This is a genomic window from Pseudomonas sp. NPDC089407, from assembly GCF_044900445.1.
GTDB lineage: Bacteria > Pseudomonadota > Gammaproteobacteria > Pseudomonadales > Pseudomonadaceae > Aquipseudomonas.
On the sequence record NZ_JBJDNB010000025.1, the window covers coordinates 1 to 107,074 of the forward strand.

Consider the following 107,074-nt stretch of genomic DNA (forward strand, 5'->3'; position numbering starts at 1 on the left):
CTGGCGATAAGGGTGATCGCGTCCGCTTAAAAATACGCGGACACCATCGCCCTTAATGCTGGAGTTCGGAAGGTGAGTTCGCCGGACGCTTACGTTGTTTCGACCGCAGGCGACTTGATCCTCGCCGGTTCCGTAGTGGGTGACCATCTTCTAGCTTGCTCGATAGGAAGGGTTACTTGGAGGATTTGTGCGGACCTCTAAGCGAGGTCCGGATGCTTCGGGGGTTAATTGCCTTTTGGCTTCGGTAGTCTTTGCGCAACTTCTTCTGGAGTAAGGTCATCCAGAGGAACAAGACAGGTCGCGCCACGACAAACCAGAATCATGCGGACACCATCTGCGGACACACCCTTGTAATCGTTGTGCGTACGGCGATAGATCAGGTCCAACTGTGCTTTGGTTGCGGTAGCCATGCTCTACACCCTCAAGCCGCAGCCTTATCAGCCTGGGCCATGATCGCTTTGGCTGCATGGTTGATCATATACAGTTGTGCGTAGAGGCTGTCACATGTCTCCGTGATGCGGTGCTCGTACCACTCTTCACCCAGGCACAACGTTTGACAGTTATCTCTCATGTAGATTTGAGCTTCCTCGGTGAAACCGATGTTCTCCGCGGCATCAAAGAGGTTATCCCAGTGCATCCATCGGTCATCACCATTCGACAGGTCACGACGATGGGTCAGGGTCAGAGCGCGGAATTCAGCCCAATGCGCACCTCTAACCAGGTCAGAGTCCTGCGCCCACGCTGGAAGAGTTTCCCAGATTTCCTCTGAGCAATCGTTGTGCAGCTCCCGGCAGATGCTCGATACCAACACCTGACGGAACAGGTTCGTGCTGAACACCTGCTTCTTGTGGGACTCATTGAGCTTGGTGTGCAAGTAATAGGTGACGTCATCGCCGGCCAAGAAATTCATGCCATAGCTCAAACCTACACTGAACGTCAGATGGCCGATGTCGCCGACTACCGCGATACCGAAGCGGGTCATCATGATGTCGAAGGCATAAGCCGTGGTGCCCTCAGCCTTGCAACGCCAGATCTCGGCGTCGTCATGCTTCACCAGGCAGGTGTATTGATGGTTCTTGAGCTTCTCGGCCGCACGGGCTTTGCGCTCGTCCTGGGTCTGCTGGCGCTGCTCAATGTAGGCAGCTCGCGATTTTGCAACATCCATGATCCGTTCCTATTAGAGTGACTTAGTTGAACCATAAGTTAAACTATAGGACAATGTAAGGCAACATTAATAAACTGGAGTTTAATCTTTTTCATTCTGCCTGAGCATGCCAACACCCCAGCGAAAATTACGGGTCAGCTGAACGAGCTCTAAGGCTACAGCGGTTCGGACGATTTGCTTGGTTTGAAATGATCACGCAAAGCGCCTAAAAAGCTCTGGTTCAACGATGGAACATCTGTGTAGAGCTTTAGCAGGATTAACCCCGCAGTTTCGGGCGTGGCGCCATCCTCAATTTCGTAGCTGCATTGATGCTCGAATTCGGTGCTCGGTTTTCGAATGCGCTTTCCTTCGCAGATTATCGGGTTAGGGCACCTCGTCAGCCAATCGACAAGGCTACTTTTGAGATGGTTGTCAATAACAAACCAATGTTTATGGCCTTCCTGTAGCAATGAATCTCTCATGGATAGTCTACCTACTGATGTGCATTGGCCCCGGCTCATACCAGGGCTGGGGTTGATAAGGTGCTCGATCCTAGGCTTCTGGCCGCCATAAGATGATGCGATAACCACGCTGGAGGCGAAGTCGCTCGCCTCGCTCATAGAGCGGCTCAAACCGCCGAACCCATGGCGGCTCGATTGAACCTTTACCGAAATTGTTCGGCTGAAAGCGGAAGGCTCTCTGGAGCAAATTGTAATGCGAGCTGCTTGTTCGTGGGGAATTACGCGAACTTTGTAACATAGTGATAGCTTTGTCGGTCATATAAGTCTTCCGGATTCGGCCTCACAATTGGAGCCGAATTCTTCCACGTAATAGAGTTCGAATCTAATTTGCCAATGCGGAGCTATCAGTGCTTCTCGGGGGATTGGTGGACTCGGATGCGTCCATCTCCGCTGATGCTGAGACCTGGAACCGTATCGATACCGATCAACATTTCAACAGCTGAACGCACTCTCTTGATGTTCATGGCAGTCACCAGAACTCCCATTTTTTTGAGGACGGCAATCGGTGTTGCTCCCTCACCCCTGGTTTCTGCCGGCATACCGACAAGGGCTTCATAGACTCCATCAACGAATCTGTTTTTCCCGGCCCGGGTAGGTCGCAGAGTGGACACGTGCGGCCGCACCGTACCATCGAAAATCACAGTGGTACCGGCCCTCTCGATTTGGGCTGCTAGGTCCTGGGCAACCCGAACCATTTCTTCGCTGACGTTAGACGCGAGCTGAAAGCGGATCGCCTCCGGCGCCAGGCGCAGCAGCGATTGTAAGGAGCTGTGCAGATGCTCGGGAGTGCTGTCCTGGGTCACCTCTAGCAGCAAAGGGGCTTGAATCGTAGGTGGCCGAGTCAACGCAGCCAGCGCGGTGTTCCAATCGCGGTGCCCATGGATGGCTGCAACAGCCTCAAGGCTTTGGCTATGAGTGACTGGCATGTTGTGACGGGCCAAGTGGGCGCGTAGGCGCTTGGCCTGTATTTTGAACGTCTCAATCGTCGACATGATGGCTTCTCGTTGTTCCGGCCGCGGTGCGCGTCGTCCCTCCGTTGGACCTGCCGGTGAGAAACACCATTTGGGTTAAACCTTGCTTTCACCGTGCCAGTTGGCGGAGGGGGCAGGCAGCAAGTAGCCGTGCTCCAGAGGCTATTGCAGACTGCCGTGACAATCAAGCATAACGCTCTCAATAACTGGGAATGGGTGAAACCAGAACATGTCTCCGGGCACCTAGCTGGGCCTGGTGTGCGATGATTGATTTATGGCTCTGGAAGCACCGCCGTTCGCCACCGGTGCCTACGTGACCAATGCCCCTTTCCTCCTAAAGCTACCCTCCTGGACCTGGCCATGCCTTTGATTGACCGTCTTCGTCACTACCTCCAGCGGAGAAAAGTCGCCCGCCTCGATGCGCAGGCGATTGGACTGCAGCTAAGCACTCTGCGCAGCGAATCAACTCGCGGACACTTCGTTTTCCCAGGATTGAGCATAGTGGCAGCCATCGAGCAACACGGGCAGAAAGTCGGCTGGATTCGCTACTGCGTTAGCCCGCTGAATGACCGGGTATACATCTGCGAATTTGAAGTTGCCTTCGATCAGCAACGCCGTGGTTTGGGTCAGGCAACCCTATGGAAGCTCTGGCAGCAGTACCAGGTCCCCCTGTCCCCTATGCACGAAAAGGGCTCGTCCATTGGGTTCTGGGCTAAAGCACGCAAGCGTTTTGCCGCCGCTGGGGTCGAATTGACCCCTAACATCAGCACCGCGCACCAGCCCGGCGAGCAGCAGCGATGGAAGCATCTGGTTCCAGAGTGTGAGTTCGAACGGACCATGCGTGAAGTGATGGCCTCACCCGAGTGGCCATCCATAAAGGCGCGGTTTGATGCGGAGTATGGCCCACACAGGGAAGGCAGACCCCGCTCACAATTGTGAGTCTAGTTGACACAAGTGTGAGCGTAGACTCGGGGCCGAAGGCGCAGCTATTTTGCGATGATCTTTCGTTGTGCCAGCGTGGCAAAAATTGGGATTATGAGCCTGGCGACTGGAAGCACGAACCCACTAATAATGATAGCGCACAAAAGCACGAACACCGTGTCTCCATACATGCCTTTTAGAGCGGACGAAACAAGCAACGGCAGCAATATTGCGGGAAGGATATAGACTACCGATGCAATCCAGCGAGCTTGAACCCTTTCCAAACATACAGCAGCAACAGCAGCAATTAGATTACCTATTGTACCCATCAGGATATTGTCATCGCCCAGCAAAGACATGACGATATGCATGCCAGTAACGTAAGAACTTGCTGCCAGGACATAGGCTAAGAAGCTCACTTTAGTTTCACTCATGATGCCTTACTCTTCTGAGCCAGTGCAAATTGCCGTGAGAATTAAAACTACAGCCCCGAGACCTAGAACTACGAAGGTGACACATGCAGTCCCTACGGCAATCCTATCTAGCAATGACACACTGCTATCCAGTGGAAATTTTAGATTTTCGGACGCAGCAATAACTGCACATGCAGCCGGTATAGTCAGAAAAACGAGGATTGCAACCATTAAGCCCGCAAACCATGCTGATGCTCGAAATGCATCATTCCCTAACTTATAGCTCACACCGAGAGACCAAGCCGCGGCGACCAAAGAAATGCAGTTGATCCAAAACGCCGGAGTAGTATCTGTGTAGTTATGTGTGATAATTCGCGCCCAGGCGTACCAAGCCGTGGGTACAGCAATCATCAACGCGACAATCCCGGCGATACCCGCCAATACTCCTAGTCCAATCAGAACGTAAACTACAGATGACCCCATAGCTGCAATAACGCTAGGAGCCTGACTTTCATCAACCTTGAGTTGTTCATTCATCATACTATTTCCTATGTGAATTTCCTGACCACCACCTATGCCTTATTTTTTACATTCATGAGGGTGAAAACTGGCTTAGCCAGAATGGAAAAGACACCGACAGAGATTAATACAAATGGAGTCGGCACGCCTACTAGGTGCGATCCAGCAATAACCTCTACAAGACTTTCAAATGGAATATTTGGGTCAGACGAAGGAATGAGCTGCAATTGGATTCCAGATATCAACCCAAACATCGCGGGAAAAAGCCAGCCCCCGTAGTACACAGCGAGGTCACGCATCGCTACGAAAAACAGAACAATTGCAATTGCGGGGCCAAAGATGAAAACCATCAGTAGGCCAACTAGCATCCCCATATCTAACCTTCCTTTTCAATTTTCACTGAGCAGCTGGCCAGGGTCGGCAGACCACAGACCGACGCATACCAATCCATAACGCGTACGTATAATACTGAAAAATACAGTCACACACCAAACAGAATCACGACCCCGAAGTACTCGTCTCGTCATACACGTCGACCTCCCTGCCTGCTCAAGGAAGATCTGTGTCCGTCTCCAGGCTGATTCCTGCGGCAGGCTTGTCATCGCGAAGCCCGATGAACACCGGGTGCCGGACCTTACCGGCAGGGGTGAACTCGGCAAATTGCACTTCACAGACCTGCAGCGGCTCCAGCCAAACTACATTCCTGCCCAGTTGTGGCGGATTACACAATGCAGAACCCTCTCGCGGCAGATGCACAAGGGAGGCGCTAAGGATTTGGGCGCTGATTCTGTCGATGCCAGAACTCACACGGCCGGCATACACCAACCGCCCATCATCATCATGAACACCCAGCAATAAGGAGCTGATACCAGCAGCCGATCTGGTCAGACCGACAATCACAAACTCGGCCCTATTCCAGCACTTGAGTTTAATCCAGGTACCGTCCCGCTCTCCCGTGTAGAGGCTGCCATCGCGCTTTCCAACGATGCCCTCCAGCCCCATGCGAGCACAGTTGGCAAGAAGCTGCAGTGGATCAGCATCGAGCGATGGACTGAAACGGATTTGTTCGAGGGGGCAGTAATCCAGCAATGCCTCAAGAGCCTGGCGACGCAGCTCAAGCGGCTCACCACGCAAGTCCGCTCCATTTAGGTAAGGCATGTCGAAAATGGCGTAATGGAGATCGTCGGTTTGTCCGGCATCGAAAGCAGGTTTCAACATGTGGAATACCGGCATGCCGTCCTCCTGCTGGAAAACCACCTCTCCATCCAACCAGGCCGAGTGGACTGGAAGCCGAGCAAGACTCTTGGTTATCCGGCGAAGCTTCCTTGTCCAGTCGTGGCCATTCTTGGTGAACAACTGGACGATCGGACCATCAATCCGTGCAAGGAAGCGATAGCCATCCAGCTTTGGTCTCCCAATGCCAGATCCCAGCCGGCGGCTTAGTCACCATGCTCACCAGCTGCGGGCTAATCCCCTCAGGCATCGGTACTTTCTTGCCGGCCATAACGATCTCGCCTACAGGACCTTGATTCCCAGTTGAGTGTTCAGCAGACGAAAAGATCCGAAGCTTTCTCCGCAAAGACGCCAGCGGCTTGATCACCATGCCCGGGCAAAAAATGCCTTTGGGTCCGGGTTCGGTTTTCGTGGGGATAGCCGTGGACTCAGGGTTGTTCTTTAGACTTGATCAAGGCTTCCAAGCTCGGCATAACATTGTCGTCGAGGTGATCCAGCATACGCTGGCTCAGATGGTGCTCATTGGGGATAACGATGCCCTCTTGGCTCGCCCATTCCCTGAGGACGCCCAGGAATACCATGCTGACGGTGTGACCATCCTCCATGTACCGGAGTAGGAAAGCCTTCAGCCTTCCGCGCCCTTCATCGGAATGCAGATCAAAACCGCCCGGCACATCATGTAGCCGATGCGCAATTATGTTTCGTTGCTGGAGGAAGCGATGCAACGTGTCATCGAAGGTGGGATGCAGTTCAACCCGCTCCCGAAGCGCTTTGAGCAATTGTCCCAGCGTGGCTTTCGAATATCGCGCCAGCAGGAGCTGTACCTGTTCAACAGTTTGCAGGGGCTCGCCGTGCAACGGGAACGTAAGGCAACTGCTCAAAAGGCGTTCGACGCCCTGCCCTGCGATTATCGCAAGACCCAGTGTTTTCAACACATCGTCCTGTATTGGCTTGTAGCCCGATGGCGCTTGATCTTTCATGATCGGATTCCCATTTGCACGGGTCGTTCGCCATCTTCAAGCGGCAGCCCTGCGGTTTGCCGAATCATCTTGATTGCAAAGCGTAGGCTGGCTGCGCCACTTTTCAGGCTGTCCAGTGGAACGGTGAATTGGTTGCTCGGGGCGTGGTAAATCATCGGTGTTTTCCTTGAGCCTCGGGTCGTACACATGATTGATGATTCACAAGCCAACCAGACCGATGTTTGTCATCTGCATGTTTTGCCCGCTCCATGGTCAACACGCATCGTTGATCCAGGAGCGCGACCTTAACAGTTGCGGTGTCACCCTCGATAACTGGCTCGTCCACGACAGTAAACATGGTCATCAAATACTCAGGAGCCAAAGCTTTTGCTGCCGCCGCAGAACCCGGCTCAACTATCTCCAGGCGCACTGGCTTGGTTTTATTACTGTTCATCACAGCTGTAGAAAGAATCCCCAAAACCACGAAAAAAGTTAAAACTTTAGCTGCTGTGTTCATTCAATTTTTCCCGCTCGGTCCAGGGAACGCTTACCGTGCCCCTCTACGGACTCGGCCCAGCGCGTGACTGGGCTTCGTGTGCGCTTGGTGCGACTTCCCTATTCATTCGATTCGGGTTGAGTGTCATCTTTGGGTAGCGGTGCTACCGGACGGAATATGGATATCGACTCACACATGAATTGCATTCCCGAAAAACAGACCGCTAACGTCAGAATGATTCCTATGAAGCCCAACACCAAATCGTCCTCGCCCGGTAGGCCCGATAGAGGTATACGGAGCAACCAGATTGAACAAATTACTAAAATAGCGAACCAAGCGGATACTGACTTAACGGCCGCCGCCATTTACCTATTCCTTCTGATGAGTGTGACAGCCATACAACCTACGCTACTAAATCAGCAGAGCGATTACCTATCGTGCTGCGCCTTGGCGAAGCGCCTCGTTATCAGCCTTGAGCTGGTCAATCTCCGCAAGCAGAGCCAGGATGGCAGGCGCGTTGGCGGCGGCGTAATACTCAGCCAGCTTTTGCGCATCCTCCGCTGCATCCCACTGCGCCGTGTTTACTGTCAACACTTGTGACTTATCGTCATCCACGCTGACCTGGCCAACACACCAATTGCCCGTTACTTCCTCGCCATCTTCAGCCCCTTCCGGCCAGCACCCAGTCATGTAATCCCAGCCTTTTGTTGCTTCAGCCAGCACCTTAAGTTTCGCTTTATCGACGATCACGGCTTGCTCCATTTTTCGATAATTTTCAGGCAGCGCTTGCACGTTACTTGATCCTTGTATGGCGTCAGTTGCGCATCGCCGACTTCGGTGCCGCACATCAACTGTTCCGGCATGTCCTGGTCAGCCTCTGTGCCGCCGTCCCAGTCGTCGTAATGCAGCTTCAGCTTACTCATGGCGCGATCCTATGATTCGACGACGCTAGTCACCTTGGCTCCCGCAGCCATCAGGGAGGGCAATAGGAAGATTCATGGAGTTTCCCTTGTTCAATTTGCGGAAGCAGCTTGGGCACGCTCTAGATATTCATTTGCTTGGCGCCCCAGCAGCTCGGCAACCTGGAGGCCCTGTTCACGCTCGGTCTTATCATCAGTCCACTCAAGCAAACGCAGGTGGTCAGCAGCTTCTTTCAAAGCGATGAAGCGGGCGTACAGTTCATCAGGGGCGAGGCGCTTGGCCATGGGGGCTTCCTTGTTAGCGTGCGGTGGCTTCGAGGCTAAAAGATTATTCTATACGCCAACTTTTATCAAGTGGATATTATCCTATAGGACAACTATTTTACTAAAAAAAGCCCGAGATAGCCGTCTGGAGGGAGGATTTTCGCCTGCCCACGGAAATCAACAAGCACTTAAGCAGCCGCCAAACGTGAAGATGCGCTCCCACTGGCATTTAGCGTGTTAGGTCCCGTACTCTCTGACCTGGATGAAGGTCCATCGGAGCAAGCTCCAAGTTCCTTTCGTTGCGCGAAAAAAACCCGGCCGAAGCCGGGTGGGTGTTTCGTTGGACGGGAGATGGTGTCAATAGCCTTGACGTTGAATGAAGCCGGTGACTGACTCTATGGTGGGTTTAACCAGCAAATGGTATGCAAGGAAATCAAATTCCTGTAACTGCTCATCCCATAGTGCCAATTGATCTGAGTCGAACGACCAGCGCTTGCCACCATAGGAAAACTCCGTCCAGCCATCGGTCTCCTGGCCTTCGGAACTGGAATCCGCTGTAGACGTCTCCTGGTCGCTGACAATAGTCGCTTCGGTTACCTCACAGCGGCTTCGGCACTCATCCAGTTCTTTCTGTGTCATAACGGCATCACGCACTTGGCCACCAAGCAGGTAGGTCACTTTGTATTGCATATGGTCTTTCCTTGTTAGATGGCGCGATTGATACGAGCGAGCTGCACGGGCACAGTGCCCGAACGATAGCTATCACCAAACAGAGTCGCCCCCATGAAGCCGCGGCGTTTGATGTCCGAATTGCAGACGGTGCGTAGTTCGCCGTTGTGGAGGACTGTATCGCCAGCACGGATTGTGTTGATGTGAGTATCAACCGTATCGTAGTTGGTCATGGTGTTACCTTTTGGTTAGACCGATCGCTGATGAAAAACAAGAGGCTGTTCAGACTGCGGCACGTCGAGCCTCAGACATCCAAAGGCTGCGAATGCATTTACAGTCAACTGCTTTGTCGCGTTCACCCTGCTTCTTCAAGAGGATTAATATGCGATTTACACGGCGGGCGTGCTGTACGAAGTGGTTCACATTTTTATTCATCTTTGCTCCCTATCAAGCGCCTTGCGCTCAATTCCCTTTGTTGTAATAGAAATTCACACCGCCCTCATGGAGCAAATAAACTACTTCGCAGTATCGATCGGTCACGTCCGCATGAGACTTCCCGAAATTAGCGGCCAACTTGCATTTTATACGTGCCGTCCTTACGGGGCCTTGAACTTTAGATTCAGGTAGCTCTTCAATAGCCTGACCCAGTGAGTCAGCTGCTGCCTTACGATACGAAAGAGTTTCTACTTCGTTTGAAAAGACACTCACTGCATCATGACCGAGAGGGAGTGGCTCAAAATACTCGCGAACTGAGCGAGGTACTTGCTCCATTATCCTGGGATAACGATCACCGATGAGGCCTTGCTCTTTGAGAACGGATTGAGCATGCATTTTCTCAGGAATGGTGCAGCTGGTTTTAACCGCGATGAAACAGGTCATGGCATACCTCGACGTTGTCCTTGTGCCAATGAGATGAACCACACCCAGCATGAAGATCTGCCTCCGGCCCTGGTGCCGGAAGAATGAACAGCGGCGTCACCCTGTTGCGACCCCGGATTCGACCCATAAAAAACCCGGCCAGGCCGGGTTGAAGGTCGGTGATGCCTTATGCCGTAGAAGCTTCCCGGCGCACCGGGACCATGCCGCGTGAATAGGGCATACCAATAAACACAGGGCTTTCTGCAAGCTGGCGCCAGGTAGTTGCGTCATCAGCCAAAAACTGGTCATCCGCACGCATCTTCTCGCCTGGCGCCAATAGGCGATAACCGGTTGCCTGTGTCCGGTCGGCACAGGCGATAAGTGCTGCAAGCACATCGGCAAGGCGGACATAATTGCCGTCCTCGGCCTGGAATTTTTCAAGCACAGCGATGTACGCCGGCAACTCAGCCAGCTGGGCTCTCAACAAGTTGCATTCGCTCCTGAGCTCAGCGACGGTCGAAGTATCAGGTTCATGACGCTGTAACGCCCCGATCGTGATCAGCGCCTCGCGGAACTGATCAACGTAATGCTCAGTGCTGGCTGCCGGGAATTTATTCAACAGGCATTCGTCGTCGATGGGTGCGCCTCCATCTTCGGCTTCATCAGACGGCTCACCTGGAACCATGAAGAATGCGCGCTCCACTGCACCCAGGTATTCAGAAAAGCGCTTGATGTTACCAAGGTTCGTCAGCAGAACGCCCACAGGTTGCCCATGGTGCAGGCCAATCACATCGTACACGCGAGCCATGTCGCGCTGCTCTGCAGTCGGCACGGCCGGAGCCTTCAGATAGACCTCGCCACCACCCTCCTCGTCCGTGATCGAGCCATGAGCAATCAGTAGTACCTGGTCCGCATGCTCCAGCGCTGCAATGCCGCCCTCAAGCAGCCACTCAAGCCGCAACCCATCCACATCAGCCCGTGTCACGGCGACGGCTTCAACCCGCACCGCATCCTCGCTCTTTGCGCCAGACCGGAACTCCAGGAGCCGCTCCCCTTGTTCTGTGATCTGCCATAGGGCTGGGCTTCGCTGAACGCGCTTGAGCAACCCCAACTGGGTGAGAACATCAAACCACTGGGCCCCGATGTCAGCGCCCTGGCCATCGCCGGCGCATTCGTCGAAGCGCTGCAGTTTTCGGATCACCAAGTTAGCGAAGGGCGGCAAGCCTGCCAGCTGTCCAGAACCGTTCATGCTGCCGCCGCCTCGACCGGTTGTGTGAGCGCTTGTTGGACTGCTTGAACGATCCGTAGCAGGTACGTGTAGTCCGGGTTTGGTTCGGTAGCTCGATCGACGGGGTAATGCCATTCATCACCGAACAGAAGGGATAGGAGCTCGGAATGACTCCAGCAGTCCCGTAACGACTCAACATCGCGAAGCTCATCGAGCCGCCTGTACAGCGAGCGAGCATCCTCTGCGTCGAGATACCCCAGTTCCCAATCGGTACCGCTCCGCTCGCGCCGGCGATCGATGATGCACCGTGCTGAGAGCTGTTTAAGAGCCTTTGCGCTGAATCGAGTGCTGCTCAGGCCGCGGCTTAGGCAATTCAGGATGTACTCATCACTGCACTTGGCAACAAATTCAGTCACCGTCCTTGTACCCATGCCGCCCCAGTAGGAAGTCCAGCTCTCGCCAGCACAACGGATGGTCAGATTACCCTGACCGGAAATGTGATCTGGGGCCTCGCTACGTGGAGACGCCCGGCTTCCAAGATCCTCCAGAAATACGGTGATGGGGTCGAGGTTCACCCCCCCAGTGATTACTAACTTGGTCACCGCAGAACGCTCGACATTTAAGCGCGTGGCTGATGATCCATCGGCATTGCAATCCAAACCCATACACTCCTCGCTAGATTGATTCATAACGCGTATGCATACGCTACATGGATGCGTATAGACTGGAAAGCCCCTTCTGCGACGACGGGGCGGCCTGCTGGGGCAGCGGGGATGCTTGCCCCTTGTGTGATGGGCTGTTATCAATCAGGGCGCAACCCGCGTCACTCGCGTCCTTGGTACCACGGACCTGTCAAAGTAACGCTCAAGGTTGCGGCCGGTGACGGATGCAATGCGAACCAGGTGTTCGCGTCATCATAAAAAAAGGCCACCCCGTAAGAGGTAGCCTTTGATGAGTTAAGCAAATAGATCCGAGATCGCCGAATTTTGACTTGAGGCATCAACCTTCATCGAGTCCAGGATCTGTTCGTGCTCGGCGTTACTGATCGAATGATAGCGTATGTAGGAACGCAGATCGGTACCGGCCAGATCACGCTCCATGCGTCGCCAGAATTGCGCTCGGCGGGCCATTGCATCGTACTCAGCAGCCTTTCCCTTGGCCAATTTGACCATCCCTCTGTTCAAGTAGAACTTGGCGCTGTCAGTTGGAGCCAGGCCTTTTGCCATCGCGTAGAACGCATCATCGAAGGCGTCTACGAAGCACATTGCATCTGCCGGGTCGATTTCCATCTCGTCGGCTTCTTCGAAGTAGACGATATTGCGATCCTTGCCCTCAAAGCGGTCTCGGATCGTTCGCATCGCCGGACGTTCAGGGTATCGGTGTTTGTTGGTGGCTTCGAGGTAAGCGTCCTGTAAGCCCATCTCCTGCGCCGGGCTCTGCCAGTCGTCAAACTTGAACCAGCGCTGCTCTGGGATGATGCCCTTCTCCGTGGAAGTGACATCATCGATCAGGTAGCGCTTCCCTAAGACACGGATCTCGTACCACTCCGACAAAGCAGGGAAGGCATGGTCGAAGCCGTAGCTCAGTGACCAGGCGAAATCGATGGCCAGCAGATTCTTCGCGGTGATGAATTGGAAGGTGCTCCCACGAAGGATTTCGTTGGACTCCGTCCTTTCCAGTTCGCCGCGGAACATCCGCGCATCGTGCTCCTCTGCCCGCTCTTCCTCCAGCACATCCAGAGTCAGCAGGTACCGCAACAGCTCACGGCGCATCTCTGCGTTGTAGGCTGTTCCTGTGACGTTGATGTAGCCGGCGTCCGAGGTTGTGCGCCCAATCCAGTCTCGACGCCCCATGTCCCAGCGGGTGTTGATCAGATGGTTCCTGAAGCGATTTATGCCCGCCATGTGGCCGTGTTTCTCGGGCGCAGACGCAATCATTGCTTCCATCGATTTGTCGCGCTCACCGGTGACCGTGCACCAGGCACAGCCAAAGCGAGAGCCGCACGCCGCCTTGTTACCACCGTCGCCGGTGATGATCGCGCACGTGCCTTCATTGGCTTCCTTGTAGAGCTCCAGGCACCAGTCGAAGCTGTCGACGAAGGTTCGATAAGGACCACCTCGCTTCGCCTCGCAAGCCATGAGGAACTCCCACACCTCCTCCATCTCCCAGTCGGCGATGATCGAGCAGTTGTACGAGCCATGCTCATTGAGCACCAGCCGCCCGGCCTCCTCCTCACCTCGTTCGCGCATGTTAGCGGCACGGGTTGCCGACTCCGACAAACGAGTGCCCACGAAGGTCACCAGCTCACCAGGAGACTGCAGGGTCGAAAGAAGGTGCTTGAGCGCTTTCTGCTGCGGGCGCAGCTTCCAGTCGACCGAGCAGCTTCGAGAGGCACCAGCGAAAACCGGGAGTTTGCCGCGACCCAGGGTGGCATAGGCAAATGTCGAGGTCATCGAGGGCTGCACTTTGACAACTGTGATTGGCAGTCCGAGCCTGGTGCAGTACGCCTCCAGCTCAGTGATCATCGCCTCGGCGTAAGTTTCCATTGCTGGATTCTCTACAGTGGTCTGAGCATGACTGACAAAAGCCGCCGGCACGTACAACCCAGCCTCGACACGGCGCCGGATGGCCTCCAGCATCAGTACCAGCACGACAGTGCTGTCTTTACCGAACGAGGTTGCCGAGCTACATGTGAATCCTTGATCGATGATCTGGTCGATGCGCGCAATGCAGGCTTCCGCCCGCGCAACGATCCGGGCATAGCGACCAGCACTGCCCAAGGCAGGAACTGCGTGGGTGTAGTCGTTTACTGCGATCAGTTCGGGTACAAGCATCTGATTCATGTTGGCATCTCCAGGAGGAAGTAGGCTTCGTATCCTGGGGATGCTCAACACCGAGCATGATTCTTGAACTTGATGACATCGCCCCCCACCCAACAGCCTTAGGAGCCACTATCATCATCGTTGACGTTGTACATGCCCGGTGCCAGTCTTTCGGGGGGGATTTGCTATGAAAACAGGCCGCACAAAACCGATGGGTCTGTTTCACTGACCTCAGGTCACTAGCTGTTGACTGGAGGCAAAAATAAAGCCGTTGAGGTATTCGATCAGTCTGCCTCGGGGGGGCGAGGGCGAACTGCAGCCGCCCACTGCTCAAGAATGTCCCCATGCGTCGCCAAGAAAGCCTTGTGCTCGGCTTCCTGCTCAGCAAGCACCTCGAACACACGCGTAGGCCAATCCATGAAGGTGACATCCCTCATCTCGTTGTTAAATGCGTAGATGCTGGCGCAGGTGACCCGATTTCCGCTGCCTGGATACAGCGAGTATCGAAACCGGTCACGAATTTCAATAACCTCCATAACCCGGACCTGGGCAATGATCGACAGGACAATTAGCATGGCTTGGGTCATTGCACCTACGTTCTTGCCGACCTTGCGCAAGTAGGCTGGCCGCTGACTCACAGGTTTGGCCAACAGCTCCCGGATGAAGACTTCCGATTCTGATTCGAACGCATGAAGTTGCTCAACTGAAAGGGCATCGAAGGCCTCTTTTACCTGCACCAGGTCGAAGGCACTCTTCAACCAAGTTGCCAACGCCAGTGCATCCTGCCAGGCAAACTGCTCGTAGCTAGCCATGTGCGCATTGCGCGGATCTGCTTTTTGCCGCCTCATACCCCAGAATCCCTAGCATAAAACTGATTATTTTCTTGGTGATCACATGCTCGCAGCGCGCAGACTGCGGGCGGGTACTGAGCCTAAAGGGTTGGCAGTTTGGCCGCAAGGAGAGGAATGGATGTGCTTAGATCGGAAAGACACGCGACTGCAAGAAACCGTGACGGAGCGGGCTGACGGTGCAGACAGACTTGTCAGCCCCAGTCCGATAGTAAGGAATTCTATGAACTCAACCTGGAGTCCGACTCCAGTGCATCAGCGAGCTGGCTGAACGCATCAGCAAGGCGCCGCATCTGGCCAATTTCGTCTGCCAAATCCCCATCCAGATAGCGATACTCAAGCGTGCCGCCGAAAAGGCCCGGTGTCAGGAAAAATTCCGCCGTAGCTCAACTGCTCATTGACGTGCTTTTCAGCCCGGCTGATCCGCTCGCTAGCATTCGTTTCTGTAGCCATGCTTTCGCTCCGTGAAACGCGCCTCAGAGACCATAAGGCCGGCAGTGTTCGAGTTTATCAGCGAAGGCATATCGCAAAGGTATCTGCCCAAACGCCGCAAAATCCACCATCATCAGGCAAAGCCCCACTATTGCGAAAGGTTTTGCCCAAGCTTTCGGCCTAACGAACTGGAGAACAAAAATAAAAATCGCAATTCCACAGAACCAAACTATTGAATTGCTGCAAGAGAAAGGTGAATCAAGCATAACGTTCCTTAGTCAAATTACGGGGTATCCGTTACTGGATGCCGGTGCAATGGAGCGACTTTCTGGTCAAATTTCGCTACTGCCGATCCACTCGCCACCGAGGTAGCCATCGGCGCCGTCGCGGGTGATTGGCTCATGCTCGTACGCAACAGTCATCAGCTGCTGGTGCGTCCAGCCCGCTGCAGGTGCAGCAAAAGCTTTGAGCACATCTCCGGCGAGAGAACGGATTTCAAAAGCCTCGTACTTCACTGCAGAAAGTACGTCCGGCTCACCTGGGCGCTGTTCGGTTACGACATTCAACATGGCATTTCCCGTAGCTATTCAGCTTTCGGACGAAGCGTGTAGGCAGCATGGCACTCGTTGCAATACACCCCAAAGGCTGTGATGGGTGAAATAGCAAATAAGCCGTCGCTATTCACCAACGGCCACAACTCTGCTTTGTATTCGTTGCGGTGACCACACCATGGACATGGCACGGTAATGCTCGAAAGACCAGGTGAAATCACAGGGGCTACTTCTGCTCGCGCTGATGATTGTTCTTGAACCTCGAAGCGATGCCTACAAAGGCAGCACTCATACAGGTACACATCGTCAGGCAGCTGATGGCAGCCTTGTGGCTGCTCAGCTACTTGCCGACCAAGCGCACCGGATTCACAAGCCGGATTGGTGCAGAACCCTTGCAGGTGATGCCCGAAGTTCTCAGTATTTCCTGTGATGCGATCCAACTTCATACGTCACCTTAATGTCTCGACGGCCACGCCCAACCCTGTGATGCGGTTGGTGGCTTTTTCCGTGTGCGGTACCGCTCATTCATCGTCCTCGGGATAGGTCCATTCGTTGCCAAATGGGTTCACCCAAATAACCCTGGGGAACCGAAATCGCGGAAGCATTTCAGCGAACGTCAATTTGACGTCCGGCGCATCCTCAAAACTTGTGCGCCGCGAGCTCGCAGGGTCGGGAATGTGTTCTTTCACCAGCCGGGGATCGGCCCACCCGCCTGGGAACTCGCCCCCTTCGGCCTCGACCACGGCCAACGCCTGCTCAACCGAACGAGCGACGACCACGTACTCATCGCCGATGTACCAGGCACGCAGCGGCATGTGGCGCTCCGACTCCTCCAACCTCAGCAGTTCTTCAACACTCTGCAGCGCTGCGGTGGCGTCCACATTATCAGGCGCAGCGTCAGCTGCCTCGCGCCTTCTGGCGAGCTCATCGAACCAGTACAGATGGTTGTGGTAGACCGCTGCGTCGGCGGACTCCTGCGCCCGGGCAGCCTTTCGCGCCGCCCAAGCGTCTGCCACTGATCCGGTACCAGAAGCAGCAAGCCATTGGCTACGTTCGCCGTCGGGCATGCAGTTCCACCATGCCATACCCGCCGCCTCGTCGGCTGTTGGCGAGCGCTCCGAAGAATCTGCTTTCGGCGGTAATGTCATAGCATGCCTCCTGTAGCGGTCCAATGTTGAGGCGAGAAAAATGCGCCTTTGTACACTGCTTGCCCTGCCAACGACCGCCCAAGGTCGGGAGCAGCGGGTTTCTATGGTCAGCAGGTCGTCCCGGCGATTTCTCGAAGGTCACTGAGGATCTTCGAAACGACCACAGATAATTGACCGGAATTAAGCGCAGCGTCTCTGATTGTGGTGCCAACAGCCTCGTCGCGCCAATAGTCGTCAACAATCGAAGCAGACGCTTCGACCTGCCGATAAACGTAATTATTGAGCAGGACCCCTGGCACATGTTTCAAAACAAAGGCCATGGCACCGCGCCCGTGCAGCTCAACGCAGGCCTGCAGCAGGACCGTCATTTCATCAAAGCGACCATCTTTCGCCAGCTCTCGCAAACCTCCAAGAGCTGGTTCGCTGATGTGTTTTTGGTCCCAGTTTTGAAAGAACTCTGTAACGATCTCCTCTAACGCTCGCATCCTGCTACCTCACTGATAGGTTTAACAAGGGTGAAATCTGCCTATCTTACACCCCCGAGTGGAAATTACGCCCGATTCTGCTTGAGTCGATCAGCTTCCAGCTGCTGTTCATTCTTGGGTACAAGCTCGACGTGTACGCGACAATTAGAGATGATTGCTTCTGCCGTCGCTGGAGACAAGCTTTGCAAGTCTTTGATGTCGGCAGCGACCGCAACGCTTTTTTGATTTTTATCGACCCAGTCCGTATAAGGTCGGATCACATCAATGATGCCTTCACGTTTCAACGACTGGTCGGCCATCAGCTGCTCGTAGTCGCCGCACAGACCTTCCCTCGCGAAATACAGATCAATGTCGATCGCTGAAAGCGTCTTCTCGACGGGAGTACAGCCGTAAAATTGCACCAAGGCTTTTGCAATACCACTGTTCCGTACCGAAGCCGATTCGTCCAGCTGGTCCTCAGCCAGAAACTGACAGTAGATCGCTGCCCGTGTTGGGTCAATCGATGAAGCCAAGTACTCCGACTGGTCGCCCCGGTCGTAGTTATGAAAAATGCGGTAAGTCTTCTCGGTCATGGACTCGTTCTCCTGCTCGATAGCGGACAAAGTTGCCGCTCTCCTACGGCTACGGCCCCACGGATAAGGCGGGGCTTAGATGCAACTAGTGCGTTTGCTCGAACAGTCAGGACTACGCTCCACGGGAGTGTTCGAGGCCCCAAAAGGCCAAGCCTGTTATAAATGACATGAAGCTAACCGTTGCCACGACATATAGAGGGGATTTCCCTCTGCCCAAATGCGGTCATCGTGAAAGCAAATAGATAATTCGGTGAAACACGCGAACAAAAGTAAAATGTAACTTCGCTTCATTCGCCTCCATTTCCTGGGCATAACATATTCATAGGCCGACGCTCCTACTTAACCCAGCTTGCTACGCTGGTTGTTCGCATCTAGCTTGGCCCGAATTTCTGCGTCAGTGTCACACACAGCGCTTGTGGGGCTGATTCCCGAAATGCTGCGGGCCATGTATGACGCCAAGACATAGAATAGGAGAGCGCTGATGTACTCAGATCTGCTGTCAAGCGCTATTAGGATGAACCAGATCACGGCCGCACCGAAAAACGAAAGAACGCGATTTCTCGTCACTGGACGGCTTGAATCCATTGCTCTACTCATACAGGTCCTTTACGGTTACGCGGGCGCGGAAATCACACCTGCCTTTACGGCCTCACCCCCGGTTTATCAGCCCGGGGCTTGGGGTGCAGCTGAGCGATTTTCTAAACCTTTTTTCGCAGGAACCGCCCCCGGCGAGCGGATGCGGGTTGAATACCATCAGCAATATCGAGGGCATCGTATTCGCGGCTTAGCCACTCATCCAGCGACCACGGGGATAATCCTTCCACCTCGGTAGCAGCCTGCAACCGCCTGTAAGCTTCTTTGTCTAGAGGGTCGTACTCAGCCAAATAGGTATCCATCCTGGCTCCCCACGTTGTTGCTGCACGCCCGTAGCAAAGCACTGCTGCAAATGTTGCACACGTCACCAACGCTGACGGCCAACCGGAACCTATGGCCCATATGGTGAGGCCTCCAGATACCATTCCAGCCGCCAACGCAAGTGCCATGCGTGGGCCGATCGAAGGGCGTTCAAAGAAGAAACGCGAGCAGGCTCGAATACGGCCCAACTGCTTGCGGCGCTTGGCTGTATCCGGAGCTTGCCCCGGCTGCTTGCCGCCCTTTATCACTCGTAGGTTCATGGCGTTTTCCTGCTTACTTCGACGGTTTGTGCAACGGATCGGCACCGATGAAAACTTCCTCGGGAGCCTCGGGCCACTCGCGGCGAATCACATCGAAATCGCCCTGGTTCCAAAGCCGCAGGAACTGCATGCCATCGTCATCGTGCAGGGCGAACTGGATAGCGGCCACAGCCGCGTCATTCGCCATGATCGAGAATCCCGGTTCTTGGAGAAAACTCAAATCAGGAACAGCGCCTTTCTCGGCAATGACGGTGATCGATGCACGCTGGCCCGGCAGTTGCCCGACAGGCACAACGTGCAAACGCATTTCCACGCCCTTTGGCACCTTCCAGCCCAGCGCCTCGACTTGCTCCCGTAATGCATCGTTCAAAATTGCCATATCGTTTCCCTGATTGGTTCCATAGGCCGAAATGCCCTATTTCTACGTCCGCGGCCCCAGCTTTTGAGGGCCGGGGCATATTGTGTACCTGGTGCGAATTCCTATGTTTCCAAGCTGCTGGACAAAAGCGAAAGCAGATTGTCCTTTTCGGCAATATCACTCGGCTGCGATTTGACGATTTTCTCCAGCACTGCGCGATGCGCTGGAGACTTGCCAAGCACTTCTTGAGCACGTAGCTTCGCGCCTTTTAAAACTGCTTCACGCTGAAGCGCTTTCTGATCCCGTGCCCAGCAAGCGAAGCGATGTGTCCAATTTCGATGATGGGTCATCACCAAGGCCATTTTGTAGGCTGCTACAGCGCTGCTGACTTCGCCTTCAACTGGATCGGTGGTGACGTCCTTCGCTTGTAACCAAGGCATACGGTTTTCCTAGCTGTTCCAGACTTTCCAAACAGGCTGCGAGTTCTCGCAGGTCGCCGATTTACGTGATCAGTTCCTGGTGTTCGTTTCCAAAACGGTTTGGATGGCATCAGCACTGAGTTGCTGCGCCCTCAGCCCCTCATCAAACATGAGCTTTGGCTGCTCTGCCCGGGAGATCTGTACACGAAGCTGGTCAAGGGCAGTGTCGATCTTCAGTTCAGCAGCTTTGAATTCTTTGTCGGACGCTTCCCCAGGCACGAAGGAAACGCTCTCATGCCCCCAGCTCAAAATTAGCAAGTCGCGCAGGGTCAGCTTCACCGAGATTTCGGTGTCCAGGTCCGCTTCGGAATAGTCGTACAGGGTACTCATCGGCACAGTTCCTTTCCGGTGATGGTCGGGGTCGCGAAACCCCCGCCCCCTACCGTGAAAGCCCGCTTGGCGGGCTGGCGATTCAACATTTTTCTTATGCATTTGCGTGATGCCAAGTTGATCAGTCACTCGGTATCAGCAAGCGCGCAGAATGTTGTGCGAGATTCTCGCAAATGAATCGTAACACGTACGCATAATACTGGTAAATGATGATGGCTCAGATGAAATCGCATCGCGTACGGAGTGGGTTGCGTTTTCACACAATAGCCGCTCCTCGCGCAATTAGCGGACTGCCAGCCCAAGCTCCAATCCGAGGAACCAGAGGATATCGCCATACAATAGAAAACCCCAGCCTTGGCCGGGGTGGGTGAAGCGTTTACTGAAAGCTGACCACGCAACAGGGGTACTCGTCAGAGCTGCGTGTGGTGATGGCTAAGCGGAAAAGACCCTGGACATCAGTCAGCCGGGGTTTTCCTTTGATCAAGACCAGGACCTGCAGCCGAGGCTTCATTGGCGTGATTCCAGTTCAGCTCGGCGGGCGGCGGGCGAGGGAGTTTCTTTGATCAGGCGGGCAAGGAAGGCGGTGTAACTGGCCTGCTCGTTGATGTGCATGATGTGCGCGATAAAGTCTTTTCGCTTCCGTTCCAACCACTGCTCAGCGGCGACAGCTTGGCAAGAAAGGCGCTGCGTGTAGATGACGTAGTCGTCGAGAGCTACCTGTTGGGGCCAGGTCAGTTCAGATACGTTCAGGTTGTGCATGTGGCATCTCCAGGAGGATGTAGGCTTCGTATCCAGGAGATGCTCAACATTGAGCATGAAAGCAGTGGGGCATGATGATCCGCCGCCCTGCCAACTTACTGCGATCATCGCGACCATAGGGCGGGGCCTGGGATAGCGGCCGACACTAACCGATCAGGGAGTCATCACTCATCATCGTCGAAGTTGTACATCCCCGGCGCCAAGTTCTCGAAGCGAGTGTACTTGCCGATGAACGCCAGCCGCACAAAGCCGATCGGGCCGTTACGTTGCTTGCCGATGATGATCTCCGCCACACCCTTGTGCTCGGTCTCGGGGTGATAAACCTCATCCCGGTACACGAACATGATGACGTCAGCGTCCTGCTCGATCGCACCGGATTCACGCAAGTCGGAGTTCACCGGGCGTTTGTTCGGGCGCTGCTCCAGGGAGCGGTTCAGCTGCGACAGGGCGATGACAGGGCAGTTGAATTCCTTGGCCAGGGCCTTGAGGGAACGAGAGATCTCGGAGATTTCATTGGTCCGGTTGTCGCCGGCAGAGCCCGGGATTTGCATCAACTGCAGGTAGTCGACCATGATCATGCCAATCTCGCCGTGCTCACGGGCCAGGCGGCGTGTGCGTGCCCGCATTTCCGAGGGGCTGATGCCGGCGGTGTCGTCGATGAACAGTTTGCGGTTGTTTAGCAGATTCACCGCTGATGTTAGCCGCGGCCAGTCATCATCATCCAGCTGGCCGGATCGCACCTTGGTCTGGTCGATGCGGCCGAGCGACGACAGCATACGCATGATCAGCGACTCACCTGGCATTTCGAGCGAGAACACCAGCACCGCCTTCTCGGACCGAAGCACCGCGTTCTCCACCAGGTTCATGGCAAAGGTGGTCTTGCCCATCGATGGCCGGCCGGCCACGATGATCAGATCGGCCGGCTGGAGGCCGCTGGTCTTCTCATCAAGGTCAGTGAAGCCCGTCGACACACCGGTAATGTCGCTGTCGGAATTGAATAACGTGTCGATGCGGTCAATGGCCATGGTCAGCAGGTCTTTGACACCCACCGGGCCGCCGGTTTTCGGCCGGGCTTCAGCGATCTGGAAAATCTGCCGTTCGGCCTCGTCGAGGATCTCCGCAGCGTTCCTGCCTTCTGGGTTGAAGGCACTGTCCGCGATGTCGGTGCTAATACTGATCAGCTGGCGCAGGGTCGCCCGCTCCCGGATGATCGCAGCGTAGGCCTTGATGTTGGCAACGGATGGGGTGTTCTTTGCCAGCTCCGCCAGATAGGCCAGCCCGCCGACCTGGCTGCTTAGGCCTTCCTTGTCCAGACGCTCGTGCAGCGTCACGATGTCGAAAGGTTCGTTCAGGTCCGCCAGCTTAGCGATGGCGCGGAAAATCAGCCGGTGATCATGCCGGTAGAAATCGCCGTCGGAGACCTGATCGAGCACGCGCTCCCAGGCGTTGTTATCGAGCATGAGACCACCGAGCACGGACTGCTCTGCCTCGATCGAGTGCGGTGGCACCTTCAGCGAGGATGTCTGTAGGTCGAGCTGCTCTGGAGCGTAATCGTCGTTCATGTGGGCATCTGACTCCGTAAGTTGGGGGCGCTATCGAGTGGCGAGGTAACAGGAGGCTTCACGGGGGCTTTCTTACGCCCTTTCGGCGCCGCCCCCTGCCCTTGCCCTCAACCTTCTTCGCAGCCCCTTCTACGAGCTTCTGGACAGGCATACGGCCAAGTCGCGGGTTGGGGTCAATTCTCTCAACCCCCATTTCTTGATCGGTGAAGTCGTGGGTACCCGGCTCCAAATTAACAAAGCGTGTGTATCGCCCCTCGAAGCCAAGCCGGACGAAACCGGTGGGTCCTTCTCGCTGCTTGCCGATTATGATCTCGGCGGTGCCAGCAAACCGGGAGTCGGGGTTGTACACCTCATCCCGGTACACGAACATGATCACATCAGCGTCTTGCTCGATGGCGCCGGACTCGCGCAGATCGGAGTTCACCGGGCGCTTGTCCTTGCGCTGTTCCACCGAGCGATTGAGCTGCGAGAGTGCAATCACGGGGCAATCAAATTCCTTGGCCAAAGCCTTGAGTGACCTGGAGATGGCCGAAATCTCGTTGGTCCGGTTGAGACCGCCGTATCCGGGGATCTGCATCAGCTGCAGGTAGTCCACCATGATCAGTCCTATCTCGCCGTGCACACGTCGAAGTCTCCGCGTGCGGCTACGCATCTCCGATGGGCTCAGCGCCGGCGTGTCGTCAATGAAGAAGCGATCGTTTTTGTTGAGCGCGTTGGCAGCCTTGGTCAGCTTGGTCCAGTCCTCGTTCAACAGCTTCCCGGATCGGACTCGCGACTGGTCAATGCTACCCATCGAGGAGAGCATGCGCGTTAGCAGTGCATCGCCTGGCATCTCCATGGAGTAGACCACGACCACTTTATCCGACCGCAGAACGGCCTCTTCCACAATGTTCATGGCAAAAGTGGTTTTGCCCATGGATGGCCGGCCAGCCACGATGACCAGGTCAGCAGGACGCAACAGGCTCAGTTTGCTATCGAGGTCGACGAAACCTGTCGATAGGCCCAGGGACGCAAGCCCTGACTCATGGGCGGTTTCGATCTTATCGACGGCCTTTCTGAGCAGGGTTTCGATGCCAACCGGACCGCCCTCCTTCGGCCGTTGACCGGCCACAGACAGCATTTTCGCTTCGGCATCATGCACCAGATCTTCCACGGAGCGGCCGGCTGGGGAGTTGGCGCTCTGCTCGATCTCCTCGCACACACCAATGATCTTCCGGAACTGCGAGCGCTCGCTGACTACGCGAGCAAAGGACGCGATGTTGGCGACGGACGGGGTGTTATCGGAAAGCTCTTTCAGATAGGCCAAGCCACCTGCATTCGAGAGCTCACCTGCACGTTCCAAAGCCTCCTGTGCCGTGACGACATCAAGCGCCCGCCCCTCTTCAAGCAGCCTGGCAATAGCCTTGAAAATGAGCCTGTGGTCTGCGCGGAAGAAATCAGATTCGACCACCAGGTCCGAGACACGCACCCAGGCACGTGGCTCGTTCAGCAATCCGCCTAGAATGGCCTGCTCGGCTTCAACAGAATGCGGCAGATCCCGACTGGGGGTCTGATCGTATTCAGCCGCTAGATGGATATGGTCGTTCAAGCCTCAGGCCTTACTCGTCGAAATGCTGGTGTGGATCGGGCTGCCAGCTGCAATCAGTACCCATAGGTGGTCCTGACCTGCGCTGACAGCTGGGGTTTGGTCACGATGTTCGTTGTTTGGGGGCCTTGAACGCAACTACCACGCGCTGGGTGGCCGGCCGGATCAGAACGTCACTTGGATCAACGTTGCCCGCCCGGTGCGGGTTTGAAAGTCGCAAAGGCCAAACTGCACGAGCCGCGGCTGCCGGTGAGCGATGCAAGTAGCGACCTGGGCGCGGAATGCCGCCAACTCAAGCGGGAGCACTGATCGACCAGTAGCGGCCTGGATCTTATCGCGGAATTCCTGCAGCGCCGCCTCCAAGCCAGCATCATCGCCGGCCTGGCCGGAACTTTCGGCACTCGGTTTTGGGATCGACATTCAAACTCTCCAGATGGGGCCAAGACTGCGCCTGAGCAGACATGCGCTGTCGCGGATAACGGCCGCGAGGCCGTAACACGTAACTATAATCCTGAAAGCTTTGATGAATGTCAAACGGCATATAAAGTCAGGATGACGAAGTGTAAAGCTCTGAATATTCTATAATTTCAGCGAAACCATGAGACCTTCATGACTACCGAAAATACAAAACAAGGGAGGGTCAATAGCTGTTACGCCAATTCGACATCGAGCTCTTTCGCCTGACTGCCTGGCAGCCCTTGGATGTCCGCAGTTATGCCGACGATGGTCTCGAAGGTAGGAGCGGGCACAACCCAACTGTACTGGTGCCCTGCCAGCAGGCGTGCTGTCACTTTGTTCGACAAGGTTGAGCGCCAGCGCAGGATCAAGTACTCCTCGACTTCCTTTCGTCCAAACGGGACCGCGCAGTAGGACAGCTCATAGTTGTTCGAATATGCGCTGAGCAGGCCCTTTTTGTCGCTGGCGCTAAGGCCAAAAAGCTCGCACGTTTTTCTCGCAAATGAATGATTCTCAAAGTTCGTAAGGTCACTCATCCTGGCTCGAAGTGCCGAACTTTCACCCACGTAGACTGGAGATTTTCCCTCCCAGATGACGTAGACCCCTGCGTCACGTGTGATGTCCTTTTTCCAGCTGGCGTCGCCAGCCAGTACACGCCGAGGTGCAGCGATGATCGCAGCCTCGTAGTGACGGAGTAGCTTCTGGGTATTCAAATGTCTCAGCTCCTGGTGCCGCTCTCTTGGGGGCCCAGCATCCTCAGCCGGCAACCCCGCCGAATACTGACTGAAAAGGGCGCGAGTTTCACTACCGATTCGGCCCCCCTCCCCGCCCATCGAGCGCTCAGGCCCCGAGGTCAGCTCATTTTTATTTCGTTCCGACTACGACTTCTCTTTTGACGCCACTTTCGGAGCGCAGAAAATACATCACAAACCATCCCATGCCAGATCAAACACATGACTGTCAGCGCGAAATAATCCGGCGGCCCGTCTAAGACCGCCAAACTCTGTGGGTCGAACGACTCTGCTGAATTGAAAATCTTGCCAATACCTGAAACCAGTAGCAACAGCACTATTAACACTGCTGCAGAGCGTAAAAAGCTCAAAACTGTCAGCAAAACAAACAACGACAGCGCTTTGAGCGTGACGATAGTGAAGAAGCGGGGGCGCTCACAGACACCGAGCCAGTTTGTCTTCCACCCAGATGCATCATTTTTGAGTTTTCTTTTCATATTGACTCATCCTTCGCTTGAGAGGGTGCTGCCTCTGCGCGACCAGCGTCACAGCATTCCTGGCCATCGACGCCTGAGGCTGCTGCCGGCTTTTTTTTGAATCCAAACCCATGCCCTGTAGCTAGGTGCACGAACGGCAGTGCCGCCCAGTACCCAACCACAAGCGATGCCGCCTTTGCGGTAAGCCCGGGCAACGTGTATGCGAATGAGCTCGCCGAAAAAGCTGCGATGCAGACGGCGCCAACCAGATAGTTGCGCCGAATTTGATTTTTGGCGGGCTGCTGGCCAGGCGAAATCATGGTGCAGTCCCCTTGAAAGCTTCGGCCTGACGCTCTACGAGCGCGCAGCGCTCCTTGACCCACTCCAGATCTTTAACCCGGATGTCCTGCGCGCTTCGGTTGGCGTTCACCAGCAGCCGAGTTGCGCATTTCGAATCGCGGGTCGCCGCTTGAATTTCCTCAGGTGTCGCAGAGGAAAAACCAGTTCTCAGCTTGCTCAACCCTAGGCCGTTGTAGGCCAGCGGACCTCCGATCAGAGCGAGCAACGCTACGCCCCAGTAAACCGCTCGCTTGCGGGTGTTTATTTCTGAACTCACCAAGGATCTCCCGGACATGGCTCTCTTTCCGGAATTAAAAATAACACACAACGCGTACAGATAATTGGTCAGTATTGAAAGACTCCGTCTAGCAGATCACCTCTGTCTTATGCGTGGCGCCCCTGGTTGAGTGCCTATCGCCGTTTCCGCCCCAGGCACTTCACTCTCCAGACGCTTCCTCTTAAAGTGGCGTTCAGTTGCGCTATGAACCAGGTGCCCTGGTGCGCATCAGTTGCTCGCAGATCTCCATCATTTGGGAACGCAATGGATCAGAACCCATACAGTGCGCAGTACGAAGCTGCTGTCGCTGCCCTTGCCGCGGCTGAAGCTGGCTTGCAGGAGCAGTACGAACTCTACGGCCATCTGCATCGCTTTGATGAGGACCAGGCCAAGTTGGCGCTTAGAAATGCCGAGGGGAAACTAGAGGAGCTCGAACGGGAACGTATCGGGTTGGGTCTGGCGCCCCTGATTGATCCTGCCACACTCTACAAGGCCGCCTATCGCGCTAACCGCTCGTTCCTCGGGCAAGTATTCGATGCAGTGACGGGACGGGTTCCAGAACCACCCAAAATGTCCGCGGCAGAGGAAGCCAAGCGAGCCGAGAAAGCGGCTCGGTTGGGGGCATTGCTTGGCGAAGATGGGGAGATAGCCACCCAGCAGCATTTGGTACAGAGGCTTCGATACGATATTCAGTTCCACTCTACCCTGGACTGGCTCGAAACCGACTCCGACTACGCGACCTACAGTTCGCAAATCGCGAAACTGCAGCCAGCCATTGAAGGTCTTTCAGCCAAAATTGCTAAGTTTGAAGAGCATATTCGTGAGCCGCAGGCACAGTGCCTCATTTATCGTCGGCGTCTGGATGTGGCCAAGGAGAAGCTGGCTCAAGCGATCGACTTCAGAGATCGCCACCGAAACGCACCACCACGCTCAGTCGAGGCCGCGAGAGTAAAGGGGGCTTGCAATAACTACTTCGGAACAGATGACATTGCCCAGGTAGTCAGGCACAAAACCAGCGATGTTGTGGACCTTGAACGAGAGCTTGCCAAATGTGAGCTGAGAATGGAGTCGCTGCGGCAGCGCGAAAGTCGAGTCATCGAGCGGCTGATCATTGACGGGAACAACCTATGCAACCGTGGCCGGGGCAAGAATCAACAGTTCATCGGATTGAACGCTTTGAGTGCACTCGTTCCGGCCCTGCGGTCAAACTGGCCAGGCAGTGAAGTCATTTTGGTCTTCGATCCAGGCATCACGAGAAAGCTCCAGGCCTCGTGGGAAGACATTCAAAGCACCTTCCCATCTGTAGAGACATACCGCGTCGACAAGGGCCGCAGCGCCGATGAAATGATTATCGAACTGGCCTCTTCACCGAACGCATTCATCATCAGCAACGATCGATTCACGGAATTCAGCAACCGACCCGCCCTCAAGGAAAACAGAGTCTTTGGCCATGACATAACCAAGAAAAATATCTTGGTGAATGAGCTGTGGATCACTGTGGATTATCAGTTTCCAGGCTAAGCAGGATAGGAGGATAGGCCTCCCTGCGCTCCCATGCGTTACGAATCAGTTGCACTCTCAATCATCGTCTTTGGCAAGGCCATATTCGCTATGCGCGGGCCCAGGGCCGCCGGTAAGGTCGTACAGCTCCTCGGCTGTGTAGATGTTGCTGTTATCGCCGAATAGCGCATCATTTTCACGGTTGAGCGAAACTGCAGCGCCCGACCTCGGCCGGCGGCACCAAAGCGCGATATCTCGGAAGAAGAAGCCCGCCGAGATGACTGCAAAAACCAAGAATGTGAACAGCACGCCCTTCGTCACGAGCGCAAGCGCTCCAATGCCAAGAAACGCCAAAAGCCCTTTCGGCACGGTGTGGTCAGGGTCTCGCAGATGGCTCAGGCTGCAGCCGAAAGACAATATCACCAGGGCCGCAGCGATCGCTACGCCCACATCTGTTTCAGCGCTTTTTTCGATGGTTCCCCAGATACCCGCCGCCACCGATCCTGTAATTGCTGCAAGGTGGCGAACCAGCGCCAGCGGGGTGCGACGAATCATGTCCTCGATAGCCCAGAGGGCGCGTGTGGGCGCCATCATCTGGGGTGCCCTGACCATGCCGGCCAGCGCATCCACGGCGTCCTCCATTTTGCGGACAGTCGACGGAGTCACCACTGCCATGGCCGCGAGATCCTGGATCAGCTGCACGCATCGCTTGAACTCTGGAGTTGCCCCCTTGATAGAGCCTGGGTTGAAGTCTGCAAGGTCAATGCTGCCAGCATACAAACCAAGGTAACCAGCAATCAGGGCCTCGGCTCGCGCCACCTGCTGTTCAACAATTTTGTTCAGATTCATCGTTCGTCCATTCGTATGCCCATGCTGCCTCCAGGCTACAGCAACATCTGAGAGTGCAATCGCAACAACCAGACTAGTTCTGTTCGATGCCTGGTATTGTCAACACCTGGTGCTTGCTCCTATTTCAGTACTTTGTTCAGACCGTCACGCAGGCACCGAGCCTGATCTGCGTAACGCTCGGAACGTTCCAGGACCTGACCGCTCGCATTCGTGGTTTGCCAAACGCTGTCCCCAGTGTCCATCTCGTCAACTAGTAGCTCAAGTAGTTGGCTGCTGTCGATCTGCACACTGTAGGTCAGCTCGAACCCCTCCAGTTCTTTCTGTTCAGTGCTCATTTGCTTAGCTCCCTCACGGCGGTCAACTGGGCGCTTCAATCAGCTCGCTATTTTCACTTGCCCAAGGATCTCGGCAGCAGCTAGCTCTTTCGCGACCTTCTTACCTCCAGCCACTGTCTTGGCCGAAAGCACATTTCCATCTACGACGATTCGCGCCTCGCATTGGAACTGCGGAGGGGCAATGCTCAGCTGGGTGAAGACGTAACTGGGCTCCGCCAGCCTGTTTTTTTGTGCCATCTCATTTAGCTGCACGACCGGGTTTGAGCTGCTCACGGAAGTCGCCTCACGTGACTTGGCCAGTCGCTTCAATAGGATGGCCGAAGCAGCTGCTTCAGCGGCCTTCTTGGTTGCACACTCTGGTGAGGTAGCACTTTCGACGTCGCTACCCTTCGGGTGTACAGTCGCGGTGGCTGTGAAGCTTGCAGCATTTGACGGTCCACTCATCGCGACATGCAAATGAGGAGCAGCCCATCCCTGCTTCCGGCAAAGCTCAATTAGCGCACCTTTGTAGTCAGTAGCGCGGGTCGCTGGAGAGCTTGATGTCTGCGTCGGAGCCTCAGGGCTAAGGCTGTTTATGGGCAAACTCAAGTGACGACACAAAATCTCGACCATGGCTTTCTGCTTTGCTACACGCTTCTCGCGGTGCACACCAACTCCCTGAAGACGCCGCCCACTTGCCGAGACAGCAACCACACACTTGAAGCCTCCATTTACACCGTGCACCGTTTCATCGAGCCCCTCAAAAACTTGAGTCTGGATTCCGTTCATGATGATCCTGACCACGTTGTGAGGGTGCTGGCACATCCAGTTCGAGAAAGCCACCCCAAGATCTTCGGTGATTGCTTCCCTTGGGATTTGAATCGCAAGTCGATCGACGATGGCGTCCGCTATCGTGTTGTTGTTGAGTCTTCGTATCAATTCAGCCACTACAGCTTCAGGCAAATGACCGGCGTCTTTCGCGAGCTTCACGGCAGCGCTGAGTACGTTGTCCTCCATATTGACCAGGTTCCCACTCGCCACCAAGCGCTGAGCTTTCCGCGCCAGCACCTCCTTGTGGTAGTCGACAGTGGATTCGGATCGCTCTCGCAGCGTTTTGTTGATCGACGCAGAGATTGTAAGCAGATCTGCTTGCGAATATGGCAGCGGGCAATTGTCGAGATGCGCCCGAATCTGGCGAATGTTCACCAAGTCGGCATACCGACGAAGCGGAGAGGTGCCGTGGAGGTACAGCGTTAGGCCAAGACCGTAATGCCCACGCGCCACGCCATCGTAAACAGCACGCTCTATGAGTGCCCCTAACTGCGCACCCACAGAGGCTTCGGTCACCAGCCCCTCTTTCAACCACTGCTCGACTGTGTTGGCCAGGTCCAGTGCATGCGGAGCGGAGACTCGGCTTGCGTGGTTACGGTATACCGCCGGCAGCCCATTCTCGGCCATGAAGAGGGCTATTTGGGAATTCGTCAGAATCATGAATTCTTGCACGATGATGTGCCCGACCATCTGATCCAACGACTCGTATTGGCGAAGATTGCCCTCCTCATCCGAGAGCATGAGCTTGCGAATATCGTAAAGGGCAAGCGCTCCTTTCGATCGGCGGCGCTGCAGCAGCAGCGTCGAAACCCTACTGAGGAGCTCCACCATTTCACGCAAAGGGCTTTGAGTGCTTCGGGCTATCTCCGGAATGGCCTCATATGTGAGACGGGTGTTGACGGTGATAACCTGGCAGCTAGGTTCAAAACCGACGACCTCAAGCGAGCTATTGAGCGTGATTGTAAAAACCATCGCTTGCCGTGGTTGCCCCGCGACAAGGCTACTTTGATCTGCGCCGATGTGCCGTGGCAGCATTGTTTGCACTGCACGATCTCGGGCATAGATCGAGGCGGCCCGCTCAAACGCCAACTTATCGTCATGAGAGCCGACCCCAACCTTCGCAGAAGGATCGGCGATGGCAACTGATATGATGTACAGATCGCCGCTCTGGGTGATCGATATCGCGTCGTCGATATCAAGCGTTTTCTGGGAATCGATGGTCACGAAGAATGGTGAAGTCACGGTGGATCCTTGGCCTATCAAGCTGTGTGTGGATTCTACACTGGAAGCAGTCAGAGGGCGGTCATGCCGCCAACTCAACAAGTGGGATTCGATTCATGTGCATCGTGTAGCCCGTGCGCCGCTCAAGAGCGACGTACTGCTCGAAAAGCTCAGGGTGATGGACACGCCCGTTACGCAAGTCAGGCTTGGACGCCATCACGCAGAAAATGCAGCTCAATCGATCATTACCGAGGGCATAGGCGTGATGAGGACGCTGCCCCGCTGCAGCGATGGCACCGAAGACCTCATCCGTGCGCATGTCATGTACTGGCAACCACTCGAACCAGGTCAACACAGAGTTGCTGATCCCCATCCGGCTGAAAACTACCCGCTTCGCTCGCCCTGGCGACTCTTGAGCGCGCAGGCCAAGGCAGTTGACGATCGTTTTGAAGCCATTGGCCTTTGCATAGCGCCTGACCTCACGTTGGATGGGTCCTCGTTTCAAGTCGCTCGTGCATTGGCGAGTAGACGCAGATGGCCAGCTCGGTACCTCGGGGCGAATCTCGAACCGACGCTCTACCATTTCCAGCAGCGTCTTCGAGGCTGTGGCAACAATGAAAGGAAGGCCTGCAGCGGCGGCTTGATCACGGGCCAGCTCCATCGCCCCCGGCCACTCCATCGGGCCCAGCGATGCATGGACAACCACCAGCTGGCTAGCCGGAACGCGCTCCAGGAGACGGATCAGTTGCACCTGCGAATCCTTACCGCCCGAATGGTTGGCCACAAACAGCGCACCACTGGCGATCAACTGGTCAAGCTCGGCTTTTGTGGAGTCACGGGTTTCATCCCCGAAAAGCAAGCCCTGCTGCTGAAAACGATCCATTTCCTGCTGGCCTCATTGATAGACGTCAATGAGAAAAGATTAAACTATAGAACAACTATTTTCAATTGAAATATTGTCCTATAGGACAACATTTTTCTGCGGTCGCGGGTGTGGTTCTGCCGTCTCAGCCGCAGTCTTGACCAGAAGCTCGTCAACCGCCCTGGCCAGGTCGGCCTCAGCTTGCTGGAGCGCCAGAAACATTTCTGCGCTGGCAGCTGTATCGTCGTGCGCATACTTCAAATGTGCTGCACGTGCGGCCCTGAAGCGGATGATCGCATCCAGGGTGCTCTGATCCAAGTGTAAGCTGAGAGGTAGCTTCAGTTCGCTGGTGTTTGGCCTAGCCATTTTCCTTGCTCCATTTCCTCGGTGAAAAACCTGACCTTCCCCCTCTGATCCAACGGTGTCGATCAGACGGTTCCGTTATGGATGTAGGAAAAGTCAGCAGACCACCTGACGGCGCTTGAACTGCTTGTGTGCACTTCACACTGTGCAGTGCACAGCGCATACTCTGGCTGGGGCTTTTTCTAACCCACTATAAATGGCACATTTCCGTTTAACCCCAGTAAACATTGGATTGTAAACCACTTTTTTGACTTGTAAACCACTGTGGTTTACAGTGAAAAAAAGTAGTTAACACGAGGCCGGCTCATGCCGAATTTACAAGACGAAGCTAAGGCCTACATTGAGTCCGTTTTAGGTGTGGCAGCGCAGATGACTCCGGTGCCACTCCGAGTCCCCTATACCATCCGGGACAGCTACAAGACCTACGAGTTGAGCGTACCTATGGGGAACAGTTCGGCGTTCAACATGATGCTGCTGGTCTCCCGTGATGATATTGAGTACCCAGGCATCGTGAAGCTGCAGAAGCACATCGAGATGGTGCGCAACGTCACCAACCAGGTAGTAGTGTACGTCTGCTGGTCCTTGTCGACTCAAGACCGCCGCAGCCTGATCATGCACCAGGTCAATTTCATCCAGCCCAGCTTCCAGATGTTCATACCTGAGATGGCGCTGGACCTGCGTGAAAGCTTCCGTCAGCGGCGAGAGCAGAGCGAGGTAGCCGCCCTCCTCCCCGCGGCCCAAGCCATGCTTCTCTCGTGCCTATATTCCGGGATACCCGACGAAACCTACTTCACTACGAACGCTTTGCTGGGGGACCTGGGCTACAGTCGCGTGACCCTCTCGAAGGCAGTGGATCAGCTGGTATCGCTGGGGGTGATTAGCCCTGCGAAAAGCGAGCTGCATTGGAAGACCTACGCCTTCAACGGGTCGCCTGCAGAGGTGTTCCAGAAGGCCAAGAAGCACCTGCGGTCCCCCGTCAAAAAGAGAATTGGTATTACCCGAAATGCTATCCCCATGGCCCCGGGAGTATTCATCGCGGGGGAAACTGCCCTGGCCAAGTACACGATGCTGGCGGAGCCTAAGCAGGCCGTATGGGGGATGAGCAAGAAAGTGTTCAATGACATGCTGGCGCTTGATGCGTTTGAGGTAGTCGAGTCGGTGGACTCGATCGAGGAGTGGGTGGAGATCTGGGGGTATCCGTCGCTCACCGAAACGCAGTATATGGCAGACACAGCGTCGCTGTTTCTGAGCCTGGAAGACAACCCCGACGAACGCATTCAGATTGCGTTGGATGAACTCAAGGAGCAGGTACATTGGTTAGCGTGAAAGGTTTAGATATTTTTGGCCGGCACTTTCGCGATTTCCGCGATAGCTACGTCCTAATCGGTGGCGTTGCCTCTGCTCTGGCGATGGAAGACGCGGGAGAGAGCTTCAGGGCCACGAAAGACCTAGACATCGTGCTCGTGATTGAGGCTCTGGACTCCCATTTTGTTAACAGGTTCTGGGAGTTCATAAAGGCCGGCGGCTATGAGATCAAACAAAGAGGGGGTGACAGGCCGGTCTTCTACAGATTCCAGAATCCCGCCGACGAAACCTACCCGGTAATGATCGAACTATTCTCTCGTGCACCGGATGGCCTTGAGCATGAGGAAAACGCAACGCTGACCCCAATCCCCACAGATGAGTCGGTTTCGAGTTTGAGCGCTATCCTGCTCGATGAAGACTATTACACCCTGTTGCGTTCCGGCCGCCATCAGAGCGAGGAGCTGACATACATCAGCGCTGATCGTCTTATCCCCTTCAAAGCTAAGGCCTGGCTCGACTTGTCTCAGCGCAAGGCAAACGGTGAAGCAGTTGACTCGAAGAACGTCAGGAAGCATCGGAACGATGTCCTGGCCCTGGCGGGCCTGCTGACTGGCGAGGTGATTGAGTTGCCCGCAAGCATTACTGCAGACATGGCGCTATTCCTTGAGCGCCTGGCGGTCGAAGAGATCGACTTCAAAGCGCTCAAGATTCGGGGTGACCTCAAGACCATCATCGGCCGAATTGCAGAATCCTTCGGCCTTCAGCCGACCTCATAACGCCGGCAATTCCTCAAAGCCTTTCCCAGCGCCCGGCCCCAGTTCGGGCGCAGCGAAAGCGACGACCGCGTTGATGAACTCCTTCCACTGGTCAAGTGTGAAGCGCATCGGTTCTAACAGCTGGCCGGTTTCTGTCCAGAGCCCGCAGCTATCCAGCTCCAAAAATTCTCCATGCTCAACGCTCCACCAGGATCCGGTCATCGAGGTGCCCCAATCGAGGCGCCCAGCGAAGAATGGCATGTTGAACATCAACAAGAACCAGAGGTGCCCGTCTTTGGTAGTAACGTACTCCCGCATCGTTCGATTGCCCAGCGCAGCGCAGACCTCTACAGCTTTGGCAGCGAACAGCTCGTCAGCACTGGGTGAATCCGTAGTGAACCCGAAAACGTGCTCCGCGAGATATCCCAGGCGGCTTACAGACGTGTGAGCCATCTGAAGAAAGCTCCGCTCAAGCAGTTGCGAGTAATCCATGTTGCTTACCTCGTATGAGCCCGCATTCGCTGGGCATGCGCCAGCAGCTCTGGGCAGATGACCCGCCACACAGGTGCGTCTTCAAAACCAGCAGGTTCAACCCTGCCAGTGTCTTCAAACTTTCCGGATGCCAGGTGCAGATCCAAGACCTGATCGGGCAGTTGCCAGGCGTGGATACACACCTCATCGACCGCCAACTCGGCCTCCACGAGGTTTGTTGTGAGCACGCCCCAGTGCTCACCATCCTCGTAGAGCAGCTCCAGGGCTAGCCGCCCGTTTGGGTACAGCCGTGGCCGCAATTTCGACAGCTGCATGATGCTCTCCCCCGGGGCTATTTGACCGTTGCTGTCTCGGTGACCACAAACGGGACCACGCTGCCCAACGTAACACCGGCCAGGCCTTGTTTGCCGTCTTCACCGATCACATAGCCCTTCAGCTCTCGCTGATCAGCTCCGTCGCAGGACAGTGTGGCGGTAGAAGTCTCATGCTTGAGCTGGCGGCTGTTCCATTTCAGAGGAATGCCCAGGGCGCATTCATTTCCGGCCAGGACCTGAGACATTTCATATTCCACTTTGCCAAACCCTCCAGCCCGGTACTCGGTTGGCAGAACCGAGCCGAGCGCAGGATCACCGAAGTGATACAGCTTGACGTAGAGGGTCGAGCCAGTCGGAATGGTGACATTGATCTTTTTGTCATTGCACCCTGCCAGCGACAGAGCGACACAACCGAGCACAGCAATCTTTCGAAGTGGTGACATGCTTTTTCCAGTGAGTGTATGAACGTTCGAACCTGTGTAGCTGATCAAGCTCACGACAGAGCAGGTGCACAGCCCGGCGAATCTTCGGGGTTGTTGGGGAGTAGCTGGTAAGGACCGTTGCCAGTCGACTGGGCCGAGGGCGACGCTGAGTCTTCTTCCGTACCGTAGTACGTGGCATGCGCAGCTGAATTACATTTTGGGCAGGGAATGTCGCCTCCATGGAGAAGAGCACCTCCAGGCTCATCGCAGCTATCCTCATCCCAGAGAAAACCGTCGACGCACTGCGCATCGGGATAGGCCGCACCGAAATGCCTGCCTTGGTAATCACACCCTAGAGCTTCGTCACTTGCCATACACACCCCCAGACACAAGCAAATTGATACATAACACGTACGTATAACTGATGTTACCACAGCCTGAGGACAGATCAGTATAAGAGCTACAGCTGAAGAATGATCGGATAGCATGCGTTGAGGAAGGGATTTGATGATATGCCGGAAATGCTGAGAGGGTCGGCGGGCAAGCCGGTTGCTTGAGATTCTGATCAGTCATGAGAGTCATGACCAATGAGCAGAAAAGGAGACCCCAAAAATGTAGGAAAACGCGACCAATCCCAAGAGGACTGACCGCGCTCAACGAAACAGACTTGCGTCCTCAGAAATCGCAATGTCTGATTTTTCGAAGCGGCTGTCAATCCTCTCGCATCTTTTCGACCTTAGCGAGGCTACTCGACAGCACTGTGTTGACTGTCACTCCCAGGATTTTCCGGCGCTTCGTGGTTCTGCAGGCTCCTGGTTACATGCCCTGCGTGTGACCAAATGCAAGGAAGCGCTCGCAGGACTCTGGCGACGAATCTCCGAGGTGCCACAAAGAACCTTGCGTAGCGAGGTAGGCCGATGTCTCCTCCTCCGCCAGGACAGCAAAGGCGGTCGTCGAGATGAAGAAACCATCGCACTTGCCGCTCATGACAGCATCTTGCAGCACGTCTCGATGACGCTCAATGAAGTCCAAGTTGAACTTGGTCAGAACAGCCTTTGCAAGCTCCTTGGTGGGAACGCTCACAGCTTTCCCGACGGGGACCAAATCGTCCAGATTGAGAGCGATGACCCCGCCATTGTTGAACGGCGCCAGTTGTTTGGCAGCATGGCTAACACGCTTCTCAACTCCGCTCTCAGACCAGATCTTCTTACAAGCGATCGGGTAGTCGCCCATGCCGAAGTCAACCAGGATATCGGGTTCTGCAGCTTTGGCTGCTAACCCTCGGCTCTTCAAGTCGGACAGCAGCACCAGCTCCCAGAGAGCGTCCTTCCCTTGGGAGGTGTTCCGATCATCCGGCTGCATGACGCTGCCGGCCATACGCTTGAGCGCCTCTTGAATTCCTGGCTCTTCAGGCAAGTTGGTGACCGCATCAGCCAGACGGTTCACGAACGCCGCTTCCCAGACCACCCGGTCATCTGGCTTCACTTGCTCTGCCCACGCTAGGCTCAGCTTGTCGGCCTGGCTAAGCAGTTGCGAAAGTGCGCTGCCGGACCGCAGCCTCACGTTGCGCTGCTCCAGCACATCCCGCACAAGCTGGGCCTTAGCAGCAATCTCTTCGTATGTATCTGTCCAAGCCTTGCTCACAACATCGACGGACTTCACTTCACAGCTCCTATGGAAATGACAGGTGGTTTCACTGGCATAATGGCTGCGATAGCTGATGCGCTGCTATCGCCACTGACAGAATGGGTGTTCGCCCTGCAACACTCTGCCAGAGCGGTTAACAACCCGCACCTTCAATAGGAGGAAGAACGAATCTGCCCGGCAGGCTGGCCAGATGGGTTGAGGGGATCTGAAGCGCCCCCAAAAACTGCTTGGCCGAGCTGGACCTCTTTAAAACCAGGATGCTCCAGGTTGACCGTCAAGCTGCTCTCAGTGAAATCCTTCCCAACGTACTTCTGCGCCCAGGATCGGCGCTGTGACGGCGATCTGGTCGCACAAGCACGCACGTGGCGGCTAAGCCATGCGTTGCAAAGCCTCTGCATGTCACGCTTGAAGTCGGATGAAAGTCGATAAGCTGCACCACAGTGCGAACAAAGAGCGCTGCCGGTGTTCTGTGTCATGGGTTGAGTCCGTGTCTCAGACGTTTTTTCGCTTGGGCGGTGAAAGTGCCTGTTATTAGGCTGGCAACGTGACGCGCATCATGGCTGCCGCGAGTTGCGAGCACTGAAGTAGTAGGCCAACACCACCCCTATCAAAGGGCCAGAAAAAGCGAGTAATTCAGTAAAGTATTTGCTCTCAGTAGCAGCGCCCAAGAAAACACCAAACAGTAGGATGAACACGACCGCCAGGCCCATAAACAGTGGCAAGCGTTTGTTGAACCGTTCAGTCAGTGGCTCTGCATGACCAATGCCCCCGCAGGTCCCACAAGGTAATCCTACATGGCCCCCTTTCAGCTCATTGGCCTTCACGCAGGCAGCGCAGGATGCGCCTTCAACGGCACGATTGCAGGTGCCCGTGCGGTCACAGTGAGAGCAAGGGTAGAGATTCGATTTTACTTCCATTCTGCCTCTCCTGGCGAAGGGGGTAATTTTTTTGGTGATAGGCATCCTAACGCAACATTGCCCGTACGGCACGAGTTCGCGAGGACTCAAACGGGTTGTCCGGCGGCGCTTGCCGCAATTCCTTAGCCGACAGGCTGATTTGCTTGATGCGGGAGCGCAGCCAGTTTGCATCTGCCGTGTAGATGGCACCGGGATTGTTGGCCAGCAGGGCACGCAGTTTATCGCCCAACTCGGCGTTGATCACCACACGTCCCAGCAGGTGGAAGTCGTGATGGTGCAGGGTTGCACAATCCTCAGCACTCATTGCCGCTAGGTTGGATGGGATGCCCGCGCAGAACTGGTCGGTCTGAAATATCCGCTTTGCATGCGCCAGCATCTCACCGGCAGACAGCTCCCCACACTGCAGGGGAATGATCACACGAGCGCCGGCCGTGATCCACGTGCGAACTCGCTCTGCGTGCACAGCCCACAAGTCGAGGGTTGCCGACTGGTCACCGATGACATCCGGTGCCACGATACTCAGCGCCCCGGGGTAGTCCGTCCGCCCCAGCACGCATTCGTAGGCGAAAAACACTTTCTCCCAGCTCACGAGCTCGCCTTTCTGAAATGCAGAAAAGGCCCCCGAGTCAATGAACACGGCGCCGCCTGCATCCAAATGACGTGGAAGCGTCCGAAGGAGTTTAAGGGTGTCGAGCAGTGTGGCAACAACACCTACTGGGACGCCCTCATCAACGGCAGCCCTCAGGTCCTGAGTGCTGGACATCCCCGAGTAATAAGCAACGTTCCAGGTCAACGGCATGATCTTCCTACCCCTGCTGCGCACGCGAAATCCGCGCCGCTTCCACGGCATCGACCCAGCTCTATGGCTGGGGATGCGTGCTTCAGGAGCTGACCTAGATCTGTACCGCAGACTGGAAGTACACGTTGAGGAGCTTGGCGGACGCCTTGCTGATGGCGTCGCTGTAGGTGGATGCGATCACCTCGACGGTGATGGTATTACCCTGGTTGCCATGGTAGGTAACTCGCCAATTCGGCTGCTGGTCCATGTTGGATCCTGTGTGTGCTGGCGCTGATTATCAGGCCTCGACCCACGCCCTGGTCATGCTTCACGCCCGGGCGCAGAGAGGAGCTCACTCACTGAACAGAGAGAGCGGCCATGGCTTCGAGCAGGGCGCTTTTAACCTCGTCGGTGTCACCCTCCTCCGACACGAAGGCAACGCTGTCCAGCTTCGAGTAGGCCTGCTGCATCGCAGCCAGCGCTTTGGGAGCGGAGGTCACGGCACGAGTGCAGGTATCGGCAAGGAGACGCTCTTGGTCTGGGTCGGCAGCCCGCACGGTGAGGTGCAGAATGTAATCCACGTCGGCCAGGTCCATACTCGGCACTTCGGCATGGCTGTAGAGCTTGGAATCGCTGACGCTCGCACGCTCGGCCGCCGGGAAATTGATCTGCAGCGCCATCGGGCCCTTACCGGCCTCCAGCGAGCTGGCCTGAAGCTGTTCAGCCAGCTGCAGGCCTTCCCACGCCCCACGCACCCACTCGACGGCGTAGCGACCATTACGGTTGCGCTCGATCAGCATGTAGAAGGTGTTGTCATTGGCCGAGTGGCCAAAGCGCTCGACGGCGATCTTCTTGATGCCCTGCTCAAAACCTGCACGCTTGTGCTCAAGCGTCTCCCGCGGATAAACCTGTTCCATCACTATCACCTGTTCTATCTGGGTGGGGCCTGAAGCGCCTTACGCGCCCTTCACTTCCGTGAAATTCCACTCCACGTGCTCGAAGGCAGCCTGCTTGGCTTCGTATTCGACTTCATCCTGGGTGGCGTTGTCTTCGACCTCGAACTCCACATCGGAGCCCTGAACGTCAGTCTTGATGGACCCTTTGAAGGTACGCATTGATTTGTCCTGGTAGATGACTACGGAGAAAAGATTAAACCATAGGACAATTTATGGCAACCATAAGTTGTCCTATACGATAACTTTTTCTGCTGAATCATCGAAACCAGCGGAACCACGGCGGCGGGCAGCGCCCGGCATGGCTTAAAGCTGGGCGATCGAGGGGCAAGTGAGTAAAGGGCATGGGGGACGACTGCCTGGCTCAGCCATCAGGACGCGACTGGGCGCCCACAGGAAGGCTATCCCAGCATGGGAAACCCTCTCCTCTCAAGCTTCTTCAGGAACAACGAGCCACTTCTTGAAGCGTGCCGGCGAACCCGCATAAAGCGCATTCGGCACAACATCCTCGGTGACCACGCTGTTGGCGGCAACCACGCTATTGTGCCCAATGCTGACACCCGGCAGCACCACACACCCTGCGCCAATCCAGGCGTTGTCGCTTACCGTGATCGGTGCTGTGAAGTCGTTGCTCTTGCGCCGCTCTGGATGAACGTCGTGGCTGGTGGTGCACAGTCGCACCTACGACAGAACGAGGCGGTCCTCAATCCAAACCGCGCAGTCTGGCGAGCCCATAATCATCGCGCAGGATCCGCAGCTGCTCTTTGTCCATTTCGTCTAGGGCCGAGCAGTTTGCATCAGTTAGCCCCTGCCGCTTCAGCAGCGCAGCGGCATCGGCCCTGTCGTAGATGTAGCGAGAGAGATCCGCAGCGGCGAGGAGAATGCCAGTCTGCAGCTGAGTCGGTTTGTTGCGAGGTTTGCGCGGGGTGGCAGCCATTTCGAGGCTCTCCATCTTGATGAGTGGCCTGTGATCAGGAATCCGTAAATAGGCACATGTGCCTAGCATGCGAGTAGGCACATGTGCCTATTTTTGCATACCCACCTGACCCCAGTTCGGTCCGAAGACCATCACCAGTGGCCAGTGGGCAATACTGGGCTCTCGGTACCGCGAGAGATCAGTGATCAGCGGGCATGCTCATGCCTTGGCCAGTGCCTCGACCAGCAGCGCCTCAAACTCATCCACGGCCAGCGCATTCCAGCGGTCATCGACCAACTGCTCGTGGTACCACTTGAGTCCGGAGTAGGTAACCCGCACGCACACACCGCCCAGCATCACAAGCGGATGCTGGCGCACCGACGCTGGCAGGAACACGGGTGGGTGGTCGGCCACAGAAGCGCTGATCGCGAGGTTCTCCATCGCCTCACGCAAGGCAACGGCGCTGACCTTCTTGGCCTGCACCTTGGCGGACAGTGCAGCTCGCAGAGTCTCGACAGCGGAACAGGAGCCGCGGTCATCTCCATTGCAGCGCGCAACAAAGTCGTCAAGCCACAGCAGCGACTCTTCAACCTCGCCAGCACTGGCGGACGTTGGGATGGCATCACTGCCCTGGTGCTGAACAGCCTGTTCCTGTCCTTGTTCTGTGAGCCATGCCGCTACCTGGTCGGCGCTCATGATGGCCAGGGTTTCCGAGCATGCATCACAGCCCAGAACCAGCTCGCAGCGAATGTCGCCGGCGCGCAGGCGCCCGTGCTGAGCATCGCTGATGTTCTTGTTGTGCGTTTGCCAAGTCAGCGACTTGCCACCGCACTCCGGGCATTCGGTGATCTTTGTGATGGTCATGCTTTGCCTCCTGTAGGCGTGCGACCTCTGGCGGCAACTGCGCCAGCAGGTCATTGATGATTGTCTTTCTATCGGCGCGACCCAGCTCGGAGACTGGGCATAGCGTGCAGTGGTGCGGACGCCGGCGGTCTAAGCGCCCGGGAGGGGAGCATGATCGCGGGTAACCAGCAGACTGCTTACCTGAACAACCCAGACTGGCCAGCAGCCGCCATCGGCGACCTGCTGCCGGGCACGAGCTCGTGCGCGCATCTCGATGTCCTCGGTTGACTCGTCTCGCTCAACGTTCAAGCCGAAGGTGTGAGTGCCCTTGTAGCTGGCGCCCATACCCTGAGGGGATTACAGTAGGGCGGAGTACAAGTGTGCCCTACGGTCAGGCGGCCTTCATCAAGGCCTCGATGACGCGCTGGCCGGCCAGCGGCGGTACCGCGTTGCCGGCCATGTGCATGGTCAGCCGGTGATTGTCTGGGCGCAGGGTGTCAGCCGGGAACGACATCGCAGCCAGGGCCTCGCTTGCGCTGAGCATCCGCATCCGGTCACCGTCGACTAGGGCCCAGCGGTCCAGGGTGGTTATGGTGCCGATCGGCCGGTTGATGTCCCGGCCGGTGGTGCCTGAGCCCTTGCTGTAGTAGGGCATGATGAAGCGGTCGCCGAACCGCTGGCGGCCATTTCTCACCCGGTCAAGGGTGGCTTGAGCCCGGCCTGGTTTCTCGATCTGTGACCAGCGCCCGGCGTCGAAGTCGAGGAAGCTGGCGGCCGGCACATGCCGCTCGCTCGGCAGTTGCAGCATGAGCGGCGCCTTGCTGCGCGTCAGCACCATGAACAGGCGCACGCGGTGCTGCGGCACTCCGAGGTCGGCGCAGTCGACGATATGCGGCGCTGCCTGATACCCCAGCGCCTGTACCGCTTGCAGCCAGGCCGGGTAGAGCACCCAGTCGGTGAACTCCGGCACGTTCTCGATCACTGCCGCCTGAGGCCGGTGGAACTCCAAAGCCGATACCGGCGCCCAGGCCGTCGAGCGCGATGCATCGTGTTCCGGGTTGCCCGACTTCTTACCTCGTGCCTTGGCGTGGCCCTGGCAACAGGGCGAGGCGAGCAGGATGTCGTGCGCTGGCACCTGCTCCCAGCGCGCTTGGTGCAGATCCTGGCAGACGTGCTGCGTATCGGGGTGGTTGGCGCTGTGCCATTCAACGGCCACCGGCCAGTGATTTGCCGCCCAGAGAACCTGGACGCCTGCGGCGCGCGCGCCGGTGCTCCATCCGCCGAGGCCGGCGAACAGGTCGATTGCTGTGGTCATGGTGATTTCCGTGTCAGGCAGCTTTGGGGATTCGGTCTTGTAGAAGTAGCTCATGGATTTCTCCATTCATGCGGCGCCCTCCGTGGCCGGATGCGGCTGAAGTGGTTGGTTATCTCTTCGTGTAGGTCTGCGTCAGCGCGCCATTGACCACATGCCCTCGGCGTAGCGGCCAGTAGCGAAGCGCAGAGTGGTCGCCGCCGCCAGGCAGTCGCTGCATAGATCTGGATCTGCGTGAATGAAGTAACCGGGCTTGTCCGGGTTGGCCACACAGCGCCCAAGCATGTGAGGTGGCTCATGCGTGCACTGATCAGTGAGAAGCCCTGAACGCTGTCCAGGGCCTCAAGCGGCTGCCTTACCGGCCAAACACCTGGTCAAGCACTGGCCGCGACTCGCTGATCGCAGTGCCCAGCTCGTCGACGGTCGTAGCGCTGGTCAGACGCTCCTCGACAGCAGAAAGCTCGTTCAGCAGCTCATCGTTGCCGCCTTCCTTGTAGAGCGTGTGCTGCAAGCCTTCGAAGGTGCGCTTCACCTCGCGGTGCGTGTCCTGGAAGTTGCTTTGACTGTTGGAGATGGTTGCCTGAGACCAGCTGGTAAGCGGGTTGTGGCGAGCCTCCAACTTGCCGGCACCGAACATGCGGTCATAGGAACCCTGCACGAAGCCTTCGATCAGAAGGCCGTTGTTTCTGTCATCCATTTTTCTACATCTCATCGTGATGACGTGATCTTCACGTCGTAGTGATGACGCCAGGCGCACCCGGCATCGGTTTTGCCGATCATTGGCAGCACTGTATCGGCGGTCTCTAAAGGGTCTTCAGCACGCTGTGCACCGGCTGAGCTGGCGCCTAGGCCGCGGTTACACCGGAGCCGTGGGCCGACCATGATCATTGTGCCGCCAGCTGAGATACGCTCAGGCCTACTGCGACTGGCCGCACCCAGATGGGCATGCTGCTCAGCATGAAAGTCTCCCCTTGAGCGGCCAGCAGCAACGTAGTGCCCATCACATGACCGATGGCTTTCGCTGCCTTCGGGGGAACTGCGTTGCCGATTCGTTCGCGCCAGGCCTGGTCGCTCAACCCGTCCAATTCCAGTTGCTCCTCTGGCTCGACAAGGCTCTGGATCGCCGCCAGCTCCAAGGTCGTGAAGGGCCGGTGCCAGGTACCGTCGAGGGATTCGATGATGCAGGTGAGCTTCTCGTCAGCGCCTGGAAGCTGGGTATCGGCAACGTGCCACCGGCCGTCGTCATGCTGACCGCCCGCGGCGCCCTGCAACGGCACCACGCCGTAGTGCCCGCCAGGCAGGTAGGGTTCGCCATTTGTGCGCATCTTGGCCGCTCGGGGATCAGCGACACTGAATGTGCCTTGCCCTGGGCTCTTGACGCCAATGATGGCGCCGCTGGTGTCTTGCCACCGGCGAACACCGTACTGCTGATACTGCAGGGCGCCGGCCCGGGCTCGCGGGTCAGCCACCGAGAACGCCCCGTTTGTTGGGTTCGATCGTCCAGCCACCGTGCCCATACTTTCGTTCCAGCCATGCACCCCCATGTATCCCGCTCGATATCCAGGGACGATGACCAGGTCACGCAGATACCCATCTTGGATCGCCAGGTTGTTGAGGCTGCGCCAGTCTTTCCCCGCCTCGACCAAAGCCAGGCGGACCCAGGTTTTCCATTGCAGAGCTGGCACTCGGTGCATTGGTCCGGCTCGCTCGATGTCGCCGGCAAGAGGCATGCGGCTGAGGATTTCGCCTACAGAGCGCAGGCTCTTCTTCTCAGGCTCGTACAGGAACGGCGGGACCTTCTCGACATGGCGAGCTACCAACAGAAATCGCTTGCGGCTTTGAGCCAAGCCGCCGATCACCCCGCAGTCATGGGTGGTTTCGGCGACAGCGTACCCATAGTGGCTTAGCAGGGCGCCGATCTGGTCCAGCAGGTGCCGGCCGCGGTTGGCCAGACGCGGGACGTTCTCGAATACCAGCATCGGCACAGGATCGTCGCGCCATGTCTCCGCCATCAGCCAGATGCAACGCAGGGTGAGCTCGTTCAAGGCCTGGTACTTGGGGGTCGCACTCATCTTCTCCGACAGCAGTCCGCTGGCGCCCTTGCACGGGGAGCTGATGAAGACGGTATCGGGCCGGCGGTTCTGTGCTGCACGGCGGATGTCTTCTGTGGTTGCTTCCCTCCATCCGGCTGGCGGTTCCTTGCCGTGGAACCTGATGTACTGCTCGCGGGTGAAGAGATCCAACTGCGTGCCCTCCACACCGGTCAAACGCTTGAAGTCGGCAAGGCCGGCCGGATCAACGTCGACGCCGCCCAGGCACTCCCATTCAGCCTGCATGTTGCCGACGATGGGCTTCGCCTCGTTGAAGCCTTTGGCACCACCGCCCAAGCCGCAACAGAAGTGGAAGTGAGTGAGGATTTTTTTGATCAGCATGCAGCCGTCCTAGAAGAGTTGTGTGGCGCTCGCCAGGTGGATTGGAGCGCCCCTGGCCTGCTTACTTACTGGATACAGAAATTAAACTATAGGACAACATTTATCAACGATTAATTAAACTATACGACAATTTAATTTTTGCCCCATGGGCGACAACCTAGGTCGCCGTACCTTCAGAAGGGCCAAAAAAACTCCGGCCAAACATGGCCGGAGTGGGTGTAGCGTTAATCGGCCGGGCAGCGTGCCGGACCAAAGTGCGGTGCATGCCAACCGATCGCTAAAAGGGTGGGTTCCGCAGGTAGTCGCAGTACTGCGCGTCCAGCAGCGCAGATGGTGAAGGCTCGATCGCAATCAAGGTCCATTCCCCATCGACAAACCGTCCCTCTTCGCCATAGTGGAGCCCGGACAACGAGTAGCTTCGCTCGATCGTCGCCCAGTCCTCGGGGTACTGTGCTTTGAAGGCCTCCTGGAAGGACTTGTTGCCGTAGCTGCCCATGCTGGTAACGACTTCAGAAAACTTCTCGTCTCGGTCGGTGATCAGCTCGATCGACCTGGCCATCAGTTTGGGTGAATCCTGTTCGTTGGGTGTGCGCATCCATGATCTCCGTTGCTGACTTCTGTCAGTAGCAGGATTGAGTAGGTGCGAGGCCGACAGCGCCATCGCGTTCACTGGTCAACTCGATATGGGAAACACCCGCAGATAACGAAGCCCAGACCAGCAAGGCACACTGAACAAGAGGGGGGCCCCAGTGCCGAGCAAAGGCCGGCTACAGCGCTGGCCCCTATTCTTCTCGATCAAGATCAGGCGTTCTGTATGTCTTCCACTGCAGCACCGTGTATCGACCGAGTTTCACCTTCGTCTCGGTGACCACCTGGCCAAAGGCGTAACTACCTGTCTCTGTCACCCAGACCTTAATCAAGTTCTGCCCAATTCCAGCGCCGAACAGCCGCTGCAGCAGCGTCCGCCGGGGTGGTGCTTCTGGGAGTTGGGTTTTGTTCATGGCCACCTCTGTTTTGCTAGTTGTCCCGATGGCGCCGAAATGTGCCATCGCTAGTGTTTGTTGCGGAACCGCCATTTCCAACCTGTAAACACTGGGCTGGCGCCATTCGAAATGTGCCATCGTTAGTTTCTGGTGATCCGCGTGGCACATTTGGTCGAGTCGCCAAAGTGCCACCTGCACGACAGGAGTACATTTGTACTCCTAGCGCCAGCAACTGATCTCAGTCACCAGATCACTCAAAGGAACACCGTAGGGGCATGTTCCTTGGCCTTCCCCCTTCTCGGCCGCGGGGAGCCCCTTCTCTGTTCGGTCTTGCGCCCGTTCCCAGGACTGTTCAGGTTCACCCCGTAGAGCTCACACAAGCTCGCGAGCTGCTCAGCCGGTATCAAGCGGTGCGTGTTGCTGAGTCGCAGCAAAATGGCCTTGGGAGTGCGCCTGTGAGCCGTAGCCAGAACGTCGACCGCTGAGCCGTCACGGTAGCTCGCAACGAGCCGCTGATCTTCCTCGTCTGTCCACTTGCTGCCTTGGGCGGTCGACTCAGCATTTCCGCCAGTATTGCTAGGCACAGGTGCCTGTTGCTGCATCTGCTCAGCGGCCCGGGCTGGCGCCGACGGCGTCTGCGCTGGTACCGCAGGGAGCTCCGAATCAAGGACCGTCGAAAGCATGGCCAACCACCTGGTGCGATCAGTGTCGCGAGAGTGGTGGAAACCAACGCTGCCGATCACCACCATCGGGTTCACATTCAACGCTGCTGCGATCTGCCAGGCGTGGTAGTTGTCCAGGAGGTCCTTGCCGGTACGCCAGCGGGAGAACTGGGTCTGGCTGACACCGAGAAACTCGGCAGCCGAGACGTCTCCGTGGAACCCTTTGACCACCTTCAGCTGGTCAAGCCAGTTAGCAGCGGTCTTGACCAACTTCACATGCGGACTATTCGTCTGGTTCGAGAACGGCGTCGACCGCTTGGCTCGCTGGGATAACGAGGCGGCGCCGGCGGCGGCGGCCAGGCGCAGGTGTGCGGTGAGCGGTACGCGCTCATCGCCGCACTCGATGCCGGCTTCATCCAAGCCCGCAGACAGATTGATCAGGATCGCGATAGATCGATTCGTCATCTCATCTTGTTTGGCCATGCCCCCTCCCCTGGATCCGCTGAGAATCGCTTCATGAGGCCGCCCCTGGGATAACGAGGCCGCCCTTCGAACTCACATCATAATGGCATTTTTGATTCTTTACACGTAGGTATACGCTGCTTGTTCTTGATAAGCCTAGACCTGCGTCGAAAATGATGTAGATGGTGAAGCGTTGAGAAAGGATGGGGTGTAATGAGAGGCTGGAAGATCTGAGAAGCTCAGCGGGAGGCTCTGAGTCGATGAGAGATTAAGGTATCGCGATGGGGCCGAAATGGAGAGAGCAAGCTGCTTGCTTGAGATTCTGATCAGTCATGAGAGTCATGACCAATGAGCAGAAAAGGAGACCCCAAAATGTAGGAAAACGCGACCAATCCCAAGAGGACTGACCGCGCTCAACGAAACAGACTTGCGACCTGAGAACCCGCAACGCAATGTCTGCTATTTGGAAGCGGCTGTCAACCCGATACCAATTTTTGACCTTAGGCGATGTTTGTGGGCCTACTGCTGGGAGCCGTATACGATAAAGCCCGCCGGCGGCAGGCTTTATCGGTTGCGGGGGTGTCAGTGAGCTGGGTTGAAGATGAGCACGCCTATCCCAAGCATGAGGAAAGGAAAGCCGATCGCCCCCATCGTCGCAGCCGCATCCAGAGCGTAGTACAGCTCACACGCTGCCCCAGCGACCAAGACCCCCAGCATGAGCACGATGAAACCGGCGATTCCCCTTTGGAACAGGACCACACCGGCCGCCGACAGAATCATCACAGCGGTCTTCTCTGGCGACATGTTCAGAGCGATGTTCACCAGCTGCTGATCGATCACCATGGGGCCGACGCAGAAAATCCCGAGGGCCACGCAGATTGCGCCCAGCACCTGTAAACCACGCTTCGGTCAACACCACTCATTGCATCCAACCCAGGCCTATGCATCGCCTACCTCCCTTCTGTTCTGTGTTTTTGGCTGCCTCAAACACCCGGCCGCCCGTCGATCCGTTAGTCGGTCAGGTAAACCCGCTTCCTCGCCTGCTCTTCACGCATCCCGATGTAAGCCATCAAGGTGTAGAACAACACCAGACCTCCTGGCGCAAGGTACATGACAGCCTTGGCCCCGAGGATGCCCAAGGCATCCAGCTGAGCTCGGATCTGCTCAACCTGGTCGCCTGCAGGTACCGGTTCGATTCCCTGAGTCAGTCCAGTTCCCATGATCAGGAACAGGGCCAAACCGAACAGCCCCATGAGTTTCCACATACGTCGCGCAGGTTTGGACATTACCAGCATGGTGATGCACAACATCAGGCTAAGGATGTAGTACCTGGCTGTATTTTCAGTGAACCCTAAGTGTTCAACCCCGGCATCGAACAGGCGGACGATACCAATCATTGCCCCTGCGAGCGCAACCCCTGCAAACCAACCAAAAACGATCCCGAACAGCGATTTCATATCTCGATTCCTCATGGCTGGTGCTCTGCGCATCCAGTAATTGCTATCAGAGCTCCACCCCTTGTTCGGTGGAGCCTGTGAATCGGGGATGGTCGGCATCGGCCACCCCGAGACTTCACCGACTACTCGGCGTAAGCGTCCAGCTGCTTCTTCAGCTCGCTGCGCTGCGCATCGAGCATTTGGTTGAGCTGATCCGCTTTGAACACATCGAACGGAGCCCGGACAAACGCCAGCACCTCGATCGCTGCCAATGTCTTGCCTTCGACTTTGCTCGACTGCTCAGAGGCCGCGGCGTCGGGAAGGCCCAGCATCTTGGTGCAGGCGCTGCTCGTGTAGTCGTAGCAGCCCACCTTCGCCTCACCTGCCAGAACAGCGCTGCGGAAAGAGACGCTCGGGAAGATAGTGGTACCACTCACAATCCCAGCCATGATCAGTACCAGGCCGAAGGCACTGCCCGTAAATGCGCGAAAGGCGCCAATGACGAACGCGAAGACGCTGACACCGGACAGAATGAACGAGATGGTTGGGGGAGTTACCAACCACGAGGCATGTTTCAGGTCCTCGGGGCTCACAGGAGCCTTGAAGTTCAGAACGGCTGCGCTGATCACGGCAAACACGACGAACAGCACCGGCACGGCCAGGAGCAGGCTTGCGATGATCAGTGGCCCCTTGCCGGCCGCCCCTGGTACAGGGTCGACGTATTCACTGGAGGATTCGTGGTTACTCATGATGCTCACCTGCTGGGCTCGTGGCTCGGAGTGTGGGGTGGGTGTCGGGCTGAGTTTTCAGGCCCTTGCGGATCTCACCTTTCACTTCCAAGCGCTGTGTTTCGAGTATCTGGTTGAGTTCATCCGCTTTGAACACATCGAATGGAGCTCGAAGGAAGGCCATCGCTTGGACAGGGATGGATTGGTGAACACCAGGCCGGGTCGACTGATCTGGGTTGGTTGCGCGACTGGGCAACCCCAGCATCTCGGTACAGGCGCGAGTTGTGTACTCATAACAGCCGATTTTCGCTTCCCCAGCTAGAACGGCGCTGCGCAGTGAGACACTCGGTTCAGTGGAAACGCCTCCAATAAAGCTGATCATGAGCACGCCGAGGCTCAGCGTCATCGGGGTAATCAACTGCAGCGCGAGTGCGAAGCCCATGACCAACAATGCCCCGTAGATAAAGGGGAGGTAGTAAGGGGCGCTCACCAACCAGGATGCGTGCTGTAGATCCTCCACACTGACCGGCACCTTGAAGGTCAAGACGCCGATGCTGATTGCCGCAGCAACGATGTACAGCCCTAGCAATGCAAGGAACAGCCCCCTGAACGTCAGCTTCCCCTCGCCAGCTGAATCTGCTGCGCGAGCGAAGTATTCGCTAGATGAATCGAAGTCACTCATGGTGATCACCTTCTAAGTTCTAATCTTGGATTGGAGAGGCCCTGAGCTTTACAGCTTCAGGTCCTTGCGAATGTCTTTGGCCGACGGCATTCCGCGGTACCGATGCACGGTGACCCCCACGGCCTTCATCAGCTCGTCGCGACGCCGGTCCTTGGCCTTGGCCTTGGCATTGTTGTGCGTGGAGTCGTCGACCTCGACAAGCGCTACCGGCTTGAGCTGCTTGTCGCAGAGCAGGAAGTCGCAGCGGTTGTGGGCGACCATATGCCGTGCGTGGTTCTTGTCGGTCATGGCGGTGGCCTTCACCTTGATGAAGGCGCCGAAGACCACCTGGGGCGCGATGACCAGATCGTCGCGCACCGCCTCCCTGAGCCGCCAGAAGAAGTCCTGCTCGCGCTGGGTGAGCAGGGGGATGCACTGGTAATGCTTGGTTGAGTAGCCTTTGCGGCGCTTCAGCATCGCAACGGCGAAATACGCAAAGGCGCAGATCACCAGGAAGGGAACAAGCACTCCGTCCATGCCGTTGAGAATTGACATCGAGTCTCCTATTTAGATTCTTTACGCGTACCAATACGCATGCTAGTTAAAAAATGGCGGGTAGTCCGTCTGTGAAGTTGGTCAAGTAAATGTGATTTCGCTTCCAGCTCGGGAGGAGCACCGCCGCCTCCGCCGATCAACAAACCTGCCCTGGGTATTGCTCGTTGGGCGTGGAACCGTTAGGGTGAGTCATCCCCCCTTAGCGACACGCTCGTGTCGTGCAACACCTCTCTCCAAACCTCCCGTAGCCAAAGCAAGTCACCGTCCTGCAATCATGCGCGCCGACTTGACCAATCACACAAACGAACCATTCGAAGCCTACCCGCCTGGCACGATCAGGAACGCCAGCAACGTCGCTAGACGTGGTCGTCCGCGAGGTGCCCGGTGACCGCCGGCAGCTGATGCGAGGGTTCGACACTCCCGGCCCGCTTGCCCCGTCGAGAACCCCGGCCTTTCCCCTCGCCCGCGGCTGTCGCCGCTTTCACCGCCCGAGCAGCCATGCCCTCATTGACCATGTCCAGAATTTCCTGGGACATCCGCTGCTGCACAATGCGGGAGTTCCCCATGCGGTAGTTCGCATCGGTACGCTCCGTATCTGCAGCCTTCGCCCATTCCCGCAGGGTGTCCCGGGCCTCGGCGATGCTCCCTTTGATCTTGACGAAAATTTCGAACATCAGCGGGTCGATGGAAACGGATGATTTTTTGGATTTCCCGCCCGCGTCCCGGCGGTAGAAGATCCGGATGAAATCGTCAGCCATGCTCGCGCCCTGCTCCGATCAGTAGGTAATGCATCAGGCAACTTCCAGGTGCAAGTCACAGACCAGGCGGCCGGTGATATCAGGGCAACCGATGAACAGGCCACCATGCAGGCGACCCTGACGCACCATCGAGGCCACGGTATCGGCCGCCCGGGATACGGAGACACCCACGACACCCGCAATCGCGGTCGCAGTCAGTGCCGCATGACGCAGGATCGCCAGCTCGATGCGGGACTCAACCTCATCGCCTTCGAACAGCAGGGCAGCGTCGGCGCCGACAAGCTCAGCCACTTTGGAAAGCGCCCCCACGCCGGTGATCGCAGAGAAGGTCTCGGCCTCTTGTTCAGGGCTCACAACCAGCACCAGCCCCCCCGCTTGTTCGGTGTACTTGGCATCAGGTCGTACCGCTTCACCCACCACCCCAGCGGCCTCGCAGTAACGCAAAACTGCCTGGATCTGCTCATTCACCTCAATGGATTCCATCGCACGGGTCAGTGCCACGTACAGCAGGTGGAGCTCTTGGCGCAGCTCAGGGGTATCCAGCACCAGCGGCAGGCCGGCATCGGTGATCAGGTTGAGGAAGTCGCTCAACAGAACGACCTGCGGGAACTCCAAACCTTTCGAGCGGTGGGCAGTGCACAGAATGACGGTCGCGTCATTGATGTCGCTGACGCAAGCATCCTTGATCCGCTGTACCAGGCTCGGGATTTGATCACCGTACTGCTTGGCAACACTGATGAGGGCGTGGATTTCTTTGTCATCGGTGTCGTTGGCATAAGCCTCCAGATCCTGGAGAGAGCGGAACGCACTGAGCAAAGGGTCGCGCAGGCGTACACCCGTGTTGGCTCGCAGGTGGTGGACTTCTACCAGCTTGTCGAACGGGTACTCGTTGACGCCACCCACGAAGTGCAGACGCTGGCCTTCCAGCAATTGGACAGCACTGGCGAACAGCTTCGCATTGGTGCGCCCGATGATCGCGTACGGCTTGGTGCGGTCGACGGCGAAGCGGGTAGTCAGCTCATGGCGTGAACTGCGCACTGGCTCTTGCTCGCCGGCGAACTCACGCAAGAGCATGGTGGCCAGCTCGGCGATGCCGGCACCATACCGGTGGCTCTCGCTCAGCGTTACGACCTGGTCGAACTGCGACGGTTCGAAGGTGTTGTAGGCACCACGGAAACCGAAGATTGCCTGGAAGTCGTCACCGGCCAAGCGCAGCGGGCAGTTCTGGCGCAGGATCACCGCTGCAAAGACAGGATTGGTATCCTGGTACTCGTCCAGAAGGATCTGGTCGTAGCGGTGGCTCAGGTCAGGGTCACCCAGACTCCACAGTTTCAGGTAGCCGTCGTGCGGCATGCGCAGATGAGTGGTTTCCAGGAACTCGGCACGCTCGGCTTGGCTATCGCCGCACCCGCGAGACCATTGGCGCAGGCGCTGCAGGTCTTCCCAAACAACCTTCGCCCACTCCGCTGCTTTCTCACGGTCATCGCCAACGATCTGTGCCGGCACATGCGCTGCCAGGATCTCCCGGTCTGCAGAGACCATGTAGTTGTGCAGGGTGACGTAGAGGTGGCGAGCGAACGCCATTGGGATGCCGTACTGCATGGCCAGATGGGATGGATGGAGATCATCCTGCTTGCCAACCTTCTTGAACTGGCCACCGACTTCCCAAGCAAGCCCATGACTGGTCTTGGTGGTCACGTTGTCAGGGAAGCGAGCAGCTGCGTCCTCCTTGTTGGCCTTTCCAAAGGTCACATACAGCAGGCGCTGGTTTGGGAACTGCAGGGCGTGCTTGATGAGCAGCGAGGTCTTACCAGCACCCGCCTTGGCGCGGATCAGCAAGCGCTTGGCGGTACTGCCCAGGGCAACAGCCTGGTCTTTGTTTGGGGTGAAAGCTTTCGCGGCCATTGCCGGCCTCCTTGAGGTGCGAGTGGTGAATCAGTCGTCGTCTTTGCGGAACATGTTGAGGCTGTCATTGAAGATGCAGTGAGGGTCTTCCTGATCCATAAGCCGTTCCTTCTTGCTGGACTTCACGTTTGGGTCAGCAAACAGGTTGAAGAACAGGACCATCGGAATGCTGGCTGCGATGACCAGAAGCAACGAGCCGGCGAAGGCCCAACCACCGAAGGCCTGTCGAACGTATGCAGCAAACAGACAAGCTGCAGCAGCCAGAGCGATCGACCCGGCTCCCTTCCCAACCTGTTTCATCACAAAGGACTTGTTCATCTCGGTGGCTCCTTGGCACAACCATTTATGGCTCCACGATACCTATAGATTTGTATGGATGCAAGACAAATTATAGTTACGTGTTACGAATACGGGCACAACCATTTATGACTCTGTAGCGAGAAAAGCGTTGGGCGCCAGCACAACCATTTATGCCCGAGGAGAGACAAAAAGCGGAAAGCCGCAGCACAACCATTTATGCTCATGCGAAGCCATAAAAGCCGGCCCCGTCGGCGCCGATACGCCGTCCAGCAACGAAAAGGGAGGCGCTCGCTGGCAGAGATACCCCGGGCCGCAATCGCCTATGGGCATGCACGCATGCAATGAGCTGAGAACCATGGAGGCAATGAAGAGCTTCCCACCCACGAGACACCGAACAGAGAAAAGCGGCTCCAAGCAGCCTGAGCTGAGACGAATCCGACCAGGCCGACGCACCACCACTCGGCACCAGGTGCTGACTACCGCCAGCCAATCGTCACTACCGGCCTGCCCGTCACAAGCGGCACCAGGACAGCAGCCAGGTCGGCCCTCGCCAGGCAGGTCACATACCGCCACCGCCAGCCAAGCATCACACGCTGCGAGCCGGATCGAGCACCGCCCGCAGAGATCCAGCTTCACCCACCACCGGCCGCCGGGCATCGCACTCTGCCGGACAAGCCCAGGATCGCAAACCGCAGCAGCAGGTCTCACACCGCCCACCACCGACGGCGACCGATCATCGGAGGCCAGCTGCAGAACCAGCATCGAGCCGTGCACAGCCAGGCGCTCTCCTCCCCCGTCGCATCCTTCTCAGCCCGTCGCTCTCCTACCCCGTCAGATCCTTCTTGGGGTCGCCACCGACTGCCGGTGGGCTGTTTCGCTTGACGCATCCTGCCGAGGCTGACGGATGAACGCCGGCCACGGGGCACAGCAAAAGGCACAAATGGTTATGCTGTCGGCAGGAGCAAAAGCGCCAAACCTGCGCCAGCAGAACAAGCGCCAGCACAATGAAAAGCCAATGCGGCAGCGCAACAACGAAACCCCAAACTAGCGATGGCACAATTCAACATCTAGAACTGGTGCGAGAACAATGGGATTCCACAACGCATGCTCTCGCGCACAGCAGACGACGTAGAAGTCGTAGTGAAATAATGGAGATGAAGAAGAGAAGAGAGAAAAGAGAATCCACAGCAGAAGAATGAACCCAATACGTCAGTTGCAGCAGGGAGCCGGCGGGTGCAGAGGCACAAGCGGCACAGAAAGAACTGGCAGATCCACAACAGCCAGCCACACGACAGGCACCCAAACCAAACTTGCAGAACGAGGAGTGGTACAACGAGCAGCGGAAAAAGAGAATCCGACACAACTGCCGGCGCCAGAATGAGATCGATGGTGCGATCGGAATAAGAGAAAATGAATGAAGAGAATTAAATTAGATTAAGGGAGCGGGCGCGAAGCAGTTCGGGTCAACCACCGCCAGGCCCGGATAGAAGTCAGCTCACCACCGAATGCAAAAGCAATTCTCAGCGGCCGGATCACACTACGCTAAGCAAGAGCCCGGATAAGACTTCGCCAAATCACCGGTAGGCTTCTGGTCCGCTTTACCAAAGCCGCGGGATCCCACTGCGCATAACACCGGTCAGCTTCTAGTTAGCTTCGCCAAAGCCGCAGCGTCACACATCGCGTAACACCGATTTGCTTCTAGTCCGCTTTACCCGTAGCCCGGTTCCTACTTGGCCTGTCACCGAGCTGTTTCTGGTCGACCTCAGCCACAAAAAAGGCCCTGTCGACGTTGATCGACAAGGCCTTCGAGAAACTGATTCGGGATTATTCATCCACGTCGAGCTCTCCTTCGAACTTCGTTTCCACCTGGTCCAGCATGCTGCCCACCAGAGTCTCAAGCGATGCCAGATCATCTTCCCTGGCCTTTAGCGTTAGCTTTACGCCATGGCTCATATTTCGTACCCGCTCGTGCATTTCGGCTCTGAGGTCAAAGAGTTTGGAAACCCTTTCGCACAGGCTCAGAACTAGCTTGTGGTTGGGCTCGAATTCTCGGGCTCGCTTCACTCTTTTCGTGAGGCCTTTGTGGCTCACGTTCGTAGACATCCATTTCCCCTTGCCGGCCTTGAGCTTTCGGTACACCCGCACGAATGGCCTCGACTGGCCTCGGTGCTGGTTGAAATCGATCCCTATGCGCCCAGTCTGGAACGGCTGCATGACGTAGAGCAATTCGCCCATGCGGACCAGGAGCTGATCGATTCGAATCAGGTAGTCGACGGCGGTGTCGACCGACTCCTTGCCTTTTCGCCGAAGCTCTTCGAAATCGTCGATGGAGGGGGGGTTGTGTATAGCCATTGTTTAAGCGTTCGCCGGGGGGTTGTGTATAGCCGCGCCGGGGAGGCGCGTTCTGGCGAATTTTCTTTGTCGCCATACAGTATTGTCAATACGTGTTATGTATCTTAGACTCCCAACAATGCATACAGCACAGTAGCTACATCGCACTGCACTGTAGGTACTGCACACTGCACAGTGCGCATCGTTAACCCTTCTATGTCGCTGGTTTATAAAGGTTTTATTTCATGAAAGGTCGCGTAGCAATCGGTTTGGATGCGGGTCGTAGCGCCATTAAAGTCGTCGCCTACCACGACGGCAAACGAACTGACATCATGTACCCCACTCTGGCGGTTCCAGCTGTCGAACTCACCGACCCGACGACTGCGGCTCGCGCCCTGGCCGAGACCGAGGTTGTCGATGGCAAGGCATACTTCACTGGCGATACCGCTCGCCTCCAGGGCAACCTCACCTCCTCTATCGGGCTGAATGACAACTGGACGGATACCCCGGAATACCTCGCGCTCATTCAGTCGGCTTTCACCAGGCTCCGTGCCAAGGGTGTTCAAGGAATTGATGAGGCATTTGTCATCATCGGCACGCCGTCTAAGTTGTTCGGATCTCGCAAGGACAGCTTGGTCGAGCGCACTAAGAAAGCACTTCCAAAAACTGTCGAGTTGAAAGCGCTTCCTCAGCCAATGGGCGCTTACTGCGACTACATCCTGGATCAATCAGGCATGCCCATTGAGAATTTGATCAATGGTGCTAACGGACGGCCTAAATCATATGGCGTCATCGAGGGCGGGCATTACTCGACTGACTTTCTTTTGATGAGGGAGGGACAATATATTGAACGTGGCGCTGACTCCTGCGCAGGAATGAGTGCAGCTGCAGAGCAGTTGCGACGTATCCTGGGCAAGCGCGAGATCCAAGCAAGCCTGGTGGAGTGTGAGGAATCGTTCAGCACCAAATCTCTTTTCCAGTACGGTCAAGAGGTAAACATTCAAGAGCAAGTAACCGAAGCTCAACAGCACGTGGTTCAGGAGGTTATTTCTAAAGGTAACTCGTTGTTTTCAGACGATGCACGGTCGCTCAATGGGATTTTGGTTGCGGGTGGAAGCGCCGAGGCGATCTATACTCGTGCCAAAGATGTGTGGCAACACAGCATCCTTGTAAAAAATCCTCGCTGGGCCGTTGCCGACGGTTTTGCTCGCTATGCCCTTGGACAAATCATCCGGAGCATAGTAAACGCGAATGCCAAAAGGGTGTCTGCTGTAAATGGCTAAGCTCATTCGTGTATATGACCCTAATGAAACTGAGCGCAAAATCAATCTGAATATTCCAGAGGACGTTTGCCCAGGTTTGCTGGAGTTCATGTCCGAACTGCCATACGGAAAAGACACGCCTCTTATCAGGGGTGTCTTTTATCAGTGGTTTTTGAGCCACAGTAAGGCCGGCACCCTAGACGAAGCTCTGAATGCCGCTCTTGCTGGCCCGGGGGGAATGATTGCGACGGGCCGCCAATCCAAGCGTGAAAGTGCATCTCCGCCCACACGAAAAAAACGGGTACCACGGCAGCGAGAGATCACCGCAAAACCTGGGGCTGTCAAAGCTCAGGGAGTCGCGCCCCCACCAGAGCCTATAGCTCCCGCTGAACCGATGGAACCAGCCTTGGTTGTCGAGGAGGTTCGCCCTCCCCTGCAACCTGAGCCGATGGGTTCCCAAACTGCTGGTGCTCCATTGGACAAGGGTGCTGTTGAGGTTCATCAAGAGTCAGCGCCTGTCACCACACCACCTGTACACGGTATGGGTGCTCAGGACTCACTCATCAACCAACAGCCTCAGCTGCTCTCTAGCGCAGATGCCCTAGATGAATCCAGCCCATCGCATGGTTCTCAAGATACGACACCGGTCGAACCTACAAACGCGCAAAAGGCAGCACTCGATGCGTTAGGCACCATGTTCTAGCCCTCCACAAACAATCAGGTGAACGATGAAAATTGGCTCCAAACTGCTGAACGTCGCTCAGCGCATAGCGGCAACCACGACAGATTTTGTTTTGGTATCGCTGGTAGTGGGTGGATCGCTAGCACTACTGGCTTCGGTCATGGCTCATAATGCCGATGTCGATACGTCAGGCCCATTCGACGTTGCTACCCCGGGACTGAGCTGGACTGAGGGGGCAGCACTCAGCCTGGCACCTTACTTCCTTGTTCTGTTGCCTTTGGTGTGGTTGATCTACGAAGCAACATTGACCAGGACCTGGCGTGGCACGACGGCCGGCAAGCTGTTGTTCCGTGTCAGGACGGTATCGCTCAACGGCAACCTGTCCATCTGGCAGTGCATTTTGCGCACCACCTTGAAGATCATGTCCGTCTTGCTTCTGCTCAGCATCGGGCATCCGCTCGTGCTAGCCGTTGTGCTTGTAGCCTTCGTCGCGGTTCCGGTTTTCACTGTGAAATCCCAGTTCATCTTCGACCTCATGGCGTCCACCACCGTGACTAAACGGGGCACGTGACCACCCGCACCAAATCGCATGACCGGCCTCAGGGCCGGTTTTTTTTGGTCTAGAAATGGTGTTTATCAGCCCATGTTGAACATCACCTGAGGCAAAGTTAACGGATACTCCCACTGGAGAAACCAGTCAGGTCCGAGGTCGCGAAGCCTCCTTTGTAGTCAGCAACACGGTAACGGGTTAGCGCATTACCCACATACCGCCTGATATCTCCGCTCCCTAATGCATCCTCTGTGTTTGCCTCTGTGTTCTCGACTCGGTGATGCACCGCCAGTCTCTGAGATCAGACAATACGTTGAGTCCGGGCGTCTCCCAGGAACTAACAGCACAGCTGGACGATTAGGTCGAAGCGGTTATCCCTCAGGTCGCTCACCACTACGTGAGCAGCGCAAATGACTTCCCCGGACGAATGTCCTTTACATAGCAGCCAGGTGCAACTGGTGGGGATTCGCAAGCTAGCCAAGCAGGACGTCGTACTGCTGTCGACTATCCTAATGGCGATAAAGAGGTGAGCTCAGTCTTGGTAACGGTGGATTCTCCACCTACAGCGCCGCGGCAGCTGTGGTTACCAGGACTGGGCTCTTTGTATATCAAAGGCCCAGTTTTTTTTCGCCGCGGGCGCCTTTGTTAGCCCTTACGTCCCGAGACGTATTAGCCGCCACTGTCTCAGTGACGTCGGGCCTTCCACAGACCCACCGTACCACTGCCGCCGGCAGACTGATCGATGATTGGAGAGTCGCCCGTCTCGATCGTTTTTGTCCTCACTTCCGATTTGTACGCCCCCGTCTCCAGTTTGCCGATGTACTCCTGCCAGTCCTCCGCCGCATGATTCTCGTTGGGAAGGGAATGACCTTTGGTCTTCATCCCACACCTCACACGATCCCGACTAGCTGCGTCCATCGCATAGGTGGTTATTGAATAGCCATCCCTCAGCTTCTCTTGCACTTGGAGCTCCAAAAGCCTGCTCATTTCCGATTTGTCCATTGCAACCTCGGTAACAGCATGTAAGGGGGCGTGCGGCAGGGAGCCGGGGCCACGACATCAGGTTTGCACACGCCACTACCATCCAGGCTCTACCCTAGCGGCAATGGCACCATTTCTTCGCTATTAGCTCTGAGATACCAATCTGAAAGGTAAGGGTTAGTACCAGCTGCATAACGCTTCGCAATTCTCGGATGCGATCTCACCCAGGCTTTCAATCCCTCCCAAGCTTTGCTGCGATAAAAAAGCGTTCGACTGTCCCAGCCCCCGTGGTCCAGCAACTTGATCCCGAACTCCTCCGATAAGGCACGGGCATCGTCAATAGTGAACCCCCTGAGAAATACCCGAGCTTCACTGCGATATTTGACGATGTACCACCCAAACTCCTCGCATCTGTCTCTAGTAGGATCGAGCTCAACAATGTTGCACACCCCGAGGTGCACACCATCATGGACGGCTGACCGTGGGGTGATTGATGAAATCCAGGGACCTTCGTAAATCATTGAGGCCTCGAAAAGCTGACCCCTGATGGTGGCGCTGTGGAAGACGTTATTGTTCATGGCCGACCTCTCCGCACTATCTGAAATTTTAGCCGATCTCCCTTCTGCAGCTCATTGAGACGACTAGCGGTGCAGCGATTCGCAACTAACGCAGATGGCTTTGTGCGCCCCCGGCAGCACCGGCCCAATCTGCATGAGCATTTTGCCACTAGCCTCCATGGCCACCCATCAGTATTATAGTTACATGTTATTCAAACCTCCTGAGGCTCACGTGATCAATAAAGCAATCGCCGCATTAGCTGCCACCTGCGTCATCATCGCCTTACCTGGTTGTGCCGCGAAGCCAATCACCGTTGAGAAAGGCCCGGTGCGCGTTCAAGCAGCACAGATCAACGGGCGCTTGGTGGAGGGTGTCTCTGTCAAGGCCGTGACCGAGGACGCCGCCCTTGGCGACATGACTGCGTACGTGAATGACGCTCTCAAGAAAGCTGGCTACAACCAGACTGCGGGTGATGCCAAGGTCACGTACACAATCAGCGAGGTCTATGCGGGCCCAGCCTCACAGTACAAGGAAGCTCACACAGCAGTGGGCAACGCTGTGGCCACGGGCGCCTCTCTGGCTGTATCCCTCGCGACCTGCTCACTGCTGAACAATTGCACCGACTCTGGGATGGTTGGGAACAACGTCGCCTCAGGCCTAACCGCAGCATCCGATGCAGCACAGACCACCAACGGCCAGAACGTCGACAAACTCGCGGGGACGAACTTGGTGATTCACACGGTTTGCTTAACCGGCCGGGGTTGCGCCAGTTCAGCTGCAGCGACTTCAGATCCATCGATCTCGCTGAATGATCTCCGTATGCAGAACGCCATGCTTGGCCTTCCCCGCACGATGAGGATCGGCGAGTAACACCAGTGCTGCGTGCGACCGGCTGCCTAACAGCCGGTCGATTTATTGGTTAGTGCCCATCGTCATCCCCTTCTCTTCTGCTTTACCTTCCCCTCCCTCCCAGATACGCAAGTCCATGGCATCCAGTTTCAGCTAGAGCGTTATGCATCTCCATTTATCAGGCCTTCCACCGTTCCGGTGCAGGTCACTTTTAGAGGAGATCGCGATATGGCAATGCGCATCATCACGGGACCAGCTGCTCAGCAAAACTCCGCCGCCTGGTTCGCATGGCGTAATGAAGGAATCGGAGCTAGCGAGGCGCCCCAGATCATGGGTACGTCAAAATTCCGCAGTTCTTATGAGCTTTTCAGACTCAGGCTGGGCATCGGGCCTCCCCCGCCGCCGAACCCCTATGTCGATCGGATTCGGGCCAGGGGTCATCAGCTGGAACCCATAGCAAGGGCTGCATATGAGAGGCACACCGGTACCATGGTCACGCCCATTATTGCCGAGAGTGACTCGATCCCATTTATCCGGGCATCGCTAGACGGCTACGATCCTTTCATGGGCGTTCCAGTCGAGATCAAATGTCCAGGAGACACAGCTCATGGTCTTGCGCTCAAGGGCATCGTCCCACCGGAGTATGTGGACCAGGTTCAGCACCAGATCTTTGTTGCTGAAGCCAGCTTCGCCCACTACTACTCATTCGATGGGTCTAAAGGCGTGCTGCTCAAAGTCCCGCGGAACCAGAAGCGGATCGATCAAATACTTAAAGGCGAGCTCGACTTCTGGCACCGGCTCCAAACAGGCAAATGGAGCACAGATGAATGGGAAGCCGCAGCGGCCGCCTGGCGGCAGTCAAACCGGCAACTTCAGGAAGCCACAGCGCGAGAGGAAGCAGCCCGAGCTGTGCTGCTCTCTCAGATGCCGCCAGGCCGCAAGCGACATGAAAGCGAAGGCGTCTCTGTTCACCTTTCCACACGTAAAGGACCTGTCGACTGGCGTGCCTTGCTCAAAGCACACGGCGTTGATCTGACAGAAAGCCAAATCGATGCATACAGGAAACCCTCTGTAGAAAATGTGACTGTTCGTGATCAGCTCAATGCAGCCCTGACTATGCCTACCTTACCGGCGGCGCCGTTGCCTCAATCGGGATCCCACACCGTGCAAACTGGACAACCAGCGCCTAAACCAGCGAAACAAGCCTTGAGGAAGGAATTCATCTTCTAACGCAACCCCCCCGGAAACGGGGGTTTTTTTTTGCCTGTTTTGCACAGGCGTGTGCGGCATCCCCTCTCATAAAGCGAACCTGGGAGACCGAATGAAACGTATCAATAAGCATGTATCCGCGTGGCTTGGAGTAGTTTGTATCTACACCGCGTTGGTGGCGGCTACGGGCGCATCGCATAAGCTAGTGCTATTCACATTGACGATTCTTATATGTGCACCAGTGATTGCTTGGTGGAAAACAGGAAGCTTCACATATTTACCAGTTATTCATACCAAAAGTGACAATACTTCGTTTAAACCACAACGGACATACGAGCGGGAACGCACAGGACAGACTCAACGCAAGCGGGATACGCCAAAGGCATATGACCTTAGCGACATTCCGCCCCCACCAAAGAGAAGAAACGATGCGCATCTCAAGAACCTTCCTCAAGGAAACGGCATCACTCCACCCACCAGTAAACAGCGGCCAAAAACCGTGCAATGCGCACTCGTAGCCAAAAGGGCCAAGCAACCGATCGAGGAAAATGCAGCCCCTACTATTGGATCCGTGGGTGACCTGTTCGAGGATCAAACCCGCATAGTAGACACGCCAGAAGACATCCTCGTTGTTCCTGATGGAGACGTCTTTCTTTAACTGCATCACATAAACCAGCGCCTTATTCAAGGTGCTGGTTTTTTTATTCATCAAATGGATTACACTTTCACAATTCAAACCCTTAGCGGCTTTTTTGCATACGAAAAATCGTGCATACCAAATTTTGCACGCATTAAACTGCACTCTTCAGGGAACTTTTCTGGCGCCGATTCGTTGACCCTCATAACAACACGTCCCTATAATTTGTCCCGCACCGCCAATCAACGGATTAGATAGGAATTAGGGACACAGCATGTCTTTCAGCTTTGACACATACCAGGGAGCTACGGAAATCGGTCTTTCTTCGCTGGGTTGCCTCTCACCCGATGGCAAACCGCATTGCCCACGATTCAATAAAAGCTGCTCCAACAAGTGCGCATCCAAGTGCATGCTCAAAGCAATGACAGACTTCCCAGAAGCCAAGACTGAAATTCTCCTGGCTGGCGTCGTTATTGCGTCTACTTTTGCATCAGATATGACTGAGGTTCACGCTGCGTTGTCCGGCTTTGAGCGGGCAATCCAGGCGACCTGTATCTGATCCCTCGCTCCTGCATCACCAATCACATGCCTGCGTAATGCACAGTACAACGATTTGAGACGCTTCAGTCTTCCACTTACGCGTTATGGATTTGATTGACGTTCTCTGTCACGTACGTATAATCAATATAAGCGGCCTTCTACGGTCGCTACCAGAGGTAATGCTTCATGATCCACGAGTACTCCCCAATCGAAATCGGCCTGGACGCCCTTGGCGTGGAACCTAGTCAGAACCCCAGCACTGTGTTCGGGGTGGATGATCTAAGCCAAGCTGACCAGATCCGAAAAGTAGGTGAGCGGATCGAGCACGCTATGAGTGCCTACCCTGAGATCAAGACTGAGATCTTGGCCGCCGGCATCAAAGTCCTCCTCGGAGTGTCCAGTTCGCTGGCGCAGTTCAGGAGTGTCGCTCTCCCTCAACTGGACCGATCTGTGGATACCGTGGCTGCGTAGGTTAGATAAATCACGAGCCCTTTATGGCAGTAGAAAAGATTGATGCCCTGGAGCAAGAGACTGCTTCAGGGCTTGTGCAAGACACCGACATCGAGCTACTCCCCTCCTCCAAGCCTTCCGGCCCCCCCTCGACCTTTGAAAAGCTGTGCTGGACTTACATCTCGAATAAGGATCGCTCACGCTCGCTTGTGAACCGTCTGGCCTTCGAGATGGATCGCGATGAACGCGTTCGCAAAATCTGCAGGGTCAAGCTCCGTCAAAACAAGTGCGAACTCAGCGATTTTGAAGAGGTCCTGCAAAGGACTCTGGAAGTCTTCTTTAGCTCTATGCTGGCTAAGATTGAAGATCAGGATGCCGTCTATGCGGTTGTGTACGCTGTGGCGCACAACGTCAGCCGAGAAGTCCTGAGAGATCGCCAGAAACTGATGATCAATCATCGCTCCATCGAGGATATGCAAGAGAAGGGTGAGGAACTGGAGCAGGTCGGTCTAGCCGACCAGGTAGAAGTAGACCACGATCGAGATATCGATACAGAAGCTGCCACCATTAAAATGGCCGCAGCACTTAAACGGGTGATCAACGGAGAACAAACAGTGGCCAGTTCCGGCATCTATGCCATGGATCAAGATCCAATGGTGCGCCTTGTACAACCTCAGCCAACGGACGACCAAGAAAACGATACGGACACTTCATCGCGAACCAAACCAGCTGATGCTGGTGTGAAGCGTCCCCGCGGCGGAAGCCGGGCCGAGCTTTCGGTTGATCAGCAAGAACTGGTGAAGATCGGCTCTGACCTGGGCCTACGCAATCAAGACTATGCCTTTGCCCTGGGCATTGGTCTCCCTCGACTCTCTTCCTACATCTATGGCCGGACTGCGTCGGTGCCCACGGAGGTAATGGAAAAAGCTCGGGGTCTTCTGGCAGAGGAGCCGCACCGGAGAGAACGCCTTTTGCGTTTCGACCGAGACATGAACGTCATCTTGGCTGAATGGATGACTCGCCTCTCCATCGATGCCGAGAAGGACGAAGACATGGCCACCATACTTGGGGTGACCAAAATGACGATCTACCGGTGGCGTAACAACGAAACCAAACCCGATGCAACGGCCCTGGCTCGTTATGAACAGCGGATCGACTACGAGATTCGTATGAGAAAAGCTGTAGAGCAGCGGCTTCAAGCAGAGCGCTCTTAAATACGAACCCGCATTTATGCGGGTTTTTTTGGGGCGAAAAAAACCGGCTGCAGAAGCCGGTTTTGTGAAGAGCTAATAGGACTCAGCTTTTCCAGGATTCGACGACGTCACCACCATACTGAGTTTTCCACTCTTTCAGCTGGCGGTGATTGCCGCCTTTGGTCTCGATAGTCTCACCGGTGTGGGGATTTCTGTAGACCTTGACCTCACGTGGCTTACGCTGCTGACGATCGCCTTCTGGACGTGCATTGGTTTTGCGCAGACTTGAAGCCGGGTCGAGAATGGCGATGACCTTGCCCAAATTCGCGCCGTACTCTGCCATCAGGCTTTTGAGCTTTTCTTCGAACTCAATCTCACGTTGAAGCCCTGAATCATTTTTCAGCGCTTCCAAAGCAGAAAGTTGCTCTTGCAGTGCTTTTTCTGCAGCACGAAATTCAGCCAACTTGCTCATGCATAATCCTCATTGGTGTACAATTCTGCAAACAAGAATCTATAACTAATTTGCGTTAAAATTACTATACGCTACGTGCTGTTCGTTTTCTACTGACTCGACGGAAATTCTATGATTTGCAACGCTGATGAGTACGCAGAAAGCGGCCGCCACCACCACATTGCAACACTGCTAGCCGGCCGTAACTTCGAAGGTGTCTACTTGATTTCAGAACCACCCAAGACAGCATGCGTTGAGGGGGAGATTTGGTTGAGCTTCATTGCGTCCGACCTCACCGGCAGCATCTGCTGCATAGTTGATCCCGCTAGGGCAGGCTGGGTAGAGGGTGACTCCTTTACGAGCATTCGGGTGCTTCTGAAAGGCCAGGTAGTTCAATTCCAGGACCAGTTGCATGCGCGCATCACCGTGCTACACCAACTGAAAATGCAGTGGTAAAAAAAAGACCTTCTGGAGGGTATCCAGAAGGTCTTTTTTACACCAAGGCCCGAATGCAGGCCTTGCTCAATGCAACGCGGGTGATGCTCGCCATCGTCAGTACCTGATAAGCGGCAACAGCCCTCCCCTCCTCCAGCGCCACTGTGGCTAGCGTCAGCAGAGCATCTGCCGGCACGAGCGTAAACTCAGCGGAACTGGAATCTTCGAAATCAAGGGTGATTTCCTCATCATCTGCCACCCGGTCGCCGGAGCATAGCCCGTCAAATGCATGAGGGGCCTCGGATAGGATGAGGTCGAAGAACTCAACGTAAGCGCGCAACTCGCTGGTGGATCCAGCTGAAAACGTGCGGCCATTATTGAGGGAATTTTGAACGGTGTGAATCACATACTCGACAGCCTCTACTTCGCTGAGGAGGTCCTGGCCGGCCGACAGTAGCGAGTCCTGTACAGATGACCCAGAGGCAGCATCTGTCAGCCCGGTAACATCCAGGTCACCACCCAGATCGCTATAGCGGCACTGGGCGAGCACCTTGATCTGGGCTACGTAGGAAGAATCAGCTTGGACCTCTTCCGCGAACGGCTCCCCATTGGGGAACAGTCCGGAAATCAGCAGGGAACGAGTTTGCGCTTGATTATGTTGTGGGTACGAAATCATGTGGGTCTCCTGAAAGAGTGTGCTGTTGAGGCTTTTCGCCTAACTGCCTTGCCTCAGGGGATGTGTCACATGCGTGTGTAAGATGAAATCACGAACCGATAAAGAAAAATACCAAAAGCCATCAATATAATACAGGTGGCGTATATCTCAGCGTTACAGAGAATTAAAATTACTTTTCTTTGGCCATTTGAGGCTATCGGCGCAGAATTTCAATTCTTGAATCATTAATGACCGTGCGTGTGCAAGACGTTACAATTTGACTTTCTACCTACGGATAGATGGCTCAAAATTTCACTGAGATTTTTTATGAAAGCCCTGGCAAAAATTTTCAAGAATCCCGCAGCCTTACCCACGATCTCATCGGTGGTTATGGAGCTACTAGCGATGTCTAGGGATCCTTCAGTGCCGTTGTCCAGCATTGTGAAAGCAGTGAGCCTTGACCAGGCTCTCGCCGCAAAAGTACTGCGCACGGCCAACTCTGCTTATTTCGGACGCAGCGGTACTGTTTCCCGCCTCGAAGATGCCATATCTACAATTGGCATTCATAACTTCCGTACCACCATTATCACGACAGGCCTACTGAAGGCGCTGCCGGACGCACCAGGCATTGATATGCCGACCTACTGGAAAATGGGTTTGCATACTGCGTTCATGGCATCTGCCCTGGCTGAGAGCATAGGTGCAGAGCGGGATATCGCTTTCACTACGGGGTTGATGCAAGGCATAGGCGCTCTACTCATTCATCTGGTAATGCCCGATGAAGCCTGCACAGTAGTTCAGTCCGTTGATGCATTCGACCTTGTCGGCCGGCGTCCTGTCGAGCAAGCGCAGCTTGGATTTGACAATGCTGAGGTTGGAGCAGAGCTGCTGAAGCGCTGGAAATTCCCGTCCCCAATCCAAAAAGCGTTGCTCACGTATTCCAATAGATCCCCCCTACCCGATATCCTTGGCCAATTGCTATCAGTATCCTCGACCTACGCTTATGGCGTGGTTATGGGGTTGGATAGATCATCACTCGCAGACTGGGTGGACCCAGAGATAGCAAAATCTCTTGGCCTCTCTCATGATTTGTTGGATATCTGCCGACAACGTGTGTCTGAATCAGTGCTGATGATCGGTTAAGAGAGAAGGATTTGTAGTGACCCCAGGGCTCCGCCTATATCAGGCCATAATCGATAGATCTGAACTGCTATCGCTCCCTTTCCAAGAGGCTAGCAAGGCCTGTGGTTTCACCGCAGACACGCTTGCCAGTTGTTTTGGGGATGAGTCAAAAGCCAAACCGCGCCCCCTCCATGACGTACTGGATCGAAAACGAATCGACTTGATCGCAGCCTTTCTTCATTGCTCGGGTTTCCGAGTTCTGCAGATGGCGGACGTTTTTCGCTGGTCGGACTACTGCCTGATCCAGCAGTCAGCGGTCTTCAATTCGAAAGCCGTCAGCCAGAGCCATGAGACCGCGGCCTATTTCGAGGAGGTCACGAAGGCAGACGTCGCCTCATCCCCGATTTTCATCCTGGATGAACTGATCGCAGCCACTTGGTCAGAAGATCTCAAGGAGGCCGCCGAGAAAATAGATGTTCCGTTTGAGACGCTCAATTCGTGGCGCACTGGTCGCCCTAAGCCCTCCCTCCGCGATCTTGCTGCTATCAGGATCGTAGCGAAGCGTATTGATCTCGGAACCCCACTTATCATGATGGCGTTGGGCGTACTGGCGAAATCTGATTTCCAGCTGGATGGATGCTCCGTCGACATTGAAGACGAGCTGAACAAAGCCCTCGATATAGACATTCTGTAGTATCTTTTGCCGCGTTATTCCCAAAAGGGATATAACACGTATTGATAAGAAAGTACCCTATTGCTAGTATCCGTAAGGCTACGAACGGTATTTTACTGAGCCAAGGGTTCTTCTTTATGCGTTTCGATGCCCAGTTTGCATCTGCCATGCTCTCTAGTTTGCGAATTCCTGCACCCGACATCGAAGTGCTCGATGAGGTTTACAAATCAGAGGGTGATGACCTCACCGACGCGATCGATCGGGCAAAAGCCGGCGACAACTCAGCCCTGCACTATCTTCGTGGAATTTTCTTTACGATTCTACCAGGGTGTGCCGAGCGAATCCTCCATGCCAAGCTCCCACAGCCATCCCTCCCCGTGCTGATCAGCATTGGCAAATCCCAGGGCCCGCAGTTCTCTCAAGATCTCAAACAATGGGCCAATGGTGGTTACGTAGACTCAAATGTTGGTCAGCATCTGTGCGAAATCTACCGGAACGCTCATTCGCAGCACAGTGCATCCCAGGAACCAGAGGTGCTGATCGAAGCTGCGGATATTGACTCTGCCGAGGAGCCTGTCACCTCCGACAATGTCTGCGAGCCTGCTGGCGACAAGACCTTTGTTACTCGGCATGTGTACGGCGGAAAGGTCGCCGTTTGCTTCCAGTCCGATATGACCAGGGGTGGTGAGCATACTATTAGGATCGAAGCCGCAGAGTCGACCGCATCCAAGAGATTCAACTGGTCTGACAAGATCAGCATTCAGCTATCTGGACGCGAGCTGCCCGGCGTGCTGGCGACCTTCATGCAAATGCAGGCAAAGTTCGATGGGAAAGGGCATGGTGCGCAAAACGAAAAGTGGTTCACGATCGAGAACCAGCCAGGGAAAGTATTTCTCTCAGTGAATACGAAAGGCCGGACAGCGCGATCGGTGCCCATTGGCCCGGGGGACTGCTTCGGCGTGGTGACGCTGCTCATTGAGCAGATGCTGAAGAACTCCCCTTTCCTCTCCGCTGATACGCTGTTGAACATTGTCCAGCGCACCGCACAGATAGCCCCGCAGCCGTCCTCGAACGGCCACAGATAGCTTTAGATCTTCGCTCCACCCAGCAAGAATTGCAGGAGTGTTTCCGAGCTTGGGGCCTCAGGGAAACGCTCCTGGAACTGGATCGCTACCAAGCAATTGATCACCATCGTGTTCAAACCCTTCGACCGGTATTGCGAGTAGGCCAGATCGTCTTTGCGCAGCTCGGTCTCATATTTCTCCGCAAGCTCTTTCTTCTGCTCGTCCGACAGTTCCATGAACTGGGCCCTGATAGCTTCACGCTGAGCTGCTCCCCACTGCTCCAACAGGTCTGCCATTTGGTTCGATGGTGCTGCTTTCGGCGCTTGCGATGGTGCCGGCTTTGACTTCTCACCGGTTTTAGAGGCGGCTGGCTTTTTGCCTTTGCCTGGTTCCGCGGCCTTCTGTTGAGTTGGAGCCTTGGCGTAGTTGTTGGCTACTGCAGCCTTGAAATATGCCGCAGGACTTGCAACGTTAGCCCCTTCCTTGCGCATCTGTGCCTCGGTGTAGTCAGCTTGCGCAAGCAGGTACTCTTCGTCGTGAGTCATGCCAAGCTCATCGATATCCTTTTGACTCAAGGACAGTGCTTTGAGGCGCTTTGACACGTCCTGGCTAACCAGCTCTGGTGATGGTCCAAGGTCTAGGCCAGGCTGAATCAGTGTCTCCAGCTTGAACCAAAGCTTGTCCATCTTCCGGTTTAGCTTTGTCACGTGCGGCGTGATGCGGAATCTGCGTTCAATGCTGTTGACCTGGTCGATTGCGCGACCCAGCATTTTGTTGAAGTCGCGAAATTCGGCATGTGGCGTAGCAGATCCTGACAGCACAACGCTCCATTCAGACCAATGTGCACGGTACGTCTCCCCCATGGGTGAGCCGAGGTAGCGCGACGTGATTTCGTGGAGCGTGAGAGCAGAAAAGCTGGAGAAGTGGTACTGCATACGCAAGTCGATCAAGTTGAAGATCGCAGGGTCGAGTAGCCGGCGTTTCAGATCAGGCGGGAACGAGAAGCGAAGTGTCTGGCCATCTTCCAAGATGTAGGCTTCAGCGATCAGGTTTGCGATGCCCCACTCGCTCTTGCGGCCAGGGCTTTCACCCTTGTAGTCAAACTCCACCTGTGTCTGAGACATACTCACGAGTACCTTCTTGAGGTAATCACGGCTGTTCGAGGTGGTGTGTCCAATGTTGTCCTCGACCTGCTTGATCGGGATCTCATGAACCATCTCATCTCTCGGCCGCTGCTGGGCGAATTGCAGGAGGGTGTTATAGAGCTTTCGCTGAAGGAATGTGAAGTCACTGGCGGCAGAGACGTTTCGCATCGAAAGGGCTTCGGTTGCCTTTCTCAGCTCGACGGCTTTGGAGGGTTCTACATCACGAACGACCTGGAGCTTGGGTGCTCTCTTGCGTTTCGCTGGACTGGTATCCGTTGTCGCTCCGGCTGTACGCTTTGCTCTCCGAGCTCGCGGTGTGGGGGTTTCTGAGTCCATGTGAATTGTGCCATCGGTGACTGTGGTGGCACATTACTCGAACGTATGAGTTCTGGTCAACGAAAATACGGTTCCAACGTCAGTGCCCAATTGTGCCATCCCTAGGGACCGCTTTTGACCTTCGCTTTTGACTCAAAAAAGCGATAGCAAAAAACCTACAACAGCTTGTTTCTGTTTTCACTGCTTTTTTAAAGCTTTGTTAGTGAATCCCTCGACCCCTTGATACACAAGGGCTCTAGCCATTTTTGTGTGCCATCTCCAGGGGGAACAGTGCCATCCTCCGAGACTAATGTGCCGGCGGTAGATGGCTCCGGTGCCATCCTTAGAAACATGTGCCACCTTTAGACCCTTACTGTGCCATCGCTAGCCGATCTTGTGAATTGTGCCACTGTTAGGCATGTGGCTTTCTAGCGATGGCACAATTGGATCGAGCCTAGTAAATACGGGCCCTCCAGCCATTACTGATGATCGATTTCGCATCAGCACCCTCCCTAACGATGGCACTCTTCATCACGATTCGTGGCACGCGAATCCCAGCGATCTGCCGAAATTGCTTTAGCAGTGCTCTAACAATGGCACATTTCGTTTCTTTAAGCTTATCAGACACCTACAGCCCCCCCCCCCATGGCCCTGACGATGGCACAATTGATGATTCAAGGGGGGGAGATCCCCCTACACCCCCCCTAGTACTGGCTTGCCACGACGCATAATGACTCAACCGCTTTGAACTAGTTGAACGGAGCCCGCGATCGGCATCGTTGATATAGTTTTCACTGTGAAAAGTGGCATAAGACTGATGGGGAGGTACTCGAAGCGTGGCACATTTGGCTGGGTGTCCACTGCCCCTACCTCATCTAGAGATGGCACATTTCGGTCGGCTTCCGTATTTCGCCCACTAACCATGGCACATTTTGGCAATTTCGAGCTGTCGCGCCTCTAGAGATGGCACATTTCGCTGTTTCGCCCTGTGATCCGCCAGCCAGGTCCAGGGAGGTCCACGCCTACGAAGGGCGCTACCTCTAGCCATGGCACAATTGGCTTCATGAGGTTTTCACGTGAAAACACTGCAGGCGGTCCCAGCAGGTCAACTCGATCAAGAGCTCTGGGTCGCTTGAGCCATGACAGAGAGAAAAAGGGGGGGCGATCGAGTCGACCAGGCCACGAAACAAGATGCCAGGCTGTTACGCGTGCTTGGCCGTACCTATCCATCTTCGAAACGTCGCAGTCATCATCGATCCCTGCCGGCGAGCCGGTTGCGTTTGATGGAACGAGCATGGGCGATAACGGCGGAATATGAAACCGTTGCCAGAGTGCCCGTGACCTTATCGGGAACAGCCGTGTTGCCGGCCTAATTGGCGGGAGTAATGTAGCTGCTCGGCCTGGCAAGGCCTCCTAAATGGCAGCCGGACCGAGCGAGCCCGCACGCAGCTATAACCCGGGCGGTAACCGGTGCGCAGAACACGCTCTCTCTATGGGTATGGGCAGCATGGCCCTGGTCTTGATCGGTTGCAGTCTTGGCTGGCCTCGCGCCGGCAGTGCTCGGCCTGGTCACATATGGCAGTGAGCGCGAATGACCCTGTGAAGGCCCAATTGCAGTCAGAGTTTGAGCTTTCGACCGCTTCGCGGAAGTCACCCTCCTACAGCGGTTAAGCCTGGGTAGTAAGCTGAGGTCCAGTGCCGTTGAGATGAAGGGCCAGTACCTCGTGATTCGACTTCGAAGCTGCCTGCGGCAATGAGGCAAAAAAAAACCCCGCTAAGCGGGGTCTGGGGTTATCAGAATTGGAACCGAGGATCACCTGTATCCACTAGGCCATCCTGAGCTGGGTTTGCATGCGCAGCAGCGTCAGCTGCTGGCGACGGCTGGCTCACCGGTCTTACCTTTGGAGTAACCGAAAGGCTGATGAATGGTGCACCACCATCCACGCCGTCTTTGCGCCAGCCTGCAATGCGCATTTCGTGGTTGAAGCCGAAGCTACCCGCGTAGTCGGGACCTTTTTCCTTCTTGTCAGCTTCCTTGAACAGGCTGGCATTGATCCCGCCTACTGACAGTGAGTAGAACTTTTCGTTTGAGCCTTGCTTCTGCTTGAGCCAGACCGCTACCTCAAGCTTCAGCTTCTGGTTACGCTCCTTGTTCAGCGTGAACTCTACATAGCCGATCATCACGGGTGCTGCATCAGATGTGCGGTTCTTGTTCTCGAAGATGGTTCCGGAGCCTTCGCTCAATACCAGTGCAATAGACATGCGTTTCTCCTGATCTGTTGGGGCGGCGTATGCGCCATAGCTTGCACTCTGTTATGCAGCACATGGTTTTGTATTCGTTGCATAACACGTAAACGTACTTTGATTGAATCAAATGATAACAGATTGATCTGCTTGCCCCACGCCCGCAAAGCTGTGCGTTTCACTGTGAAAAGACAAGAGCCCAGTTAACGGGCCAGCTTGTTAAGAACCTGCTGCTTTAGATCCAGAAGGCCCACGAGTCGATGGTCATGCCATTGAGCTGTGCCCCGCTGCTCGCGGTGTGACCACCACCACGCCCGTAGCGTACTGCCCCAGGCAACGGCGGAAAGAGGCGGATCACCGGCTACCTCCGATACCGGGGCGGGTTCGGTTTGAATCAAGACCTGCGACATGATGACGACTCTCCGGGCAGCATCAGGCGAAGCGGCTGTTCGGCTCGGTCAGGGCAGTGTTCTCGCGCAGCGTTCTGCCTTCGTATTCCCCGCGGAAGCGGATCCGGCCGGCGTCGCAATTCGGGGCAGCACGTACTCGACGAAATCATCGATGCCATGGGTAAGAGAGTGGGCGCGGTGTTGACGCTATCGGCGGGTTCCTCATCGACCCAGGCCCCCATCTTGTCGCCCACGTCCTGGCCGGTGCCGAGGATGGCCAGGTGCTAGTGGGCCATCCAAGCGATGCGCTTGCACAGCTGAAGAATGCTCAGGCCTTTTCGTTGGGCGGTCTCGTAGTACATCTGCGCGGCGCTGCGCAGCCAGACGATCTCTAGGTTCGGTTCCAGCACCGGGCCGTACATCAACTCACCTGGTCATTTCACTGTGAAACGTAGGGATGAAACGAGCTCATAATTTAGCCATTTCACAGTGAAAAATTAGGCCTCGGTCATCGAGGACTTTAGGTGAAGTGCATATATGAACCGCCCAATCGCTCTCGCCTTAGCCCCCAACGTAATCAGTACATAGACGGTGCGTATGCTTGGCCTGGCATGGGGTCTTCCTTGGATTTGTAGAGTCTGATCCAACAGCCGGCACGGAGTTAATGCAGTGCCGTTAACCCTGTTGGTCCTCGCATCCCCTATGGCCGCTGGGCGTGTTGGAGAGCAATTCGCGGTAACCGCTCGAAATGGTGTGCTACCCCGTGGTTTTCACTGTGAAAACGTCGGAATGCTGCCAGTGGCGCCAATTGCACCACGCAGCTGATTAAGCCAGGACAGTTCGATTCCTGTTTACGTACTGAGCTGCGCTTTGAACCCATGAGTTCCCTCATCGCGGTGAAGCTTTTCACAGTGAAATAGAGACCCGGAACCTGTCCATTTATGAAGGGGGCCGCGGCTTTTCACCGTGAAAAGCTCGATGCCAGATTAAAAGCCAGGCGAGCTGAGTCGGATCACTCATGTCCATTTGTGGACGGAGATCCTGGTCGGTTCTTAGTGGGACCTGTTGCCTTCTGCCCGTATCAGCAGGGAGCGACTCCTCACTGTGAAAAGCGGATGACTCTCCGTTCTGCGTAGCAGTGGATCTTGTGGTCATCGAAGTTGTAACGCGCATCTTTCGGATCTGCAGGCACAACCCCAGACCTGCAACCCGTAGTCTTTTCACCGTGAAAAGGGAGGCGGAAATCGATGGGCATTCACAACATGCACATTCCTGGACGCTGGCTATTCAGATCGGCAGTCGACTGCTCCGCATAACCTGGGTCTCCTAGACGGTCCGGTAGCACCCGTCTTTGTAAAGAGTCCCGTCCAGTGCCCGAGCGGCACTTTTCACCGTGAAATGTGGGGATGAGTCGGTGCTCGGTAACAAACCAGTTGCGCCGGTGATGTCTGGATCCATGAGCAGAACGAGACTTCTGGGCACGACTCGGAGAAGGAAGAGAGCAGGTGGAAGCCGATTACCTTTTCACTGTGAAACGACCCGCATTACAGCAGTCGGCGGAAGCGCGTCGAACTGTGAAATGGTTTGGCTAGGAGAAGAGCTGCTAGAGCGTTTCACAGTGAAAAGCATGACGGCGTGACTTCACTCATGCATCAAATGGGCTATGCGGTGCGCAGTGAGCAGTGTGAGGTGTGCACTGCATAGTAAACACTGCACAGTGTGCAGTTGGTAGTGAGCGCGGATAGAGGGAGCCTGCTACATAGTTGCCATGGGAAAGAGGCTAGTTTTTCACAGTGAAACGCCAAGGAGGGGGGTGTTATTTTTCACTGTGAAAAATAGCCAGGAGGACAAGAAGTGATGTGAACCAAGACCGAGCTTTTCACAGTGAAACTACGAAAAACTCAACAATATCAGTGGATTATGAAGGGAAAGGCGAGGGCGCCTTGCCGCCGGAGGGACCGGCGGCGGAAGGGATATTAACTACGCGTTTTGAGCATCTCCTCGATGTATGCGAGGACCTCTGCGGGATCAATGCCTTTGGGAGGGGTGAGAATCAACTTGCGCCCATCGATACGGGCATCCAGCTGGGTGCGTTCCTTGTAATCGATTTGCCGCGGAGGAACAGGGGCCTGAGGTGATGTCTTGCGCCGAATCTCACCTTTGGCCCAGTTGATTGCGCTGTCCTGGGATGCACCTTCTTTAATACGGTTTGCGGCGGCCAGAACGGTTTCAATATGTCCCTTGTCAGCCAAAGCAACCATATCGGAGACAACCCTGTTACCAATCAGGTCAGGATCTTCTTCCAGCAGTGAAATGACACCCTCAGGCAGCTTGAAATAAGCAAGGCAGCGGCTGATCGTGGCCATGCTTCGACCGACACGGCGGGACAACTCCGCCTGGGAATGTACTACATTGTCATCGAGTAGCTTCTTGTAACTCGCGCCACGCTCAAATTCAGTAAGGTCTTCCCGGGCGTCGTTGTCCGTGACCGACAAGATAGCCGCTTCAGCATCCGACAAATTCCGGATGAGGGCGTAGATGTGGTCTTTGCGGAGCAGCTCATGAGCTAGGAAACGGCGCTCGCCGGCAATAAGCTCGTAAGTACCGTCCTCAAGAGGGCGAACGATAATCGCGTTGTTGAGGCCTTTATCCTCAATCGTGTTCGCGAGAAGGCCAAGCTTCTCGGGGTCAAATTTGCGGCGTGGCTGATACTTCCCGCGGCGTATGAGCGTCAAAGGCAGGAACTTCGCCTCGCCTGGCAATCTCTCACCGCTCAGGAAAATGTCATCTAGGCCCGGTTGGTGTACGTGATCGGCGTCAGAAACTGGCGCTCGTTCCAGCGGCTGCGCCGAGCTGACCCCATCGTCATCAAGGTGCAGAGAGCTGAGCACCTCGCTCATTGGCCGGAGATTGGCCTCCGGAATCACCTTCGGAACATGTACACCCTGGATGCTAGTCGGACTCTCAGCCGGCGCTATTACAGTGGGCTTTCCAATCGGGCTAGAACTCCTCATTTACCCTTCTCCAGGACCGTTTTGATACGGCCGACCATTTCTTCGAACACATGGCGGAACGCGCCCAGAGAGTTCTCATTTCCTTGTTTCCAGAGGGCAAGGGGTACCCCGTCTTCCAGGCTCTTCGAGTAGTCCTCGGAGTGGAACAGCGGCTGTTCCGTCACTTTCCCTGGGAACAAGCTGGACAAGCGAGCGAGGTTAGCTTGCAGGCGTGGGCGGTTGCGCATGTACATGGTGGGAATGGCGACGATCTCAGGTGCACGACCGAAATCGGAGCTCATCTCATTGATCTTGTGCGCAAGGCGGGATAGCGCACGGAAGGAGAACTTGTCCATACGGATTGGGCACAGCAGGAAATCTGCAGCGGCAAGACTGTTTCGAGAAAGCATTGTCCCAGAAGGTGCGTTATCCATGATGATCACATCATAGCTCGACAAGTCGCAGTGCGGGAGCAGTCCTTTGCGAGCACGTTCGATGAAGAGCGAATACCGGAAGTCGGCGCCTTGTGCGTTCCGAAGCACTACGTCCATATCGTCCAAGGAATCGTAAGCTGGGATGAGGTGAGGGCCGTGCTCGCCGAAAGGCTTTTTGATCACCTGGTCAAGCGTCATTTCTGGGAAGTTGCCGAGCCGGATCAGATTCCCAAGATGCCCTTCAACAGCCCTGTCAGCAGGAAGGCCAAGCTCTACAAGCTCTTCGGTCGTTTGGTCAGGATCATAGCCCAGCATGCTCGACACGTCGGCTTGAGGGTCGTTGTCAATGATAAGGGTCTTGAAACCCGCCAAAGCGAACTCGATACCGATATTGCAGGTAGTGGTGGTTTTCGCTGTCCCGCCTTTCTGAACGTAGGTCGAGCAGGTGATAGGACTCGAAAATCCTCTGGTGTTCCCATTCGCACGGCGAATCGATGCAATCAGAAACATGTCAGCGAGCGTGTAGCTGCGGACCTCTACGGATCCACGGGCCACACGTGCGATGTTGAGATCGTGTTCCTTCTCAATAGCTTTCAGGGTCTGAGTGCTTATCATCAAGCGTTCAGCCACGAATTGAGGGGTAAAAGTTAGCTGAGTGAAATCAGTGAAGGTGTACTGATCGAGTGGCGCAGTAGCTGCAGTCATGAGGTTTACCAATGCCAGGTAAGTAGGATGACCGCATTCTGATACGAATCAATACGGTCAGACAAGCAGAAATACGTTTCTACCAGATGAAGATAGACCGAGACATGTTGTCTGTCATCGGGTGCGAGCGCGAAATAAGCGATGTCAACCAGATGAATGAGGGGGTAATTTGCTGATTTAGTGGGGAAAAATGATGAGGGGAGGGTGCTCAAGTATCGATTACGGTAGAGCACAGAACAAAAGACGTGTCTGTAGCAGGTGTTTGAGCGAGGCTCCGCAGCGGAATCACGGCCTGCTCATTTTGATGAGTGCTATGGGTTGCACAAATGGCCTCTCGTACAACTAGGTTCTCTGCTATTTGATAGCGTGGGCCGCCGGCGCCGATGACTCAACAAGAAGGTCTGTAGTAGTGACCTTGGGCATAGCCAAGACTCTTTAACTCAATGCCGGCGGACTTGGCCAGGGAGGGCCTACCGCTGCAGCCGCGGTGTGCTTAGTGTTTGGACGACACCCGCATGCAAGGCGTCGTCCTCCGTGTGCAGGTATCGACTGGTGGTTTCGATTTTGCTGTGGCCAGCAAGCGCCTTGATCATCACCAGGTCACCAGTTGCTTTGGCAAGGTGGCTGAAGCAAGAGTGACGGAGCCAGTGCGTTGAGGCCTCCTCAAGTCGATCGGCTAAATCGAACTGGCTGCGCTGTACCGCGAGGGCAGCTGCTCGATGCATGATCTCTTTGACCGCTTTCAAAATGGTGTCGTTATGGGCGCGCTTGAGCTTTGAATTCGAGGCCAGGAGGAGGGGGGTTGTGTCCTTTACTGGTACCTCACGTGATAGGCCGAACGCCTGACGATACTGCAGTAGGTCCTCATAGAGATCATCGGATATCGGCACATCTCTGATCTTGTTTCGCTTGCCCAGGACCTCCAGCCACAGAGCACCGCTAGCTGAGCGCCGGATTTTGCCCATGGTCGCGCCGGTCGCTTCGAACGTTCGCACCCCGGTCATGTAAAACAAGCTCAGCATGAAATGGTCGCGGGCCCGTTTCCGTGGGCTTTTAGTAGCTGCGATAGCCTCAAATGCCAGGGCAATGGCTGCCTCGGGAAGCAGCCGTTTGATCGTTAAGTCGACGTCGACCTGGGGCTTGGCCACGAGCGACACTGGGTTCGCTTTAAGGCGTCCACCCTTAATCATCCACTTGTACATGCTGCCGATCTGGATCAGAGCGTACTGCTGGGACGCTTTGCTAAGTGGTCCAGCGAACGGCCTCCAGTCTGGGTGCGAGCGCTTGTGTTTTGTATGCGATACCCAAACCTCAGTCGGCTGTGGATCAGCCATAAAGTCGATGTACTGGGTGATATCCATCACCGTTATTTGAGAGAGCTGTTTACCCAGGGTGTGCATTGCCCAGAGAATGAACCGTTCTACCTCCTTCCGCATCACGCGTTTAGTCTTCGGGTTCTTTCCTTTGGCATGGAGCCACATCCAGGCGGCCTCTATGTCGTTATCCGCTTGGATCACATCGACCTGGTCAAGGGCGTCGACAGGCTCGCGATCGAGCAGCGCAATCTCCGACTTGGCCTGGAGGTAAGGAATTCCGTGTGGGGCTGGAGTGATCGTGCTCATCGTATGTCTCGCGTTTTGCCGTTGTAGACAAGGCAGTCATCAATCTCATCGGGCTCAAACCAACGCTGCGCACCTGACGGTGCTTCGCACTGGTACTCTTCCTGCGCACCTCCAGCCGTATCGACACCTTCCCGTACTGCGATCACCACCAGGATGGCCCCGTACGCCGCAAAGTTATCGATCTCTCTGTCGACGACTAGCTCGGCACCGCGGGTAAGGTACCGTTTCCACCGATAGCCATCTATGCCGACCCCAGAGAAATCATCGTCATCATCGTCGTCGTCATGATCCCAACTGAAGGGTTTAGTAGCGGCGGCTGAACTCGCGACCGCTTGTGGCGTCTCGGTCGACGTCTCCTGCGCATGAGATGTCTTGCGCTGTCGTTTCGCTGGTGGCGCCAGCACCAAGCGAGCTGCTTTCACAGCGGCCTGTTCGTTAGGGCTCAATGTCGGTAGCGCCCGGGCGAGGTCATCCCATTTGAAGTCTCGATTCTCGTCTGCAGCAATGCGGCTCATGTGCTCTGGGCGAATTGACCAACGGCAAGCCACATCTGCCATGCGCCATCCCTTCTGTGCGATCAGTTGCTTGAAGTCATCCCGGGGCAGTTTCCCTGGGCGCAAGAGCAGCAATCCGCGAGAAATCTTTGCATTTTTGGCTTGATCCACAGCGCAAGTCTTTTATGTTGAAAGCCTTGATTTTAGGGGCTTTCACGTTGAAATCAAGTGGAAGGATGCACCCGGTTTTCCGCTCTGAAATGAGCCAAAGAGCCGGCTATTTACGCGCTCCTGCGTGAAATCTGGAGGCCTTAGCCCCTGCGAGCTCATCAGAATCGACGCAGGAGCGGAATCCGAGGCGTTGAAAAGGGCCTTGGATCGAGCCGCATTTCATGAACAAGGTGAAGGCGTGCTCTTGCTAGGTGCTCGGAACAAATTTCTGGAACGCAGCGTTGTGCATCCTAGTCCACGAATTACTTCCGGCTGCGCCTGGGCCTCGGCCGTGTGGATCACTGCCGGCGCCAATCAGGCGCACTTAGGCGATCCAGACCCAACGAGGTTCTTCAGGGCGTGTGATCCAGGCCAGGGAGTTTGGCCACGCCGGCAGCTTCAATGCTGCTGGTCGGGCATTGACTGGGCAACGGCCGCATTGTGCTAGGCTTTGCAGCATGACCATGGCTAGCGTTGAGTACCGAGCTTCCGCATTGGTCTCGCATATTTGACTGTGGTTCGCATTTTTAGCTGACGCAGACTTGATCTCCAGCGCAAGCAAATTCGGCCGAACCCCTTGCTCTTAAGGGGTTAACGAAAAATCCCAAACGCCTCTCTGAAAAGCCAGCTACTGATAGCGATGGGCTTTTGGAGAGGTGTTTTTTTTTGATCTGAAAAACTCGTGATAATCGGAGATATTCACGAGTTTTTCATTATCTGGATACGTTCCGTATGATATCCAATACGAATTTGTTGTTTTAGATGCGTAAGTGTATGCTCCACTCTAAGACCAGCCCCCTCCCTGTGAGGAGCGGCCAAGGCACGTACTGGCCCCTCGCCGAGGTCGCCGGCTCCCAGTCTCCCGACCTTATCTCCAAGGATACGCCTCATGGCCAACACCGGACTCTCATCTGACAAAAGGCTGAGCACCAGAGATCTTGTCCACCTTTACGCGAGAGAGCTGCTTGATGCGGGTCGCGAGGTTCGCCAGGCGGAAATTCGCGAGTGCATATACATTCACCATGACCTCAAAGCCTCGCCCAATCTGGTGAACGAGGAAATCAAAAGGTTCTGGAGTGAGACCGGCCCTATTCTGAGCGCCAGGCTGCGAAGACCTGGTGTTCCAAACGCAGTGTGCGAAAAGCTTGATGAGATCTGGGATGTCGCTCTAAAGGCGGCCGATGAGACTCATGCGGTTGAGCGCAAAGCGCTTGAGACGGCGACAGCGGCTGCCGTTGATGCCGCCAAGGCGGCGCAGGACAATGAGCGGGCAGCTACTGCTAGCCTTGAATCCCAGAGCAGAGAGCTCGCTGGCCTCATCGCGGACAAGGAGCGGTTGACCGATCAGCTGGATCAGTCGAGTGCTGATATTCGGCAACTTCAAGCTGAGGTCGCAGATCTCAACAAGAGACTCACTGCCGCAAGTCAGGCTCATGGTGAGGAAATCAAGCGCCTGCAGGATGTGCACAGTGGCGTAGTTGAGCGTGCCCAGGACATGCATCGCGGAGAGCTTGAGCGCCTTCAGCAGCAGCTCCAATTAGCAAACGATGCGACTGAGTCTGCGCGTGCGAAGGCCGAGACTGCGCGGATTGCCGCGGAGGAGCACCTTGAGAGAACCGAAAACCACCTGATGATGGAGACCGCCAGGGTTCGGGATGAAGAGAGAGGCAAAACAGAGAAGGTCGCCAAGGAGCTGCAGCAAGCTTTGACGCTCATCGATCAGCTGCGGATCCAGCGCTCGAAGGCCACTGACGATGCCGCTGAAACCCGCGGTCGGCTGGAGGTTACCCAGCAGAACCTGAGCGCTCTAGAAGCACAGAACAAGGAGCTGCGTGAACTGAACAGAACCCTACAGGCCGCTCTGTTAGAAGGCTTTAGAGGTGGTAAAGCAGCATCTGGCACGGACGAATAGTTTTCTTAATTGACATTTTGTCAATTTGTCAAGTATTTCTTGAGGTTTTCGGATGAAGGGTGGTAGTTTAATAACGCACCGCGTGGTGCGACTTTTAAATGAGGACTTTTTATGGCTAACCGCAAGACATGCACGGACAGTGCATCTAACGAGGCAGCGCTTCTGCAGGTGTTTGCCACCAACACCTTTCGTAAAGTCATCTTTTTTGCTAGCCCAGATACGGGCGGGTCGCGCAAGGATGGCTCCGAAAATAACTGGCCATTGATGGCTGTGTTGGTCGAGGACCAATCAGGCGAGCTCGACGTTTATGATGGGGATTTCCTTACTGCTACTCGTTACCCGCGCTATCTGGAAGTTAAAGCCGTCTTGGATGCGGCCCAGGCTAGCAACGGGAATGTGTTTTATGCCACAGCTCCACTTCCTTTCACTTCGGGCAAAGGAGAGGATGCAGCTGCGTTGGACATGCTCTCAGTTCAAACCGACGTATTTGATCGGTCGACGCGAGCAAATTATTTCAAACTGCTGAGCCGTTTGAGCGAAAAGCAGTACGCTCAGACCTACGAATGATCATGGCTCCCTGGCTTTCTTGATGTCAGCCAGGGAGTCATGATCAGAGCCGGCAGCTCATCAAAGGTCCAGCTGCAACGGCGCCACCGGAATGCCCACCATAACCACGCCTGGCTTAGCCTCGACTGTAGGCAACTTCTCCGCCCGAATCAGCGTGCTCAATTTCAGTTTTGGGTCGTGAACCATCAGGTCTGACTCCAACACGTAATCAAACCCATCCCTTGTCCCACAAATCGGTATTTCTGCCGCTTTTACTGCTGCGCGGATACCCTCTAGCTGCTCAGCAGGGCCTGGCTTTTTCTTCCTGGGTGCAACGAATGCGGTGAAGTTGGCGCCCGCCTCTTCAAGAGCCCTGAGCGCTGCGGATTCGGCAGCAGGGCTTATCCTTTTCGTTGGGGTTGCATCAGGATCAGGTATGGCTACCGCCACAGGTGCCGGCGCCGATACGCCTAGATCACCACCATTGTGTATGAGCGAAGCACCCGGCCCTTCTTCTCCTGCAGTTGAATTCACGCTTTGCTCGGCTGTGTCCACGATCGAGGATTCACTGAGCGCGAATGCGCCGAACACATCATCCACATCATCGACGTCATCGCTCCCTGAGTGCCCAGGTTCTATGGCGAGAAAATCTTCCTCCAGTTCCACCTCCTGCCCGGGACCGAACGAGCTGAGCGACAAGCTCTGCAGGTCCTCATCTAGCAAGTCGTCATCTGCACCACCACTCATGAGCGGGTCATCATCATCCTGCGGCGCTAGCGCTTCAGCGGAGATACCGGGTTGCGTTCCTGGAACGACACTGTGCTCGGAATCACCGCTTGCAGCGCCAGCGAGCGCAGATGTTGCGTGCTCGGTTGAGTCGACTGTTGGAGCATTAGGTTGAGGAACACTCGCGGTATCAGCTATGGGTTGACTAAACCCTTCATTAGCCCGAACTTGTGGTGCTGGTGCTGGTGCTGGTGCTGGTGCTGGTGCTGGTGCTGGTGCTGGTGCTGGTGCTGGTGCTGGTGCTGGTGCTGGTGCTTGCTGCGGCTTCGCCTTCTCTTCTTGTTTGCCGGCGATGTTCATCTTCGCGGCGATCTCAGCGCTGAATCCACGGGCAACGATCTCCCGAAGCGCATCTGCTTCGGTGATTCCCAGATTGTGTGTGAACAATGGGCGCTCGATGTCCAGCTTGGTACCCATGTTGGGTAATCCACTGAGGCCCGCAAGCTCTGGGGTTGTGGCAACTGGCACGACAATGATGCAAGGTTCCCACGTGGTCAGGTGAGCACCCGTTTGTGCGTTGCGCAACGATACCGAGTACATCGGCAGAAACCGGCTCATGTCGGCGTGATTATGCCGCGAGTACAGCAGCCCCTTCTCTTGGAGCGTCGTCATCAGGTTGAGGGTCATTCGGTACCGACCATCACCCTCCTCCAACGACCAGCCCATTTTGGCCAAGATGAGAGATCGAAGGTCCTTTTCCCGGATGACGATCAGTCCATCGTGTTTCTGAGCAATCTTCAGCGTGGAATCTTTGGCCTGGTCACCGGTGCCGTTAACTCTGCCGTACTCCGTCATGATCTCAACGAAGCTGTGATAAATAGCATTGGACTCGTCTTCTGAGATCTCGTGATCACTAAGCGTCTCGGTGATGCTCGACTCGGCCATGCCGGTCTTTTTGTCAACGAGGATCAGGAACTCCATGAGCGCCGTCATGCGGTCGTCCAGGCTGAGGCCATTGCGGTCAACCGGGAAATCGCTTGGGTGGTGGTAGTGGGCGATGACCAGATTCACGGCTTGGCGATCACGTACTGGCAGGGCCCAGAACTCAGGGAAGCGTGCAAGAATTCTTGCACCCAGGGCATCGTGCGAGATGCGGTTGTCATCCTGCGGTGTGAGCGCTCCACCCTCCTCCTGAGTCTTTACGCTGCCGTCTGGTAGTAGCTCATAGGCCTCAAGTTTACCGATGTCGTGCGCCAGGCCCAGAATGGGGATCAGCGGATCAGTGGCGTCAAACCGGTATTCTTTGTTTTTCAGGTCGATGATTTTGAATTTGGGCTTGCCCCGGGCCTTTACATAAACCCCATCGAATACATAAGCGCCAGCATCCTCCAGTGCGGTGTCCGCCACTGCCAGGCAATGTTCCCAAAGCCGGCGATTTCCGTGTCCTCCCTTGCGATGCGATGCGGGGAAGTGTGCATGTGCGGAATAGGTATCCCAAATGGCCCAAAAGAACGCTACATGTGCCGGCCACTTCTTCTCATTAGCCTCAACCCAAGCCAGCACCTTCTTACTGTCGATGGGCAGACGCTTCGACGGCACCTCGATGCGAGGTAGTGGCGAGGTGGGCATGGGAACCTTGCCAAGGGTCGATCGTGCGCCGTTGAGGATGTTTCCTTTCTTGCCGGCGTATAGTTTGTTCAGTGCCGACAACCTGGTGAACCAGATGAACCAGACACCGATGAACAGACCAGAAACAACGCCCAGGATCCAGTGTGAGACGTTGTAGCCCACCAGAGGCCAGTTCTCTAAAAACTCCATCGGAGAACCGCCAAAGGCCCGGACAGTGAGCAGAAGCCACCAGAAGCCGAACACGATGGCCGTTGCGCGAATGACCTTATTGTTGGCGTTCACAGGAAAGCTCCGCTGTCAGTCTGGATCGTGGGTGAAGGCGCACCGTCAGAACTGGCTGGTTGTTCCTTCGGTACCGGGGTCCCGTTACTGTCTTTCAAGGTGTTAGAGCACCCACCGCCCCCTTTCACAAAGCCACTGCAACCCCAGAAGGGTGACTTTTCAGCGTTCCGCAGGTACATGGGTTTGCCGCACAGGTCACATGGAAATGACTTCGGCCGCTCCACTGGATCGCCGTCGCGATCGTTCATGGTGTGATTGCACTGCTCTCGATCGACGCAGGCCCAGAAGTGCCCTTTTGGGACTTTGATTTTACGCATGCCGCCTTGGCATTTCGGGCAGGAAACGACATTACCTTTGGAGTCCCGGGTGTTCGCCGTCGGGTCGAAGTAAAACTCGACTTTGCCGGTGTCGAGCAGCTTCAGCCCAGCCTCGAACTTGGTGGATTTTTTCGGATTGACAAAGCCCTTTAGCCCTAGCACCACCGTGTCCCTGAGCAAGGTTTCGGCTTCAGATACCTTCAACATGCGACTGGCGATTTCTCGCCATATAGAAAAGCCGCACTGGCGCTCGCAAGCGAAGGTACGGGCCTGGATCTCAACTGCACCGCCACAGGTTGGGCAAGGGGCGTTCAGCTTCTTGACCTGGACACCTGCGTACTTGTTCTTGATGGTGTCGAGGATTTCCGTCGTCAGCTCTGCAAGCTCGGCCTTGAATTCATCCCGCTTGTACGCGCCCTTTTCCATTTGACGGAGTTTGTGCTCCCATTCCCCGGTGAGGACTGGCGATGTGAGGGCATCGATACCGTTGTCGACCAGGAAGCGGTAGACAGTCATCCCCTTTGCGCTGGGAGCAAAGTACTTCTTCTGTTGGATGAGATAGGGCTCTTTCTTTCGGCCGGCGCCGTCCTTGGTGGATTGGAGCGATTCGATCATTGCAGAGCGCGTGACCGGTGTACCTAGCCCCCGCTCTTTCATCGCCTCACGAAGGTCCTCATCCTCTACCAGGCGCCCTGCTGTCTCCATAGCGCCCAGCAATGTGTCCTCGGTGTACCGTTCTGGAGGCTTGGTTTTGAGCATCTTCAGCTCGATGCCCTGCGCAGTGACTGACTCTCCTTTGACGTACCGTGCGAGCTCCTTCTTGTCGTCGGAGTCACCATCTCGATCGGTTGCGTCCTCCACGATCCCGGCTCCATAAACCACCATCCAGCCTGGGGACACAAGCACACGACCTGTCGACCTGAAGAGCTCGTCAGCCACCGTCGTAAGCCGGACGGTTACCGAATACTCAGCTGCTGGATGGAACACGGCAATGAAGCGCTTGACGATCATGTCATAGATTTTTTGAACGTCCGGCTCCAAGTCCCCAGCTCGCTTTCCGGTTGGGATGATAGCGAAGTGGTCCGACACCTTCGTCGAGTCGAAAATCTTCTTGTTGGGTCGTACCCAGCCTTCTTCGAGCACGCGCTGCGCGTGATCTGCATAGGGGGTTCCACCAAACATTCCCATGACCTTCTTCGTGTCGTTGATTGCGTCATCGGGAAGATAAGCAGAGTCAGTCCGTGGGTAAGTAGTGAGGCTGAGCTCCAGGTAAAGTTTCTGGGCAATCTCCAGTGTGTAAGCTGCAGAAAACCCAAGCTTGCGGTTCGCCTCTCGCTGCAGCGAGGTGAGGTCATACAGCTTGCCAGGTCCCGTCTGGGCCGGCTTGACTTCATCCACCACACTGCTCGGTGCTACTCCAGAGCACTTGCTGATCAAAGCATCGGCCTTTGCTCGATCCATGATCCGGTGCTGGGAGCCGCCCTTCTGCTCAGGCGTCTGTGGTGCCAACCACTTGCCGGTGTATTTACCAGCAGCAACCCCAAAGCTCCCGTGAACCTCCCAATAGGGCACGGGCCGGAAGGTCAAAATTGCCAGCTCCAAAGCACAAACCAAGGACAGCGTTGGGGTCTGCACGCGGCCAAGCGGGAATATCTCGGCTTTAGCAGTCTCTCGCTCATAGAGGCGTGAGATACCCCGGCTCGCGTTGATGCCGACGATAAAGTCGCCTTCGCTTCTGATCTCTGCTGCCATGGCTAGGTTGTCGAAGTCTGCGCCTGGCTGCATGTTCTTGTACGCCTTCCGGATAGCGTCATCGACCATGGATCTCATCCACATCCGAAGCATTGGCTTCGTGCATCCAGCCATTTTGTAAATGAGCCTGAAAATGAGCTCGCCTTCGCGGCCGGCATCGCACGCGTTCGCAACAGCGGTGACGTCAGGCCGACGCATTAGGCGTTGCAGCACGTTATAGAACTTGGCCTTTTGCTCGATGACCCTCAGGTCGAATTGATCTGGGATCACAGGCAGGTTGCCGATGTCCCGCCCACCCTTGGCCATTTCCTCGGAATGGATTTCAACCAGGTGGCCGGCAGCGGGGGCAAGAATTGCGTTCTCGCTCTCCAGCCATGATTCCACCTTGCTGAATCCTCCGACCGCTTGCGCGATTGAGACCGCTACGGTTGCTTTTTCAGTGATGATCAGTGTCTTGCCCATGCGGACTAGCCTTCCAGTGCAGAATTGCATTTTTTCCAAGCTGCCGGCCTAGCCAGACGGCTGCTGGGTGAGAAACAAAAAAGCCATCGACTCCAGTGCTGGATCTCGATGGCTTCAGGAAACAAGGTGAGGCGGCCGCTGCTATGCGCCCTGTTGCTCACCGGGGATTGCAGGCTTGCTTGCCGAGTCAGAGCCAAAAGCAGAGGCGAACATGGCGCTGCGCTCTGCATCGCCTTGTTTCGGTTGCGGCGTCTGGGTTCCGTGGCCTTTGAAGAGCTCCGCAGCCCAGCCCGGCACGATCTTGATGTGGCCAGAGTCAGGGGTAACAGGGCCTGGCATGTCCTTGGCTTGAATGAACGGAATTTTGGATACTTCGGCGATCCCTGTTTGACCGTCCGGCAGGGAGATGGCCTTCACGTCCATCCGGAATTCGCCGTTGACGATAATGGGCATGCCGCGGGCGAGTTTCTCAGACAGCGGCTGCAGATTACGGCCGTACCAACGAACAGGGATGCAGGCATCGGTGTCTTTCGACTGCCGAATCAGCACGACTAGTCGGTCGTTGATTGGAGTGCCGTCTACAGGATGTTTGCGGTTGCGTTCCAGAGACTTGGCCTGAATGAAGCCCGCGATACGGATCTGGTTCGAGGCGTTCTTGTTGAGGTCCATCGCCTTCCAATCGAACGAGTCGAGACGTTCTTCAGTGCCAGCGCCGGGCTGTTGCTCCAACTGGGCCACAGAATCGGGTGTGCCTGAGTCTTTTGCTGCGGCATGCACGACCGCATCCCACTTCCGCATGAAGTCATCGCGAAAACGCCCTCCAAGGTGCATCAGGTTTGGAGCTTCGAAACGGATGCTCTTCACCCGTGCAATACGGTCATCACCTTGCATGGCGCCATCGGTGTGAACAAACGCCATGATGAGATCCCACTCCTTGATGTCCTTAGGAATCGGCGATTTCTTGGGATCGTAGTGAATGGGAAGCATGTGGTTTTCTGACCGGGTCTGCTGGATGTAGCAGATCCCTTTGACCGGATCATTCAAGCGCAGGACGCCGGCGATGTAGCCAGAGTTGAGCATCCCGTTTGGATACGAATAGGAGTCAGGCTTCCGCTTTGCGTCCTGGGGCAGCATTGAGTACCTCGATACGTGAATGGCTTGGTTTTCTCAAGAATACGCAACACGTACCAATAATACAAGGTGAATCAAAATGCACTTGGCGCGTGCTCGGCGGTCACAGAGCTACCGGCAAGGGGGCTCATCCAGCCCAAAAGTCTCTTTTTCCACCGGCACAAGAGATTTGAATCTTGTTGTTAACTGTGTAGAATCTTTTTTTAAATTTATACTGGATTTCTCTGCTTTATTTGTTTAGGGAGCGTCCTGAATCGTGTTAGACGCCGCGACCAACCTGGAGCCGCACAATGCCCAAAGCTAGCGACAAGACCGCAAGTGAATCGACAGGACGGCGGTCTCAAGCGCCCGCCAAAGCACCAGTAAAACCAGCAGCAAAAGCTGCGGCGAAGCCTGCAGCTAAAAAGCCTGCTGCAAAAACTCAAGCCCCACAGGCTGCTACGCCTAAAAGACCTCGTGCTTCTGCCAAGGCCAAAACAGCAGAGCCAGAAAGCAAGGGCGTTGCAGCAATCGAAACTCGGAACACTATGCCGGGCTCCCGCCTCGTCAAGATGATCAAGAAGGTGATCATCGATCGTGGACTGCCTGATCGTGCCATTGCCGATGTCATGGGCATAACGGTCATCTACTGGAACTCCCTGGCTAACGGAAACCGTCAGATACGATCGCTGGGCAAGGAAAAGCTGCAGCTGGTGGCTGACTTCCTCGGCCTGCCTCTCATCCAGGTTTACAACTTGGCCGATTTCTTCACGCCACAAGATTTTGTATACAAGAAAGATCTTGATGAGCAACTCTGGCTGTCGATCGAGAAGATGGGTAGCGATCCAACCTGGGCGGGTTATATCCCGAAGAAGGACGAATGGGCGCAGACTCCTCTCTCCGTTCGCATGACCATGGTGTTGCTGTATGAGCAACTCTCTGGACGCCAGTTGTTGGCTAAGGCTGAAATCGAGCTGCCTGGTCTGCAACCTCCGCCGGCGGCTTAATTTGCAGGAATAAAGAAACCCCGGTCTTTGACCGGGGTTTTTTTGTGGGTTAGAAGATGAACGGAGCCGATGGTGGCTGCGAGGTGGTGTCCGATGGCTCAACCTTTTCAGGCTCTACCACGGTTTTTTCAGGTTCAGTCGCAAAGAAGAGGTTCTCTTCTGTCTTGCGACCAGTTGGAAGTGGCGGAATCACCGAGACCTCAGGAACGATGGTAACTTCATTTTGTTCTGCTTGAGGATGAATAGTTGCAGATGCTGAGCTGCTGAAGCTGACGTTATCGTCAGCAACAGCCGGCGCTGAATCAGAAGCCGCTACATTCAATGGATCAAACTCGGTGGCATGTTCTCCAAGGATTTTTTCAGGATCCATGCAGAAGGACAACAAGCCAGATACTTGGATGTAAGCAACCCCTTCAATGCTCGGTCCGCTCGGAACAGCAGCCAACACTGATGCACACATTTTCTCCAGGTTAGAGAATTTGCTTGAAAGAACGCTCATAGCTTCAGCCTTGTCCTGAACCCGACGGATCAAACCCAGGATTCTCGACGTCGTTTTGCCGTTGCCCTTGCGAGTCCAGGAGCGATTTACATCTTCCGCGATCTCCAAAGCGGCCTGGCCGACTAAGCCTTTAACTTCCGTTTGAAGTGCATCTTCTTCGCCAAAGTAGCTGGTGTTGCTGATACGAATCGCGGAAGTGTCAAAGGTCAACAGTCTTTCGAGCACTTTTGCCTGTGGAGCATGCTGGCGGATCAAATCTGCACGGGACTTACCACCTGGTGTTGTAACCGCGTTTGCAGGAGAGCTAGCCCACTGCTCCACCAGGGCCGGTAAAGTGTTGAGGAAGGAAGCCTTCTCAACCAGATATTTTCCTTTGATCGCATAGAGCACTTTTGCAAGCTCGTCTGCGTGTTGGGTGGGTACAAAATAACCGCGGATACGATTGTTTACCTTTCGAGAAACCCCTACTTTGAGGATTTCTCGTTTGGCTTCCGATCGGTATTTGTTAACCCAAGCGAATGAGCCTGACGGCAGCATGCGCCCGACCTCGCGGATGAAGTCATCCCCATCTACAGTTTTCTCACCGGTGCTACCACCAATGATGACATCAAAAAGCACTACATCCTGAAGGATGCTGATGCCCAATTCATCGGTTTGCTTTGTAGTGCTCATGGTGGTTCTCCTGAAATTGAAAGAACGGGTCCCTTGCGAAAGACCCAGTGACAGGAGATGCCTCACAGGCACCCATAAACGAAAAAACCCCGGCGAGCCGGGGTATGGTGAAGCGTTAAACTTTTCCGACGATCGTCGACCAGGTGCTCAGGATCGCAGCTGCCTCATCGTGCGGTGCGAAGTCCAGAACGGTCACTTTCAGAGCAAGCTTCTGGCTTTCTTCTGTCGTTTTGCCCATCTGCATGAGGAGCTTGTAGTTCATCGCCCAGTTCAGCACATTTCGGGTGGTAATGGTGAAGTTGAAGGCCATCCCCCCTGCCCCAGCATCCTCGTTGAGAGCTATGAAGTTCGCCCGAACTTTGGCTGCCAGGGTTGCCATGGATTTTGCAACCAGTGGATCAGTGTTCGTCTGGTCTACAATGAGGTTGGCTTCACGACCCTCCTCCATGTAGGTGCAGAACATCGAATTGAAGCGGTCCATCGTCGCGATGTTCATTTTCTTGGTCCCCCTGTAGCCAGTAGCGCTACCGCCTTTGCCGCCAGCAGACCCTTGGCCGTTTGTGTTGCCAGTAGCAGCGATCAAGCATCCAGGAGCAATCGGGATCACTTCGTTGGTCTGATCAAGAAAGATCGGCTTGCTATCCAAGATACCGTTGAGACCCATCTGGATCTGTGGCGGTAACTGATCGAACTCATCCAAGAGCAGGATGGAGTTCGGGGTTTTAGCCCATTGGCACACCTTTCCGTAGATCCACTTCATGCCTTCGGGGCCGCACAATTTCCAACTGCCAAAGAGGTCAGAAAGGGTGGTTTCCTCAGAACATTGAACTGTGAAAACCGACCTGCCCGTACGGGCCGCAAAGGCCTCAACTAACGTGGTTTTGCCGGCGCCGGTTGGCCCGTAGATGTAGGTCGCTTTCTTGATGGACGCCTTGAATAAGGCCTGTGCCCCCGCTGAAGAAGCCCAAAGGATCAGGCGCGTAAGCAATTCATCGTCGAAGCTATAGGGTACGATTTTTGGTGTGAAGCGTGTTTCAGCAAAGATCTTGGTCTGCATTCCATCAAAAAATGGTGCTGTAGTACCGAAAACCTGTGGTGCTAAACGGACAGCAATTGGATTAAGGGTGTCGATTCCAGCGTCGAGTTGCGGGTCGTTGATGTGTTGAAAAGCAGTCATGGTCAAATCCCCAGTAGGCAATGGATGGCCTCTTGCGAAGGCCTGGTACAGGGGGATGCCTAACACGCGAATGGAAACATAAAAAAACCGGACTCCAAGGAGTCCGGCTGGTCTTTCGTTTTGGCTCTATACGATACCCTGCTTCAGCGCTGCAAAAACGGCTGTCGCGAGGTCTTTGTCGGATTGTGCCACTCCACAGGCCAAACCTAGGTCAGCGTAGCGTTTATGGTACCCATCACCGATCAGGACGAAGCGTACCTCGATGCCCATCAGCATTGCTTCATCAACGGCTGAACGCAGTACATCGCTGTTCCCAGGATCCCCGTCAGTAACCACAATCAGAATTCTGCGGGCCTCCGGTCGATCGATGAGTTTCTTGAGCGCCCAGACCACAGCAAGGTGAGTTTTCGTACCATTTTTCGGGGCAGGGTTATATCGCTGCAATGTACCGGCCCAGCTCTCCTCAAATCCATGCCATTCCCGAACTACCGTGTTATAGGTAGCAATTCCGAATGGAATAGCCGAGTTATTCAGGACCTCACCTACTGCCACCGAAACCCGGTTGCAAGCTTCCTGTGCTGAGATCCGATCGTCTTTCTCATCCTTTTTTGGAGTTGGTCCAAATTCATTACCCATGGAAGAGCTTTCGTCACCCAACAGGTAAAAACAGGTGTCAATCTCCTCCGCTTGTTTTCTTCTGGTGAAGATTAGGTCATCACCCACTGCGTATCGCCAAAGTTTTCGAGTGTTGAGCCTTCCTTCACTTGCAGCCCATACTTCATTTTGGGTGATCGTTTCTATGAGTTCCTCGAAAGTCGCTGAGAGTATTGCAGCTGTCTTCTGAGCCCCAGCCCGAAGAAGGCTACGATTTTCAAATGAGCCGCCAGACTTTGAAAGACTCAATTCCTTCATCTCGTTTGAGGCGTCTGGTTGATAGCCTCCCAGCCGATTCTGACTCACGCCTGGCAGACTGGTACAGATGACATCTTCCAAGCCTTTTGCGTAGCTTCCACAATCACTCTGGCTCGCGTTCAGCACTTGGTTGATGGCGTCGGAGATTTTTCCGGGAGTACTGGGTTGGCCATTACTACCTGGTTGCCCTGGAGAAGCAGGGTCACCTTGCGGGTTGTGGCTGCCAGATCCTTGTTGCGGGGGGCTCTTCTGTTGGTCCTTAGTTGTAACGGCTCGCGTTTGAAATCGGCCGCGCTCGCAATCAATGCGATTCCCGGCTCAGATTAACTGCAACTGACGGAGCAGCCGGGCTCACATTAACTGCGAGTGAGCTTGCATTCAGCTGCGTCGGCTTGCATTCCATCATCGTGGGCTCACGCTTTCTGCAATTAACCAGAGCCACTTTCCAGAGGCAAAGCGAATTAGTCGTCGTGACGGGTACTGACCTTTTGTGTGTAGGGGCTATCAGGCTCGAATGCCGCCCTCTTATCCGCGCGAGACATAAAGCGTTGATAGCACTCCAGGCCACAGAAGTGCACGACGTACTCGGAACCTTCCGGCGTAAGCGCGGCGTCAAGGGGAATGTCCTTGCAACATTCGCAGCAGCTGATGGTAGGGGTGTTGTTTGCGTTCATGATGGGGTTCCTCCATCGTCCAAGAAAACCTAGTAACGCTTCCGCACCCGTGATCGAACCTGTGCGCAGATCGACCTGCGGCCGGTAGTGCAGAAGAATTCCCGGCGCTCCCAAGTCTGCCGCAACTCGGCAGCGGAGACCGCGCAGTGGTCTGAGCGGATCACGGCCGCTCCCGAAAGGTCCGCAGTGCCGCTCGCAGGAAGAGGCAGAAGAGAACGGCCAGCGCAAGCACGGCGACACCCATATGTTCGCTGACGAAGGCCCCGGCCGCTGTCCCCGAAAGTAGCAATGCCAGCACCGGTAGATGACAGGGGCAGGTGAGCGCGGCGAGCACGCCCCAGGTATAAGCGCGTGAGCGGGAGACCTTGGTCGATTCGGCTTGGTCGGCGTTACGCATGGGCATGACCTTCGTCGGCGCAGTGGGTCAGCCCGGCCAACTGCGTTTCCACTACGGCTAAAGCCGCCTGTCGTGCCGCGATTTGCCGGAGCAAACGCTCGACACAGCCGATCACGTCGGAGCCATCGTCCGCATCGAGCGCCCGGCAGAGCCGCGCCAATTCGTCGAGCCCGATACCGGACTCGAAGGCGGCACGCACGAAGCGCAGCCGCATCAGGGATTGCTCGTCGAAAATGCCGTAACCGCTGTCCGTGCGCCGCGCGGGGTGCAGCAAGCCACGCAGCACATAGTCGCGCACCACATGCACGCTGACGCCCGCGTCCTCGGCCAATCTGGATATCGTGTAGGCATTCATCACCGACACTCCCGGCCTTCTCCGCAAACTGGGGCACTCAGATATTTCCTTCCGGCCAGGCGCTCAGGTAGCCAGAGGAGCAACGGTGTAGTACCCAGTGCCAGTAGCAGCCACAGTCTGGAGAGATGCTCGCCGTTTTGGTCAAACACATAAACCAGCAGCGCACCAAGCGCGAGCAACAGGAAGTAAGGCCCCGTGATGTAGCAGTGAAGTCGGCGACAGCGCGCGGCGTTGACCAGGCAGGCGCCGCCCATCACGGCCAGCGCGGCGCTCGCTGCCAGGAACAACGCGGGGCGTCGATCCGCCAGAACAATCGCTATCGTCGCCGCGACGGCAGGCAGCACCCATAAGCCGATCACCTGCCATGTCTTGCGTAGGCTGTCGCACCCACCGAGATCGCCTGCCGTGTTGCTCATGCTTCAACCTCGCTCTCTCATTACCCTGCGCAGCAGGACAATTGTTTGACGTCCTTCGTGAAGGTTTGCGCAGCTAGTTTCAGGCCCTCGACCATCGTCAAATAGGGGAACAATTGATCGGCGAGTTCCTGCACCGTCATCCGGGCGCGGATGGCAATGGCGGCGGTCTGGATGATCTCGCCCGCTTCCGGAGTCACCGCCTGCACGCCCAGCAGCCGGCCGGAGCCCGCTTCGGCGACCAGCTTGATGAAACCTCGCGTGTCGAAGTTAGCCAACGCTCGTGGCACGTTGTCCAGGGTCAAGGTGCGGCTGTCGGTTTCAATGCCGGCGTGGTGCGCTTCCGCTTCGCTGTAACCGACGGTGGCCACCTGTGGATCGGTGAATACCACGGCCGGCATGGCGTCGAGATTAAGCTTCGCCTCGCCGCCGGTCATGTTGATCGCCGCGCGGGTGCCTGCGGCAGCCGCGACGTAGACGAACTGCGGCTGGTCGGTGCAGTCGCCGGCCGCATAGATATCCGCTGCGCTGCTGCGCATGCCCTGGTCGATCACCACGCCACCGCGCTGATCCAGCTTCACGCCGGCACCTTCCAGATTCATGCCTCGGGTATTGGGTGTGCGTCCGGTGGCGACGAGCAACTGGTCGGCGCGCAACTCGCCATGGTTGGTGCTCAGGACGAACTCGCCGTCGGCGTGGGATACCTGGCTGGCTTGCGTCTGCTCCAGCACTTCGATGCCCTCCATACGGAAGGCCGCCGTCACCGCTTCGCCGATGGCCGGGTCTTCGCGGAAGAACAGCGAGCTGCGCGCCAGGATGCTGACCCGGCTGCCCAGCCGGGCGAAGGCTTGTGCCAGTTCCACCGCTACCACCGAGGAGCCGATCACGGCGAGCCGTTCCGGAATGGTGTCGCTCGCCAGTGCCTCGTCCGAGGTCCAGTAGGGCGTGTCCTTGAGACCGGGAATCGGCGGAACGGCCGCGCTCGCGCCGGTGGCGATCAGGCAGCGGTCGAAGGCAACGATGCGCTCGCCGCCCTCGGCCAGTTCCACGCTGAGCGTGTGGCCGTCCTGGAAACGGGCGGTGCCGCGCACCAGGCTGATCGCCGGATTGTTTTCCAGAATGCCTTCGTACTTGGCGTGGCGCAGTTCGTCCACACGACCTTGCTGCTGCGCGAGCAGCCGTTCGCGCAGGACGGTCGGCGTCGTGGCGGATAGCCCCGCGTCGAACGGACTCTCGCGGCGCAGATGGGCAACATGCGCGGCACGAATCATGATCTTGGAGGGCACGCAGCCCACGTTGACGCAGGTGCCGCCGATGATGCCACGCTCGATCAAGGTGACGCGGGCACCGCCTTCCACCGCCTTGAGTGCGGCCGCCATGGCGGCGCCACCGCTGCCGATGACCGCAACGTGGAGCCTGTCGCCATCTTTCCCGGCGCCAATGCTGCCGCTCAACCAGCCCCGCGCCTTGTCGAGCAGGCCAGGACGGGGTTGTATCGTGGAATCTTCGAACGCCGCTCGATACCCCAGTGCCTCGACGGCGGCCTGCATTTGTTCACGGCTTACGCCCTTGTCGACCGTCAATTCGGCCTTCCCGCTGGCGTAGGAAACATCCGCCTGGTGCACGCCGGGAATCTTCTCCAAGGCATCTTTCACATGCTCGACACAGGATGCGCAGGTCATGCCAACGATTTGCAATTCGGTCATAGCGTTACTCCTTCAGATGGGTCTCTTGTCGGCATCACTGTTTCTGCGGAGTTGGACAGGCGTCCGGCCCACAATGGCGGTTGGCGGGCGACACCAGATCCCATATGGACACCCCAAGCATGAGGGCCAGGCCGATATAGAGCAGCCAGCCGCTCCGCCAGCCGTGAGCCAGCATAAAAAACACCGCTGCCAGCACCAGGACAGGGCCGATCAGGCCGAGCGCAGTCCGTCGCCACTGCCGATGATTGAGCCAGCCGAGGGCATTGACGACCAGAGCCAGTCCGGCAAACAGGGGCAGCAGCGTGGTGATGAACAGGCCTTCCCACTGGCTCAAAAAGCCCAGACCGAACGCGGCACCCAGGCTGGCAAGGGCGGGAAAACACGTGGCGCAGCCTATGGCAGAAACCAGCACGCCGACGGAACCGGCTTTGTCACCGATCCGAGTGAACAGATTGAGCGGATTTGCCATCGGAACTCCCTCCTATTGCTTGACGCTGGACGGATAGCCTGCGTCCTCGGTCGCCTTGGTCAGCGCCGGGGCATTGGTCTTGGTATCGTCAAAGGTGACGATGGCCTCGCGGTTCTCGAAACTTACTTCCGCCTTGGTCACGCCATCGACCTTGGTCAACGCCTTCTTCACCGTAATCGGGCAGGCGGCGCAGGTCATGCCGGGCACTGACAGGGTGACGGTCTGCGTGGCCGCCCAGGCGGGCGCAGCGACGAGGATGGCAAGGGCGAAGGATGCGAACAGCCTTTTCATGGCGAACTCCTGATCAGTAGAACAAGGGAAGGATGTAGGGGAAGCCGAGTGCGATCAGCACCAATGCCGCCACCACCCAGAAGAGCAACTTGTAAGTGCTGCTAACCTGGGGGATAGCGCAAGCCTCGCCCGGTTTGCAGACTTGAGCCGAGCGAAAAATGCGCCGGTAGGCGAAAAGCAGCGCGACCAACGCCCCGCCGATGAAGATCGGGCGGTAAGGTTCCAGCACGGTCAGGTTGCCGATCCAGGCCCCGCTGAATCCCAGTGCGATCAGAACCAACGGCCCAAGACAGCAAGTCGACGCGAGAATCGCAGCGAGCCCCCCGGCGACAAGAGGGGCGCGCCCGTTTGACGGTTCAGACATGCATTTCTCCTTTTGAGCATGTGAGCGATGGTTTAAGGTTACTTCCGTAGTCAAGTACGGAATCAAGCACTGTGGAAAACTCTGTGGACAGCCTGACCATCGGCGCCTTTGCCAAGGCGGCCGGGGTCAACGTGGAAACCATCCGGTTCTATCAACGCAAGGGGCTGTTGCCCGAGCCGGACAAGCCCTACGGCAGTATTCGCCGCTACGGCGAGGCGGATGTCGCACGGGTGAAATTCGTGAAATCCGCGCAACGACTGGGCTTTAGCCTCGATGAAGTGGCCGGACTGTTGAGGCTGGATGACGGCGCTCACTGCGACGAAGCGCGTGTGCTCGCCGAGCAGAAGCTCGAGGATGTACGTGGGAAACTCGCGGATTTGCAGCGGATCGAGTCAGTCTTGGCGCGGCTGGTTCACGACTGTTGTGCGAGTCACGGGACTGTTTCCTGTCCGCTGATCGTTTCGCTGCATGGAAACAAAGAGCCGTGCTGACCTACGATCTCCAGTTTTGTGAGGCGCCCCTGTTTGTCGGCTTGAGCTTGGAAAAAAGCGGCGCTCAATGAGCGCCGCTGAATGGCCAAAGGAGCAATTGCAAAGGCCACAGATTGGTACTGCTATTTGCACTTGCGCCTCATCAGGGCAGGCTCACGCTGAGCCTGGTCGAGCGGATCGTGCAGCAGTCGCTCATGTCCTACCTTGCAGGTGGACAGGCGGGCTGCTCTTCGACACGGCCAGCCGCCGTGGCCCCCAGTTGCTCAATCTTCTTGGCGGTTTCCGCCACCAAGGCCGCCTCAGCCTTGTCGTGCATAGCGGCCCTCCACTCAAGCGCTCGATCGGCTCCGTTCTCGGCCCATACGGTGGATGACAGCAGAGTCGAACCAACTATCAGCAGCAGTCTTAGGTATTTCATAACAGCAATCTCCTCTCAGGTTTTCAGCCCACGATTCGACTCTACTTCCGTATTTAAGTACGGAATCAAGGGGGGAATGGAGTTGAGAAGGACCTAGATTATGGCGCTGAGAGGAGATGGCAGGGCTTAAGTGCACTTTCTATTCCGTTGCTCCCCAAACCCAAAACCCCAAAACGTACAATTTCCCAGCGCTCAGATCGGCAGCCCCGCCGCCAGCATCTTGTCGCGCAGCTCAGCGGCGCGCGCCGGATCGAGCGCGTTGCTGAACAGCGCCTTGATCTCATTGGGTCTGGCGTCGAACTGATCTACCAGATCCTTGATGCGGTAACCGTGGCGCGTCAGGGTCGGTTCCAGATCATCCAGTTGACGCGACAGCACTGATTCCACCAGCTCCGCCGAGACGGGTTTCTCGCCAGTCAGGTAGCCGGCTTCCAATGCCATGCTGAGGTGCAGTTGGATTTGCAATGGTGTGCGCAGCTTGGTGGCGAGCAGGTCGATGGCGTCTTCACTCAGGATCGACTCGGGTTCGACCTTCCCCGCAGTGCAGGTTTCCAGCAGCCAGTGGATGTACTCGCGCTGACTGCCGGCGATGCCGTCGAGCGAGAAAATATCTGTGCGGTAGCCGATTTCCTCCATCGTCGGGCGGCGCAGGTCGTTACGCAGCTTGGGATGCCCGGCCAGCACCACCGACAATCGGCCGTCGCCGTCCTCGACCAGTTCCATCAGGCGCTTAAGGCCGGTCAGCGTATGGCCGTTGAGGTCATGTGCCTCATCGACGAACAGGGCCACCGGGCGCTTATTCTTCCTCACCAGCTCGCGCAGGTCACGCTCACGTTTTTCGCCCTGGGTCGGGATGCGTACCTGCTTTTCGGAGGAGAGGTCGTAGAAGAGCGCGGCGATGAAGGTGGCCAGTTTGATGCTGTGCTTCTCGATGGCCAGCGACTTGGAGACCGTGATCTTCTTTTCCTCTTCCATCGCTTGCTGAAGCCGGCGCAGCATCACGGTCTTGCCACTGCCTATGACGCCGCACAGTGCGATCAGGCGCCCCTCGAAGATCGCCCCCTTGATGTCCTTGATCAACTGCTGATGGTGGGCGGTCTCAAAGTAGCCGGCCTGGTTCAGCGGCAACGTCAGTCCGTAGTGCTGCATCACTTCAACCCGCATGTTCTTCTCCTGCTTTCTTGTGGCGGAAGTAGCCCCGAACGCGCTCCAACACGATGCGGCGCGTCAGGGTTTCGCTCAGCACCTGGTGGATGAATGCCTGATCTTCGGGTGAGAGCTTAGCCAACGGCTGCGCCAGATCATCGGCAATGGCGAGCTTGGCTGCGATGACGCTGGGAAACCGGTATTCATGCGCCTCGGCATCGAAGGGTTGGCGCGGCAGTGCCATGGGAGCTGCGGGAGGTGTCAGCCGCACATCGTCGCCGGCCAATGCGGCGATGGGTAGACCAAGCTGGTCAGCCAGCGAGCGGATGCGCTCGGATCGTTCATCGGCCTTGCCGCGTTTGAATGCGCGGTAGCGATGCAGTGGAATTGGCCCGGAGACTGGGTAATAAGGCCCGAAGCGCTCCCCCTCGAACTCGGCATAGAGCTCACCATCGAACAAGCCCCAAAGCAACACCACGGACTCACCGGCCATGTCGGGCTCCACCTCGTAGGCCGTGCCGTCGATGGTGACTCGCGCATCGACGCCAACCTTGCGTCGTTCGGGCTCGCGGGCGAACCGGCAGAACTGCTCCCAGGTGCACATTTCGCGCAGGCCCTCGGCGGGCAGGTTAGCCAGCCAGTCCTCGATCCGCGAATGCGGCTCGGAACGATGGCCCTGTGCGTTGTAGGTGCGCACCAGATAACGCATCAACCACTCGTTGGCCTGCGCTTCGGTTTCAGGCTTGTGGAAGTGATACAGCGTCTCGTGGGCTTCCTTCACCGTGCGGAAAGGGCGCTCCACCTTGCCTTTGGAGCGGGCTGTGGTACGGGCGCCATCCTTGCCGGCCGGGATGTGTGTCTGCCACTCGATGCCCAGCCCCTGCATGACGTTCTGGAAGACGCGGCGCTTGGCCACCGGGCCATTGTCCAGGTAGATCATCTTGGGGCGGCCTTGGAACGGAAAGGTGGGGTCAGCCTTCGGCGCCATGGCGTTAAACAGGAAGCGCAGCGCCGACTCTGCGTCCTCGCCGTATACGCAGTGGTATTCCTGATAGGCCACACCACTGCGATCATCCACCACGCTGAACAGCATCAGCGTTGGCTCACCTCTGGCCGGGTCGATCCAGTCCGGTTTATCGATGTGTTTGAGGTCAGAGGGCGACAGGTCGAACTGCCAACAGTCATTGCTGTGTGCCGCCTGAAAGCGCGTCGCGGGCGGCTGCCGCAACAACCGCGGTTGATCCAGTCGCCACAGGGATAGGTAGCGGTTGACGGTTGGTCGGCTGAGTACACCCTTAGGCGCCTTGACCAACCCTTGCACGGTCTCCACCCCGTAGTCTTCCAGCAACTCGATGGCGCGGCGGGTAGACAGGTGCCGCCCTTGCTTGTTGGTGGTGCGCAGTTTCAGCGCTGCAATCAGCTCGCAGTAGCGTTCCAGCTCGGCCTGCTGCAACACGCGCGGTTTACCGTGATCGGCCCGGTGGGCCGCGTGGGGTTTATGGATGAAGTTCAGCGCCCGGTACACAGTGCTCGGGGACACGCCATACAACTCAGCTATCGCAGTCACCTGGGCGGCCCGTTCCGGGCTTTTCTTCGGCAGACGGTCGAGCCGCTGCCGCAACTGCATCAGCGAATCGGTTGGGATGGCCTTATGCTGCCCGCTGGGCATTGCGTTCGGCCTCGGTCAGATAGTTGTAGAGCGTCGAGCGGCCAATGCCCATCATGCGGCAGATTTCCGCCACGGTGTGTTTCCGCTCGTGATAGAGACGCAGGGCGAGTTCTTGCTTAGCCGGATCGAGCCGTTTCTTGCGCCCACCCTTGCGGCCACGGGCCCGCGCAGCGGATAGTCCGGCTTGGGTGCGCTCGCGAATCAGGTTGCGCTCGAACTCGGCCAAGGCGCCGAATAGGTGAAATACCAGACGGCCTCCAATCGAGGCGGTATCAATGTTTTCTTGCAAGCTGCGCAAGCCGACGCCGGCGGCGTCCAGTTGTTCGACCAGTCGGATCAGATCCTTCAGCGAGCGGCCGAGGCGATCCAGGCGCCAGATCACCACGGTGTCGCCACGGCGTAGCGTGGCCAGCAAGGCGGTCAAACCAACCCGCTCGGCCTTGGCTCCGCTGGATGTATCCTCGAACACGCGCTCACAGCCGACCTTCGCCAGAGCATCGCGTTGCAGATCGAGGAGTTGGTCGTAGGTCGAGACACGGGCGTATCCAATCAACATGGCTTTGTCCAACTATTCAGTGAGAGTCCAGTGTAGTCGGATATTGAAAGCTGGAGACTGTAGCTGGATGTCAGCAATGCGGGTTTGCGCGAGGGTTGCCTGCTGAGAGACGGCCGTCCAACAAACCCTGGTTTATTGGACGGTCTGAGCGAGGGGCGTTCAGTTGCAGAAAGCGTGAGCCCATTGAGATTAAATGCAAGCCGGCGCGGCTGAATGCAAGCTCGCTCGCAGCTAATGTGAGCCCGAGGGCTTCGTCAGCCGCAGTTAATCTGAGCTGGAAATTGCATCGATTGCGAGCCCGGCCGTTTTCAAACGCGAGCCGTTACACCTACCCCTCATTGTCCTCGGTATCGCCCGCAGGCAAGGCTATCGCGATATAGGAGGCCGTGGCCGCCGTAAGTGACTAGTCAATTTTCAGGCGTTTGATGATTCGGTTGCCAGCTGTAAGCTCGCTGCCTCGGCTTCGTACTCGGCAAGCGCTTTGGCGTACATATCAGGGTGCTGCTTGTCGAAGCCGGGCATGTGTTCGGTTTCTACCCACTGACCGCGGATTTGGCTTTTAGCGAGCCAGGGTCTCTTGTTGCCGGCCGGCTGGGTCCATGCGGTGACGCCTATTCCGAATGATGCGATTTGCTTGGCCGTGATGAATCCCTGCTTGCGCATCAGGACCACCACTTTCAGTGCCGATTCTTTCCACGGTGTGAGTCGCACCGGTGCTGGCACTCCAGCCGGCAAGGAGGTCACGATGGCTGGTACACGGCAGCGCACTGAGGGCGACCAATCGAACATACGTTCATCAGAGCCAGCGCTGCCCTCTGCGTAAAAGAGTCGATGATCAAGTCCGAACGTGTGCACGTAGCCTTGTGCTGTCCATGACTCATATGGGCAGAGTACTTTGACTCCAAGCCGACGGAGCATCTTGGCAATGCCAGCACTGGCATCGGTGATTTTGCTGACGATGACCAGGCGGTGATCTGGGCCCGGACTCTCCCAAAAGTCGTCGCCTTGATTGGGAAGGATCTGTTCAGCGACCTTGGCATTCAGCGAGAGCTTTGCCTGGACACCGATCTGGCGGCCGTCGTCGTTGACCACCAGTACATCGAACCCTGCAGCCTCTGGATAACACGTCCATCCTTTGATCTGGTTGAACTCTTTGATGAATACTTCGCAGAGCGTCGACTCTTTGCTGATTGTTGGAGGCTTGGCTCGGCTGATAGGCTGCATGATGAGCTCGGGGTGTTCCCGGCGTTGCTGCTGGTCGTGAGAGAGTATGGTGGCCATCGTTGTCCCTGTTGGGTTGAGGCAGAAGTCGCGCTCGTGCGGTCGATAACTCGTATCTATACGCCTCGTGATTCTGAATGCATGACTTCAGTTTGTCCATTCCGATACTGCGAGTATCTCGCGGGTCGGATGGAGGGCCGACAGGCAATCCTTCTGGCCTCGATACCCAACGGAAACGGCTTATTTACGGGCTTTCTGGCGTTCTGACTGCTCCTCCGCAGATTTTTATAGTTCCATGTTGCATTGCCAGCGAAACCAGTGTTTAATAGGACCCATGTAGGCGATCAAGCCTCAACCGACCCAATCTCCTGAAAGGCTGGGAAAATCAACCGAAAGGTTGAACTTGCGACCACAAGGCCCGCTACTTCGTAGTGGGCCTTGTGGTTTCTGGCGTTCGTGAATCCGGCGCGTCTCGCCCGCTGGGCCTGGGCCTAGGCGCCATAACACGAACACATACACCGACTGTATCTAAATGCTATCCTGCGCAGGTTGGCCATGCGCCGACCAATATTCCCCTTTAGGAGCACAGGATATGAGCATGAGCGAGAAGAAAGTCAGGGTGGAGGTCAACGGTGTAGGGGTGGGTTCTCTCTCGATGGAGAAGTACCAGGAGATGCGAAGCCGCGTGCGGCGAGATCCTCGGACGTACGTCAAAGCCCTGATCGTTGTGATGGGCGCCTTGACTCGAACCCTGCGCGGAGCCCTTGCAGCCCTGCCAACGGCCGTTTTCGCTTTAGTGCTGCTTGCGGCATTGTTGGAGCCCGAAGCAGTCACCAGAGCCCTTTTTGCGTTGCAGTCTGCTAGCCCTGCTGAGATCACTGCGGGGCTGACCAAAATCATTGAGGTGGCGCGATACCTGCTAGCGCCCATGATTGGCCTCTTCACATTGTTCTCGGCCTTCCGTGAAGTGCGGGACGCCTACTATGAGGATGTTTGCCGCGAAGTCCGCATTGCCTTAAATGCATCAGCGGTTGGCCATGTCTGCATCAGCATGTGCGAAGTGGAAGCCGAGGCCCCTCAGTCCGCGTAAGCGTCTGCTGTCACCTGGGCGGAGGCGATCACCCCTCTGCCCAGCCACAGCTCACTCCCTTTGTTCTGTGCCATTGGTGGTCTGCCGCCACAGCTTCCAGGACTCATACAGCCGCTCGGCCGACACGGGCTGCGCAAAGCCCATCCACTCCGCCACCAGGGCCGGCGTTTCCCCTCTTTCAAACAGCTCAGCCGCAAAGGTATTGCGCAGGGTCTGCGGGCTCGCTCGATGCTCGGGATCGCGAATGGCCTTCACCCCAGACTCGACGATCACGGCCTCGGTGATGCGGTTCACCGTGGACGGATTGATCGAGGTGATTTTCCGACCGTTCTTGATCACCGGCGTGATGTCGCTGGGGAACACCAGGTCACCTTCGGTGCCGGCCTGCAGGCGGATGTGCAACCAGGTGGCCAGGGCCCGGGCGGCATAGTCGAACGGCTTGGTGCGGTGCTCGAACTTCGAATCCGCATAGGAAAGGGTGATCCACGGGGCGGCTTGCGGGGTGATGCAATTAACAGTCAGGCCGACGATGTCCTGCACCTTGAGCCCAGCCCCCACGCACAGTCCCACCATCGCCCGATCCCGCGCCTCGCGCCAGCGCCCCCGCTCGTTCTGCGCCGTCAGCGGCGCCACCAGGTGATTGGCCAGCAACTCGGCTTCCTGGGGCCGCAGAAAGCTCGTAGGCAGGTTGCCGTCGACATCCTTCCATTTGACCCCTTCAGCCCTCAACGCCTGCGCCGCTGGGTTGAGGAATCCTGGCTCTTCCTTTTCCTTGAACAGGTCGGCCAACACCCGTTGTATGAGCTTGCGGTACCGGTCGCGCTGCGGCCTATTGTTCACTCGCTTTTTGTTCTTCTCGATCTCAGGGGTTAGGCTATCGAGGAAGTCTGAAATATCGCTTGCATCCACTTCGTCTAATTTAATGCTCTTTTGCTCAATCCAGTCGACAAACCGGCCCCACTGCGAGCGATAGACCTCCGCGGACGATACTCGAATGCGGGCTGAGGTCCCCCTGCCCGCTTGCTGGCTGATCCAGTGGTCAAATGTCTCCTTGGGCCGTTCATTCCAAGAAGGACTGTCAGGTTTGAAGAGGTCTTCAGTAGCGCTCATGGGCGACTCCGGAGGTACAGGATAGACGGGAGCTAGGTCGGCCTGCTCTGACTGTTAATTGCATGTCGGTGGAGTGTAGTGGAGAACATTTGTACTCGCCTGGTTTTTTCGCTGACAGAATGGGGTATTCCTGGCGCCGGCACCGCGGGCTGAGAGGGACTGGCGGCTTCAAGAGCACAGAACAAGGGAGGGGGGTATTCGTGCGTGTATTACATCCCTGAGGGCAAGTTCAACTACTTTCAGGAGTTCGCCATGAACAACGTATCGCTCATCAGCTTCATCAACCTGCTGCACAGCGCCTCCCATGTGCAGCTGACGCTGCCCGGGCTTACCACGCGCTGCACTGCCAAGATCGAGCAAACAGATTCAACCATCACCCTGCTTCGCCTGTTGTGGTCGAGCAACTGCGAGACGCTGATCACGGCTGAGGCACTGTCCGTTGGCCACTGGGTCGACGACACGTACCACTGCCTGGATATTCACGGCCGCGAGGTGACGCTGCAATTACTGCAGACGACCACAATCAAACCCGACTGCAGCACGCCGAACGAGCTCGATGCCTTGCTCCGTGAACTGTTGGTGGAAGCTAATCGCCGCAGGTCCTTGCCAAGCAACATGCAAAATGCCCTGCAGGTAGCTGTCTGGGAAGGTTCGAAGTCAGTCCGACGGTTGCTGTTCCCGCAGATGCTTGCAACGCTGAACACTCTCCAGGAAACACTCACCAAAGCCGCGCAACTCGGCGTATGGGACTGGGCCTCGATGCCGCAACTGCGTGACCAGGTCAAGGCTGCGCTCGCGGCTGATTACGGTACCGAGGTCACCTGGAGTCCGGACTGCGTCTACGACCATCTGGACAGCGGTGAGATCCTGGATTTCTTCGCCGATCTTCGCAAACGCACCGACAATCTCGATGAAGAGTCCGAGCTGGTATGGCGAGTCTTGGTCATGGCGGTCAACCTTCTGGAGAAAAAACAGCTCCATGAGTTGCTCCAAGGGCTACGCCAACGACTGGAAGACACGAACGACGACATGCGGGAGCTGTGCTCTCTGCCGGTTGAAGATTTGCTGCAGCTGATCGCAGATCCTGAGGCTGATGCCGAGGGAGTATAACGCTCTACCCGCCCCGACCATATGTCGGGGCTTTTCTTTGGGCAAAAGAAAACCGCCAGTCCGAAGACCAGCGGCGGATGGAGCGTTTGTGTGGGCTATGCCGACTTCAGCACATACCGTTTCTGCGGAATGAGCACTGTTTCTTCGACGACGTTCAGGCTCAGCATGTCGATGAAGGTTGAGCGGATATTGTCACAAGCATTGTCAAACGCCTCGACGACCTCCACTCGGTTCGCGAGCCGGTCCAAAGACCATTCGTTGAAGTCTTCATCTTGGGGGGCTCGCAGAATTCGGAAAAAATCGTACGCTAAGGTTTTCCGGGCATCCGTAGGGGCCGAAACTTCCCGTCTTCCAGTCTGCGGCTCTGCCGCCAGACGTAATCGCCGGTGAGGTTGATGTGCTCCCAGCCCAGCGGCGACAG

The 107,074-nt window shown here is 56.2% G+C and carries 122 protein-coding genes and 1 pseudogene; 21 read left to right on the plus strand and 102 right to left on the minus strand.

Annotated elements, in window-relative coordinates:
- Nucleotides 1-224 precede the first annotated feature (224 nt).
- From ACI2KG_RS18955 to ACI2KG_RS18970, 4 genes are all read right to left on the minus strand, one after another.
- Complete coding sequence (locus ACI2KG_RS18955) at nucleotides 225-410, minus strand: hypothetical protein (protein WP_146226904.1); 186 nt, start codon at nucleotides 408-410, stop codon at nucleotides 225-227.
- Between the two features lie 11 nt (nucleotides 411-421).
- Entirely contained in the window at nucleotides 422-1,165 is a 744-nt protein-coding gene (locus tag ACI2KG_RS18960) for a hypothetical protein (protein WP_110765390.1), read from the minus strand.
- 155 nt (nucleotides 1,166-1,320) lie between these two features.
- Nucleotides 1,321-1,626, minus strand: coding sequence for a hypothetical protein (locus tag ACI2KG_RS18965; RefSeq protein WP_232889727.1), 306 nt, complete (start codon nucleotides 1,624-1,626; stop codon nucleotides 1,321-1,323).
- 383 nt (nucleotides 1,627-2,009) lie between these two features.
- Nucleotides 2,010-2,657, minus strand: coding sequence for a glyoxalase superfamily protein (locus tag ACI2KG_RS18970; RefSeq protein WP_110765388.1), 648 nt, complete (start codon nucleotides 2,655-2,657; stop codon nucleotides 2,010-2,012).
- Between the two features lie 339 nt (nucleotides 2,658-2,996).
- Here ACI2KG_RS18970 and ACI2KG_RS18975 point away from each other — a divergent pair, with 339 nt between their 5' ends.
- Complete coding sequence (locus ACI2KG_RS18975; protein ID WP_110765387.1) at nucleotides 2,997-3,575, plus strand: N-acetyltransferase; 579 nt, start codon at nucleotides 2,997-2,999, stop codon at nucleotides 3,573-3,575.
- Between the two features lie 47 nt (nucleotides 3,576-3,622).
- On the opposite strand, the gene ACI2KG_RS18980 is transcribed toward ACI2KG_RS18975, so the two are convergent.
- From ACI2KG_RS18980 to ACI2KG_RS19140, 33 genes are all read right to left on the minus strand, one after another.
- Nucleotides 3,623-3,991, minus strand: a complete 369-nt coding sequence (locus tag ACI2KG_RS18980; protein ID WP_110765386.1) for a hypothetical protein — start codon at nucleotides 3,989-3,991, stop codon at nucleotides 3,623-3,625.
- A gap of 6 nt (nucleotides 3,992-3,997) precedes the next feature.
- Complete coding sequence (locus ACI2KG_RS18985) at nucleotides 3,998-4,507, minus strand: hypothetical protein (protein WP_404662937.1); 510 nt, start codon at nucleotides 4,505-4,507, stop codon at nucleotides 3,998-4,000.
- Nucleotides 4,508-4,542: 35 nt separating this feature from the next.
- Entirely contained in the window at nucleotides 4,543-4,863 is a 321-nt protein-coding gene (locus ACI2KG_RS18990) for a hypothetical protein (protein ID WP_110765384.1), read from the minus strand.
- A 175-nt stretch (nucleotides 4,864-5,038) separates the two neighbouring features.
- Nucleotides 5,039-5,920 (minus strand): non-homologous end-joining DNA ligase, encoded by an 882-nt coding sequence (gene ligD / locus ACI2KG_RS18995; RefSeq protein ID WP_110765383.1) that lies wholly within the window; start codon nucleotides 5,918-5,920, stop codon nucleotides 5,039-5,041.
- Nucleotides 5,921-6,150: 230 nt separating this feature from the next.
- Nucleotides 6,151-6,702, minus strand: a complete 552-nt coding sequence (locus tag ACI2KG_RS19000; RefSeq protein WP_110765382.1) for a hypothetical protein — start codon at nucleotides 6,700-6,702, stop codon at nucleotides 6,151-6,153.
- Entirely contained in the window at nucleotides 6,699-6,857 is a 159-nt protein-coding gene (locus tag ACI2KG_RS19005; protein ID WP_232858963.1) for a hypothetical protein, read from the minus strand. Before ACI2KG_RS19005 ends, ACI2KG_RS19000 begins: the two co-directional genes overlap by 4 nt.
- Nucleotides 6,854-7,198, minus strand: coding sequence for a hypothetical protein (locus tag ACI2KG_RS19010; protein WP_110765381.1), 345 nt, complete (start codon nucleotides 7,196-7,198; stop codon nucleotides 6,854-6,856). Before ACI2KG_RS19010 ends, ACI2KG_RS19005 begins: the two co-directional genes overlap by 4 nt.
- 411 nt (nucleotides 7,199-7,609) lie before the next feature.
- Entirely contained in the window at nucleotides 7,610-7,927 is a 318-nt protein-coding gene (locus ACI2KG_RS19015) for a hypothetical protein (protein WP_110765379.1), read from the minus strand.
- The gene (locus ACI2KG_RS19020) at nucleotides 7,924-8,100 is read right to left on the minus strand and encodes a hypothetical protein (protein ID WP_170978786.1); all 177 of its coding nucleotides are present in this window, start codon (nucleotides 8,098-8,100) and stop codon (nucleotides 7,924-7,926) included. The genes ACI2KG_RS19015 and ACI2KG_RS19020 overlap by 4 nt, the downstream gene beginning before the upstream one ends.
- A 90-nt stretch (nucleotides 8,101-8,190) precedes the next feature.
- The gene (locus tag ACI2KG_RS19025) at nucleotides 8,191-8,382 is read right to left on the minus strand and encodes a hypothetical protein (RefSeq protein WP_110765378.1); all 192 of its coding nucleotides are present in this window, start codon (nucleotides 8,380-8,382) and stop codon (nucleotides 8,191-8,193) included.
- 336 nt (nucleotides 8,383-8,718) lie between these two features.
- Nucleotides 8,719-9,051 (minus strand): hypothetical protein, encoded by a 333-nt coding sequence (locus ACI2KG_RS19030; protein WP_110765377.1) that lies wholly within the window; start codon nucleotides 9,049-9,051, stop codon nucleotides 8,719-8,721.
- Nucleotides 9,052-9,065: 14 nt separating this feature from the next.
- On the minus strand, nucleotides 9,066-9,263 hold the full coding sequence (locus tag ACI2KG_RS19035; protein WP_110765376.1) for a hypothetical protein: 198 nt from the start codon (nucleotides 9,261-9,263) through the stop codon (nucleotides 9,066-9,068).
- A 229-nt stretch (nucleotides 9,264-9,492) separates the two neighbouring features.
- On the minus strand, nucleotides 9,493-9,909 hold the full coding sequence (locus tag ACI2KG_RS19040; RefSeq protein WP_146226902.1) for a hypothetical protein: 417 nt from the start codon (nucleotides 9,907-9,909) through the stop codon (nucleotides 9,493-9,495).
- A gap of 166 nt (nucleotides 9,910-10,075) precedes the next feature.
- Entirely contained in the window at nucleotides 10,076-11,137 is a 1,062-nt protein-coding gene (locus ACI2KG_RS19045) for a hypothetical protein (RefSeq protein ID WP_220037631.1), read from the minus strand.
- Nucleotides 11,134-11,775, minus strand: coding sequence for a hypothetical protein (locus tag ACI2KG_RS19050; protein WP_225786321.1), 642 nt, complete (start codon nucleotides 11,773-11,775; stop codon nucleotides 11,134-11,136). Before ACI2KG_RS19050 ends, ACI2KG_RS19045 begins: the two co-directional genes overlap by 4 nt.
- Before the next feature lie 297 nt (nucleotides 11,776-12,072).
- Nucleotides 12,073-13,959, minus strand: a complete 1,887-nt coding sequence (locus ACI2KG_RS19055; RefSeq protein WP_110765373.1) for a phosphoadenosine phosphosulfate reductase family protein — start codon at nucleotides 13,957-13,959, stop codon at nucleotides 12,073-12,075.
- 263 nt (nucleotides 13,960-14,222) lie between these two features.
- Nucleotides 14,223-14,786 carry a hypothetical protein gene (locus ACI2KG_RS19060; RefSeq protein WP_181426709.1) on the minus strand — a complete coding sequence of 188 codons (564 nt, stop codon included), beginning with the start codon at nucleotides 14,784-14,786 and terminating at the stop codon, nucleotides 14,223-14,225.
- A 764-nt stretch (nucleotides 14,787-15,550) separates the two neighbouring features.
- Complete coding sequence (locus ACI2KG_RS19065) at nucleotides 15,551-15,787, minus strand: hypothetical protein (RefSeq protein ID WP_110765371.1); 237 nt, start codon at nucleotides 15,785-15,787, stop codon at nucleotides 15,551-15,553.
- 14 nt (nucleotides 15,788-15,801) lie between these two features.
- Complete coding sequence (locus ACI2KG_RS19070; protein WP_146226901.1) at nucleotides 15,802-16,215, minus strand: hypothetical protein; 414 nt, start codon at nucleotides 16,213-16,215, stop codon at nucleotides 15,802-15,804.
- A gap of 75 nt (nucleotides 16,216-16,290) precedes the next feature.
- Nucleotides 16,291-16,917 (minus strand): hypothetical protein, encoded by a 627-nt coding sequence (locus tag ACI2KG_RS19075; RefSeq protein ID WP_110765369.1) that lies wholly within the window; start codon nucleotides 16,915-16,917, stop codon nucleotides 16,291-16,293.
- A 107-nt stretch (nucleotides 16,918-17,024) separates the two neighbouring features.
- Complete coding sequence (locus ACI2KG_RS19080; protein WP_110765368.1) at nucleotides 17,025-17,402, minus strand: hypothetical protein; 378 nt, start codon at nucleotides 17,400-17,402, stop codon at nucleotides 17,025-17,027.
- A 65-nt stretch (nucleotides 17,403-17,467) separates the two neighbouring features.
- Nucleotides 17,468-17,974 (minus strand): hypothetical protein, encoded by a 507-nt coding sequence (locus ACI2KG_RS19085; RefSeq protein WP_110765367.1) that lies wholly within the window; start codon nucleotides 17,972-17,974, stop codon nucleotides 17,468-17,470.
- Nucleotides 17,975-18,672: 698 nt separating this feature from the next.
- Nucleotides 18,673-19,149, minus strand: coding sequence for a hypothetical protein (locus tag ACI2KG_RS19090; protein WP_110765365.1), 477 nt, complete (start codon nucleotides 19,147-19,149; stop codon nucleotides 18,673-18,675).
- A gap of 13 nt (nucleotides 19,150-19,162) precedes the next feature.
- Nucleotides 19,163-19,528 (minus strand): hypothetical protein, encoded by a 366-nt coding sequence (locus ACI2KG_RS19095; protein ID WP_110765364.1) that lies wholly within the window; start codon nucleotides 19,526-19,528, stop codon nucleotides 19,163-19,165.
- 101 nt (nucleotides 19,529-19,629) lie between these two features.
- A complete protein-coding gene (locus tag ACI2KG_RS19100; RefSeq protein WP_110765363.1) occupies nucleotides 19,630-19,947 on the minus strand; it encodes a hypothetical protein in 318 nt (105 codons plus the stop codon).
- A gap of 69 nt (nucleotides 19,948-20,016) precedes the next feature.
- A complete protein-coding gene (locus ACI2KG_RS19105; RefSeq protein WP_110765362.1) occupies nucleotides 20,017-20,316 on the minus strand; it encodes a hypothetical protein in 300 nt (99 codons plus the stop codon).
- A 507-nt stretch (nucleotides 20,317-20,823) separates the two neighbouring features.
- Nucleotides 20,824-21,075 carry a hypothetical protein gene (locus tag ACI2KG_RS19110; protein ID WP_110765361.1) on the minus strand — a complete coding sequence of 84 codons (252 nt, stop codon included), beginning with the start codon at nucleotides 21,073-21,075 and terminating at the stop codon, nucleotides 20,824-20,826.
- Nucleotides 21,076-21,239: 164 nt separating this feature from the next.
- Nucleotides 21,240-22,637 (minus strand): replicative DNA helicase, encoded by a 1,398-nt coding sequence (gene dnaB, locus ACI2KG_RS19115; RefSeq protein WP_110765360.1) that lies wholly within the window; start codon nucleotides 22,635-22,637, stop codon nucleotides 21,240-21,242.
- A gap of 58 nt (nucleotides 22,638-22,695) precedes the next feature.
- Nucleotides 22,696-24,225: a replicative DNA helicase gene (gene dnaB, locus ACI2KG_RS19120; protein ID WP_110765359.1), complete on the minus strand. Its 1,530-nt coding sequence runs from the start codon at nucleotides 24,223-24,225 to the stop codon at nucleotides 22,696-22,698.
- A gap of 162 nt (nucleotides 24,226-24,387) precedes the next feature.
- A complete protein-coding gene (locus ACI2KG_RS19125) occupies nucleotides 24,388-24,642 on the minus strand; it encodes a hypothetical protein (protein WP_110765358.1) in 255 nt (84 codons plus the stop codon).
- Between the two features lie 230 nt (nucleotides 24,643-24,872).
- Nucleotides 24,873-25,391, minus strand: coding sequence for a hypothetical protein (locus ACI2KG_RS19130; protein WP_110765440.1), 519 nt, complete (start codon nucleotides 25,389-25,391; stop codon nucleotides 24,873-24,875).
- Nucleotides 25,392-25,531: 140 nt separating this feature from the next.
- Complete coding sequence (locus ACI2KG_RS19135; RefSeq protein ID WP_110765357.1) at nucleotides 25,532-25,906, minus strand: hypothetical protein; 375 nt, start codon at nucleotides 25,904-25,906, stop codon at nucleotides 25,532-25,534.
- 295 nt (nucleotides 25,907-26,201) lie between these two features.
- Entirely contained in the window at nucleotides 26,202-26,501 is a 300-nt protein-coding gene (locus ACI2KG_RS19140; RefSeq protein WP_181426708.1) for a hypothetical protein, read from the minus strand.
- 264 nt (nucleotides 26,502-26,765) lie between these two features.
- Here ACI2KG_RS19140 and ACI2KG_RS19145 point away from each other — a divergent pair, with 264 nt between their 5' ends.
- Nucleotides 26,766-28,022, plus strand: coding sequence for a hypothetical protein (locus ACI2KG_RS19145; protein WP_110765356.1), 1,257 nt, complete (start codon nucleotides 26,766-26,768; stop codon nucleotides 28,020-28,022).
- Nucleotides 28,023-28,079: 57 nt separating this feature from the next.
- Here the strand turns inward: ACI2KG_RS19145 and ACI2KG_RS19150 are convergent, their stop codons facing one another.
- From ACI2KG_RS19150 to ACI2KG_RS19165, 4 genes are all read right to left on the minus strand, one after another.
- Nucleotides 28,080-28,850: a hypothetical protein gene (locus ACI2KG_RS19150; protein WP_110765355.1), complete on the minus strand. Its 771-nt coding sequence runs from the start codon at nucleotides 28,848-28,850 to the stop codon at nucleotides 28,080-28,082.
- Nucleotides 28,851-28,969: 119 nt separating this feature from the next.
- Nucleotides 28,970-29,185 (minus strand): hypothetical protein, encoded by a 216-nt coding sequence (locus ACI2KG_RS19155; protein ID WP_110765354.1) that lies wholly within the window; start codon nucleotides 29,183-29,185, stop codon nucleotides 28,970-28,972.
- A gap of 39 nt (nucleotides 29,186-29,224) precedes the next feature.
- Nucleotides 29,225-31,237: an RNB domain-containing ribonuclease gene (locus ACI2KG_RS19160; protein ID WP_181426707.1), complete on the minus strand. Its 2,013-nt coding sequence runs from the start codon at nucleotides 31,235-31,237 to the stop codon at nucleotides 29,225-29,227.
- A 61-nt stretch (nucleotides 31,238-31,298) separates the two neighbouring features.
- Nucleotides 31,299-32,099, minus strand: coding sequence for a phosphoadenosine phosphosulfate reductase family protein (locus ACI2KG_RS19165; protein WP_023383604.1), 801 nt, complete (start codon nucleotides 32,097-32,099; stop codon nucleotides 31,299-31,301).
- 648 nt (nucleotides 32,100-32,747) lie between these two features.
- Between ACI2KG_RS19165 and ACI2KG_RS19170 the strand changes: the two genes are divergently transcribed.
- A complete protein-coding gene (locus ACI2KG_RS19170; RefSeq protein ID WP_023383602.1) occupies nucleotides 32,748-33,767 on the plus strand; it encodes a hypothetical protein in 1,020 nt (339 codons plus the stop codon).
- Nucleotides 33,764-34,522: a hypothetical protein gene (locus ACI2KG_RS19175; RefSeq protein ID WP_225786313.1), complete on the plus strand. Its 759-nt coding sequence runs from the start codon at nucleotides 33,764-33,766 to the stop codon at nucleotides 34,520-34,522. Before ACI2KG_RS19170 ends, ACI2KG_RS19175 begins: the two co-directional genes overlap by 4 nt.
- Here ACI2KG_RS19175 and ACI2KG_RS19180 read toward each other — a convergent pair.
- The 27 genes from ACI2KG_RS19180 to ACI2KG_RS19310 all read right to left on the minus strand — a co-directional run bounded on the left by ACI2KG_RS19180 (nucleotide 34,517) and on the right by ACI2KG_RS19310 (nucleotide 53,995).
- Nucleotides 34,517-34,993 (minus strand): hypothetical protein, encoded by a 477-nt coding sequence (locus ACI2KG_RS19180; RefSeq protein ID WP_023383600.1) that lies wholly within the window; start codon nucleotides 34,991-34,993, stop codon nucleotides 34,517-34,519. The genes ACI2KG_RS19175 and ACI2KG_RS19180 overlap by 6 nt on opposite strands.
- A 5-nt stretch (nucleotides 34,994-34,998) precedes the next feature.
- A complete protein-coding gene (locus ACI2KG_RS19185; RefSeq protein ID WP_023383599.1) occupies nucleotides 34,999-35,307 on the minus strand; it encodes a hypothetical protein in 309 nt (102 codons plus the stop codon).
- Nucleotides 35,308-35,324: 17 nt separating this feature from the next.
- Entirely contained in the window at nucleotides 35,325-35,750 is a 426-nt protein-coding gene (locus tag ACI2KG_RS19190; protein WP_110765352.1) for a hypothetical protein, read from the minus strand.
- Between the two features lie 795 nt (nucleotides 35,751-36,545).
- Nucleotides 36,546-37,391, minus strand: a complete 846-nt coding sequence (locus ACI2KG_RS19195; RefSeq protein WP_060495097.1) for a hypothetical protein — start codon at nucleotides 37,389-37,391, stop codon at nucleotides 36,546-36,548.
- A 539-nt stretch (nucleotides 37,392-37,930) separates the two neighbouring features.
- Entirely contained in the window at nucleotides 37,931-38,293 is a 363-nt protein-coding gene (locus ACI2KG_RS19200) for a molecular chaperone DnaJ (protein ID WP_258373846.1), read from the minus strand.
- 46 nt (nucleotides 38,294-38,339) lie between these two features.
- On the minus strand, nucleotides 38,340-39,092 hold the full coding sequence (locus ACI2KG_RS19205; protein WP_258373845.1) for a hypothetical protein: 753 nt from the start codon (nucleotides 39,090-39,092) through the stop codon (nucleotides 38,340-38,342).
- A gap of 94 nt (nucleotides 39,093-39,186) precedes the next feature.
- Nucleotides 39,187-39,339: a hypothetical protein gene (locus ACI2KG_RS19210; protein ID WP_181426706.1), complete on the minus strand. Its 153-nt coding sequence runs from the start codon at nucleotides 39,337-39,339 to the stop codon at nucleotides 39,187-39,189.
- A gap of 88 nt (nucleotides 39,340-39,427) precedes the next feature.
- Nucleotides 39,428-39,988, minus strand: a complete 561-nt coding sequence (locus tag ACI2KG_RS19215) for a hypothetical protein (protein WP_258373844.1) — start codon at nucleotides 39,986-39,988, stop codon at nucleotides 39,428-39,430.
- 39 nt (nucleotides 39,989-40,027) lie between these two features.
- Nucleotides 40,028-40,186 (minus strand): cytochrome c maturation protein CcmE, encoded by a 159-nt coding sequence (locus ACI2KG_RS19220; RefSeq protein WP_146226899.1) that lies wholly within the window; start codon nucleotides 40,184-40,186, stop codon nucleotides 40,028-40,030.
- 267 nt (nucleotides 40,187-40,453) lie between these two features.
- Nucleotides 40,454-40,705, minus strand: coding sequence for a DapH/DapD/GlmU-related protein (locus ACI2KG_RS19225; RefSeq protein ID WP_258373843.1), 252 nt, complete (start codon nucleotides 40,703-40,705; stop codon nucleotides 40,454-40,456).
- Nucleotides 40,706-40,727: 22 nt separating this feature from the next.
- Entirely contained in the window at nucleotides 40,728-40,961 is a 234-nt protein-coding gene (locus ACI2KG_RS19230; protein WP_110765350.1) for a hypothetical protein, read from the minus strand.
- A 198-nt stretch (nucleotides 40,962-41,159) separates the two neighbouring features.
- Nucleotides 41,160-41,804: a hypothetical protein gene (locus tag ACI2KG_RS19235; RefSeq protein WP_110765349.1), complete on the minus strand. Its 645-nt coding sequence runs from the start codon at nucleotides 41,802-41,804 to the stop codon at nucleotides 41,160-41,162.
- Nucleotides 41,805-42,174: 370 nt separating this feature from the next.
- On the minus strand, nucleotides 42,175-43,098 hold the full coding sequence (locus ACI2KG_RS19240; RefSeq protein ID WP_110765436.1) for a DNA cytosine methyltransferase: 924 nt from the start codon (nucleotides 43,096-43,098) through the stop codon (nucleotides 42,175-42,177).
- Nucleotides 43,099-43,230: 132 nt separating this feature from the next.
- Nucleotides 43,231-43,380, minus strand: coding sequence for a hypothetical protein (locus tag ACI2KG_RS19245; protein WP_181426705.1), 150 nt, complete (start codon nucleotides 43,378-43,380; stop codon nucleotides 43,231-43,233).
- 70 nt (nucleotides 43,381-43,450) lie between these two features.
- The gene (locus tag ACI2KG_RS19250) at nucleotides 43,451-43,792 is read right to left on the minus strand and encodes a hypothetical protein (protein WP_110765348.1); all 342 of its coding nucleotides are present in this window, start codon (nucleotides 43,790-43,792) and stop codon (nucleotides 43,451-43,453) included.
- Between the two features lie 187 nt (nucleotides 43,793-43,979).
- A complete protein-coding gene (locus tag ACI2KG_RS19255) occupies nucleotides 43,980-45,527 on the minus strand; it encodes a DNA cytosine methyltransferase (protein WP_110765347.1) in 1,548 nt (515 codons plus the stop codon).
- A 277-nt stretch (nucleotides 45,528-45,804) separates the two neighbouring features.
- Nucleotides 45,805-46,122, minus strand: a complete 318-nt coding sequence (locus ACI2KG_RS19260) for a hypothetical protein (RefSeq protein WP_023383581.1) — start codon at nucleotides 46,120-46,122, stop codon at nucleotides 45,805-45,807.
- A 187-nt stretch (nucleotides 46,123-46,309) separates the two neighbouring features.
- The gene (locus ACI2KG_RS19265; RefSeq protein WP_181426704.1) at nucleotides 46,310-46,648 is read right to left on the minus strand and encodes a hypothetical protein; all 339 of its coding nucleotides are present in this window, start codon (nucleotides 46,646-46,648) and stop codon (nucleotides 46,310-46,312) included.
- Between the two features lie 116 nt (nucleotides 46,649-46,764).
- On the minus strand, nucleotides 46,765-47,655 hold the full coding sequence (locus ACI2KG_RS19270; protein WP_181426703.1) for a hypothetical protein: 891 nt from the start codon (nucleotides 47,653-47,655) through the stop codon (nucleotides 46,765-46,767).
- A gap of 561 nt (nucleotides 47,656-48,216) precedes the next feature.
- Complete coding sequence (locus ACI2KG_RS19275) at nucleotides 48,217-48,525, minus strand: hypothetical protein (RefSeq protein ID WP_110765345.1); 309 nt, start codon at nucleotides 48,523-48,525, stop codon at nucleotides 48,217-48,219.
- Between the two features lie 119 nt (nucleotides 48,526-48,644).
- Nucleotides 48,645-49,091 carry a hypothetical protein gene (locus tag ACI2KG_RS19280; protein WP_110765344.1) on the minus strand — a complete coding sequence of 149 codons (447 nt, stop codon included), beginning with the start codon at nucleotides 49,089-49,091 and terminating at the stop codon, nucleotides 48,645-48,647.
- Nucleotides 49,092-49,213: 122 nt separating this feature from the next.
- Nucleotides 49,214-49,819 carry a hypothetical protein gene (locus tag ACI2KG_RS19285; protein WP_110765343.1) on the minus strand — a complete coding sequence of 202 codons (606 nt, stop codon included), beginning with the start codon at nucleotides 49,817-49,819 and terminating at the stop codon, nucleotides 49,214-49,216.
- Complete coding sequence (locus tag ACI2KG_RS19290; protein WP_110765342.1) at nucleotides 49,812-50,480, minus strand: hypothetical protein; 669 nt, start codon at nucleotides 50,478-50,480, stop codon at nucleotides 49,812-49,814. The genes ACI2KG_RS19285 and ACI2KG_RS19290 overlap by 8 nt, the downstream gene beginning before the upstream one ends.
- A gap of 48 nt (nucleotides 50,481-50,528) precedes the next feature.
- The gene (locus tag ACI2KG_RS19295) at nucleotides 50,529-51,014 is read right to left on the minus strand and encodes a DUF2726 domain-containing protein (protein WP_258373842.1); all 486 of its coding nucleotides are present in this window, start codon (nucleotides 51,012-51,014) and stop codon (nucleotides 50,529-50,531) included.
- 356 nt (nucleotides 51,015-51,370) lie between these two features.
- The gene (locus tag ACI2KG_RS19300; RefSeq protein WP_110765341.1) at nucleotides 51,371-51,772 is read right to left on the minus strand and encodes a hypothetical protein; all 402 of its coding nucleotides are present in this window, start codon (nucleotides 51,770-51,772) and stop codon (nucleotides 51,371-51,373) included.
- 33 nt (nucleotides 51,773-51,805) lie between these two features.
- Complete coding sequence (locus tag ACI2KG_RS19305) at nucleotides 51,806-53,677, minus strand: UvrD-helicase domain-containing protein (protein ID WP_110765340.1); 1,872 nt, start codon at nucleotides 53,675-53,677, stop codon at nucleotides 51,806-51,808.
- Nucleotides 53,678-53,707: 30 nt separating this feature from the next.
- On the minus strand, nucleotides 53,708-53,995 hold the full coding sequence (locus tag ACI2KG_RS19310; protein WP_110765339.1) for a hypothetical protein: 288 nt from the start codon (nucleotides 53,993-53,995) through the stop codon (nucleotides 53,708-53,710).
- Nucleotides 53,996-54,881: 886 nt separating this feature from the next.
- Between ACI2KG_RS19310 and ACI2KG_RS19315 the strand changes: the two genes are divergently transcribed.
- The gene (locus ACI2KG_RS19315; protein ID WP_181426702.1) at nucleotides 54,882-55,025 is read left to right on the plus strand and encodes a hypothetical protein; all 144 of its coding nucleotides are present in this window, start codon (nucleotides 54,882-54,884) and stop codon (nucleotides 55,023-55,025) included.
- Between the two features lie 776 nt (nucleotides 55,026-55,801).
- Here the strand turns inward: ACI2KG_RS19315 and ACI2KG_RS19320 are convergent.
- Complete coding sequence (locus tag ACI2KG_RS19320; protein WP_064492159.1) at nucleotides 55,802-56,329, minus strand: hypothetical protein; 528 nt, start codon at nucleotides 56,327-56,329, stop codon at nucleotides 55,802-55,804.
- A 224-nt stretch (nucleotides 56,330-56,553) separates the two neighbouring features.
- Here ACI2KG_RS19320 and ACI2KG_RS19325 point away from each other — a divergent pair, with 224 nt between their 5' ends.
- Genes ACI2KG_RS19325 through ACI2KG_RS19335 form a run of 3 tightly spaced genes read left to right on the plus strand, consistent with a single transcriptional unit; the run spans nucleotide 56,554 to nucleotide 58,823 of the window.
- Nucleotides 56,554-57,591, plus strand: coding sequence for a ParM/StbA family protein (locus ACI2KG_RS19325; RefSeq protein ID WP_110765338.1), 1,038 nt, complete (start codon nucleotides 56,554-56,556; stop codon nucleotides 57,589-57,591).
- Nucleotides 57,584-58,273: a hypothetical protein gene (locus tag ACI2KG_RS19330; RefSeq protein WP_110765337.1), complete on the plus strand. Its 690-nt coding sequence runs from the start codon at nucleotides 57,584-57,586 to the stop codon at nucleotides 58,271-58,273. The genes ACI2KG_RS19325 and ACI2KG_RS19330 overlap by 8 nt, the downstream gene beginning before the upstream one ends.
- Before the next feature lie 25 nt (nucleotides 58,274-58,298).
- Entirely contained in the window at nucleotides 58,299-58,823 is a 525-nt protein-coding gene (locus tag ACI2KG_RS19335) for an RDD family protein (protein WP_110765336.1), read from the plus strand.
- 663 nt (nucleotides 58,824-59,486) lie between these two features.
- On the opposite strand, the gene ACI2KG_RS19340 is transcribed toward ACI2KG_RS19335, so the two are convergent.
- Both ACI2KG_RS19340 and ACI2KG_RS19345 read right to left on the minus strand, forming a co-directional pair.
- Nucleotides 59,487-59,804 (minus strand): hypothetical protein, encoded by a 318-nt coding sequence (locus ACI2KG_RS19340; protein ID WP_110765335.1) that lies wholly within the window; start codon nucleotides 59,802-59,804, stop codon nucleotides 59,487-59,489.
- Nucleotides 59,805-59,893: 89 nt separating this feature from the next.
- Nucleotides 59,894-60,361, minus strand: a complete 468-nt coding sequence (locus tag ACI2KG_RS19345) for a hypothetical protein (protein WP_110765334.1) — start codon at nucleotides 60,359-60,361, stop codon at nucleotides 59,894-59,896.
- Nucleotides 60,362-60,518: 157 nt separating this feature from the next.
- Between ACI2KG_RS19345 and ACI2KG_RS19350 the strand changes: the two genes are divergently transcribed.
- The 4 genes from ACI2KG_RS19350 (at nucleotide 60,519) to ACI2KG_RS19365 (ending at nucleotide 65,240) form a co-directional block, all read left to right on the plus strand.
- The gene (locus tag ACI2KG_RS19350; RefSeq protein WP_181718334.1) at nucleotides 60,519-61,211 is read left to right on the plus strand and encodes a hypothetical protein; all 693 of its coding nucleotides are present in this window, start codon (nucleotides 60,519-60,521) and stop codon (nucleotides 61,209-61,211) included.
- Between the two features lie 207 nt (nucleotides 61,212-61,418).
- Nucleotides 61,419-62,420 carry a lambda-exonuclease family protein gene (locus ACI2KG_RS19355; protein ID WP_110765333.1) on the plus strand — a complete coding sequence of 334 codons (1,002 nt, stop codon included), beginning with the start codon at nucleotides 61,419-61,421 and terminating at the stop codon, nucleotides 62,418-62,420.
- 91 nt (nucleotides 62,421-62,511) lie between these two features.
- Complete coding sequence (locus ACI2KG_RS19360) at nucleotides 62,512-63,057, plus strand: hypothetical protein (protein WP_110765332.1); 546 nt, start codon at nucleotides 62,512-62,514, stop codon at nucleotides 63,055-63,057.
- Between the two features lie 1,013 nt (nucleotides 63,058-64,070).
- Nucleotides 64,071-65,240, plus strand: coding sequence for a hypothetical protein (locus ACI2KG_RS19365; protein ID WP_110765330.1), 1,170 nt, complete (start codon nucleotides 64,071-64,073; stop codon nucleotides 65,238-65,240).
- An 82-nt stretch (nucleotides 65,241-65,322) separates the two neighbouring features.
- Here ACI2KG_RS19365 and ACI2KG_RS19370 read toward each other — a convergent pair whose 3' ends face one another.
- Both ACI2KG_RS19370 and ACI2KG_RS19375 read right to left on the minus strand, forming a co-directional pair.
- On the minus strand, nucleotides 65,323-65,691 hold the full coding sequence (locus tag ACI2KG_RS19370; RefSeq protein WP_110765329.1) for a histone-like nucleoid-structuring protein, MvaT/MvaU family: 369 nt from the start codon (nucleotides 65,689-65,691) through the stop codon (nucleotides 65,323-65,325).
- Between the two features lie 472 nt (nucleotides 65,692-66,163).
- Nucleotides 66,164-66,781 (minus strand): hypothetical protein, encoded by a 618-nt coding sequence (locus tag ACI2KG_RS19375; protein WP_110765327.1) that lies wholly within the window; start codon nucleotides 66,779-66,781, stop codon nucleotides 66,164-66,166.
- A gap of 306 nt (nucleotides 66,782-67,087) precedes the next feature.
- Here ACI2KG_RS19375 and ACI2KG_RS19380 point away from each other — a divergent pair, with 306 nt between their 5' ends.
- The 3 genes from ACI2KG_RS19380 to ACI2KG_RS19390 all read left to right on the plus strand — a co-directional run bounded on the left by ACI2KG_RS19380 (nucleotide 67,088) and on the right by ACI2KG_RS19390 (nucleotide 69,640).
- Nucleotides 67,088-67,903 (plus strand): HDOD domain-containing protein, encoded by an 816-nt coding sequence (locus tag ACI2KG_RS19380; RefSeq protein WP_110765326.1) that lies wholly within the window; start codon nucleotides 67,088-67,090, stop codon nucleotides 67,901-67,903.
- Nucleotides 67,904-68,102: 199 nt separating this feature from the next.
- Nucleotides 68,103-68,576, plus strand: coding sequence for an XRE family transcriptional regulator (locus tag ACI2KG_RS19385; protein ID WP_258373841.1), 474 nt, complete (start codon nucleotides 68,103-68,105; stop codon nucleotides 68,574-68,576).
- 116 nt (nucleotides 68,577-68,692) lie between these two features.
- On the plus strand, nucleotides 68,693-69,640 hold the full coding sequence (locus ACI2KG_RS19390; RefSeq protein WP_110765432.1) for a hypothetical protein: 948 nt from the start codon (nucleotides 68,693-68,695) through the stop codon (nucleotides 69,638-69,640).
- Nucleotides 69,641-69,642: 2 nt separating this feature from the next.
- Here the strand turns inward: ACI2KG_RS19390 and ACI2KG_RS19395 are convergent, their stop codons facing one another.
- From ACI2KG_RS19395 to ACI2KG_RS19430, 8 genes are all read right to left on the minus strand, one after another.
- Nucleotides 69,643-71,100: a RepB family plasmid replication initiator protein gene (locus ACI2KG_RS19395; RefSeq protein ID WP_181426701.1), complete on the minus strand. Its 1,458-nt coding sequence runs from the start codon at nucleotides 71,098-71,100 to the stop codon at nucleotides 69,643-69,645.
- A 1,773-nt stretch (nucleotides 71,101-72,873) separates the two neighbouring features.
- Nucleotides 72,874-73,341, minus strand: coding sequence for a hypothetical protein (locus ACI2KG_RS19400; RefSeq protein WP_110765324.1), 468 nt, complete (start codon nucleotides 73,339-73,341; stop codon nucleotides 72,874-72,876).
- A gap of 217 nt (nucleotides 73,342-73,558) precedes the next feature.
- Nucleotides 73,559-73,681 (minus strand): hypothetical protein, encoded by a 123-nt coding sequence (locus tag ACI2KG_RS19405; RefSeq protein ID WP_258373840.1) that lies wholly within the window; start codon nucleotides 73,679-73,681, stop codon nucleotides 73,559-73,561.
- 315 nt (nucleotides 73,682-73,996) lie between these two features.
- Nucleotides 73,997-74,134, minus strand: coding sequence for a hypothetical protein (locus tag ACI2KG_RS19410; protein ID WP_181426700.1), 138 nt, complete (start codon nucleotides 74,132-74,134; stop codon nucleotides 73,997-73,999).
- Between the two features lie 1,554 nt (nucleotides 74,135-75,688).
- Nucleotides 75,689-76,612, minus strand: coding sequence for a ParB/RepB/Spo0J family partition protein (locus tag ACI2KG_RS19415; RefSeq protein WP_181426699.1), 924 nt, complete (start codon nucleotides 76,610-76,612; stop codon nucleotides 75,689-75,691).
- A 110-nt stretch (nucleotides 76,613-76,722) separates the two neighbouring features.
- Nucleotides 76,723-77,844: a ParA family protein gene (locus tag ACI2KG_RS19420; protein ID WP_110765322.1), complete on the minus strand. Its 1,122-nt coding sequence runs from the start codon at nucleotides 77,842-77,844 to the stop codon at nucleotides 76,723-76,725.
- Between the two features lie 470 nt (nucleotides 77,845-78,314).
- Nucleotides 78,315-79,466, minus strand: coding sequence for a tyrosine-type recombinase/integrase (locus tag ACI2KG_RS19425; RefSeq protein WP_110765321.1), 1,152 nt, complete (start codon nucleotides 79,464-79,466; stop codon nucleotides 78,315-78,317).
- Entirely contained in the window at nucleotides 79,463-80,131 is a 669-nt protein-coding gene (locus tag ACI2KG_RS19430; RefSeq protein WP_181426698.1) for a hypothetical protein, read from the minus strand. The genes ACI2KG_RS19425 and ACI2KG_RS19430 overlap by 4 nt, the downstream gene beginning before the upstream one ends.
- A gap of 928 nt (nucleotides 80,132-81,059) precedes the next feature.
- On the opposite strand from ACI2KG_RS19430, the gene ACI2KG_RS19435 reads away from it, so the two are divergent.
- Together ACI2KG_RS19435 and ACI2KG_RS19440 are read left to right on the plus strand one after the other, a co-directional pair.
- Nucleotides 81,060-82,082, plus strand: coding sequence for a DNA-binding protein (locus ACI2KG_RS19435; protein WP_020190043.1), 1,023 nt, complete (start codon nucleotides 81,060-81,062; stop codon nucleotides 82,080-82,082).
- A gap of 111 nt (nucleotides 82,083-82,193) precedes the next feature.
- Nucleotides 82,194-82,649, plus strand: coding sequence for a hypothetical protein (locus ACI2KG_RS19440; protein ID WP_020190042.1), 456 nt, complete (start codon nucleotides 82,194-82,196; stop codon nucleotides 82,647-82,649).
- 60 nt (nucleotides 82,650-82,709) lie between these two features.
- Here ACI2KG_RS19440 and ACI2KG_RS19445 read toward each other — a convergent pair whose 3' ends face one another.
- The 3 genes from ACI2KG_RS19445 to ACI2KG_RS19455 form a co-directional block, all read right to left on the minus strand.
- A complete protein-coding gene (locus ACI2KG_RS19445) occupies nucleotides 82,710-85,265 on the minus strand; it encodes a hypothetical protein (protein WP_404662938.1) in 2,556 nt (851 codons plus the stop codon).
- Nucleotides 85,262-87,796: a DNA topoisomerase gene (locus tag ACI2KG_RS19450; protein WP_020191335.1), complete on the minus strand. Its 2,535-nt coding sequence runs from the start codon at nucleotides 87,794-87,796 to the stop codon at nucleotides 85,262-85,264. The genes ACI2KG_RS19445 and ACI2KG_RS19450 overlap by 4 nt, the downstream gene beginning before the upstream one ends.
- 141 nt (nucleotides 87,797-87,937) lie before the next feature.
- Complete coding sequence (locus ACI2KG_RS19455) at nucleotides 87,938-88,930, minus strand: hypothetical protein (protein ID WP_029615447.1); 993 nt, start codon at nucleotides 88,928-88,930, stop codon at nucleotides 87,938-87,940.
- A gap of 287 nt (nucleotides 88,931-89,217) precedes the next feature.
- Here ACI2KG_RS19455 and ACI2KG_RS19460 point away from each other — a divergent pair, with 287 nt between their 5' ends.
- Nucleotides 89,218-89,913, plus strand: coding sequence for an XRE family transcriptional regulator (locus ACI2KG_RS19460; RefSeq protein WP_237715381.1), 696 nt, complete (start codon nucleotides 89,218-89,220; stop codon nucleotides 89,911-89,913).
- 49 nt (nucleotides 89,914-89,962) lie between these two features.
- On the opposite strand, the gene ACI2KG_RS19465 is transcribed toward ACI2KG_RS19460, so the two are convergent.
- From ACI2KG_RS19465 to merT, 11 genes and pseudogenes are all read right to left on the minus strand, one after another.
- Nucleotides 89,963-91,084, minus strand: a complete 1,122-nt coding sequence (locus ACI2KG_RS19465) for a DUF3150 domain-containing protein (RefSeq protein WP_020191338.1) — start codon at nucleotides 91,082-91,084, stop codon at nucleotides 89,963-89,965.
- A 115-nt stretch (nucleotides 91,085-91,199) separates the two neighbouring features.
- Nucleotides 91,200-92,261, minus strand: coding sequence for an AAA family ATPase (locus ACI2KG_RS19470; RefSeq protein WP_110765319.1), 1,062 nt, complete (start codon nucleotides 92,259-92,261; stop codon nucleotides 91,200-91,202).
- 126 nt (nucleotides 92,262-92,387) lie between these two features.
- The gene (locus ACI2KG_RS19475; protein ID WP_404662939.1) at nucleotides 92,388-93,254 is read right to left on the minus strand and encodes a hypothetical protein; all 867 of its coding nucleotides are present in this window, start codon (nucleotides 93,252-93,254) and stop codon (nucleotides 92,388-92,390) included.
- Between the two features lie 380 nt (nucleotides 93,255-93,634).
- A pseudogene (locus ACI2KG_RS19480) lies at nucleotides 93,635-93,892 on the minus strand (DUF3330 domain-containing protein); the annotation flags it as partial.
- A gap of 115 nt (nucleotides 93,893-94,007) precedes the next feature.
- Complete coding sequence (gene merE, locus ACI2KG_RS19485; protein WP_099593710.1) at nucleotides 94,008-94,244, minus strand: broad-spectrum mercury transporter MerE; 237 nt, start codon at nucleotides 94,242-94,244, stop codon at nucleotides 94,008-94,010.
- The gene (merD, locus tag ACI2KG_RS19490; RefSeq protein WP_099593707.1) at nucleotides 94,237-94,599 is read right to left on the minus strand and encodes a mercuric resistance transcriptional repressor MerD; all 363 of its coding nucleotides are present in this window, start codon (nucleotides 94,597-94,599) and stop codon (nucleotides 94,237-94,239) included. Before merD ends, merE begins: the two co-directional genes overlap by 8 nt.
- On the minus strand, nucleotides 94,599-95,015 hold the full coding sequence (locus ACI2KG_RS19495; RefSeq protein WP_099593705.1) for a hypothetical protein: 417 nt from the start codon (nucleotides 95,013-95,015) through the stop codon (nucleotides 94,599-94,601). Before ACI2KG_RS19495 ends, merD begins: the two co-directional genes overlap by 1 nt.
- A gap of 20 nt (nucleotides 95,016-95,035) precedes the next feature.
- Entirely contained in the window at nucleotides 95,036-96,718 is a 1,683-nt protein-coding gene (gene merA / locus ACI2KG_RS19500) for a mercury(II) reductase (RefSeq protein WP_099593703.1), read from the minus strand.
- A 34-nt stretch (nucleotides 96,719-96,752) separates the two neighbouring features.
- The gene (gene merC, locus ACI2KG_RS19505; RefSeq protein ID WP_099593701.1) at nucleotides 96,753-97,187 is read right to left on the minus strand and encodes an organomercurial transporter MerC; all 435 of its coding nucleotides are present in this window, start codon (nucleotides 97,185-97,187) and stop codon (nucleotides 96,753-96,755) included.
- Nucleotides 97,188-97,199: 12 nt separating this feature from the next.
- Complete coding sequence (gene merP / locus ACI2KG_RS19510) at nucleotides 97,200-97,478, minus strand: mercury resistance system periplasmic binding protein MerP (protein ID WP_099593699.1); 279 nt, start codon at nucleotides 97,476-97,478, stop codon at nucleotides 97,200-97,202.
- Between the two features lie 13 nt (nucleotides 97,479-97,491).
- Complete coding sequence (gene merT, locus ACI2KG_RS19515; protein WP_099593697.1) at nucleotides 97,492-97,842, minus strand: mercuric ion transporter MerT; 351 nt, start codon at nucleotides 97,840-97,842, stop codon at nucleotides 97,492-97,494.
- A gap of 71 nt (nucleotides 97,843-97,913) precedes the next feature.
- Here merT and merR point away from each other — a divergent pair, with 71 nt between their 5' ends.
- Nucleotides 97,914-98,333: an Hg(II)-responsive transcriptional regulator gene (gene merR / locus ACI2KG_RS19520; RefSeq protein ID WP_099593695.1), complete on the plus strand. Its 420-nt coding sequence runs from the start codon at nucleotides 97,914-97,916 to the stop codon at nucleotides 98,331-98,333.
- 199 nt (nucleotides 98,334-98,532) lie between these two features.
- Here the strand turns inward: merR and ACI2KG_RS19525 are convergent, their stop codons facing one another.
- The 5 genes from ACI2KG_RS19525 to ACI2KG_RS19545 form a co-directional block, all read right to left on the minus strand.
- Nucleotides 98,533-98,751: a co-regulatory protein PtrA N-terminal domain-containing protein gene (locus ACI2KG_RS19525; RefSeq protein WP_099593694.1), complete on the minus strand. Its 219-nt coding sequence runs from the start codon at nucleotides 98,749-98,751 to the stop codon at nucleotides 98,533-98,535.
- Between the two features lie 192 nt (nucleotides 98,752-98,943).
- Nucleotides 98,944-99,915, minus strand: a complete 972-nt coding sequence (locus ACI2KG_RS19530; RefSeq protein ID WP_099593675.1) for an ExeA family protein — start codon at nucleotides 99,913-99,915, stop codon at nucleotides 98,944-98,946.
- Nucleotides 99,905-101,542 (minus strand): DDE-type integrase/transposase/recombinase, encoded by a 1,638-nt coding sequence (locus ACI2KG_RS19535; RefSeq protein ID WP_216641847.1) that lies wholly within the window; start codon nucleotides 101,540-101,542, stop codon nucleotides 99,905-99,907. The genes ACI2KG_RS19530 and ACI2KG_RS19535 overlap by 11 nt, the downstream gene beginning before the upstream one ends.
- Nucleotides 101,543-101,546: 4 nt before the next feature.
- On the minus strand, nucleotides 101,547-102,122 hold the full coding sequence (locus tag ACI2KG_RS19540; RefSeq protein ID WP_110765430.1) for a recombinase family protein: 576 nt from the start codon (nucleotides 102,120-102,122) through the stop codon (nucleotides 101,547-101,549).
- Nucleotides 102,123-102,536: 414 nt separating this feature from the next.
- Nucleotides 102,537-103,403, minus strand: coding sequence for a hypothetical protein (locus tag ACI2KG_RS19545; RefSeq protein ID WP_004574797.1), 867 nt, complete (start codon nucleotides 103,401-103,403; stop codon nucleotides 102,537-102,539).
- A gap of 538 nt (nucleotides 103,404-103,941) precedes the next feature.
- Between ACI2KG_RS19545 and ACI2KG_RS19550 the strand changes: the two genes are divergently transcribed.
- The gene (locus tag ACI2KG_RS19550) at nucleotides 103,942-104,433 is read left to right on the plus strand and encodes a hypothetical protein (protein WP_181005160.1); all 492 of its coding nucleotides are present in this window, start codon (nucleotides 103,942-103,944) and stop codon (nucleotides 104,431-104,433) included.
- Between the two features lie 51 nt (nucleotides 104,434-104,484).
- Here the strand turns inward: ACI2KG_RS19550 and ACI2KG_RS19555 are convergent, their stop codons facing one another.
- The gene (locus ACI2KG_RS19555) at nucleotides 104,485-105,543 is read right to left on the minus strand and encodes a tyrosine-type recombinase/integrase (protein WP_110765429.1); all 1,059 of its coding nucleotides are present in this window, start codon (nucleotides 105,541-105,543) and stop codon (nucleotides 104,485-104,487) included.
- A 252-nt stretch (nucleotides 105,544-105,795) separates the two neighbouring features.
- Between ACI2KG_RS19555 and ACI2KG_RS19560 the strand changes: the two genes are divergently transcribed.
- Complete coding sequence (locus ACI2KG_RS19560) at nucleotides 105,796-106,653, plus strand: hypothetical protein (protein WP_110765448.1); 858 nt, start codon at nucleotides 105,796-105,798, stop codon at nucleotides 106,651-106,653.
- 95 nt (nucleotides 106,654-106,748) lie between these two features.
- Here ACI2KG_RS19560 and ACI2KG_RS19565 read toward each other — a convergent pair.
- Nucleotides 106,749-107,074: hypothetical protein (locus ACI2KG_RS19565; RefSeq protein WP_404662940.1), on the minus strand; the 326-nt coding region annotated here is incomplete at its 5' end.

Excerpts from the sequence above, each read along its gene's own strand:
- ACI2KG_RS18955 (WP_146226904.1), bottom strand. The coding sequence starts at position 410 with ATGGCTACCGCAACCAAAGCACAGTTGGACCTGATCTATCGCCGTACG.
- ACI2KG_RS18960 (WP_110765390.1), bottom strand. The coding sequence starts at position 1,165 with ATGGATGTTGCAAAATCGCGAGCTGCCTACATTGAGCAGCGCCAGCAG.
- ACI2KG_RS18965 (WP_232889727.1), bottom strand. The coding sequence starts at position 1,626 with ATGAGAGATTCATTGCTACAGGAAGGCCATAAACATTGGTTTGTTATT.
- ACI2KG_RS18970 (WP_110765388.1), bottom strand. The coding sequence starts at position 2,657 with ATGTCGACGATTGAGACGTTCAAAATACAGGCCAAGCGCCTACGCGCC.
- ACI2KG_RS18975 (WP_110765387.1), top strand. The coding sequence starts at position 2,997 with ATGCCTTTGATTGACCGTCTTCGTCACTACCTCCAGCGGAGAAAAGTC.
- ACI2KG_RS18980 (WP_110765386.1), bottom strand. The coding sequence starts at position 3,991 with ATGAGTGAAACTAAAGTGAGCTTCTTAGCCTATGTCCTGGCAGCAAGT.
- ACI2KG_RS18985 (WP_404662937.1), bottom strand. The coding sequence starts at position 4,507 with ATGAATGAACAACTCAAGGTTGATGAAAGTCAGGCTCCTAGCGTTATT.
- ACI2KG_RS18990 (WP_110765384.1), bottom strand. The coding sequence starts at position 4,863 with ATGGGGATGCTAGTTGGCCTACTGATGGTTTTCATCTTTGGCCCCGCA.
- ACI2KG_RS19000 (WP_110765382.1), bottom strand. The coding sequence starts at position 6,702 with ATGAAAGATCAAGCGCCATCGGGCTACAAGCCAATACAGGACGATGTG.
- ACI2KG_RS19005 (WP_232858963.1), bottom strand. The coding sequence starts at position 6,857 with ATGATTTACCACGCCCCGAGCAACCAATTCACCGTTCCACTGGACAGC.
- ACI2KG_RS19010 (WP_110765381.1), bottom strand. The coding sequence starts at position 7,198 with ATGAACACAGCAGCTAAAGTTTTAACTTTTTTCGTGGTTTTGGGGATT.
- ACI2KG_RS19020 (WP_170978786.1), bottom strand. The coding sequence starts at position 8,100 with ATGAGTAAGCTGAAGCTGCATTACGACGACTGGGACGGCGGCACAGAG.
- ACI2KG_RS19025 (WP_110765378.1), bottom strand. The coding sequence starts at position 8,382 with ATGGCCAAGCGCCTCGCCCCTGATGAACTGTACGCCCGCTTCATCGCT.
- ACI2KG_RS19030 (WP_110765377.1), bottom strand. The coding sequence starts at position 9,051 with ATGCAATACAAAGTGACCTACCTGCTTGGTGGCCAAGTGCGTGATGCC.
- ACI2KG_RS19035 (WP_110765376.1), bottom strand. The coding sequence starts at position 9,263 with ATGACCAACTACGATACGGTTGATACTCACATCAACACAATCCGTGCT.
- ACI2KG_RS19040 (WP_146226902.1), bottom strand. The coding sequence starts at position 9,909 with ATGACCTGTTTCATCGCGGTTAAAACCAGCTGCACCATTCCTGAGAAA.
- ACI2KG_RS19045 (WP_220037631.1), bottom strand. The coding sequence starts at position 11,137 with ATGAACGGTTCTGGACAGCTGGCAGGCTTGCCGCCCTTCGCTAACTTG.
- ACI2KG_RS19055 (WP_110765373.1), bottom strand. The coding sequence starts at position 13,959 with ATGAATCAGATGCTTGTACCCGAACTGATCGCAGTAAACGACTACACC.
- ACI2KG_RS19060 (WP_181426709.1), bottom strand. The coding sequence starts at position 14,786 with ATGAGGCGGCAAAAAGCAGATCCGCGCAATGCGCACATGGCTAGCTAC.
- ACI2KG_RS19065 (WP_110765371.1), bottom strand. The coding sequence starts at position 15,787 with ATGTTGAATGTCGTAACCGAACAGCGCCCAGGTGAGCCGGACGTACTT.
- ACI2KG_RS19070 (WP_146226901.1), bottom strand. The coding sequence starts at position 16,215 with ATGAAGTTGGATCGCATCACAGGAAATACTGAGAACTTCGGGCATCAC.
- ACI2KG_RS19075 (WP_110765369.1), bottom strand. The coding sequence starts at position 16,917 with ATGACATTACCGCCGAAAGCAGATTCTTCGGAGCGCTCGCCAACAGCC.
- ACI2KG_RS19080 (WP_110765368.1), bottom strand. The coding sequence starts at position 17,402 with ATGCGAGCGTTAGAGGAGATCGTTACAGAGTTCTTTCAAAACTGGGAC.
- ACI2KG_RS19085 (WP_110765367.1), bottom strand. The coding sequence starts at position 17,974 with ATGACCGAGAAGACTTACCGCATTTTTCATAACTACGACCGGGGCGAC.
- ACI2KG_RS19090 (WP_110765365.1), bottom strand. The coding sequence starts at position 19,149 with ATGAACCTACGAGTGATAAAGGGCGGCAAGCAGCCGGGGCAAGCTCCG.
- ACI2KG_RS19095 (WP_110765364.1), bottom strand. The coding sequence starts at position 19,528 with ATGGCAATTTTGAACGATGCATTACGGGAGCAAGTCGAGGCGCTGGGC.
- ACI2KG_RS19100 (WP_110765363.1), bottom strand. The coding sequence starts at position 19,947 with ATGCCTTGGTTACAAGCGAAGGACGTCACCACCGATCCAGTTGAAGGC.
- ACI2KG_RS19105 (WP_110765362.1), bottom strand. The coding sequence starts at position 20,316 with ATGAGTACCCTGTACGACTATTCCGAAGCGGACCTGGACACCGAAATC.
- ACI2KG_RS19110 (WP_110765361.1), bottom strand. The coding sequence starts at position 21,075 with ATGCACAACCTGAACGTATCTGAACTGACCTGGCCCCAACAGGTAGCT.
- dnaB (WP_110765360.1), bottom strand. The coding sequence starts at position 22,637 with ATGAACGACGATTACGCTCCAGAGCAGCTCGACCTACAGACATCCTCG.
- ACI2KG_RS19125 (WP_110765358.1), bottom strand. The coding sequence starts at position 24,642 with ATGTCGATCCCAAAACCGAGTGCCGAAAGTTCCGGCCAGGCCGGCGAT.
- ACI2KG_RS19135 (WP_110765357.1), bottom strand. The coding sequence starts at position 25,906 with ATGAAAAGAAAACTCAAAAATGATGCATCTGGGTGGAAGACAAACTGG.
- ACI2KG_RS19145 (WP_110765356.1), top strand. The coding sequence starts at position 26,766 with ATGGATCAGAACCCATACAGTGCGCAGTACGAAGCTGCTGTCGCTGCC.
- ACI2KG_RS19150 (WP_110765355.1), bottom strand. The coding sequence starts at position 28,850 with ATGAATCTGAACAAAATTGTTGAACAGCAGGTGGCGCGAGCCGAGGCC.
- ACI2KG_RS19155 (WP_110765354.1), bottom strand. The coding sequence starts at position 29,185 with ATGAGCACTGAACAGAAAGAACTGGAGGGGTTCGAGCTGACCTACAGT.
- ACI2KG_RS19165 (WP_023383604.1), bottom strand. The coding sequence starts at position 32,099 with ATGGATCGTTTTCAGCAGCAGGGCTTGCTTTTCGGGGATGAAACCCGT.
- ACI2KG_RS19170 (WP_023383602.1), top strand. The coding sequence starts at position 32,748 with ATGCCGAATTTACAAGACGAAGCTAAGGCCTACATTGAGTCCGTTTTA.
- ACI2KG_RS19180 (WP_023383600.1), bottom strand. The coding sequence starts at position 34,993 with ATGGATTACTCGCAACTGCTTGAGCGGAGCTTTCTTCAGATGGCTCAC.
- ACI2KG_RS19185 (WP_023383599.1), bottom strand. The coding sequence starts at position 35,307 with ATGCAGCTGTCGAAATTGCGGCCACGGCTGTACCCAAACGGGCGGCTA.
- ACI2KG_RS19190 (WP_110765352.1), bottom strand. The coding sequence starts at position 35,750 with ATGTCACCACTTCGAAAGATTGCTGTGCTCGGTTGTGTCGCTCTGTCG.
- ACI2KG_RS19200 (WP_258373846.1), bottom strand. The coding sequence starts at position 38,293 with ATGGAAGTAAAATCGAATCTCTACCCTTGCTCTCACTGTGACCGCACG.
- ACI2KG_RS19205 (WP_258373845.1), bottom strand. The coding sequence starts at position 39,092 with ATGCCGTTGACCTGGAACGTTGCTTATTACTCGGGGATGTCCAGCACT.
- ACI2KG_RS19210 (WP_181426706.1), bottom strand. The coding sequence starts at position 39,339 with ATGGACCAGCAGCCGAATTGGCGAGTTACCTACCATGGCAACCAGGGT.
- ACI2KG_RS19215 (WP_258373844.1), bottom strand. The coding sequence starts at position 39,988 with ATGGAACAGGTTTATCCGCGGGAGACGCTTGAGCACAAGCGTGCAGGT.
- ACI2KG_RS19220 (WP_146226899.1), bottom strand. The coding sequence starts at position 40,186 with ATGCGTACCTTCAAAGGGTCCATCAAGACTGACGTTCAGGGCTCCGAT.
- ACI2KG_RS19230 (WP_110765350.1), bottom strand. The coding sequence starts at position 40,961 with ATGGCTGCCACCCCGCGCAAACCTCGCAACAAACCGACTCAGCTGCAG.
- ACI2KG_RS19235 (WP_110765349.1), bottom strand. The coding sequence starts at position 41,804 with ATGACCATCACAAAGATCACCGAATGCCCGGAGTGCGGTGGCAAGTCG.
- ACI2KG_RS19240 (WP_110765436.1), bottom strand. The coding sequence starts at position 43,098 with ATGACCACAGCAATCGACCTGTTCGCCGGCCTCGGCGGATGGAGCACC.
- ACI2KG_RS19245 (WP_181426705.1), bottom strand. The coding sequence starts at position 43,380 with ATGCTTGGGCGCTGTGTGGCCAACCCGGACAAGCCCGGTTACTTCATT.
- ACI2KG_RS19250 (WP_110765348.1), bottom strand. The coding sequence starts at position 43,792 with ATGGATGACAGAAACAACGGCCTTCTGATCGAAGGCTTCGTGCAGGGT.
- ACI2KG_RS19255 (WP_110765347.1), bottom strand. The coding sequence starts at position 45,527 with ATGCTGATCAAAAAAATCCTCACTCACTTCCACTTCTGTTGCGGCTTG.
- ACI2KG_RS19260 (WP_023383581.1), bottom strand. The coding sequence starts at position 46,122 with ATGCGCACACCCAACGAACAGGATTCACCCAAACTGATGGCCAGGTCG.
- ACI2KG_RS19265 (WP_181426704.1), bottom strand. The coding sequence starts at position 46,648 with ATGGCACATTTCGAATGGCGCCAGCCCAGTGTTTACAGGTTGGAAATG.
- ACI2KG_RS19270 (WP_181426703.1), bottom strand. The coding sequence starts at position 47,655 with ATGGCCAAACAAGATGAGATGACGAATCGATCTATCGCGATCCTGATC.
- ACI2KG_RS19280 (WP_110765344.1), bottom strand. The coding sequence starts at position 49,091 with ATGAAATCGCTGTTCGGGATCGTTTTTGGTTGGTTTGCAGGGGTTGCG.
- ACI2KG_RS19285 (WP_110765343.1), bottom strand. The coding sequence starts at position 49,819 with ATGAGTAACCACGAATCCTCCAGTGAATACGTCGACCCTGTACCAGGG.
- ACI2KG_RS19290 (WP_110765342.1), bottom strand. The coding sequence starts at position 50,480 with ATGAGTGACTTCGATTCATCTAGCGAATACTTCGCTCGCGCAGCAGAT.
- ACI2KG_RS19295 (WP_258373842.1), bottom strand. The coding sequence starts at position 51,014 with ATGTCAATTCTCAACGGCATGGACGGAGTGCTTGTTCCCTTCCTGGTG.
- ACI2KG_RS19300 (WP_110765341.1), bottom strand. The coding sequence starts at position 51,772 with ATGGCTGACGATTTCATCCGGATCTTCTACCGCCGGGACGCGGGCGGG.
- ACI2KG_RS19305 (WP_110765340.1), bottom strand. The coding sequence starts at position 53,677 with ATGGCCGCGAAAGCTTTCACCCCAAACAAAGACCAGGCTGTTGCCCTG.
- ACI2KG_RS19310 (WP_110765339.1), bottom strand. The coding sequence starts at position 53,995 with ATGAACAAGTCCTTTGTGATGAAACAGGTTGGGAAGGGAGCCGGGTCG.
- ACI2KG_RS19315 (WP_181426702.1), top strand. The coding sequence starts at position 54,882 with ATGAACGCCGGCCACGGGGCACAGCAAAAGGCACAAATGGTTATGCTG.
- ACI2KG_RS19320 (WP_064492159.1), bottom strand. The coding sequence starts at position 56,329 with ATGGCTATACACAACCCCCCCTCCATCGACGATTTCGAAGAGCTTCGG.
- ACI2KG_RS19325 (WP_110765338.1), top strand. The coding sequence starts at position 56,554 with ATGAAAGGTCGCGTAGCAATCGGTTTGGATGCGGGTCGTAGCGCCATT.
- ACI2KG_RS19330 (WP_110765337.1), top strand. The coding sequence starts at position 57,584 with ATGGCTAAGCTCATTCGTGTATATGACCCTAATGAAACTGAGCGCAAA.
- ACI2KG_RS19335 (WP_110765336.1), top strand. The coding sequence starts at position 58,299 with ATGAAAATTGGCTCCAAACTGCTGAACGTCGCTCAGCGCATAGCGGCA.
- ACI2KG_RS19340 (WP_110765335.1), bottom strand. The coding sequence starts at position 59,804 with ATGGACAAATCGGAAATGAGCAGGCTTTTGGAGCTCCAAGTGCAAGAG.
- ACI2KG_RS19345 (WP_110765334.1), bottom strand. The coding sequence starts at position 60,361 with ATGAACAATAACGTCTTCCACAGCGCCACCATCAGGGGTCAGCTTTTC.
- ACI2KG_RS19350 (WP_181718334.1), top strand. The coding sequence starts at position 60,519 with ATGGCCACCCATCAGTATTATAGTTACATGTTATTCAAACCTCCTGAG.
- ACI2KG_RS19355 (WP_110765333.1), top strand. The coding sequence starts at position 61,419 with ATGGCAATGCGCATCATCACGGGACCAGCTGCTCAGCAAAACTCCGCC.
- ACI2KG_RS19360 (WP_110765332.1), top strand. The coding sequence starts at position 62,512 with ATGAAACGTATCAATAAGCATGTATCCGCGTGGCTTGGAGTAGTTTGT.
- ACI2KG_RS19365 (WP_110765330.1), top strand. The coding sequence starts at position 64,071 with ATGGCAGTAGAAAAGATTGATGCCCTGGAGCAAGAGACTGCTTCAGGG.
- ACI2KG_RS19370 (WP_110765329.1), bottom strand. The coding sequence starts at position 65,691 with ATGAGCAAGTTGGCTGAATTTCGTGCTGCAGAAAAAGCACTGCAAGAG.
- ACI2KG_RS19375 (WP_110765327.1), bottom strand. The coding sequence starts at position 66,781 with ATGATTTCGTACCCACAACATAATCAAGCGCAAACTCGTTCCCTGCTG.
- ACI2KG_RS19380 (WP_110765326.1), top strand. The coding sequence starts at position 67,088 with ATGAAAGCCCTGGCAAAAATTTTCAAGAATCCCGCAGCCTTACCCACG.
- ACI2KG_RS19390 (WP_110765432.1), top strand. The coding sequence starts at position 68,693 with ATGCGTTTCGATGCCCAGTTTGCATCTGCCATGCTCTCTAGTTTGCGA.
- ACI2KG_RS19395 (WP_181426701.1), bottom strand. The coding sequence starts at position 71,100 with ATGGACTCAGAAACCCCCACACCGCGAGCTCGGAGAGCAAAGCGTACA.
- ACI2KG_RS19400 (WP_110765324.1), bottom strand. The coding sequence starts at position 73,341 with ATGTCTATTGCACTGGTATTGAGCGAAGGCTCCGGAACCATCTTCGAG.
- ACI2KG_RS19410 (WP_181426700.1), bottom strand. The coding sequence starts at position 74,134 with ATGTACGGCCCGGTGCTGGAACCGAACCTAGAGATCGTCTGGCTGCGC.
- ACI2KG_RS19415 (WP_181426699.1), bottom strand. The coding sequence starts at position 76,612 with ATGAGCGAGGTGCTCAGCTCTCTGCACCTTGATGACGATGGGGTCAGC.
- ACI2KG_RS19420 (WP_110765322.1), bottom strand. The coding sequence starts at position 77,844 with ATGACTGCAGCTACTGCGCCACTCGATCAGTACACCTTCACTGATTTC.
- ACI2KG_RS19425 (WP_110765321.1), bottom strand. The coding sequence starts at position 79,466 with ATGAGCACGATCACTCCAGCCCCACACGGAATTCCTTACCTCCAGGCC.
- ACI2KG_RS19435 (WP_020190043.1), top strand. The coding sequence starts at position 81,060 with ATGGCCAACACCGGACTCTCATCTGACAAAAGGCTGAGCACCAGAGAT.
- ACI2KG_RS19440 (WP_020190042.1), top strand. The coding sequence starts at position 82,194 with ATGGCTAACCGCAAGACATGCACGGACAGTGCATCTAACGAGGCAGCG.
- ACI2KG_RS19450 (WP_020191335.1), bottom strand. The coding sequence starts at position 87,796 with ATGGGCAAGACACTGATCATCACTGAAAAAGCAACCGTAGCGGTCTCA.
- ACI2KG_RS19455 (WP_029615447.1), bottom strand. The coding sequence starts at position 88,930 with ATGCTGCCCCAGGACGCAAAGCGGAAGCCTGACTCCTATTCGTATCCA.
- ACI2KG_RS19460 (WP_237715381.1), top strand. The coding sequence starts at position 89,218 with ATGCCCAAAGCTAGCGACAAGACCGCAAGTGAATCGACAGGACGGCGG.
- ACI2KG_RS19465 (WP_020191338.1), bottom strand. The coding sequence starts at position 91,084 with ATGAGCACTACAAAGCAAACCGATGAATTGGGCATCAGCATCCTTCAG.
- ACI2KG_RS19470 (WP_110765319.1), bottom strand. The coding sequence starts at position 92,261 with ATGACTGCTTTTCAACACATCAACGACCCGCAACTCGACGCTGGAATC.
- merE (WP_099593710.1), bottom strand. The coding sequence starts at position 94,244 with ATGCGTAACGCCGACCAAGCCGAATCGACCAAGGTCTCCCGCTCACGC.
- merD (WP_099593707.1), bottom strand. The coding sequence starts at position 94,599 with ATGAATGCCTACACGATATCCAGATTGGCCGAGGACGCGGGCGTCAGC.
- ACI2KG_RS19495 (WP_099593705.1), bottom strand. The coding sequence starts at position 95,015 with ATGAGCAACACGGCAGGCGATCTCGGTGGGTGCGACAGCCTACGCAAG.
- merA (WP_099593703.1), bottom strand. The coding sequence starts at position 96,718 with ATGACCGAATTGCAAATCGTTGGCATGACCTGCGCATCCTGTGTCGAG.
- merC (WP_099593701.1), bottom strand. The coding sequence starts at position 97,187 with ATGGCAAATCCGCTCAATCTGTTCACTCGGATCGGTGACAAAGCCGGT.
- merP (WP_099593699.1), bottom strand. The coding sequence starts at position 97,478 with ATGAAAAGGCTGTTCGCATCCTTCGCCCTTGCCATCCTCGTCGCTGCG.
- merT (WP_099593697.1), bottom strand. The coding sequence starts at position 97,842 with ATGTCTGAACCGTCAAACGGGCGCGCCCCTCTTGTCGCCGGGGGGCTC.
- ACI2KG_RS19525 (WP_099593694.1), bottom strand. The coding sequence starts at position 98,751 with ATGAAATACCTAAGACTGCTGCTGATAGTTGGTTCGACTCTGCTGTCA.
- ACI2KG_RS19530 (WP_099593675.1), bottom strand. The coding sequence starts at position 99,915 with ATGCGGGTTGAAGTGATGCAGCACTACGGACTGACGTTGCCGCTGAAC.
- ACI2KG_RS19540 (WP_110765430.1), bottom strand. The coding sequence starts at position 102,122 with ATGTTGATTGGATACGCCCGTGTCTCGACCTACGACCAACTCCTCGAT.
- ACI2KG_RS19545 (WP_004574797.1), bottom strand. The coding sequence starts at position 103,403 with ATGGCCACCATACTCTCTCACGACCAGCAGCAACGCCGGGAACACCCC.
- ACI2KG_RS19550 (WP_181005160.1), top strand. The coding sequence starts at position 103,942 with ATGAGCGAGAAGAAAGTCAGGGTGGAGGTCAACGGTGTAGGGGTGGGT.
- ACI2KG_RS19555 (WP_110765429.1), bottom strand. The coding sequence starts at position 105,543 with ATGAGCGCTACTGAAGACCTCTTCAAACCTGACAGTCCTTCTTGGAAT.
- ACI2KG_RS19560 (WP_110765448.1), top strand. The coding sequence starts at position 105,796 with ATGAACAACGTATCGCTCATCAGCTTCATCAACCTGCTGCACAGCGCC.